96 protein-coding genes, 4 tRNA genes, 12 pseudogenes and 1 other annotated feature (2 of these 113 only partly in view) are annotated in these 113,979 nt (G+C 68.1%); of the genes and pseudogenes, 77 read left to right on the top strand and 35 right to left on the bottom strand.

The features are described from left to right. The 8 genes and pseudogenes from G4Q83_RS15325 to G4Q83_RS15290 form a co-directional block, all read right to left on the bottom strand. A protein-coding gene (locus G4Q83_RS15325; protein WP_128420971.1) for a hypothetical protein crosses the window boundary here: on the bottom strand, positions 1–646 show its 5' portion. Its footprint begins 29 nt before the window's first position; the window shows 646 of its 675 coding nt (coding positions 1–646); its start codon is at positions 644–646; the stop codon falls past the left edge of the window. A 2-nt stretch (positions 647–648) separates the two neighbouring features. Further along, the gene (locus tag G4Q83_RS15320) at positions 649–2,346 is read right to left on the bottom strand and encodes a putative porin (RefSeq protein WP_128420972.1); all 1,698 of its coding nucleotides are present in this window, start codon (positions 2,344–2,346) and stop codon (positions 649–651) included. Positions 2,347–2,375: 29 nt separating this feature from the next. After that, on the bottom strand, positions 2,376–3,041 hold the full coding sequence (locus G4Q83_RS15315; RefSeq protein WP_128420973.1) for a TonB family protein: 666 nt from the start codon (positions 3,039–3,041) through the stop codon (positions 2,376–2,378). 9 nt (positions 3,042–3,050) lie between these two features. Then, entirely contained in the window at positions 3,051–3,455 is a 405-nt protein-coding gene (locus G4Q83_RS15310; RefSeq protein ID WP_128420974.1) for an ExbD/TolR family protein, read from the bottom strand. A 4-nt stretch (positions 3,456–3,459) separates the two neighbouring features. Then, positions 3,460–5,220, bottom strand: a complete 1,761-nt coding sequence (locus tag G4Q83_RS15305) for a DUF2341 domain-containing protein (protein WP_211288323.1) — start codon at positions 5,218–5,220, stop codon at positions 3,460–3,462. Positions 5,221–5,288: 68 nt separating this feature from the next. Next, positions 5,289–5,630 (bottom strand): hypothetical protein, encoded by a 342-nt coding sequence (locus G4Q83_RS15300; RefSeq protein WP_128420976.1) that lies wholly within the window; start codon positions 5,628–5,630, stop codon positions 5,289–5,291. 28 nt (positions 5,631–5,658) lie between these two features. Beyond that, entirely contained in the window at positions 5,659–7,257 is a 1,599-nt protein-coding gene (locus G4Q83_RS15295; RefSeq protein WP_246432114.1) for a ShlB/FhaC/HecB family hemolysin secretion/activation protein, read from the bottom strand. Between the two features lie 318 nt (positions 7,258–7,575). Continuing rightward, a pseudogene (locus G4Q83_RS15290) lies at positions 7,576–8,328 on the bottom strand (IS5 family transposase). A gap of 430 nt (positions 8,329–8,758) precedes the next feature. On the opposite strand from G4Q83_RS15290, the gene glnE reads away from it, so the two are divergent. Continuing rightward, a complete protein-coding gene (glnE, locus tag G4Q83_RS15285) occupies positions 8,759–11,590 on the top strand; it encodes a bifunctional [glutamate--ammonia ligase]-adenylyl-L-tyrosine phosphorylase/[glutamate--ammonia-ligase] adenylyltransferase (protein ID WP_128421908.1) in 2,832 nt (943 codons plus the stop codon). A 68-nt stretch (positions 11,591–11,658) separates the two neighbouring features. Continuing rightward, a pseudogene (locus G4Q83_RS15280) lies at positions 11,659–12,814 on the top strand (IS3 family transposase). Between the two features lie 22 nt (positions 12,815–12,836). On the opposite strand, the pseudogene G4Q83_RS15275 reads toward G4Q83_RS15280, so the two are convergent. Next, positions 12,837–13,010 (bottom strand): annotated as a pseudogene (locus tag G4Q83_RS15275) (IS5/IS1182 family transposase); the annotation flags it as partial. Between the two features lie 18 nt (positions 13,011–13,028). On the opposite strand from G4Q83_RS15275, the pseudogene G4Q83_RS15270 reads away from it, so the two are divergent. The 3 genes and pseudogenes from G4Q83_RS15270 to G4Q83_RS24695 all read left to right on the top strand — a co-directional run. Then, positions 13,029–13,241: pseudogene (locus G4Q83_RS15270) on the top strand (hypothetical protein); the annotation flags it as partial. 271 nt (positions 13,242–13,512) lie between these two features. Beyond that, positions 13,513–13,677, top strand: a pseudogene (locus G4Q83_RS24700) (hypothetical protein); the annotation flags it as partial. Between the two features lie 9 nt (positions 13,678–13,686). Continuing rightward, positions 13,687–13,869 carry a hypothetical protein gene (locus G4Q83_RS24695; protein WP_425509778.1) on the top strand — a complete coding sequence of 61 codons (183 nt, stop codon included), beginning with the start codon at positions 13,687–13,689 and terminating at the stop codon, positions 13,867–13,869. A gap of 45 nt (positions 13,870–13,914) precedes the next feature. Here the strand turns inward: G4Q83_RS24695 and G4Q83_RS15260 are convergent, their stop codons facing one another. The 3 genes from G4Q83_RS15260 to G4Q83_RS15250 all read right to left on the bottom strand — a co-directional run bounded on the left by G4Q83_RS15260 (position 13,915) and on the right by G4Q83_RS15250 (position 17,769). Next, positions 13,915–15,024 (bottom strand): glycerophosphodiester phosphodiesterase, encoded by a 1,110-nt coding sequence (locus tag G4Q83_RS15260; protein WP_170069136.1) that lies wholly within the window; start codon positions 15,022–15,024, stop codon positions 13,915–13,917. A 40-nt stretch (positions 15,025–15,064) separates the two neighbouring features. Next, complete coding sequence (locus G4Q83_RS15255) at positions 15,065–17,362, bottom strand: TonB-dependent receptor (protein ID WP_128419419.1); 2,298 nt, start codon at positions 17,360–17,362, stop codon at positions 15,065–15,067. Positions 17,363–17,613: 251 nt separating this feature from the next. Next, positions 17,614–17,769 carry a hypothetical protein gene (locus G4Q83_RS15250; protein ID WP_158254979.1) on the bottom strand — a complete coding sequence of 52 codons (156 nt, stop codon included), beginning with the start codon at positions 17,767–17,769 and terminating at the stop codon, positions 17,614–17,616. 304 nt (positions 17,770–18,073) lie between these two features. Between G4Q83_RS15250 and G4Q83_RS15245 the strand changes: the two genes are divergently transcribed. Further along, complete coding sequence (locus tag G4Q83_RS15245; protein WP_128419418.1) at positions 18,074–19,954, top strand: S53 family peptidase; 1,881 nt, start codon at positions 18,074–18,076, stop codon at positions 19,952–19,954. Positions 19,955–20,053: 99 nt separating this feature from the next. Here G4Q83_RS15245 and G4Q83_RS15240 read toward each other — a convergent pair whose 3' ends face one another. Then, positions 20,054–21,034, bottom strand: a complete 981-nt coding sequence (locus G4Q83_RS15240) for a mitochondrial fission ELM1 family protein (protein WP_128419417.1) — start codon at positions 21,032–21,034, stop codon at positions 20,054–20,056. A 131-nt stretch (positions 21,035–21,165) separates the two neighbouring features. On the opposite strand from G4Q83_RS15240, the gene G4Q83_RS15235 reads away from it, so the two are divergent. After that, complete coding sequence (locus tag G4Q83_RS15235; RefSeq protein WP_128419416.1) at positions 21,166–21,756, top strand: malonic semialdehyde reductase; 591 nt, start codon at positions 21,166–21,168, stop codon at positions 21,754–21,756. An 89-nt stretch (positions 21,757–21,845) separates the two neighbouring features. Next, positions 21,846–22,481 (top strand): YceI family protein, encoded by a 636-nt coding sequence (locus G4Q83_RS15230; protein WP_128419415.1) that lies wholly within the window; start codon positions 21,846–21,848, stop codon positions 22,479–22,481. A gap of 118 nt (positions 22,482–22,599) precedes the next feature. On the opposite strand, the gene G4Q83_RS15225 is transcribed toward G4Q83_RS15230, so the two are convergent. From G4Q83_RS15225 to G4Q83_RS15205, 6 genes and pseudogenes are all read right to left on the bottom strand, one after another. Continuing rightward, the gene (locus tag G4Q83_RS15225) at positions 22,600–23,040 is read right to left on the bottom strand and encodes a hypothetical protein (RefSeq protein ID WP_128419414.1); all 441 of its coding nucleotides are present in this window, start codon (positions 23,038–23,040) and stop codon (positions 22,600–22,602) included. Positions 23,041–23,063: 23 nt separating this feature from the next. Further along, positions 23,064–23,318 (bottom strand): hypothetical protein, encoded by a 255-nt coding sequence (locus tag G4Q83_RS15220; RefSeq protein ID WP_128419413.1) that lies wholly within the window; start codon positions 23,316–23,318, stop codon positions 23,064–23,066. A 9-nt stretch (positions 23,319–23,327) separates the two neighbouring features. Beyond that, positions 23,328–24,311, bottom strand: coding sequence for a radical SAM protein (locus tag G4Q83_RS15215; protein ID WP_128419412.1), 984 nt, complete (start codon positions 24,309–24,311; stop codon positions 23,328–23,330). 539 nt (positions 24,312–24,850) lie between these two features. Next, a pseudogene (locus tag G4Q83_RS24690) lies at positions 24,851–25,165 on the bottom strand (SIP domain-containing protein). A 47-nt stretch (positions 25,166–25,212) separates the two neighbouring features. Further along, positions 25,213–25,449: a siderophore-interacting protein gene (locus tag G4Q83_RS24685; RefSeq protein WP_386273054.1), complete on the bottom strand. Its 237-nt coding sequence runs from the start codon at positions 25,447–25,449 to the stop codon at positions 25,213–25,215. Between the two features lie 51 nt (positions 25,450–25,500). Beyond that, positions 25,501–25,921 (bottom strand): annotated as a pseudogene (locus G4Q83_RS15205) (PadR family transcriptional regulator). On the opposite strand from G4Q83_RS15205, the gene G4Q83_RS23500 reads away from it, so the two are divergent. Next, positions 25,859–26,215, top strand: coding sequence for a hypothetical protein (locus G4Q83_RS23500; RefSeq protein ID WP_246432112.1), 357 nt, complete (start codon positions 25,859–25,861; stop codon positions 26,213–26,215). The pseudogene G4Q83_RS15205 and the gene G4Q83_RS23500 sit on opposite strands and share 63 nt — an antisense overlap. A 196-nt stretch (positions 26,216–26,411) precedes the next feature. On the opposite strand, the gene G4Q83_RS15200 is transcribed toward G4Q83_RS23500, so the two are convergent. The 3 genes and pseudogenes from G4Q83_RS15200 to G4Q83_RS15190 all read right to left on the bottom strand — a co-directional run. Further along, the gene (locus G4Q83_RS15200) at positions 26,412–26,798 is read right to left on the bottom strand and encodes an STAS domain-containing protein (protein ID WP_128419411.1); all 387 of its coding nucleotides are present in this window, start codon (positions 26,796–26,798) and stop codon (positions 26,412–26,414) included. Beyond that, positions 26,795–27,235, bottom strand: a complete 441-nt coding sequence (locus tag G4Q83_RS15195; protein WP_128419410.1) for an ATP-binding protein — start codon at positions 27,233–27,235, stop codon at positions 26,795–26,797. The genes G4Q83_RS15200 and G4Q83_RS15195 overlap by 4 nt, the downstream gene beginning before the upstream one ends. After that, positions 27,213–29,205: pseudogene (locus G4Q83_RS15190) on the bottom strand (SpoIIE family protein phosphatase); the annotation flags it as partial. The pseudogene G4Q83_RS15190 and the gene G4Q83_RS15195, both read right to left, overlap by 23 nt. Positions 29,206–29,395: 190 nt before the next feature. On the opposite strand from G4Q83_RS15190, the gene aceE reads away from it, so the two are divergent. From aceE to G4Q83_RS15135, 11 genes and pseudogenes are all read left to right on the top strand, one after another. Continuing rightward, entirely contained in the window at positions 29,396–32,086 is a 2,691-nt protein-coding gene (gene aceE / locus G4Q83_RS15185) for a pyruvate dehydrogenase (acetyl-transferring), homodimeric type (RefSeq protein WP_128419408.1), read from the top strand. Between the two features lie 222 nt (positions 32,087–32,308). Next, positions 32,309–32,545: pseudogene (locus G4Q83_RS15180) on the top strand (IS5/IS1182 family transposase); the annotation flags it as partial. A gap of 212 nt (positions 32,546–32,757) precedes the next feature. Next, positions 32,758–34,007, top strand: a pseudogene (locus tag G4Q83_RS15175) (IS3 family transposase). After that, positions 33,045–33,161 (top strand) — a sequence feature (AL1L pseudoknot). Its footprint overlaps the pseudogene before it by 117 nt. Positions 34,008–34,603: 596 nt before the next feature. Next, entirely contained in the window at positions 34,604–36,175 is a 1,572-nt protein-coding gene (gene glgA, locus G4Q83_RS15170) for a glycogen synthase GlgA (RefSeq protein WP_128419407.1), read from the top strand. Further along, positions 36,172–38,415, top strand: coding sequence for a 1,4-alpha-glucan branching protein GlgB (gene glgB, locus G4Q83_RS15165; protein ID WP_128419406.1), 2,244 nt, complete (start codon positions 36,172–36,174; stop codon positions 38,413–38,415). The genes glgA and glgB overlap by 4 nt, the downstream gene beginning before the upstream one ends. 7 nt (positions 38,416–38,422) lie before the next feature. Continuing rightward, entirely contained in the window at positions 38,423–40,210 is a 1,788-nt protein-coding gene (treZ, locus tag G4Q83_RS15160; RefSeq protein ID WP_185817228.1) for a malto-oligosyltrehalose trehalohydrolase, read from the top strand. Positions 40,211–40,364: 154 nt separating this feature from the next. Beyond that, on the top strand, positions 40,365–42,323 hold the full coding sequence (locus G4Q83_RS15155; protein ID WP_128419404.1) for a 4-alpha-glucanotransferase: 1,959 nt from the start codon (positions 40,365–40,367) through the stop codon (positions 42,321–42,323). Then, the gene (treY, locus tag G4Q83_RS15150) at positions 42,320–44,941 is read left to right on the top strand and encodes a malto-oligosyltrehalose synthase (RefSeq protein WP_128419403.1); all 2,622 of its coding nucleotides are present in this window, start codon (positions 42,320–42,322) and stop codon (positions 44,939–44,941) included. The genes G4Q83_RS15155 and treY overlap by 4 nt, the downstream gene beginning before the upstream one ends. Positions 44,942–44,951: 10 nt before the next feature. Next, complete coding sequence (locus G4Q83_RS15145; protein ID WP_128419402.1) at positions 44,952–45,140, top strand: DUF2934 domain-containing protein; 189 nt, start codon at positions 44,952–44,954, stop codon at positions 45,138–45,140. A gap of 9 nt (positions 45,141–45,149) precedes the next feature. Then, a complete protein-coding gene (glgX, locus tag G4Q83_RS15140; protein ID WP_128419401.1) occupies positions 45,150–47,324 on the top strand; it encodes a glycogen debranching protein GlgX in 2,175 nt (724 codons plus the stop codon). A 329-nt stretch (positions 47,325–47,653) separates the two neighbouring features. Continuing rightward, positions 47,654–48,637, top strand: coding sequence for an NAD(P)-dependent oxidoreductase (locus G4Q83_RS15135; protein ID WP_128419400.1), 984 nt, complete (start codon positions 47,654–47,656; stop codon positions 48,635–48,637). Between the two features lie 347 nt (positions 48,638–48,984). On the opposite strand, the gene G4Q83_RS15130 is transcribed toward G4Q83_RS15135, so the two are convergent. Both G4Q83_RS15130 and G4Q83_RS15125 read right to left on the bottom strand, forming a co-directional pair. Further along, positions 48,985–49,800 (bottom strand): ABC transporter permease, encoded by an 816-nt coding sequence (locus G4Q83_RS15130; RefSeq protein ID WP_128419399.1) that lies wholly within the window; start codon positions 49,798–49,800, stop codon positions 48,985–48,987. Between the two features lie 21 nt (positions 49,801–49,821). Beyond that, a complete protein-coding gene (locus G4Q83_RS15125; protein WP_246432396.1) occupies positions 49,822–50,835 on the bottom strand; it encodes an ABC transporter ATP-binding protein in 1,014 nt (337 codons plus the stop codon). 156 nt (positions 50,836–50,991) lie between these two features. On the opposite strand from G4Q83_RS15125, the gene G4Q83_RS15120 reads away from it, so the two are divergent. From G4Q83_RS15120 to G4Q83_RS15085, 8 genes and pseudogenes are all read left to right on the top strand, one after another. Next, positions 50,992–51,702: an FAD-binding oxidoreductase gene (locus G4Q83_RS15120; protein WP_343068489.1), complete on the top strand. Its 711-nt coding sequence runs from the start codon at positions 50,992–50,994 to the stop codon at positions 51,700–51,702. A gap of 289 nt (positions 51,703–51,991) precedes the next feature. Further along, entirely contained in the window at positions 51,992–52,576 is a 585-nt protein-coding gene (locus G4Q83_RS15115; RefSeq protein ID WP_128419397.1) for a hypothetical protein, read from the top strand. Then, positions 52,573–52,773, top strand: a complete 201-nt coding sequence (locus G4Q83_RS15110) for a helix-turn-helix transcriptional regulator (RefSeq protein ID WP_128419396.1) — start codon at positions 52,573–52,575, stop codon at positions 52,771–52,773. Before G4Q83_RS15115 ends, G4Q83_RS15110 begins: the two co-directional genes overlap by 4 nt. An 82-nt stretch (positions 52,774–52,855) precedes the next feature. After that, positions 52,856–54,373, top strand: coding sequence for an alpha/beta hydrolase (locus tag G4Q83_RS15105; protein WP_128419395.1), 1,518 nt, complete (start codon positions 52,856–52,858; stop codon positions 54,371–54,373). A gap of 31 nt (positions 54,374–54,404) precedes the next feature. Next, positions 54,405–55,151: an ABC transporter ATP-binding protein gene (locus G4Q83_RS15100; RefSeq protein ID WP_128419394.1), complete on the top strand. Its 747-nt coding sequence runs from the start codon at positions 54,405–54,407 to the stop codon at positions 55,149–55,151. Continuing rightward, positions 55,148–56,329, top strand: a complete 1,182-nt coding sequence (locus G4Q83_RS15095) for an ABC transporter permease (RefSeq protein WP_128419393.1) — start codon at positions 55,148–55,150, stop codon at positions 56,327–56,329. Before G4Q83_RS15100 ends, G4Q83_RS15095 begins: the two co-directional genes overlap by 4 nt. A 223-nt stretch (positions 56,330–56,552) precedes the next feature. Next, positions 56,553–57,658 (top strand): annotated as a pseudogene (locus tag G4Q83_RS15090) (IS3 family transposase). A gap of 413 nt (positions 57,659–58,071) precedes the next feature. After that, a complete protein-coding gene (locus tag G4Q83_RS15085) occupies positions 58,072–59,208 on the top strand; it encodes an alpha/beta hydrolase family protein (RefSeq protein WP_128419391.1) in 1,137 nt (378 codons plus the stop codon). A 162-nt stretch (positions 59,209–59,370) separates the two neighbouring features. Here the strand turns inward: G4Q83_RS15085 and hemB are convergent, their stop codons facing one another. Together hemB and G4Q83_RS15075 are read right to left on the bottom strand one after the other, a co-directional pair. Next, a complete protein-coding gene (hemB, locus tag G4Q83_RS15080) occupies positions 59,371–60,363 on the bottom strand; it encodes a porphobilinogen synthase (RefSeq protein ID WP_128419390.1) in 993 nt (330 codons plus the stop codon). A 211-nt stretch (positions 60,364–60,574) separates the two neighbouring features. Continuing rightward, positions 60,575–60,823, bottom strand: coding sequence for a hypothetical protein (locus G4Q83_RS15075; protein ID WP_128419389.1), 249 nt, complete (start codon positions 60,821–60,823; stop codon positions 60,575–60,577). Positions 60,824–61,002: 179 nt separating this feature from the next. Between G4Q83_RS15075 and G4Q83_RS15070 the strand changes: the two genes are divergently transcribed. Next, complete coding sequence (locus tag G4Q83_RS15070) at positions 61,003–61,470, top strand: hypothetical protein (protein ID WP_128419388.1); 468 nt, start codon at positions 61,003–61,005, stop codon at positions 61,468–61,470. 316 nt (positions 61,471–61,786) lie between these two features. Next, positions 61,787–62,140, top strand: a complete 354-nt coding sequence (locus G4Q83_RS15065; RefSeq protein WP_128419387.1) for a hypothetical protein — start codon at positions 61,787–61,789, stop codon at positions 62,138–62,140. A 79-nt stretch (positions 62,141–62,219) separates the two neighbouring features. Here the strand turns inward: G4Q83_RS15065 and G4Q83_RS15060 are convergent, their stop codons facing one another. The 4 genes from G4Q83_RS15060 to G4Q83_RS15045 form a co-directional block, all read right to left on the bottom strand. Further along, positions 62,220–64,019: a DUF885 domain-containing protein gene (locus G4Q83_RS15060; RefSeq protein ID WP_128419386.1), complete on the bottom strand. Its 1,800-nt coding sequence runs from the start codon at positions 64,017–64,019 to the stop codon at positions 62,220–62,222. Between the two features lie 107 nt (positions 64,020–64,126). Further along, positions 64,127–64,663 (bottom strand): cytochrome c oxidase assembly factor Coa1 family protein, encoded by a 537-nt coding sequence (locus tag G4Q83_RS15055; protein WP_246432111.1) that lies wholly within the window; start codon positions 64,661–64,663, stop codon positions 64,127–64,129. Positions 64,664–64,804: 141 nt separating this feature from the next. Then, positions 64,805–67,036 (bottom strand): S9 family peptidase, encoded by a 2,232-nt coding sequence (locus tag G4Q83_RS15050; RefSeq protein ID WP_128419385.1) that lies wholly within the window; start codon positions 67,034–67,036, stop codon positions 64,805–64,807. Between the two features lie 71 nt (positions 67,037–67,107). Then, a complete protein-coding gene (locus G4Q83_RS15045) occupies positions 67,108–67,797 on the bottom strand; it encodes a glutathione binding-like protein (RefSeq protein WP_128419384.1) in 690 nt (229 codons plus the stop codon). A gap of 113 nt (positions 67,798–67,910) precedes the next feature. On the opposite strand from G4Q83_RS15045, the gene G4Q83_RS15040 reads away from it, so the two are divergent. The 3 genes and pseudogenes from G4Q83_RS15040 (at position 67,911) to G4Q83_RS23495 (ending at position 70,398) form a co-directional block, all read left to right on the top strand. Next, positions 67,911–68,522 (top strand): TIGR00645 family protein, encoded by a 612-nt coding sequence (locus G4Q83_RS15040; protein WP_128419383.1) that lies wholly within the window; start codon positions 67,911–67,913, stop codon positions 68,520–68,522. A gap of 163 nt (positions 68,523–68,685) precedes the next feature. Continuing rightward, a complete protein-coding gene (locus tag G4Q83_RS15035) occupies positions 68,686–69,687 on the top strand; it encodes an energy transducer TonB (RefSeq protein WP_128419382.1) in 1,002 nt (333 codons plus the stop codon). A gap of 108 nt (positions 69,688–69,795) precedes the next feature. Then, positions 69,796–70,398 (top strand): annotated as a pseudogene (locus G4Q83_RS23495) (transposase). Between the two features lie 381 nt (positions 70,399–70,779). Here the strand turns inward: G4Q83_RS23495 and G4Q83_RS15020 are convergent. Beyond that, positions 70,780–71,592: a S1/P1 nuclease gene (locus G4Q83_RS15020; protein ID WP_128421196.1), complete on the bottom strand. Its 813-nt coding sequence runs from the start codon at positions 71,590–71,592 to the stop codon at positions 70,780–70,782. 98 nt (positions 71,593–71,690) lie between these two features. After that, positions 71,691–72,311 carry an OmpW/AlkL family protein gene (locus G4Q83_RS15015; protein ID WP_128421197.1) on the bottom strand — a complete coding sequence of 207 codons (621 nt, stop codon included), beginning with the start codon at positions 72,309–72,311 and terminating at the stop codon, positions 71,691–71,693. Between the two features lie 312 nt (positions 72,312–72,623). Here G4Q83_RS15015 and gap point away from each other — a divergent pair, with 312 nt between their 5' ends. Further along, positions 72,624–73,628: a type I glyceraldehyde-3-phosphate dehydrogenase gene (gap, locus tag G4Q83_RS15010; RefSeq protein WP_128421198.1), complete on the top strand. Its 1,005-nt coding sequence runs from the start codon at positions 72,624–72,626 to the stop codon at positions 73,626–73,628. An 89-nt stretch (positions 73,629–73,717) separates the two neighbouring features. Here gap and G4Q83_RS15005 read toward each other — a convergent pair whose 3' ends face one another. Together G4Q83_RS15005 and G4Q83_RS15000 are read right to left on the bottom strand one after the other, a co-directional pair. Next, complete coding sequence (locus G4Q83_RS15005) at positions 73,718–74,176, bottom strand: hypothetical protein (protein WP_246432110.1); 459 nt, start codon at positions 74,174–74,176, stop codon at positions 73,718–73,720. Between the two features lie 51 nt (positions 74,177–74,227). Then, positions 74,228–74,713, bottom strand: a complete 486-nt coding sequence (locus G4Q83_RS15000) for a hypothetical protein (RefSeq protein ID WP_128421199.1) — start codon at positions 74,711–74,713, stop codon at positions 74,228–74,230. Positions 74,714–75,021: 308 nt separating this feature from the next. On the opposite strand from G4Q83_RS15000, the gene G4Q83_RS14995 reads away from it, so the two are divergent. Further along, positions 75,022–75,447 (top strand): hypothetical protein, encoded by a 426-nt coding sequence (locus tag G4Q83_RS14995; RefSeq protein ID WP_386273613.1) that lies wholly within the window; start codon positions 75,022–75,024, stop codon positions 75,445–75,447. A 77-nt stretch (positions 75,448–75,524) separates the two neighbouring features. Here G4Q83_RS14995 and G4Q83_RS14990 read toward each other — a convergent pair whose 3' ends face one another. Next, complete coding sequence (locus G4Q83_RS14990) at positions 75,525–76,601, bottom strand: methyl-accepting chemotaxis protein (protein WP_128421201.1); 1,077 nt, start codon at positions 76,599–76,601, stop codon at positions 75,525–75,527. Positions 76,602–76,846: 245 nt separating this feature from the next. Between G4Q83_RS14990 and G4Q83_RS14985 the strand changes: the two genes are divergently transcribed. From G4Q83_RS14985 to rpsE, 42 genes are all read left to right on the top strand, one after another. Next, on the top strand, positions 76,847–79,534 hold the full coding sequence (locus G4Q83_RS14985; RefSeq protein ID WP_128421202.1) for a DUF2339 domain-containing protein: 2,688 nt from the start codon (positions 76,847–76,849) through the stop codon (positions 79,532–79,534). Then, positions 79,531–80,895: a DUF3999 domain-containing protein gene (locus tag G4Q83_RS14980; protein WP_128421203.1), complete on the top strand. Its 1,365-nt coding sequence runs from the start codon at positions 79,531–79,533 to the stop codon at positions 80,893–80,895. The genes G4Q83_RS14985 and G4Q83_RS14980 overlap by 4 nt, the downstream gene beginning before the upstream one ends. Positions 80,896–81,167: 272 nt before the next feature. Continuing rightward, on the top strand, positions 81,168–82,340 hold the full coding sequence (locus tag G4Q83_RS14975; protein ID WP_128421204.1) for a phosphoglycerate kinase: 1,173 nt from the start codon (positions 81,168–81,170) through the stop codon (positions 82,338–82,340). A gap of 138 nt (positions 82,341–82,478) precedes the next feature. Next, positions 82,479–82,943, top strand: coding sequence for a GNAT family N-acetyltransferase (locus G4Q83_RS14970; protein ID WP_246432109.1), 465 nt, complete (start codon positions 82,479–82,481; stop codon positions 82,941–82,943). Between the two features lie 129 nt (positions 82,944–83,072). Continuing rightward, positions 83,073–83,711, top strand: a complete 639-nt coding sequence (locus G4Q83_RS14965) for an HAD family hydrolase (protein ID WP_386273065.1) — start codon at positions 83,073–83,075, stop codon at positions 83,709–83,711. Between the two features lie 206 nt (positions 83,712–83,917). Then, positions 83,918–85,384: a pyruvate kinase gene (gene pyk, locus G4Q83_RS14960; RefSeq protein WP_128421205.1), complete on the top strand. Its 1,467-nt coding sequence runs from the start codon at positions 83,918–83,920 to the stop codon at positions 85,382–85,384. Positions 85,385–85,690: 306 nt separating this feature from the next. Then, positions 85,691–85,776 (top strand) — tRNA-Tyr (locus G4Q83_RS14955). Positions 85,777–85,808: 32 nt separating this feature from the next. Continuing rightward, positions 85,809–85,882 (top strand) — tRNA-Gly (locus G4Q83_RS14950). 30 nt (positions 85,883–85,912) lie between these two features. Further along, a tRNA-Thr gene (locus G4Q83_RS14945) sits at positions 85,913–85,988 on the top strand. 45 nt (positions 85,989–86,033) lie between these two features. After that, positions 86,034–87,224, top strand: coding sequence for an elongation factor Tu (gene tuf / locus G4Q83_RS14940; protein ID WP_128421991.1), 1,191 nt, complete (start codon positions 86,034–86,036; stop codon positions 87,222–87,224). A 133-nt stretch (positions 87,225–87,357) separates the two neighbouring features. After that, positions 87,358–87,433: transfer RNA gene (locus G4Q83_RS14935), tRNA-Trp, on the top strand. 51 nt (positions 87,434–87,484) lie between these two features. Continuing rightward, the gene (gene secE / locus G4Q83_RS14930; RefSeq protein WP_128421193.1) at positions 87,485–87,898 is read left to right on the top strand and encodes a preprotein translocase subunit SecE; all 414 of its coding nucleotides are present in this window, start codon (positions 87,485–87,487) and stop codon (positions 87,896–87,898) included. A gap of 13 nt (positions 87,899–87,911) precedes the next feature. Further along, positions 87,912–88,469, top strand: coding sequence for a transcription termination/antitermination protein NusG (gene nusG / locus G4Q83_RS14925; protein WP_128421192.1), 558 nt, complete (start codon positions 87,912–87,914; stop codon positions 88,467–88,469). Between the two features lie 200 nt (positions 88,470–88,669). Next, complete coding sequence (rplK, locus tag G4Q83_RS14920; RefSeq protein WP_128421191.1) at positions 88,670–89,098, top strand: 50S ribosomal protein L11; 429 nt, start codon at positions 88,670–88,672, stop codon at positions 89,096–89,098. A 3-nt stretch (positions 89,099–89,101) separates the two neighbouring features. Beyond that, entirely contained in the window at positions 89,102–89,800 is a 699-nt protein-coding gene (gene rplA, locus G4Q83_RS14915) for a 50S ribosomal protein L1 (RefSeq protein ID WP_128421190.1), read from the top strand. A 489-nt stretch (positions 89,801–90,289) separates the two neighbouring features. After that, positions 90,290–90,829 (top strand): 50S ribosomal protein L10, encoded by a 540-nt coding sequence (gene rplJ / locus G4Q83_RS14910; RefSeq protein WP_128421189.1) that lies wholly within the window; start codon positions 90,290–90,292, stop codon positions 90,827–90,829. A 63-nt stretch (positions 90,830–90,892) separates the two neighbouring features. Next, positions 90,893–91,264: a 50S ribosomal protein L7/L12 gene (rplL, locus tag G4Q83_RS14905; RefSeq protein ID WP_128421188.1), complete on the top strand. Its 372-nt coding sequence runs from the start codon at positions 90,893–90,895 to the stop codon at positions 91,262–91,264. Between the two features lie 293 nt (positions 91,265–91,557). Next, entirely contained in the window at positions 91,558–95,709 is a 4,152-nt protein-coding gene (gene rpoB / locus G4Q83_RS14900) for a DNA-directed RNA polymerase subunit beta (RefSeq protein WP_128421187.1), read from the top strand. Between the two features lie 154 nt (positions 95,710–95,863). After that, positions 95,864–100,087 (top strand): DNA-directed RNA polymerase subunit beta', encoded by a 4,224-nt coding sequence (rpoC, locus tag G4Q83_RS14895; protein ID WP_128421186.1) that lies wholly within the window; start codon positions 95,864–95,866, stop codon positions 100,085–100,087. Between the two features lie 217 nt (positions 100,088–100,304). Next, a complete protein-coding gene (gene rpsL, locus G4Q83_RS14890) occupies positions 100,305–100,679 on the top strand; it encodes a 30S ribosomal protein S12 (RefSeq protein WP_003469157.1) in 375 nt (124 codons plus the stop codon). A gap of 11 nt (positions 100,680–100,690) precedes the next feature. After that, on the top strand, positions 100,691–101,158 hold the full coding sequence (rpsG, locus tag G4Q83_RS14885; protein ID WP_128421185.1) for a 30S ribosomal protein S7: 468 nt from the start codon (positions 100,691–100,693) through the stop codon (positions 101,156–101,158). A gap of 138 nt (positions 101,159–101,296) precedes the next feature. Then, positions 101,297–103,387 (top strand): elongation factor G, encoded by a 2,091-nt coding sequence (gene fusA / locus G4Q83_RS14880; RefSeq protein ID WP_128421184.1) that lies wholly within the window; start codon positions 101,297–101,299, stop codon positions 103,385–103,387. Between the two features lie 90 nt (positions 103,388–103,477). Next, positions 103,478–104,668: an elongation factor Tu gene (tuf, locus tag G4Q83_RS14875; RefSeq protein WP_128421991.1), complete on the top strand. Its 1,191-nt coding sequence runs from the start codon at positions 103,478–103,480 to the stop codon at positions 104,666–104,668. A 489-nt stretch (positions 104,669–105,157) separates the two neighbouring features. Then, on the top strand, positions 105,158–105,469 hold the full coding sequence (rpsJ, locus tag G4Q83_RS14870; protein ID WP_010341589.1) for a 30S ribosomal protein S10: 312 nt from the start codon (positions 105,158–105,160) through the stop codon (positions 105,467–105,469). Between the two features lie 11 nt (positions 105,470–105,480). Next, positions 105,481–106,131: a 50S ribosomal protein L3 gene (rplC, locus tag G4Q83_RS14865; RefSeq protein WP_128420184.1), complete on the top strand. Its 651-nt coding sequence runs from the start codon at positions 105,481–105,483 to the stop codon at positions 106,129–106,131. 12 nt (positions 106,132–106,143) lie between these two features. Next, positions 106,144–106,749: a 50S ribosomal protein L4 gene (gene rplD / locus G4Q83_RS14860; RefSeq protein ID WP_128420183.1), complete on the top strand. Its 606-nt coding sequence runs from the start codon at positions 106,144–106,146 to the stop codon at positions 106,747–106,749. Then, on the top strand, positions 106,746–107,045 hold the full coding sequence (gene rplW, locus G4Q83_RS14855) for a 50S ribosomal protein L23 (RefSeq protein ID WP_128420182.1): 300 nt from the start codon (positions 106,746–106,748) through the stop codon (positions 107,043–107,045). Before rplD ends, rplW begins: the two co-directional genes overlap by 4 nt. A 10-nt stretch (positions 107,046–107,055) precedes the next feature. Then, positions 107,056–107,883 carry a 50S ribosomal protein L2 gene (gene rplB, locus G4Q83_RS14850; protein ID WP_128420181.1) on the top strand — a complete coding sequence of 276 codons (828 nt, stop codon included), beginning with the start codon at positions 107,056–107,058 and terminating at the stop codon, positions 107,881–107,883. A gap of 6 nt (positions 107,884–107,889) precedes the next feature. Further along, positions 107,890–108,159 (top strand): 30S ribosomal protein S19, encoded by a 270-nt coding sequence (rpsS, locus tag G4Q83_RS14845; protein WP_003470666.1) that lies wholly within the window; start codon positions 107,890–107,892, stop codon positions 108,157–108,159. 12 nt (positions 108,160–108,171) lie between these two features. Beyond that, positions 108,172–108,507, top strand: a complete 336-nt coding sequence (gene rplV / locus G4Q83_RS14840) for a 50S ribosomal protein L22 (RefSeq protein ID WP_128420180.1) — start codon at positions 108,172–108,174, stop codon at positions 108,505–108,507. A gap of 17 nt (positions 108,508–108,524) precedes the next feature. Next, a complete protein-coding gene (gene rpsC / locus G4Q83_RS14835) occupies positions 108,525–109,259 on the top strand; it encodes a 30S ribosomal protein S3 (protein WP_128420179.1) in 735 nt (244 codons plus the stop codon). A gap of 5 nt (positions 109,260–109,264) precedes the next feature. Further along, positions 109,265–109,678: a 50S ribosomal protein L16 gene (gene rplP, locus G4Q83_RS14830; protein ID WP_128420178.1), complete on the top strand. Its 414-nt coding sequence runs from the start codon at positions 109,265–109,267 to the stop codon at positions 109,676–109,678. Then, complete coding sequence (rpmC, locus tag G4Q83_RS14825) at positions 109,678–109,863, top strand: 50S ribosomal protein L29 (protein WP_128420177.1); 186 nt, start codon at positions 109,678–109,680, stop codon at positions 109,861–109,863. Before rplP ends, rpmC begins: the two co-directional genes overlap by 1 nt. Positions 109,864–109,874: 11 nt before the next feature. Further along, positions 109,875–110,144 carry a 30S ribosomal protein S17 gene (rpsQ, locus tag G4Q83_RS14820; protein WP_128420176.1) on the top strand — a complete coding sequence of 90 codons (270 nt, stop codon included), beginning with the start codon at positions 109,875–109,877 and terminating at the stop codon, positions 110,142–110,144. 14 nt (positions 110,145–110,158) lie between these two features. Continuing rightward, a complete protein-coding gene (rplN, locus tag G4Q83_RS14815; protein ID WP_128420175.1) occupies positions 110,159–110,527 on the top strand; it encodes a 50S ribosomal protein L14 in 369 nt (122 codons plus the stop codon). 15 nt (positions 110,528–110,542) lie between these two features. Beyond that, on the top strand, positions 110,543–110,860 hold the full coding sequence (gene rplX, locus G4Q83_RS14810) for a 50S ribosomal protein L24 (protein ID WP_128420174.1): 318 nt from the start codon (positions 110,543–110,545) through the stop codon (positions 110,858–110,860). An 11-nt stretch (positions 110,861–110,871) separates the two neighbouring features. Further along, a complete protein-coding gene (gene rplE, locus G4Q83_RS14805; RefSeq protein WP_128420173.1) occupies positions 110,872–111,414 on the top strand; it encodes a 50S ribosomal protein L5 in 543 nt (180 codons plus the stop codon). 10 nt (positions 111,415–111,424) lie between these two features. Next, complete coding sequence (gene rpsN / locus G4Q83_RS14800; protein WP_128420172.1) at positions 111,425–111,730, top strand: 30S ribosomal protein S14; 306 nt, start codon at positions 111,425–111,427, stop codon at positions 111,728–111,730. A 260-nt stretch (positions 111,731–111,990) separates the two neighbouring features. Next, complete coding sequence (rpsH, locus tag G4Q83_RS14795; RefSeq protein WP_128420171.1) at positions 111,991–112,389, top strand: 30S ribosomal protein S8; 399 nt, start codon at positions 111,991–111,993, stop codon at positions 112,387–112,389. 16 nt (positions 112,390–112,405) lie between these two features. Further along, positions 112,406–112,933 carry a 50S ribosomal protein L6 gene (gene rplF, locus G4Q83_RS14790; protein ID WP_128420170.1) on the top strand — a complete coding sequence of 176 codons (528 nt, stop codon included), beginning with the start codon at positions 112,406–112,408 and terminating at the stop codon, positions 112,931–112,933. A 91-nt stretch (positions 112,934–113,024) separates the two neighbouring features. Further along, positions 113,025–113,384 carry a 50S ribosomal protein L18 gene (gene rplR / locus G4Q83_RS14785; protein ID WP_128420169.1) on the top strand — a complete coding sequence of 120 codons (360 nt, stop codon included), beginning with the start codon at positions 113,025–113,027 and terminating at the stop codon, positions 113,382–113,384. Between the two features lie 157 nt (positions 113,385–113,541). Continuing rightward, positions 113,542–113,979 carry the 5' portion of a 30S ribosomal protein S5 gene (rpsE, locus tag G4Q83_RS14780; protein WP_104557639.1) on the top strand. It continues 108 nt past the right edge of the window, so the window shows 438 of its 546 coding nt (coding positions 1–438); the start codon lies at positions 113,542–113,544; its stop codon lies off the right edge, out of view.

Raw genomic sequence — 113,979 nt, 5'->3', positions numbered from 1 at the left:
TGGTAGCGGTGGCGGCGATCGCGCCGGCGCAGGCCTGGGTCTGCGCGTAGTGCTCGGCCAGGCGGTCTTCCAGGGCGCGCACGCGGTTCTCGCGGGTCACCCTGGCCATGCCGAACAGTTCGCGGCCGTGGCTGCGCACGAAGCGCACGAAGGCCGGGTCGCGGTACAGCGCGGCCAGTTCGCGCGCGCTGGCGTACAGCGCCTGGCTGCCGCTCGCGCACTGCGCCGTCCGCACGCGCTGCTGCCGCAGTTCCGCGTCCAGCGCCGCGCGCGCCTGTTCCTGCTGCGCCGCGGCCTGCGCGGTTCTGGCCTGCACCTGCTGCTGTGCGTGTTGCTGCGCCAGCGCCGCGTCGCGTTCGCGCCGCAGCAGCTCGATCTGGCGCTGCAACGCGGCGGCGCGGCCCGGGTCGGCGTCCGTCGCGCGCGGCGATGGTGCGGCACGCAGCGCATCGCGCTCGCGTTCGGCGGCGGCGGTGGCCAGCTGTTGCTGGACCAGGTCCGCTTCGGCCTTGCGCAACCGCGCGCTGGTCTCGCGCAGTGCTTCGCGCAGCCGCGTTTCGGTGCTGTCCTGCGCGTGCAGCGGTGCGACGGCGAGCAGCGTCGCCGCGAGCATGGCGCAGGCCAGGCGGGAGGGAAGGCGGGGCATGCTCAGAACTCCGTGCCGAGGTCGAGTTGCAGCACGTCCACCGAGAACGGCGGGCCGGAGATCTCGTTGGCGCTGAGCCAGCGCAGGCCGAGCCAGGTGTTGCGCGCCAGCGCATAGCTGCCGCCGACGATCGGCCCGCGCGCGTTGGTGCCGCCGAGGTGGAAGTCCGAATCGGTGAAGCCGTCCGGCACCGCGTCCGACTCCAGGTACCGGTAGCCGACGCTGACGTTCCAGTCGCCCGGTTGCGCCGGCTTGGGCTGGCCGACGGTGAGGTTGAGCGCGTAGCCCATGTCGCCGCCGTCGAACACGCCGCGGTCGCCGAGGTTGTTGACCGGTCCGAGCGAGCGCACGCGCGCGGCGTTGTAGCGGGTGTTCTTGACCACGTCGGCCTCGACCAGCACCGTGACCGGGGCGAACTGGTCCAGCTGCAACTGCGCGTGCAGGTCGGCGACGCCGAACTTGCTGGCGTAGCCGTAGTACTGCAGTTGCGGACCGCCGGGATTGGCCGGGTCGGCGACGATGTTGCGCAACGCGAACAAGGTGTTGCCGAATTGCTGGAACTGCGGTCGCGCGCCGTCGCTGTCGCAGCTGTCGGCCGCGGTCGGCGCCAGGCACGGCGCCGAGCGCTTGCCCTCGAACCGGTCGTACTGGAAATAGCCCAGGCCCACGCGCAGCGCCATCGCCTCGGCGAAGCGCCAGCGCAGGCCCAGCTGCGCGCCGTACATCCACTTGTCGCGGCTGCGGGTCTTGCTGGTGCTGGTGGAGCCGAAATCGAAATCGGTGTTGTAGACCGGGAACAGGCCGGCGCTGATCCAGGGCGCGAGGTCGGCGGCGGCGTCGGCGGCCAGGTCGTAGCGCGCGGCCACGCCGTCGAAGTTGAGGTCGTTGTCGAACACCAGTTCGCTGCTCCAGAACGGATTGGCGAAGCGGCCGAACGACAGGGTCAGCGCGTCGATGGGGGTCAGCTGCAGCGCGGCGCGGTCCAGCCACAGCGAATACTTGGACAGGTTGCCATTGCTGCCCAGGGTCTGGTTGGTGGACACCGGGCTGCGGTCGCTGCCGGTGGCCAGGCGCAGGTCGGCCTGCACCCAGTCGGCGATCTGCGCGCTCACCCCGAGCCGGGCGCGCAGGCGCATGCGGCTGCGGTTGCGGGTGGTGTTGACGAATGGCGCGTTGCTGGCGCCGACCACGTCGAAGCCGGAGCCGGCGTTGATGTCGCCGAAGTCGGGGAAGAACGGATAGTTGTCGTCGGCGTTGAACACGCCTTCGCCGCGCACGCGCAGATCGCCGTACACGCGCACGCGCTGGGTCCATTCCGGCAGCGCGCCGGGCGCGGCCCAGCCTTCGGACTTGGCCTGTGCGGCGACCTCGGCGCGCAGCTCGTCCTTGATCTGCTGGCGCACCGGCTCGGGCACGTACGGCACCACCACCGCGCCGGGCGGGGCCCGGGACGCGGCGGCGGCGGCCGTCGGCGCGGGCGCCGCCGCGGCTTCGCGGATCAGGTCGTCGGCCTGGGCGCGGGTCATCACGCCCTTGGCGACCAGCAGGTCGATCAGCCGCAGCGTGACCTGCGGGTCGATCCGCGCCGGATCGATCGCGGGCGCGGCGGACTGGGCCATGGCCGCAGCCGGCGCCAGCAGCAGTGCCAGCAGCGCCAGGCGCAGCCGGGAAGGGCGGTGTAGCGGGAATGGAATGCTCATGCTGGGGTTCCTTGGTGCGAGACGCGGCGTCAGCCCGGCGCCAGGGCGCCGATGCGCAACTGGATGGGTTGGGGAAGGGAAGCGGGCGGCGGTTGCGGCAGTGGCTGGTCCTGCAGCGCACGCACGATCGCCGCGTCCAGTTCCGGCTTGCCGGCCGAGCTCAGGATCTGCAGGCGGCCGATGCTGCCGTCCGGGTTCAGCCACACCGCCACGGTGGCGCTGTAGCGGCCCTTGCGGGTGCGTTCGTCGCGCTGCAGCAACTGCTGCACCGCGCGCTGCACGCTGGCCGCATAGCTGGCGAACGGGCCGCCGCCGCCGCCCTTGCCGCCGATCATGGTGCCGCCGCCGTCGCCGGCCTGCAGGCCGAAGGCGTTGTCGCCGGGGCCGGCCGGCGCGGTCAGCGGATCGCCGGGCGGGGTCTGCTCGGCGTCCGGTTTCGGCTGCGGCGTGGGTTCGGCGGCCTGCAGCGGCCGTGGCTGCTGCTGCGGCTTGGGCGATTCCGGCTCGGGCTTGGGCGGCGGGGGCGGGGGCGGCAGCATCACCTGGGTGATGCGCGGCGGCTGCGCGCGCGCCGGCCCCGGCTGCGACGGTCGCAGCAGCAGCGTGGCCAGCCAGCCGAGCGCCAGCAGCGCCAGCAGCGTGGCGCCAAGCTTGCGCCAGCGCCGCGGCGGCTCGGTGTACTGCAGCGTGTCCATCGCGGCCACTCAGCCGGCCGCCTGGCGCTGCGTGGCCAGGCCGATCGAGGCGATGCCGAGCCGGCTGCACAGGTCCAGCACCGCCATCACCTTCTCGTACTGCACGCTGCGGTCGCCGCGCAGCATCACCGGCAGCTCGGCATCGCCGGCCAGCGCGTTGCGCAGCTGCTGTTCCAGTTCGCTCATGCTCACCGGCACCGCGTCCAGGCTGACCTGGCCGTTGTTGTCGATCGCGATGACCTTGGTCTTGGGCTCGGACAGCGGCTTGGCCGCGCTGGCCTTGGGCAGTTCCACCTTGATGCCCTGCACCGCGGCGGTGGTCATGATGATGAAGATCACCAGCAGCACGTACGCCAGGTCCAGCATCGGCGTGATGTTGATGTCGTCGTAGGGCTTCTTGCCTTGGACCTTCATCGGCTCAGCCTCCGCCCGCGCGCGCCGGCGCGTCGCCGGCATAGTCTTCGGCGATGCGCTTTTCCAGTTCGTCGACGAACACCTGCATGTCCGCCGAGATCGCTTCGGCCTGGCTGAGCAGGTAGTTGTAGCCGAACAGCGCGGGGATCGCGACGGCCAGGCCGGCCACCGTGGCCAGCAGCGCGGCGGCGATGCCGGGCGCGATCGCGTTGATGTTGACGTCGCCGGCGGCGGCCACCGCGGCGAAGGTGATCATCACCCCGACCACGGTGCCGAGCAGGCCCAGGAACGGGCCGCCGGAAATGGCGATGGTCAGCAGCACCATGCCCTTGTGGATGCGCTGGCCTTCGCGCACCGCGGCCGCGTCCAGCGCCGAGCGGATCGCGGCGATCGATTGCGTGCGCACCACGTTGGTTCCGCTGGCCTGCAGCCGTTCGCGCAGTTCCTGCTGGCCGACCTGCAGCAGCCGCGCCAGGTTGGAGCGCACGCCGGCCGCGGTGCCGAGCTGCTGCCAGTGCGGCGCGTGCAGCGGATGCGCGGCCACCTGCTGGCGGTACGCGTCGAGGAAGCGCGCGTTGGCGCCGGCGGTGGCGTTGAGGTACAGCCCCTTCCCGACCATCACCCACCAGCTGATCAGCGCCATCACCGCCAGGATCCCGATCACCGCCCAGGCATCCGGGGTCAGCGCGGCGATCAGGATGCCGAAGTGGCCGTGGCCGGCGTCGCCGGAGCGCTGCTCCACCGGATCGAAGCGCAGCAGCCGCGCGTCCACGCCCTGGCTGCGCGCCGCCGCTTCGATCGCGCCGATCGCGCGCGCGCGCTTGGACACTTCGACCTCGTCGAGCAGGCCGATGAAGTTCGGCCGCGCCGTGCCGGGTTCGCCGCCGAGCAGCAGGCCGCCGCCGCTGGCCGGCAACGCCGTGGCGCCGTCGCCGGCGGGCCGGCCGTTGACGAACAGGGTCGCGGTCTTGCCGTCGCTGCGCAGCGCCACATGCGCCCAGGCGTCGGCCGGCAGCGTGGTGCTGGCGGCGATCTGCGCGTTGGCCGCGGCCGCGCCGACCTCGGCCACCACACGGCCCTGTTCCAGGCGCAGGGTCAACGCGCCGGGCAGCGCCAGCAGCACGCCGGAGGCATCGGCGCTGGCCGGCTTGGCCCACAGCGACACGGTTGCCGGCTGTGCCGCCGGCCAGGTCAGCGAGGTCGAGGCCGGCACCGTCACCGGCGCGCGCCCGTCCAGGCGCAGGCCGGCGCCGATCAGCGCGGTGTCGGCCAGGGTCGGCGGCGCGCTGGCGTTGTTGGCGTAGGCGGTGCTGTCGGCGCCGGCCGCCTGCGCGCTGGCGAAGTGGTAGACCGCGACGGTATCGGCGTCGTAGCTGCCCTTGGCGTCGCTGCCGCCGCTGGCTTCGGGATTGCCGAAGTAGACGTACAGCGGCGTGCTCGCGTTGGCCGGCAGGTCGGGCAAGTCGACCCAGGCCAGCGCCACCTGGTCGACCAGGCCATCGTATTTCTCGAAATGGTATTTCAGCGGCGTGCGGTCGTCGCCGGCGACGAAGCGCACGTCGCTGCCGTCGGCCTTGGCGTCGGCGAAGTTGAAGTTGCCGGTATGCAGGCGCACCAACACCTGGGTGCGCCCGGACGGCTGGCTCAGCCCGACGCCGGTGGAGGTGGTGTCCACGGTGAGCTTGGCCCGGTAGTTCCACTTGCCGTCCCACCACGTCGCGGCCGAAGCCGGGAGCGCCGACAGCAGCAACGTGGCCGCCAGCATCAAGCGCAATCCATAAACCGCCATCTTTCTTTCTCCCCAGCGTCGGCGCGAACGCATGCCTGCGTTCGTCATGATTGATGAATGAATTGAAGCGGATGGACCCGGTCGCGCCGGTGCAGCGTCGCGCAGCCGCAGGTGAAGGGATCGGGGGTGCGGCCCGCCGCCACTGTTGCGGCCGACCGCTTCTGCGCCCCCTGGAATCGGGCAGACCGTCGCCATGCGCGTGCCGCTACCGGTCTCCGCCCTCCCCAGCTCGGAGATGCCATGGCGTTTCGTTGCGTGCGGTACGCCTGCTGCAGCGCCGCGATCTGGTCGTCGGCCGCGACGGCATCGTTCGCCGAGCAGGACCAAGAACCGATGCCGAGCATCGCCGCGACGAACGGGTTGAGGATGATCGATGTCTTCATCATGAAGGCCTTCCGGATATGGATGCCGGATTCAGAACTCGCCCCATAAACGGAACAGCACGTTGAAATCGTCTTGCCTTGGCGCGTTGTCGCCGCCAGGCCGCGACTGCGGTGCGGCGAGATCGATCGAGCCGTTCAAGTGATCGAAGACCTGGGCGGTCGCGCCGACGCCGACGCTGATCAAGGTTTCGCTCGGCGTCTGTTCGGGTAGCGGCTGATGGATGCGCACATATCCGCCGTCGACGAAGGCGCGTACCCTCGCTTCCTGCGTGGACGCGCCGAACCATTCGGCGTACGAGGGGCTGCGCAGCTCCAACTGCGCCGTCACGCCGTAATCGCCGAGCGCTTGGCTTTCGTGATAGCCGCGCACACTGTCCAGGCCGCCGAGGCTCATCTCCTCGTTGCTGATCAGCGGCTCGGCGGACAGCTGGGTTTGCGCGCGGCCGAACAACTGGAAATCCCGGCCCAGCGTGCGCGTGTGCGCGCCTTCCAGGCGTAGATGAGCGAAATTCGGGCGCGCGTTGTAGCGTTTGTAGTCGAAACTGCCCGGTTGCGAAGGGTTGCAATGGTTGTTGCCGCAACGATTTGCGCCCAGGCCGAGTCCGCCGGAATTGACCGTCAGCGTGGCGCCGAAGCTGCTGCGCCTGCGCTCGCCGGTCCAATCCGCGTTATAGGCCAGGTTGAGCGGGTAGTACTCGATCGGAGAGGAGTCGAAATTCGAACTTTCCTCGAAATGCTTGTAGTCCAGGCCCAGGCTCAGCGAGTGAAAGAACCCGTTGCGCGCCGGCAGCGCCCGGATCGCGCGCATGCCGGCCAGGGTGCCGTTGCCGACCACGTTGAAATCGCTGATCACGGCGATGTCGCTGTCGCTGCGCACCGCGTAGGCGAGCAGCGACCAGGGCGAGTCGGTCAGGCGCGCCATGTAGGAAGCCGAAAGTACCTTTGCGTCGGAAGGTCGCTGCGGGGCGGTCTGCGCCGACACGCTGAGGCTGTGGCCGCGCTGCCAGAGATTGTCGTAACGCAGCGTGGCGTTCAGGCGCAGGTCGGTGGTGTTGGCGCTGTTGCGGTTGTTGAGTTCCAGCGAACCGTGCAGGGGCAGGTCGTCGTCCACGTTCAGGTCGACGTCCAGCGTGTTCGGCCCGACGCCGGGCTTGATGTCCGGCGTCACCCGCCGGTCGGGCAACTGGTTGAGGGCGACGATGTCGCGCTGCACGTCCTTGAAGTTGGGCACCGTGCCTTCCTTCAACGACGGCGCACCGCGCTCCACCGCATCGGGAGAGAAATAGTCGGCGCCGTTGACGCGCAGCCGGCCGATGCGCTGTTCGCTCACCTGCAGGGTGACCAGGCCGCCACCGGCATTCTGTTCCGGAATGGTCACCGACACCGTGGCCAGGCCCTTGCCCGCGTACAGCGCCTGCAATGCGGCGCGCGCCGCTTCCACATCGGTCTCGCTGCGTTGCGGGCCGAGGAATGGATACACCGCGCGCTCGATCTCCGCGGCGCTCAACTGCGTATTGCCGACGACCTGGTAGGCCATCACGTCGAAACGCGCCGTCGGCGCGTCCGCGGCGCAGGCGTACGGTGCGCCGCACACGGCCATGCCGAACGCTGCGAAGAGTCGCACTTCCATCTGAAAAATCCCCTGACCTCGGCGCGCGGCGCGATGCCCGCTCAATTCAAAGACCGCTTCAACGCGGGGAGAACCGTAGAAGGGATGAATGACCGTTCGCGAACGCTTTTATGACGGTGCAGGTAAGATTCTTGCCGCAATCAGCGCGAACAGGCGGCCAGTGGAATATGAATACGAGATAAGTGCGTTGCGCACCGTGTATCGCCCGAAATTCTGTGATGGATCACTGATTTATTTGAGATGAACGATCAAGTGCGCAGTTGGTTGCGGCGATATTTGTCTACTAAATCGTCCGTTCCGCGGCGCTAGGGTCCGTCGTCAATTGAGCAGGATGGCTGAGGCGATCCAATAGATCGCTCCGAGGAAGTTGCAGGCGGTCTTGTCGTAGCGGGTGGCAATGGCCCGGTACTGCTTGAGTTTGGCAAAGAAGTTCCCGTTCGGAGTCGATCCTTGTACATCGCCCGGTCGCAGCCGCGCTGCACTTTGCGCGTGGGATGGGAGGGGATCGCGATCTGCGTCCCCTGTCGCTGCATGGGCTCAATGATCCGAGCCCTGGCGTCGTAGGCTCGGTCGGCGAGCAAGGCCCCGACCGACCATCCTGGCAAAGCATCTGCACCTTCCAGATCCGAAGCCTGGCCCGCGGTGAGATGAAAGGCCAGCGGATTGCCCAGTGCATCGACCACGGCGTGGATCTGGCTGCTCGGTCCGCCGCGGCTGCGTCCGCTGGCCTGCGGCGCCCCCCTTTTGCCCCGGCGCTGTGCTGATGCGCCCGGACAATGGTGCTGTCGATCATCGCGTACTCGTTTTGTCCGCATCCTCTGACAAGACCTGGAACACCCGTTGCCAGAGGCCAGATCGGCTCCAGCGGCTATGGCACAGGTGGATCACGCGGAAATCGCCAACGCGCTCAGGCAGATCTGGCCAGGGAGTAGCGGCCCGGTAGCGGTAGAGGACGGCCTCGACCAACAGCCGGTTGTCCTTGGCGGTCACACCGAGATGGCCGGCTCGGCCGGGGAGCAGATCGCGGATGCGATCCCATCGATCATCTCGCAGGGCGTAGCGGCGTGCCATGACGGGGCAAGGCAGGAAGGGGGCGACAGGTATCCCCCCTTCAGCGCAATTGATGACACGCCTAGGCGTGTCGTCAGTTAAGCGGATGACCAAGGCGATACAGTGCATCGCGCCGAGGAACGGGCATGCGGACTTGCCATAGCGGGTCCCGATGAGCACGGAGTTTCAGCGTGATCGCAGCCTGTGAGCGAACGAGAGCCGACGATGAATCCATCGTTCCCTATCGATGGCAAGCCCTGGACAACGACAATTCCGATCCGACGGTCGGCCGTGCGCCTCTCTCCCTCAGTTGGGAGAGGCGCCTTTTTGCCTGTCGATCGCCAGCCGTCGCCACGCCGGGGATTTCCGCAGGCCGCCGGCACCCCGCGCGCGCGGGCCGCCGCGCGGCCTGTCCCTGTCTGCACGGCGGCCGGGATGCCAGAATCGGCCGATGCCCGCGCCCTCCCTGCTCGTCCCCGATGCTCTGCAGCCCGTGCTCGAACGCAGTCTGGCGCGTTTGCGCCACAGTCTGGGCGCGCAGCCTTGGCCAGTCCGGCCGGATATCGAGGCGGACCTGTGCCGCGCGCTACTGGCCAGCGATTTTCTGCTCGACACCCTGTGCCGGCAGCCGGCCCTGCTCGTGCACCTGGCGCGCCCCGATCCGTTGCCGCTGCCGCCGCCGTCGCTGGATCCGGTGCAGCCGGCGGCGTGGCCGGCGCAACTGCGCCGCTATCGCGCGGCCGCCTCGGCACGACTCGTGTGGCGCGACGTACTGGGCCTGGACGATGTCGATGCGACACTGGCCGGCAGCACGCAGCTGGCCGAGACCTGCCTCGGCGTGGCGCTGCAGGCGCTGGAAGGCGAGTTCGCCACGCGCCACGGCGTGGTCCGCGGCGCCGACGGCAGCGTGCAGCGGCTGGTGGTGTTCGGCCTGGGCAAGCTTGGCGGCGGCGAACTGAACTTCTCCTCGGACGTGGACCTGGTCTACGCCTATCCGCAGGGCGGCGAGTCCGATGGCGCGCGCCCACTCGCCGCCGAAGAATATGTCGCTCGCCTCGGCCAGCGCCTGGCGCGGTTGCTGGACGAGACCACCGCCGACGGCTTCTCGCATCGCGTGGACCTGCGCCTGCGCCCGTTCGGCAGCGCCGGGCGGGTGGCGCTGTCGTTCGCCGGCATGGATCACTACTTCCAGCGCGAGGGCCGCGACTGGGAACGCTATGCGTGGCTGAAGGCGCGCGCGGTGGCCGGCGACATCGCCGCCGGCGAGGATTGGCTGCAGACGCTGCGCCCGTTCGTGTACCGGCGCTATCTCGACTTCACTGCGCTCGACGGCCTGCGCGCGATGAAGGCGGCGATCAGCGCCGAAGTCGCGCGCCACGATCGTCTGGACGACATCAAGCGCGGCCCCGGCGGCATCCGCGAGATCGAGTTCCTGGTGCAGTCGCTGCAGCTGATCCGCGGCGGCCGCGAAGCGGCGCTGCGCGAGCGCCGCTTGCTGCCGGCGCTGCAGGCGCTGGTCGCCGGCGGCCAGGTCGCGGCCGCCGACGGCGTGGCGCTGGCCCATGCCTACCGTTTCCTGCGCCGCGTCGAGAACCGCCTGCAAATGCTGCGCGATGCGCAGACCCATGCGCTGCCCGAACATCCGCTGGACCGCGCGCGCATCGCGTTCGGCCTGGGCTATGCCGACTGGACGCAGTTGCATGCCGCGTTGCAGGCGCAGCGCGACCGCGTCGCCGCCGAATTCGCCGAGTTGCTGGCGCCGCGGGTGCAGACGGTGGCGCCGGATGCGCTGGCCAGTTACTGGCGCGGCCTGCCCGACGAAGCCGGCGCGCCGGTGTTGGCCGCGGCCGGATTCGCCGATGCCGACGGCGCCGACCAGGCGCTGCGCGGTTTCGTGCAGTCGCTGGGCGTGCGTGCGCTGTCGGACGCGGCGCGCGCGCGCTTGGACCGGGTGCTGCCGGCGCTGCTGCACGCCGCGGCGCGCTCGCCGCAGGCCGATGCCGCGTTGCACCGCGTGCTCGGCCTGCTGCAGGCGATCCTGCGCCGCGCCAGCTACCTGGCCTTGCTCGACGAACAGCCCAGCGCGCTGGCGCGGCTGGTCGAGGTGCTGGCGCGCAGCGCGTTCCTGTCCGAACGCCTGGCCGCGCATCCGCTGCTGCTCGACGAACTGCTCGACAGCCGCGTCGCCGGGCCGATGCCGGATCAGGCGGCGATGCGGCGGCTGTGCGACGGCGCGGTCGCCGCGGCTGGCGACGATCCGGAAGCCGCACTGCGCGGACTCAACGAAGCGCGCCAGGCGCTGAGCTTCCGCATCGCATTGGCCGCACTGGACCGGCGCCAGCCGGCGGTCGACAGCGCCCGCCAACTTGCAGAACTGGCCGAAGGCGTGGTGCTCACGGTGCTGCGTCTGGCCCGCGCCGACCTGGTCGCGGCCCATGGCGAAGTGCCCGGCGGGCGCTTTGCGATCATCGGCTACGGCAGCCTCGGCGGCATCGAACTGGGCATCGGCTCGGACCTGGACCTGGTATTCCTGTACGACCATGCCGCCGGCGTGGAGGCCTCCGCCGGGCCGCGGCCGCTGGAGAGCGGGCGCTGGTTCGCGCGGCTGGCGCAGAAGGTGATCGCCCTGCTCGGCGCGGTCACCGGCGCCGGCCGCCTGTACGACATCGACGTGCGCCTGCGCCCGGACGGCGGCAAGGGCGCGCTGGTGTCGTCGCTGGCCAATTATACGGAATACCAGCGCGAGCGCGCCTGGACCTGGGAGCACCAGGCACTGGTGCGCGCGCGTGGCGTGGCCGGCGATGCCGACCTGCTGCAGCGCTTCGAGCGGGTGCGGGCACAGACCCTGGCGCGCCCGCGCGACGCGTCGCAATTGCGCGAGGACGTGCTGAAGATGCGCGCGCGCATGCGCGCCGAACTGGACCGCGGCGATGCCGCGCGCTTCGATCTGAAGCAGGGCGCCGGCGGCCTGGTCGATCTGGAATTCCTGCTGCAGGCCGGTGTGCTGCTCGGCGCCGCGCAGCACCCGGAGTTGACCATGCCGCGCGATACGCCCGCGCTGATCGACGCGCTGGCGGCGAGCGGCTGGCTGGGCGCGGACATGGCGCAGCGGTTGCACAGCGCCCATGCCATGCTGGTGGACGCCGGCCTGGCCTGCACGCTCGACCGGCGTCCCCGCCTGGTCGTTCCCACCGCGGCCATCGTCCAGGCGCGCGCCGCGATCACCGAGGCCATTCGCGCGCGCGGTCTGGACTTTCCCGCCAGCAGGATCGATCGCACCTAGTGGCGCGGGTTCTACCCCGTTATCACGGACACTGACGAGAAGGCCGATGCGGCCGATGAGGAGTGTTCATGTCGAAGCGAAGAAAGTTCAGTGTGGAGTTCAAGCGTGGTGCGCTTGAACAAGCTAGCCAGCCGGGCGTCAGTTGTGCACAGGTGGCTCGGGAGCTGGGTATCCGTGACAACCTGTTGACCCGCTGGAAGCGTGAGGCCACAAGCCGAGGCAACGGTGCCTTTGCTGGCGCGGGCACACCACGCGATGAGGAGCTGGTGCGTCTGAAGCGTGAACTGGCGCGGGTGAAGAAGGAACGGGATTTTTTGCGCGAAGCGGCGACGTTCTTTGCCAAGGGATCATCCTGAGGTATCAGGTGATCGAACGTTGCCGCCATGCGTTTCCGATCCGGCTGATGTGCCGTTGCCTGCGGGTGTCGGCCAGTGGTTATTACGGTTGGAGCCGGCGCTTGCCGAGTGCCCGCCAGCGCGAGAACGAGCGCCTATCATGCCGCATCCGTGAACTGCACGAGGATAGCCGGTGCACGCTAGGTGCTGGTCGAATGCACGAAGACCTGGCCGATGAAGGCCAGCGGGTCGGCTTGAACCGTGTGGCTCGGTTGATGGCCGTTGATGGCTTGCAAGGTTGGCCCGCCCGAAGCGTCGGGGGATGCGAGCCCGGCCGGCACTCACTCCGCCGGGCGTGCGCAACCGGCTGGAACGGGACTTCACCGCTCTGGAGCCGGATAGCAAATGGGTCACCGACATCACCGAGATCAAGACCGGGGAAGGCAAGCTCTATCTATGCGTTGTCTTGGACCTGTTCGACCATCGGGTGGTGGGCTGGTCCATGCATCATCGGCAAGATCGGCAGATGGTGATCCGGGCCGTGCAGACGGCTGTATGGCAGCGACAGGGCGACGAACCGGTGATCTTGCATTCGGATAGAGGCAGTCAGTTTCGAAGCGGTGACTATCAGACGTATTTGCTGACCAACACCCTGGTGTGCTCGATGAGCGCCGTGGGTCACTGCGCAGACAACGCCGCATGCGAGGGCTTCTTTGGCCTGCTCAAGCGCGAACGGATCTACCGCATGACCTATCCGACACTCGATGCGGCAAGAGCCGATGTGTTCCAATACATCGAGCGGCGCCACAACCCAAGGATGCGGCGAAGGATTGACAGAGAGGATTTGAAGTTTTCCACCCTTTCACAACCGGCCGTGATTTCGGGGTAGAACCCTTATTAAGCAAGATAACCGAGGCGATCCAGTGAAGCGCGCCCAGGAACGCGCATGCCGTATCGTCATAGCGGGTGGCGATGGCGTGGTATTGCTTGAGTTTGGCAAAGAAGTGCTCGATCAGTTGGCGCGCTTTGTAAAGGTGGCGGTCGTAGTGGCGCAGGACCTTGCGCGTGGGATTGGAGGGGATAACACCTGCACGCCTGCCTGTTCCATTGGCGCGCGTCCACTCGCCGCCGAAGAATATGTCGCCCGCCTCGGCCAGCGCCTGACGCGGTTGCTGGACGAGACCACCGCCGACGGCTTCTCGCATCGCGTGGACCTGCGCCTGCGCCCGTTCGGCAGCGCCGGGCGGGTGGCGCTGTCGTTCGCCGGCATGGATCACTGCTTCCAGCGCGAGGGTCGCGACTGGGAACGCCTGGCCGTGGCGGCCCAGTGCATCCCAGTGCATCCACGCCCCGCCCGCCGCCGTGCTCCCTGCGCCGTTGCAGGCGCGGCGCGAAGGGCTTCACTTGCCCGCACCCTGCTCGCCCAGCGCGATGCACAGCGCCGCTGCCTGGCACAGGTCACCTGCCAGGCCGTGCGCGGCCAGTGGGTCGAGGCGATCGCGCTGCTGCAACAGCGCATCCGCGAAGTGTCCGGACAGATCGCACAGGCAGGAGCGGCGTGTTCCAGCCTACCCAAGGTACCCGGGCTTGGCCCGATCGTGCGCGCCACCCTGGCGGCCCGGCTTCCCGAACTGGGCACCGTACACCTGCGCAAGATCGCCGCTCCTGGTCGGGCTGGCCCCGTTCAATCGCGCCAGCGGCCGCTGGCGCGGCCAACGCCGCATCCAGGGCGGGCGCCCCGACGTGCGCCAGGTGTTGTCCATGGCCACCTGGGCCTGGATCCGCGCCGGCTCCCCGCTGTCCCACACCTATGCGCGCCTGATTGCCGCCGGCAAGCCTGCCAAGGTCGCCATCGTCGCGTGCATGCACAAATACCTGCGCTGGCTCAAGGCCATCGCGCGCGATCAGGCTCCTTACGACCCTCCTGCGCTCGCTTCTGCATGACAGTTGACTCCCACGGCATTGGTAGCTAGCTCTGGAGAACGCTCTTCAGCGCTCGTCCGACACCGCCCTCCCATCCACGGCGGCACGCCCGACCGCCGGGGCGTCGGTGAAGAAGCCATCCACGCCCGCGGCCAGGAACGCGCGCATCTCGGCGATGCTGCCATCGGCATTCACCGCCGTTGGACCGCGGGCGTCCTGCAGTTGCTTGGGCAGGAAGTAATTCTCAGGGCGGAACGTGTACGGCACCACCAGCAGCCCGGCCGCATGCGCATCGGCGACGAAGGAGGTAGGTGCTGCCAGTGCGCCGTCGGCACCGACCGGGACGATGGTGCGCAGGCCCGGGCTGACCAGTTGCGCATAATTGGCGATGGCGCGCAGGCCTTGCGCGCTGCCCATCTGCGCGTACGTGGGACCATCGCGCAACTGGTCGCCCGGGCGCTCCTTCGGATCGCCCAACAACTGCACCAGGCGCACGTTTGGATGGCTGTCGCCGAGCTTGCGGTGCAGATATTTCAGGTTGCCGATCTCGAACGACTGCACCACCACCGGCGCGCTGCGCGTGTACGCATGCGCGTCCAGCGTGGCCAGCACCTTGTCCTCCATCGCCAGGCCCAGCGACTGGAAATAGGTGCCGTGCTTGATCTCCGGGATCAGCCCGATTGGACGCCCGCGCGTGGCCGACGCGGCCGCGGCGAAATCGATGATCTCGTCGAAGGTGAGCAACTGGAACTGGCCGTCGAAGGCGGTGCCGCGCAGGTGCGGCAGGCGCTCGCGCGCGCGCAGCGTCTTCAGTTCGGCCAGGGTGAAATCCTCGGTGAACCAGCCCTCCACGCGCTGCCCGTCGATCTGCTTGACCGTCTTGCGCGCGGCGAATTCCGGATGCGCGGCCACGTCGGTGGTGGCGCCGATCTCGTTCTCGTGGCGCGCCACCAGCGCGCCGTCCCTGCTCGAAACCAGGTCCGGTTCGATGTAGTCGGCGCCGTCGGCGATGGCCTTGGCATAGGAGGCCAGCGTGTGCTCGGGGCGCAGCGCGCTGGCGCCGCGGTGGCCGATCACCAGCGGCTTGCCCGTACCCGGTGCCGCGGCCTCGGCCGCGGCGGTCAGCGACGACAGCGCCATCGAACACCCCAGCAGCCAGATCATCGGCTTCATCATCGCATGCGCTCGGTGGCGAGGTGGGGCAGAATGCGCGCGTTCAGAAGCGTGCGTCCAGCGTCAGGAACACCTGCCGCGGCGCGCTGGCATGGAACGCCAGCGAACGCCCGTTCGGATCGCTGTTGCTGAACGCGGTGAGGTTGGAGGCGTAGCGCTTGTCGGTGAGGTTGGTCACGTTGAGCGACAGCGTCAGGTCCTGCAGGAACGACACCGCGCCGAAATCGTAGCCGGTGCCGGCGTCGAACGCGGTATAGCCGCCGAAGCCCTGGTCGTTGGTGTAGGTGTAATAGCGCTGGCCGGTGTACTTGCCGCGCAGGTTCGCGTTCCAGCCGTTGTAGTGCCAGCTGATCTCGCTGGTGAACATGCGCTTGGGCGTGTCCACCGTGGACTTGCCGGCGGTGGGGATGGTCACGCCGTTCTGCACGTAGTCGTCGTCGTAGGTGGAGCGGTTGATCGAGGCCGAGTTGTACCACTGCAGGTGTGCGCTCGGCTTCCAGATGAAGGTCAGCTCGCCGCCGCGGCTGCTGACCGAGCCGACGTTGAAGAAGCGCGTGGTGCACGCCGGCGTGGTGCCCTGCTGGATGCTCGGGCAGGGGTTGAGCGAGAGCAGGCGGTTGTCGAAGCTGACGTCGTAGCCGACCAGCGAGGCCTCGAACTGGTCGCGCACCAGCCGGTAGCCGGCCTCGAAGGTCTTCGACTTCTCCGGCTCCAGCGCGCCGACGCTGGCGTCGAACGAGGCCTGGGTCACCAGCAGCGGGCCGCCGGCGCCGCCGCCCTGGAACGCGGCGATGTTCTCGGCATAGGACGCGAACACTTCCTGGCCTTCGGCCAGGCGATAGCTCACCCCGGCCTGCGGCAGCAGCGCTTCGCCGGCCTTCAGCGTGCCGTTGGCGACCGGCGACTCCACCGCGAGCCCCGGCGTCTCGCGCGCGGTCATCGTGGTGTGCGGGCTCTTCGCGCCCACGTCCAGGGTCAGGCGCTCGTCGAGCAGCTTGAAGGTGCCCTGCAGGTAGGCCTGCTTGGTGGTGATCACGTAGTCCTGCGAGAACAGCCGGCGGTCCGGGCCGCTGAGGAACAGGTCGTCGTCGATCGGGCCGTCGATCCAGTAGAAGTTGCGCTCCACGTGGTGCTTGTTGCGCTCGTACCACACGCCGGCTTCCAGGTGGTGCGGCCCCAGGTCCCAGCCCAGCGAGGCGATACCGCCGGTGCGGTTGATGGTGTAGTTGGTGCTGCGGATCGAGATCGGCAGCGCCTGCGGCGTGCCCGGGTTCGAGGCCTGGCCCGGCGACCACCAGTGGCCCTGGCCTTCGTTCTGGTGGTGGTAGACCTGGGTGTGCACGCTCACCGCGTCGGAGGGCTGGAAGTCGCCGGCCAGGTAGTACAGCTCGTCGTTGCGCAGCGCGCGGCTCTGGTAGTACGCGTCGTCGATGTTGTCCACGCCGCCGCTGTAGCCGCAGCGACTGGCATCGCGGGTGGCCGGCGCGCAGTAGGCGGCGGCCAGCGCGCGCTGCCAGTCCGGCGCGTACAGGTTCCAGTCCCAGCCCAGGCCGCGGTGCAGGCCGCTCTTGGACAGGTAGGCGTAGTCGGCCTGCGAGGTGCGCGAGGTATCGACGAAGGCGGTGATCTTGCCGCCGTCGAACTGGTACACGCCCTTGCCGTTGAACTGCGCGGTGTGGGTCGGCGATTCCGGTTTGGCCCACATGTCGGCACTGGCATAGATCCCGGACAGGTACGCCGAGAAACCGTTGTGCTCGCCGCTGTCCAGGCGCAGGTAGGTGCGGCGGTTCTGGTCCGAGCCGACGGTCTGCGCCAGGCGCACGCCGGTCTCGGTGGACGGATCGTCCGAGAAATACTGCGCGGTGCCGCCGAGGTTGCTGGTGGAGGCGGTGCCCAGGTTGCCGATGCCCGAAGCCAGCTCCACCCCGCCGAAGTTCTCGGCGATCAGCGCACGGCTGATGTTCAGCCCGTTGTAGTTGCCGTAGGCGTTGTCGCCCAGCGGCAGGCCGTCCAGCGTATAGCCCAGGCGCGTGCCGTTGAAGCCGCGCAGGCTCACCGTCTGCGATTCCTCGTTGGCGCCGAACGCGTCGTTGGACTGCACGTTGACGCCGGGAATGCGGTTGAGCAGCTTCTGGATGCTGGTGCCCGGCGGCAGCACCGCCACGTCCTGGCGGGTGATGCGCTGCACCTGGCGGGTTTCGCCCTGGCCGATCACCGAGACCGTATCGAGTTGGCGGGCGTCGGTCGCTGCGCCGTCGACCGGCGCGTCCGCCGCGCGCGCCGCCGGCGGCGACAGCAACGCGGCGAGGATCGCCGCGCTCAGCAAGTGATGGGTAGGCATGCGCGGGGGGATTGGCTGCTAAGGAGGTCCGACGACGATGCGACAGCGAGATTTCAGAATCGGGTCATGCGTGTTGCGTTTGTTATGCAATACGGACGCAGGCGACACATTTGTCGAGCCGGCATCGGCCGGTCTGGTGCGGCCTGTGGCGCGAGTGGCTGCGATCACTGTGCACGAGTGCGCGCTTTGGTGCTTCGATGAAAATAAATGGATGCAAAACAAGAATATCGATCGTTAAAGAACGAACCTTCTCATGCATCATGTTTTCCAGCATAAAAACGCATATACGTCACATTTTTCATATAAGTGTACATGGGCGTGGGCTGCGGCCATGAAACATTGTCGATGGATTTCTTTTCAGAATCGAAAATACGGTATGGCGTCAAAGTTTCGATGGGGATTTTCATGAATCATTGCATCGCTCTTCATCATCTGGTTTTCGCTCGTGACGTTGTCGAGACATGTATCGAATGACCGCTATTGAATGACCGCATGGCGTCGCCGCTAGCCTGTCCGGTGGACGCCCGGATTGCGAAGGAGAGCCTTCATTGCGCTTGCGTGCGCCCGCTGTGGCCGTTCCAGTTCAGTAGTTGTCGCGAGTTCCTGTTGACGCGCAGTGATCGCTGCGCGTTTTTCCTGCCCATGCAACGCCGCTTGCAACTGCTATGTAGGTGGCGCCATATCGTCCGACCCCAAGGAGAGAAAGACGCCATGATCGATCGTATTCGCCGCCGGCCGTTGCTGGCCGCTGTGTTGTCCGGGGGCATGCTCGTGTTCGGCAGTGCCCATGCCGTGCAGGACGCCACGCTCGCCGCCATGTCCGCCACGTTGCGCGCCGCGCCCGTCACCTTCGACGTGCACCTGCCGTTGCGCGACGAAGTCGACTTGGAGGCGTTGCTGGCGGACATACAGGATCCGTTGTCCCCGCAGTACCATCATTGGCTGTCGAGCGCCGAGTTCGAGCGCCGCTTCGCGCCGTTGCCTGCCCAGGTCGAACGCGTGCGCTCGGCCTTGCAGGCCGCGCACATGTCGGTTGCCCAGCAAGGCGCGACCCTGCACGCGAGCGCCAGCGCCGACAACGTCGAACGCCTGTTCTCCACGCCATTGGCGGTGGACCTGCCCGAAGGCGGGCATGCCAAGCTCGCCGCCGCCGGCACGTTGCAGTTGCCGGCGGCGTTGCGCGAAAGCGGCGCCGTGGTCACCGGCCTGACCAGCGGATTGCCGCTCTACCATGTGCATTCGCAGAGGCTGCGGCAGTTCGATCCGGACAATCGCAATGGACGCGACGGCGTCTATGCGTACAACGATCTCAAGCAGGCCTACGGCTATCCGTCCTACCAGAGCATGATCGGCCCGCCCGGCCAGCAGCGCCGCCTCGATGGGACCGGTACGACGATCGCGATCCTGATCTCCAGCGACGTGCTGGATTCGGACGTGGATGCGATGTTCAATGAAGAGAAATTCAGCCGCTATGCCGCCGGCCACGTCAATCCGAAACTGTACGCACGCCGTTATGTGGCCGGCGCTAAGCCGGGGATCAACGACACGGGCCGGGCGGGAAGCGAAGCGGCGCTCGACGTGCAGATGGCGCTGGGCAGCGCACCGGGCGCGCATGTCCTGCTGTACGTGATCCCCGACCTCTCCCATGAATCGGTCGTTGCGGGCTACCGGCAGATCGTCCAGGACAACGAGGCGGACGTGGTCAGCTCCTCGCTCGGCCTCTGCGAGTTGTTCTACACCAAGGCCTACAACGACGGCAAGGATCTGACCCCGAACTTCCGCACCGCCGATGCGATCTTCAAGCAGGGCAACGCGCAAGGCATTACCTTCATCGCCTCGAGCGGCGACAACGCCGGGCTCGCCTGTCCGGAAACGCAATATGCGGTCGACGGCAAAGACGGCAACTACGTTGTCGGCGTCGAGCATCCTGCAGCCAATGCGCATGTGACCGCGGTCGGCGGCGGCAACCTGTCCACCGACTACAAGAAGGGATCGCTGGATTCCAGCTACCGCTCCGAGAGCGCCTATGCTGATCCGTTGCTGACCAAGGACTACTACGGCGTGGGCGCGCTGCTGGCCGGTGGCTATTGGGGTGCCGGTGGCGGAGTGAGCACCTTCTTCCAGCGTCCGGCCTATCAACTGCGCGCGCTGGGCGGCACCCGCCAGTCGATGCGTGCATTGCCCGATGTCGGCATGCTAGTCGGCGGTTGTCCCGGGAACACCGCAAAACAGCCTTGCCGGGAAGGCAGGGCGCCGTATGCCAGCTCGGTGTTATCGGTTTACAAGGGTAGGTTCTATTCGATGATCGGCACCAGCGTTGCAACGCCCGAGTTTGCAGGCGTGGCCGCACTACTGGTGGAGAAGCATGGGCGCCAGGGCAATCTCAACGACTACCTGTACCGGCTGGCGGCGAGTTATCCGCAGGCATTCCATCGCGATATCCCCGGCTACAACGGCGTGCTCGGCAACGACGTGCCGCTCAAGGGCAAGTACAACTACACGGTCGGTCTCGGCACGCCCGTCGTGCGCGCGCTGATCGATGCATTGGATGCCGCCCCGGCCGGCGTGCCGGGCTCGCCCAGCAATCCGTGACTTGGGCGCAACGCAACCACGGGGCGGCAGGCAGGTCATTGCCGACACGCCTGCCGCTCCGCTGTGTTTGCGTACGCGCGGCCTGCAGGCCGCGTTGCCTCAGTCGATGGCGTCCAGTTGCAGGCGCTCGCGGATGTGCGCGGCGATCCGCGCGGTTTCGCGCAGCGGCGCGATCTCGCCGCTGGCGACGCCATGCATGGCCGGGACATCGCCGAGGCGTCCGCGTGCGTGCAGTGCCGCGTGGAAGTCGCGTGCGCGGCCGCGCGCCGACGCCGGCATCGCCACGGCCACTGGCGCCCGCGTGGCGCAGGCTTCCGACAACAGGTTCACCGAATCGGGCGTGCACACGATGCGCTCGGCCCAGCCGAGCAGGCCGGCGTAGGGATTCGGGCCGTCGTGTTCGCCGCACCAGACCATGCCCGGCACGCCGGCGAATGCATGGCGCAGGGCATGGGCCACTGCCGGCGGGGTCCGTCGCGAGGTGCTGGCGAGCACGCTGCCGCCTTGCTCGCGCAGCTGCGCCGCCAGGTGCCGGAGCGTCGCCGCCGCCGCCTCGGTGGTCCATGGCGCCAGCGCGGCGGGGCCGCCGACCAGCAGCGCGGTGCGCGGCGACGGCAGCGCGCCGAACGGCGCGAACGCGGCGCGCGCAGCGGCCAGCCACGCGTCGTCGATCGGGTGCAGGCTGCCGAGCAGGGTGAGCACGTTGTCGCCGCGCAGCCGATCGTGCTCGGGCACCACCACCAGGTCCCAGTGCCGTGGCGGCAGGCGCGGATCCAGCACCTGCACCACGGTGCTGCCGCGCGCGCGCAGCAACCGTGTCGCCAGCGCCGCCTGCCGGCCGCAACCGATCGCCAGCGCCGGCGGTTGCCGCAGCAAGTCGGCCAGGTCCGGACCATAGCCGTGCGCCGCGCCGGGCAAGCGCCGCGGCGCCAGCCAGCGCCAGGGCGGATGCGGTTGCAGCACCAGTGCCTGTGCGGGACGCGTCGCCGGTCCGGACAGCGCCGCGGCGAGCGCGTCCGCCTGGCGTGCGTTGCCGGCGCAGCCGTCGCTAATCGCCCAGGGCGCGCCCGATCGTTTCACGTTTGGTAGTAATCCGTTGCATCGCGGCTGGGTGTTGCGGCTATCGTGCCACTCTACACTGGCCGCCTTGCGCCGAGACCGCCTGCCGTTGGCGGCGTCGGCTCCCCCCTGACGACGAAAGGAACTTTCGCATGTCCGACGCTCTGCACGATGCCGCCCTGGATCAGCTGTTCCGTACCGCCCGCACCCAGAACGCCTTCCACGACACGCCGGTCGGCGAGGACACCTTGCGCGCCCTGTACGACTTGCTGAAGTGGGGCCCGACCGCGGCCAACGGCAGCCCGGCGCGGTTCGTGTTCGTGACCTCGGCCGCGGCCAAGGAAAAGCTCAAGCCGGCGCTGTCAGAAGGCAACCTGGCCAAGACCCTGGCCGCGCCGGTGACGGTGATCGTGGCCCACGACGAGGACTTCCACGAGAAGCTGCCGTACTTGTTCCCGCACGCCGATGCCAAGAGCTGGTTCGACGGTCCGCGCGAAGGCCGCAGCGAGTCGGCGTTGCGCAACGGTTCGCTGCAGGGCGCCTACCTGATCCTGGCTGCGCGCTCGCTGGGCCTGGATGCCGGCCCGATGTCCGGCTTCGACAACGCCAAGGTCGATGCGGCCTTCTTCGCCGGCACCGCGATCAAGTCCAATTTCCTGGTCAACCTGGGCCATGGCGATCCCGCGGGCCTGTTCCCGCGCCTGCCGCGGCTGAGTTTCGACGAAGCCGCGCGCATCGAGTAAGCCGTCCCCGTTCCGCTTCGCCCTCACGCCGCTGTCCCCGTGTTTGCTGCAGTTTTCTCCAACCATCCGATGTCCAAGGAGTTCCGCCCATGAACAAGACCCGCACCCTGCTGCTCCCGCTCGCCCTGGCGCTGGCCGTCGCCGCCGCCCAGCCCGTCACCAGCGCCGTCGCCGCGCCGGCCGCGGCGGCCACCGCGATCAAGGGCGCCACCGGCACCTACAAGCTCGACCCGGCGCACACCGACGTGCTGGTGCAGTGGAACCACCTCGGCTTCTCCAACCCCACCGCGCATTTCGGCGACGTCGACGGCAGCCTGGTCTACAACGCCGAGAACGTGGCCAAGTCCAGCGTCCAGGTCACCCTGCCGCTGTCCGGCCTCAACAGCTTCACCGCCAAGTTCGACGAGCACCTGAAGAGCGCCGACTTCTTCGACGCCGCCAAGTTCCCGACCGCCACCTTCAAGAGCACCAAGGTGACCGCCGCCGGCACCAACAAGTTGAGCGTGGCTGGCGACCTGACCATCAAGGGCGTGACCAAGCCGGTGGTGCTGGCGGTGACCCTCAACGGCGCCGGTCCGCACCCGATGCGCAAGGTGCCGGCGCTGGGCTTCGATGCCAGCACCACCATCAAGCGCAGCGATTTCGGCCTGAGCGCGTACGTGCCCAACGTCAGCGACGAGGTCAAGATCCGCATCACCACCGAGGCGCTGCAGGACGCGAAGTAAGCCTGCGCACGATTGCATGGCGTCGCGTCGTCGCAGAACAGCAAGCCCGCCACATGGCGGGCTTGCTGTTGAGGGAGGCAGGATGGAAGCGGTGCCGTCGGCGCCCAGGACAGGGGAACTACATCGCCTGTTCGATCGAGAGCACGTAGGCTTGCACGCCGAATCTTGGAAAGACGGCGGTGGTGTCGCTGCCGATGTTCATCTGTTCCAGCGCAGTGCCCTTGGCATCGGACAGGACGAGCGAATAGATCGGCCCGAACCGCGAGACCATGTCGGTGGGTGTGATGCGCACACGATAGGTGTCGTTGCCCTGAAGGGCGATTGGGTCTGAAAGCTGGCCCGGGATCAGTTGCAGCTCCGCGGGCAGCGCGCGCAGGTCGCCGAACAGCTTCACCGCAAATATCCGAGTTTCCGGTAGCGCCAGATGTGCGGAACGCACTTGCGCGCCAGGCTGGGCGAGAGCCGACGCGTTTCCTGCCGCAGGCACGATTGCGGCGACTGCACTGGCGGCAGTGCCAATCAGGAAGTTGCGGCGGCTGTCGTTCGTGCGAGTCGTCATGCTGTCCACCTGTCAAATGAGGGTCAGCCCCGGCCAGGGCCTGGGGCAGGCGTGAAAAAACACTTGCCTTGGTTGTTGCAATTGGTGTTGCTGCCCAATGAACAATTCTTCGTGTTCGTGCAAGATGGATTGGTGCCATTGCAGACCTCGTTGGTCGCCATCGGCCCGAAGCGCTGCGTCGCCAGTGCTTCGATGGCCGACGCTGTATCGGCATCCTCGAACTGGATCTCTGCATCCTTATTCAGTGAAATCCTGTCTGGGCTGATGCGGATAGGCATGGATCCTCCTCAGGTGCGCGACAGGCTGGCAAGCGGGCAGCCCAGCGTCTGTTCGGACAGGTCGGAAAAGCCGCTCATCCACCGGCGCAGCTTGTCGTTCGCTACATCGATCGTTCCATCCGAATGGAGTTGCCCTAAATCGTTGCGGTCGTCGTTCAGTGCCACCGTGCATTTGCCGATTCGGCCGTTGGCGCGAATCATGAGCGAGTTGGGCTTTGCGGCGTAGCAGATATAACCGTCCAGGTGTTCTTCCGAAATCGCCTTGCCTGATCCGGTGCGGCCGTTGCCCTGGTCGGTAATGTAGGCGATCGCGTCCAGATAGCGGTCGCGCGGCAAGACTGTCTCTTTGATCGTGCTGGTCGCGTTGAGGTTGGACACCTTGTGAAAATAGACAGAGAACCGGCTGTCATCCAGCAGCTCGCGTTGCAACTTGCCGTAGAGGCGTTTGACGGACGCGACGTTGTCTTGGTGGACATGCAGCCTGAGTGAAATGGAAAATTTTCCAGCCAGAGCGCGATACGCGATGAGGTTGGACCAGATCTTCTCGAACGTGGCGCTCTTGTTGGCTGTGATCCGGGTTCTGTCGTGCCATTCGGCGTCGCCGTCCAGGGTGATCTGGAATTCTCGGTGGCGCAGCGCAATGAGCTGGCTCAGCAGGTCGGGGGTGAGCAGGTAGCCATTGGAGGTGAAGCCTGCGCTGAACTGCACATCGTGACGCTCGCATTCCTGATGCGCATGGTGACCGATGTCGAGCACGGTCCCAAGCGCCAGCAGAGGCTCGCCGCCGAACCAGGAGATGTTCAAGCTGTCCAATGCCGGGGCGCGCCTGGAAATCAGTTGCTTGATCCCGCCCACGACGGGGGGCTGCATGCGCCCGATCGCGAAATCCTCATAGCAATAGGTGCAGCGGAAATTGCACTTTTCCGTCGGAAGAAGAATCAGGGAAAGAATGCGAGGAGACAGCGCCTCCGCCACGGTCGCGGCGCTTAACATCGCGTCCCCTCAGCCGTGAGGGGCGGGTTGGCGCACGAGGCAAACGCCAACATTGGAGGCCTTGGAACAGTCGCCGGTATTCGTACAGGTATAATTGGTACCGGAGCACGTGCCGGAATTCGTACAGTTTCCGGCGTTTTCACCCATTGGGCGAATCGTCGCGCTTGTCGCGGACGAAATGGCAGCGGCGCGCAGTCGATGGTTGTCAAAGTGGATAGATCCGTCCGGATTCAACGTAATGCCGCGCGGATCTATATTGTGGAACGCTTTGTCCATGTGCGCTGTCCGTAGTCGGTTCGCTGCGTCTAAATCGCCGCGACCAGTAAAAAGCTAAGAAAACTTCAAATGTTATTTTGTGATGTATGTCATATATTTTTGTTGTTGTCTACATTAGCTGCCATGATTTGGCTCGCTGCTTGGGCTTGGGCCGGATAACGATGCTGTCGTGCTAACCCCGTTCCTGGGAACCGGGAAGCATCGACTCGCAATTGCTACTGCTGGTTCAGCGCATGCAGGCCTGGCTCTACAGCCGGCGCCGTTCAGCCCTCTTCCTCGCGCCCTGACTTCCAATACCCCGTCGCGCGGATCCAATCCTTGGGCACGTTGAGGCGGCCTTCGACGAACTTGCGCATCATCCGCGCGCGTGCCGATTCGCAGGCGATCTAGTAGAACGCGTCGCCGTCCGGCGCTTCGAAATCGCGGAGCGCGTCTTCCAGCAGCTGGCTGGCTGCTCAGTACATGCACGCCATTGCGCTCCTGCCAGGTGATGCGGACCTGCGCGCGCGACGGCAACGCCTGTCGGTCGGTGAAGCCGGGATCTCGATCAGCGCGTCCACCTGCGCGCCGGCCGGCAGTTCCTCCCGCCAGCGGCCGATCGCCGGCAGCGCGGTCTCGTCGCCGATCAGTACGTCGGCGTCATAGCCGTCGGCGGCGACGAACGCGCCATCGGCATTGGGGAAGAACAGTTTGACGCGGTCCGCGGTCCGCGGTCGTCTGGCCCGGCGCTGGCGAAGCCGTCCAGCGCCGGCCCGACGACTACGATGCGGAGCATATGCGGGGTCAGCGGCTGGGTGCGCAGCACGTGCAGGTGGCGCATCTTCGGCGGGTGGCGCAGCAGGCGGTCGTCATGGGCGGTCATGCGGCATCTTCGGGAACATCGGAAACGAGCGCGCGCCGCGCCGGCAGGGTTTCAGTCATCGCCGGCTTGCGCCATGCCGTCGGCGGTCTGCGCCAGCAGGCGCGCCACGCGCTCGATCTCCGCCTTGCTCCAGCAGTCGTGGCGCACCAGTAATGCGTGCTTGATCCGGCGCAGCGCATCGCGCACCGGCGTCGGCACGTTGGCGCGCACCAGCGCGCGGGCGCGATGATGGGTACGCTGCACCGCCGCATCCAACTGCGCGCGCTGCGCCTGCACCAAGCCCAGGCCCTCGGCGGTGATCGCGTAACGCTTGCGCCCTGTATCGGTATCGGCCTGAACCAGACCCTGCACCTCCAGTTGCGCCAGGGTCGGGTAGGTGGCGCCGGCGCTGGCTGGGCGTGTACAGCCCATGGAACAGGTCGGCGATCGCGCGGATCAGTTCGTCGCCGTGGTGCGGCTGGGTCTCGATCATCGCCAGCAACAGGGGCAGATCGCCATGGCCGAGCGGGCGCCCGCCGTCGCGGCCGTGCGGGCCGTGGCCAGGACCGTCCTCGGCGAACAGGCGCCGCAGGTGGCAGTGGCTGGGATCGGTCGGGCGCGGCATCGTTTCGATCTACCTGACTGCTGCGTAACGACATATCGAAGTGCAGTGGCGGGCAAGGCCGACGGCGGGGCCTGGGCATGCGGGACGGGCGATCGTTCAGCGACGCCGGATGCCGCTGTGGCGGGTGGATGCCGCTTGTTGCTGGCGTGCCTGGGGCGGTAGCGCGCCAGGTGGTCGTGACGCGGGGTTGGTCAGCAGCCGGCTTCGCGGTCTGTCGGGATTGAAGTCCCTCCTCCAGTGCACCCGGCGGGTCGGCTGCGAGCCTTGTGTAGAAGCGGTTTCAACCGCGACGAACGGTCCAGGGCCGGCTTCGGAGGCCGTCGGCATCGGCCGCAGTGCAGGAGCGCCCTGGCCCGGCTCAGCGGCCATCGCGGTCCTCGAGGACCCGACGCTGCATCTCGTCCAGGTAGTCGTCCAACTCCTGTACCGAAGTGAAGATCTCGTTCAACGGCACCGCCTTGACCAGGTCGAACACCTTGCGGATCTGCGGTTGCGGGTTGACCACCAGCACCCGGCCGTCGCGCGTGGCCAGCACCTTGCGCGCTTTGAAGATCGAGCGGATGCCCGCGCTGCTGATGTAGTCAAGGTGCGACAGGTCCAGCACCAGGGTGGTGATCTGGGTGGCCAGCAACGGCGCCAACGCCTCGTCCAGGGCCTGGTAGGTGTGCGTGTCCAGGCGCCCGCTGAGGGTGATGCGCTGGCGCCGGTCCTGCGCGGGGTCGATCTGCAGGCTCAACGTGGTCATGTGGGAAGCTCCTGGGGGATGGGGTCGAAAGGCTGCAGCAGGGTGACGCGTACGACGTTGAGGCCGGCGTCGTGACGGTAGTCGATGTGGTCGGCCAGTTGCCGCACCAGGTGCAGGCCGAGGCCGCCGATCGGGCGCTCGGCGATATCCGCGTCCAGGTCCGGCGCCGGCGCCGTGCGCAGGTCGAAGGCCGGGCCGCTGTCGCGGAACTCCAGCACCAGCGCGCCGCGTTCCACCTGCAGGCCCACCTCCAGCGGCGGCTGCCCGGCCGCCAGGTGGCTGTGCTCGAGCGTGTTGCAGGCCAGTTCCTCCACGATCAGGCGTGCCCGGCCCGCGTGTTCCCGGGTCACGCCATGGCCCAGCAGCGCCGCCTCCAGCGTGTCGCTCAACTGCGCCAGTGTGTCCAGCGCCGGCACCATCTGCAGCCGTAGTTTCATGTGCTTGCCTCCCGCATCGGATCCTGGCGCAACCGAATCGCCAGCAGGGTCATGTCGTCGGACTGCGGTGCGGCCGTGGTGAATGCGTGCACCGCGGCCAGCACCCGCGCGCATTGCGCCTGCGCGTCGATGCCGGGCTGCAGCGCGGCCAGCAGCCGCGCCTCGCCATAGGCTTGGTCGTGCGCGTCCATCGCCTCGGTGATGCCGTCGGTATAGCTCAGCAGCGTGGCCCCGGCGGCCAGGCGCCCGCGCAGCACCGGATAGTGCGTCTGCGTCTCGATCCCCAGCGGCGGGCCCGATTCCACCGCCAGCAGCTGCGCGCGGCCGTCGGCGCCTAGCAGCACCGGCGGCTCGTGGCCGGCGCTGGACAGCCAGTAGTCGCCGCTGTGCACGTCGATCAACCCGCACAGCACGGTGGCGAACATGCAGGTCTCGTTGCCCTCCACCAAGCGCTGCGAGGCCGCGATCAGGATCGCGTCCGGCCGGTCGTGGCGGCGCGCGGCCACCTCCAGCACGGTCATCGCCCGTGCCATGAACAGCGCCGCCGGCACGCCCTTGTCGGAGACGTCGCCGACCACGAACCACAGCAGCCCCGGCACGGTCTCGAAGAACTGGTAGAAGTCGCCGCCGACCATCGTCGCCGGCTCCAGCAGCGCGTAGGTCTCCAGGTGCTTGTGCGCGCTGTCGAAGGTGCGCCCGTCCGGCAGCATCGCCCGCTGGATGTCGCGCGCGATCGACAGCTCGCTCTGCATCCGCTGCCGCGCCTGCGCCAGCGTGGCGATCTCCTGCAATTGCAGCTTGATCGAGCCGCGCGCGCGGTCGAAGGCGCGCGCCATCACCCCCACCTCGTCCTGCCGCTGCGCATGGCGTAGTGGATAGTCGAACTCGCCCTGGCCGAAATGCACCGCCGAGTCGGTCAGGTCCTCGATCGGCGCCACCAGCCGCGCGGTGTAGCGGCGCAGCAGCCACAGCCACAGCAGCAGCGCGGCGCCGCCGCCCAGCCCCACCCACAGCGCAATGCGGTTGAGCCCGGCCACGATGTAGCGCTCGGACGCGGTCAGGGCGAAGGTCCAGTCGCTGTCGCCGACCGCCGCGCTCTGGGTCAAGTAGCGCTCGCCGTCGGGCGCGACATGGGCGAAGCGCACCGGCGCATGCGCGGCCACCGCCGCGGCCAGCGGCGCCAGGTCCGGCCGCGCCTGCGCCACGTGCGCCTGCAGGCCGCGGCGGAAGCGCAGCGCCGGGTCCGGATGCAGCACGATCAGCCCGTCAGGCGACAGCAGCATCGGTTGCAGCCCGGCATTGGCCGGCAGCTCGTCGATGATGGCCTGCAGCCGCTGCAGCGGCACGTCCACGCTGACCATGCCGATCGCGCGCGCCTGCGGGCCGTCGCCGGGCAGGCGCAGCGGCAGGTTGTAGGTGGTGAAGGCGTCGCCGGTGGCGGCGTTGCGGTACGGCTCGGACCACCATGGCGCCGGCGCCGCCAACGCGCGCCGGTACCACGGCATGCTGCGGTAATCGAAGCCCAACGCCCCGGCCGGCTGCTCGACCACGCTGCCGCGCGCGCGCCGCAGTCGCCAGGCGAAGCCGCGGTCGTCGCCCTTCAGCGCGCCCGGCGCGATCACCAGCAGCGCCCCGGCGATGTCCGGATCGCCCTGCAGCGTGGCGTGCAGCAGGCTGCGCAGGTTGAACGGCTGGCGCCCGACCGCGGCCGCGCCGGCGGCCAGGGTGCGCCCGCTCACCTGCACCGAACCCAGCGTCGCCTCCAGGCTGCGCGCGGTCTGCCGGGTCAGCCCGGCCACCTCCTCGCGTGCGTTGCGCACCACCACCTGGCGCGCGCCCAGGTAGAACAGCAGCGCCAGGCCCAGCAGCAGCCCCAACTGGATCAGGCTGCCCCACAGCAGCAGCCGCGTGCGCAGGCTGTGCCGCCAGGCGACCGCTGAAGCGTCCTGCGCTGACGACGAGGCGGCGATGGCGGCGTTCCGTTGGGCTTGGCCCCGATCATAAGCGCAGCCGCGCGTCCCCGCCGCAAGCGCGCCCCGGCGCGCAGGACAGCGCGTTCCATACGTCGCCGTACGCGGTCCGGCGGAGCGGTTGCGCTACACTTGGGGGCTTCGAAAAACACATGCAATCGCGCGCGTGCGTGCGACCGACGGGAGCGCTATGAACTGGTTGAACGAGGTGCTGCAGAACGATCCGAACCCCACTGAGACCCAGGAGTGGATCGAATCGCTCAAGGCGGTCATCGATGTCGCTGGCCCCGAGCGCGCGCACCAGCTGCTCGAGGACATGGTCGAACTGACCCGCCGCTCCGGCGCCTACCTGCCTTTCTCGCCGACCACCGAGTACGTCAACACCATCGCGCCCGCCAACGAGGCCAAGAGCCCGGGCGATGCGGCCATCGAGTGGAAGATCCGCTCGATCATCCGCTGGAACGCCATGGCCACCGTGGTCCGCGCCAACCGCAAGCCCGGCGACCTGGGCGGCCACATCGCCTCCTTCGCTTCGGCCGCCACCCTGTACGACGTGGGCTTCAACCACTTCTGGCGGGCCCCGTCCGACAAACACCCCGGCGACCTGCTGTACATCCAGGGCCACAGCGCCCCGGGCATCTACGCCCGCGCCTTCCTCGAAGGCCGCATCAACGAGACCCAACTCGACCACTTCCGCATGGAAGTGGACGGGCAGGGCATCTCCTCCTACCCGCACCCGTGGCTCATGCCAGACTTCTGGCAGACCCCCACCGTGTCGATGGGCCTGGGCCCGCTCAGCGCCATCTACCAGGCGCAGTTCATGAAGTACCTGGAGCACCGCGGCCTGATCGAGAAGTCCGACCGCAAGGTGTGGTGCTTCATCGGCGACGGCGAGTCGGATGAGCCGGAAACCCTGGGCGCCATCGCCCTGGCCGGCCGCGAAGGCCTGGACAACCTCATCTTCGTGGTCAACTGCAACTTGCAGCGCCTGGACGGTCCGGTGCGCGGCAACGGCAAGATCATCCAGGAACTGGAAGGCGTGTTCCGCGGCGGCGGCTGGAACGTCATCAAGCTGCTGTGGGGCGGCTACTGGGATGCGCTGCTGGCGCGCGACACCGACGGCGTGCTGCGCAAGTTGATGATGGAGACCGTCGACGGCGAATACCAGAACTGCAAGGCCTTCGGCGGCGCCTACACCCGCGCCAACTTCTTCGGCAAGTATCCGGAGACCGCGGCCATGGTCGCCGGCCTGTCCGACGACGACATCTGGCGACTGAACCGCGGCGGCCACGACCCGCACAAGGTCTACGCCGCCTACAACCAGGCGGTGAACACCGCCGGCATGCCCACCGTGATCCTGGCCAAGACGGTCAAGGGCTACGGCATGGGCTCCTCGGGCGAATCGCTCAACCCCACCCACCAGACCAAGAAGCTGGACGCCGCCGCCGTGCGCGCGTTCCGCGACCGCTTCAACATCCCGCTCAGCGACAAGCAGCTGGCCGACGCCGAGCAGGTGCCGTTCTACCACCCCGGCCCGGACTCGCCGGAAGTGCAGTACCTGCAGCAGCGCCGCGCCGCGCTCGGCGGCTACCTGCCGCAGCGCCGCCGCAAGGCCGACCAGTCCTTCGACGTGCCCGGCCTGGACAAGTACGAGCGCCTGCTCAAGTCCAGCGGCGAGCGCAGCTACTCCACCACCATGGCCTTCGTGCAGAGCCTCAACATCGCCCTGCGCGACAAGGACCTGGGCCCGCGCATCGTGCCGATCGTGGCCGACGAAGCGCGCACCTTCGGCATGGAAGGCATGTTTCGCCAGATCGGCATCTACGCCCCGTTCGGCCAGAAGTACAAGCCGGTGGACGCCGACCAGCTGATGTTCTACCGCGAGGACCAGTCCGGCCAGGTGCTGCAGCAGGGCATCAGCGAACCGGGCGCCATCTCCTCGTGGCTGGCCGCCGGCACCAGCTACTCGGTCAGCAACGTGCCGATGCTGCCGTTCTACATCTACTACTCCATGTTCGGCTTCCAGCGCGTGGGCGACATCGCCTGGCAGGCGGCCGACATGCGTACCCGCGGCTTCCTGCTCGGCGGCACCGCCGGCCGCACCACGCTCAACGGCGAAGGCCTGCAGCACGAAGACGGCTTCAGCCAGGTCATCGCCGGCTCCATCCCCAACGTGCGCAGCTACGACCCCACCTTCGGCTTCGAAGTCACCGTGGTCATGCAGCACGGCATGCAGCGGATGATGCAGGACCAAGTGGACGAGTACTACTACATCACCCTGATGAACGAAAACTACACCCACCCGGAAATGCCGGCCGGTGCAGAAGAAGGCATCATCAAAGGCATGTACCTGCTGCGCGACGCCGGCAAGCCCAAGAAGGGCGAACTGCGCGTGCAACTGCTGGGCTCGGGCACCATCCTGCGCGAAGCCATCGCCGCCGCCGAACTGCTGGACAAGGACTTCGGCGTCACCGCCGACATCTGGTCCTGCCCCAGCTTCAACGAACTGCGCCGCGACGGCTTCGACGCCGAGCGCTGGAACCGCCTGCATCCGGAAGGCGAGCAGCGCAAGCCCTACGTCACCCAACTGCTGGAAACCCGCCAGGGCCCGGCCATCGCCGCCACCGACTACGTGCGCGCCTTCGCCGATCAGATCCGCGCCTTCGTGCCGGCGCACTACACCGTGCTGGGCACTGACGGCTTCGGCCGCTCCGACACCCGCGCCAACCTGCGGCGATTCTTCGAAGTGGACCGGTACTACATCGCGCATGCGGCGATCGCGGCGCTGGCGAAGGACGGCAAGATGACCGGCAAGGATGTGGCGCGGGCGATCAAGCAGTACAAGATTGATCCGGAGAAGGGGAATCCGGTTGGGGTCTAACCACCCGCCAGGCAATAACGCTCTGCCCCTCTCCCGTCCCGTGGGAGAGGGGGCCCGCAGGGGGAAGAGGGGCTCTTCCGCCTGCGGGCCCCGCATTCGCAAGGACTGCGAACATGCTTCCGTGCCATCGAGTCAGGTCGAGTACATAGATGTGGCTGCTTGATGCGCCGCCAGTCATATCCGCATATCTTCGTAACTGCGCCAAGCGATGCCGCCGATCGCCGACCGCAGCGGCGTTCTGCCGCCGACAAGGCCGATGACATCGACCGCTGCCGCAACGACCAGTTGGGCCGTCATCGCTGGGTCGTCGAGCGCATCCACGTCTGGTTCGCAGGCATGGGCAAGTTGCGCATCCGCTTCGAACGACGCATCGATGTCCATCCGGCGTCGCTGTCTCTTGCTTGCTCCATCATCTGCCTTCGGCTTCTCCAGGGAGTGTTGGCCGCTCTTGGTTTTTGAGCCTTGGTGGTCCAGCCGCAGAGGACGTGCGGCCACGGTTCTGCGTGGAAATCGACAGCTGTGTCCCTCTGAAGGGCGCCTCGAACAACTCATATATTTCATTGAGATGACTTGCGAAGGCGCCGCTGCTGCGTCCTGCCAGACCGCCTGAGGGCATCGCCGTGAACCGCCCCGGGATTCCAGGAGGCTCCAACTGTTGAGAGGATGGAGTCATGAGCAAGCAGACAGTGAAGCATTCCCCGGACGTGCGGGAGCGGGCAGTTGGGATGGTGCTGGAGCATCAAGGCGAGCCCAGTTCGCCGTGGGCGGGGCTCGCGTCGATTGCGGGGAAGATCGGGTGCACGGCCGAGACGCTGCGCTGGTGGGTGCGCCGGGCCGAGCGTGACCAAGGGTTGCGCCCAGGCCGACGAGGGAGGAGCAAGCGCGGATGAAGGCGCTGGAGCGGGAGAATGGAGAATCGGGAGCTGCGGCAGGCCAACGAGAGCCTGCGCAAGGTCTCGGCGTCTTTCGCCCAGGCGGAACTGGACCGCCGCTTCACGCCATGACCGGGTTCGTGGGCGAACACCGGAACGTCTACGGAGTCGAGCCGATCTGCCGGGTGTTGGAGATGGCTCGGTCGAGGGTCTACAGCCATGCGGCCCGGGAGGCCGATCCCGGCGCTCGCCCGGATCGCTGCTGGCGCGACCGGGCGCTGGAGGCGCAGATCCGCCGTGTCCGGGACGAGAACCGTCAGGTCGACGGTGTGCGCAAGGGGTGCAAGCCGTTGCTGCGGGAAGGCTGGCAGGTGGCGCGGTGCACGGTGGCGCGGCGGATGCGCCGGCTGGACCTGCGTGGCGTGGTCGTTGGCAAGCCAGTGAAGACCACGCACAGCGACAAGGCGCCGCCGTGTCCGCTGGACCGGGTGAACCGGCAGTTCCAGGCCGACCGGCCCAATGCGCTGCGAGTCAGCGACTTCACGTATGTCTCGACGTGGCAGGGCAGGGTGTACGTGGCGTTGGTGATCGAGGTGTCCGTGCGGCGGATCGTGGGCTGGCAGGCGTCGGGCTCGATGACGACGGACTTCGTGCTCGACGCCCTGGAACAGGCGCTGCACGCGCGGCAGCGGGAGGGCGGACCGATCCCCCCCCCTGCGACCGCGGTTCGCCGTCTGTGAGCATCCGCGACAGCGAGCGGCTGACCGAGGCGGGGATCGCGCCGTCGGTGGGCAGCGTGGGCGATGGCTACGAGCGCGAAGCCCGCCCTTGGGGCACACCGCGCTGGCCGAGACGATCGATGGCCTGTACAAGGCCGAGGGGATCCACCGCCGATCGTGGCGCAAGCGCGAACAGGTGGAACTGGCCACGCTGGACTGGGTGCACGGGTTCAACCACAAACCACGGCTGGGGCCGATCGGGCACGTCCGGCCAGCGGAAGCCCAAGCGCTTACCCTCGGCAGCAAGCCGGTCAGGCCAAGGCGGCCTGACTCAAACCAAACGGCCTCCAAGAAAGTCGGGGCGGTTCAGATCGGTTTCTACAACCGGCAACGGCCCCACCAGGCACTGAAGATGACGACACCTGATGACACCCAGGCCGCTACATTAACCGCATGACCTGTGCAGAAACCGATGGGTCATTCACCAGCTGGACGCCGTCCGCGCGCGCGGCGAGCATGGCGTCCGCACGAAGCCGTCCAGTTCGCGGCGCATGGGTTGGTCTGATCGGTTCATGCCGGCATTGCAGTACAGCACGGATGAAGACCGCACAACCGGCGGGCCGCACTGGCGGGCGCGGCCGGCGACGGCATCGAAAACGAAGCTAAATGGTTCATCGGCGGCTATCGCGTGTGTGCCGCTCGCGTTGCGGCGAAATCACGATGCGCCAGTGGCGCCGGCGCGGCGTAGACAACAGCGCACTTCACGCCCTTTTTATCGGGGCGTTCGTACATTTACTAAAGATCGCTGATCTGCTCGTCTGCTCGTTCCCCTTCTTGCCTTCCGGTTTCACGTCGCGCGTCCGTTGCGGATGCGCGACGGCAACAGCTTTCCGTGTGACCGTCCTTCCCTCCCCGACGGAATCGCCATGCCGCCCCCCCCACCCGCCGATCTGCCCGATAGACAACGCGACACCCACCCGGTCCTGCGCGCGCCCCGGCGACGCCATCGCGATGCATATGGACGCTTTGTCCGCGCCGCCCACGTAACCGTCAAGTTGCAGCCGGCGCCGCGCCGCGCCAGCCTGTTCGTGACCTCGGAGATGGCCGACTTCATCAAGGCCGGAGGCCTCGGCGACGTGGCCGCGGCGTTGCCGCGCGCGCTGCGCGGCAGCTGCGACATCCGCGTGCTGATTCCCGGCTACCCGGCGGTGCTGCGCAAGACCGGCCCGCTGCAGATTGTCGGCCACATCGCCGCCCACGCCGGCCTGCCGGCCTGCGCGCTGGGCCGCGCGGAACGCCCCGACGGCCTGTGCGTGTACGTGCTGCTGTGCCCGCCGTTGTTCGAACGCCAGGGTTCGCCCTACGTGTCCAGCGAGGGCCGCGACTGGGAAGACAACGCGCTGCGCTTTGCCACGCTGTCGCATGCCGCTGCGCAGATCGCCGGCGGCCACGCCGGTCTGGACTGGAACCCGGACCTGCTGCACCTCAACGACTGGCCGTGCGCGCTGGCCGCCGCCTACGTACGCTGGTCCGGCGGCCGCACGCCGTGCCTGCTGACCATCCACAACCTGGCCTACCAGGGCCTGTTCCCGTACGCGATGGCCTCCACCCTGGGCATCCCGGACGACGGCCTGCAGGACCTGGAGTTCTACGGGCAGATGTCGTTCCTGCGCGCCGGCATCGTCCACGCCGACCATGTCAACACGGTCAGCGTCAGCTACGCCGCGCAGATCACCGGCCCGGCGCAGGGTTGCGGCCTGGAATCGCTGCTCGCCCGCCATGCCGCCAGTGGCCGCCTCAGCGGCATCGTCAACGGCATCGACGCCAGCTGGGACCCGCGCACCGACGATCACCTGCATACCCATTTCGGTATCGACCAGGTCCAGGGCAAGCGCGACAACGCCGCCCAGGTGCGCCGTGCGTTCGGCCTGATCGACAGCGACGGCCCCCTGTTCGCGGTGGTGTCGCGGCTGGTGCACCAGAAAGGCTTGGACATGATCTGCGAGGTGGCGCCGCAGATCGTCGCCGCCGGCGGCCAGATCGTGGTGATCGGCGGCGGCGAGCCGCAGATCGAGCAAGCGGTGGCAGCGCTGGCGCGGCGCTTCCCCGGCCAGGTCGGCGCCCACATCGGGTTCGAGGAGCGGCTGGCGCGGCGCATGTTCGCCGGCTCGGACTTTCTGCTGATGCCCTCGCGCTTCGAGCCCTGCGGGCTGAGCCAGATGTACGCGCAGCGCTTTGGCAGCCTGCCGATCGCACATGCCACCGGCGGCCTGATCGACACCGTGGACGACGGCGTGACCGGCTTCCTGTTCGAGGACCCGTCCGCCGACGGCCTGCGCCGCTGCCTGCAGCGGGTGTTCCGCACCTTCCGCCTGCCCGGCCTGCTGCAGGCGATGCGCCGCGCGGCGATGCTGCGGCCCAGCGGCTGGGACCTGGCCGGGCGCAAGTACATGGCCCTGTACGACCGCACTGCGACCCCGTCCCCGGCGGTGGCATGAGCGAACGGGAACAGGCGCCGGACGCGATCCCGGTGTGGGACGCGCCGCTGGAAGCGGCGAGCGGGGAGCGCGACCGGCTGGCGCTGCAGGCGCTGGCACGTGGCGAGGCGGTGGACGCCTTCGCCTGGCTGGGCCCGCACGCCGATGCGCGCGGTGCGATCCGGGTCCGCGCGCTGGTGCCGGGCGCCGAGGCGATGGGCCTGCTCGACGAGAGCGGCAAGCTGGTGGCGCGGATGCGCGCCAGTGCCGATGCCGAGGGTATCTTCGAAGGTGAACTGAAGACGGCGATGCCGTACCGGCTGCGCATCGCGTGGCCGGACCGCGTGCAGGAAACAGCGGACCCTTACGCATTCGGCCCGGTGCTGGACGATGCCTGGCTGCAGGGCATGGCCGAGGGCGACGGCGCCGCGCTGCGCACCGCGCTGGGCGCGCACCATACCCGTATCGGCACGGTGCACGGGGTGCGCTTTGCGGTGTGGGCGCCGCATGCGCGCCGTGTCGCGCTGGTCGGCGACTTCAATGACTGGGACGGGCGCCGGCATCCGCTGCGGCTGCGCCAGGACGCCGGGGTCTGGGAGCTGTTCGTGCCCGGTCTGCGCGGCGGCGAGCACTACCAGTACGAGATCCTCGGCGCCGACGGCACGCCGCTGCCGCGCAAGTCCGACCCGGTCGCGCGGCACAGCACGCGCGCAACCGCCTCGGTGGTGCCAGGCGCCGCCGCCTTCGCCTGGCACGATGCGCCCTGGCTGGCGCAGCGCGCCGCGCGCGCCGGCGCCGCGCAGCCGATGAGCATCTACGAGCTGCACACCGGTTCCTGGCGCCACGACGCGCACGGCCAGCCGCTGCACTGGGATGCGCTGGCCGCGCAGTTGATCCCGTACGTGCAGGAGCTGGGCTTCACCCATGTCGAGTTGCTGCCGATCACCGAACATCCGTTCGGCGGCTCCTGGGGCTACCCGCCGCTGGGCCTGTACGCACCGACCGTGTGGCATGGCGAGGCGGACGGTTTCGCGCGCTTCGTCGACGCCTGCCATCAGGCCGGGATCGGCGTGATCCTGGATTGGGTCAGTGCGCACTTCCCCGACGACGCGCACGGCCTGCAGCACTTCGACGGTACCGCGCTGTACGCGCACGCCGATCCGCGCGAAGGCCTGCACCGCGCGTGCAACACGCAGGTCTACGACCACGGCCGCGCCGAAGTCGTCGCCTACCTGATCGGCAGCGCGCTGGAATGGATCGAGCGCTTCCACGTCGACGGCCTGCGCGTGGACGCGGTCGGCTCGATGCTGTACCGCGACTACGGCCGCAATGAGGGCCAATGGGTGCCCAACCTTCAGGGCGGGCCCGAGAACCTGGAAGCGATCGCGTTCCTGCGCCGGCTCAACGGCGAGATCGCGCAACGCTTTCCCGGGGTGCGGGTGATGGCCGAGGAATCCACCGCGTGGCCGGGCGTGACCGCGCCGCCGGAGCAGGGCGGCCTGGGCTTCAGCCACAAATGGAACATGGGCTGGGCGCACGACACGCTGAGCTACCTGCGGCGCGACCCGCTGCACCGCCAGCACCATCACAGCGAGATGAGCTTCGGCCTGGTGTACGCGTTCTCCGAACACTTCGTGCTGCCGCTGTCGCACCATGAAGTGACGCGCGGCAAGGGTTCGCTGCTGGCCAAGATGCCAGGCGACACCTGGCAGCGCTTCGCCAACCTGCGCGCCTACCTGGCCTTCATGTGGGCGCACCCGGGGCGCAAGCTGCTGTTCATGGGCGGCGAGTTCGGGCAATGGCAGGACTGGGACCACGACCACGCGCTGGACTGGGCGCAGCTGCAGCGCGAGGAGCACCGCGGCGTGGCGCGGCTGGTCGGCGACCTCAACCGGCAGTTGCGCACGCAGCCGGCGCTGTACCGCAGCGACCGTACCGCGGACGGCTTCGAATGGAGCGTCGCCGACGACCACCGCAACAGCGTGTTCGGGTTCGTGCGCCACGACCGCGCCGGTGGGGCGCCGCCGTTGCTGTCAGTGAGCAACTTCACCCCGGCGGTGCATCACGGCTACCGCCTCGGCGTGCCGCGCGGCGGCCAGTGGCGCGAGATCCTCAACAGCGACAGCGCCCACTACGGCGGTTCCAACCAGGGCAATGGCGGCGCCTTGCACAGCGTGCCGCAGCCGATGCACGGGCATGCGCAATCGCTGGCGCTGACCCTGCCGCCGCTGTCCACCCTTTGGCTGCAAGCGGAGCATTGAATTGAACATGGCAACGACCGCAACACCACATGCCGGACATGCCGGCGACGCCGCCGCGCTGCGCCACGGCGCCTGGCCCAGCGCAACCGGCGCGGTCGCGTTCGCACTGTGGGCGCCGGACGCGACCAGCGTGGAACTGGTGTTCGACGACGGCGCCCGGCATCCGCTGGCCGCGGCGGCGGACGGCTACTTCGCCGCCACCGTGGACTGTGCCGCGGGCACCGGCTACCGCTACGCGATCGACGGCGGCCAGCCGGTCCCGGATCCGGCCTCGCGCTGGCAGCCCGACGGTGTGCACGGGTCCAGCGCGGTGCTGGGCAGCGACGGCCATCGCTGGCGCCACGACGACTGGCGCGGCCGGCCGTGGGCCGAAACGGTGTTCTACGAACTGCATGTCGGCGCCTGTGGCGGCTACGCCGGACTGCGCGCGCAGCTGCCGACGCTGGCGGCACTGGGCGTCACCGCGATCGAGCTGATGCCGCTGGCCGCGTTCCCCGGCAAGCACAACTGGGGCTACGACGGCGTGCTGCCGTACGCGCCGGCCTCCGCCTACGGCCATCCCGACGCACTGAAGGCGCTGATCGACGAAGCCCACGGCCTGGGCCTGAGCGTGTTCCTGGACGTGGTCTACAACCACTTCGGTCCGGACGGCAATTACCTGGAGCAGTACGCGTCGCCGTTCTTCCGCGCCGACACGCCGACGCCGTGGGGCGCGGCGATCGATTTCCGGCTGGCGCCGGTGCAGCGCTACTTCATCGACAACGCGCTGATGTGGCTGCACGAGTACCGCTTCGACGGCCTGCGCCTGGACGCGGTGCACGCGATCGTGCCGAACGCGTTCCTGGACACGCTGCGCGAGGCGATCATGGCCAGCGTCCCAGCCGGGCGCCACGTGCACCTGGTGCTCGAGAACGAGGCCAACCAGGCCAGCGTGCTGGAGCGCGGCTACAGCGCGCAATGGGACGACGATTTCCACAACAGCCTGCACGTGCTGCTGACCGGCGAGAACGAAGGCTACTACGCCGGCTTTGCCGATGCGCCGGCACACCACCTGGCCCGGGTGCTCGGCGAAGGCTTCGCCTTCCAGGGCCAGGCCGACCATCGCGGGCATGCGCGCGGTGAGCCGAGCGCACAGCTGCCGCCGCACAAGTTCGTGATCTTCGCGCAGAACCACGACCAGATCGGCAACCGCGCGCGCGGCGACCGGCTGATCACCCAGGTGCCCGAGCCGGCGCTGCGCGCGGCGCTGGCGCTGACCGCGCTGACCCCGATGATCCCGCTGTTCTTCATGGGCGAGCCGTGGGGCAGCCGCACCCCGTTCCTGTTCTTCACCGACTTCGGGCCGCCGCTGGACGAAGCGGTGCGCGAAGGCCGGCGCCGCGAGTTCGCGCATTTCGCCGCGTTCGCCGATCCGCAGCAGCGCGCCACTATTCCCGACCCGAACGCGCTGAGCACATTCGAAGCGTCCATCGCCGACATCAGCGATGCCACTCACGGCGACGGCGCGCGCTGGCGCGACTGGTTCGCGGCGCTGATGGCGCTGCGCCAGCAGCACCTGGTGCCGACGCTGGCGCAGGCGCGCGCCGTGGGCGCACGCACGCTGGGGCCGAAGGCGGTGGCCGCGGGCTGGACCCTGGGCAACGGCGAATGGCACGTGGCCGCCAACTTCGGCGATGCGCCGGTGGCGCTGGACCTGCCCGGCGCCACCGTGCACGCCGAGAACGCCGGCGACGACCCGGCGCAGCTGCCGCCGAACGCATTCGTCGCCCGCTACCGGCCCGGTTCCGCCGTGTGAGCACACGCTGTCGCGACGCCATCGCGACAGCGCCTCCAGCAAGCTGGCCATTGCGCTCGTCGCCCGCGCCCGCGCGCCCGCCCTTCCGGTGCGCGGCAAGCGCAGCGGCGGCCGGGTGTCCTCCTTCCCTCACTGCCGCGGCCCCGACTCGTCCATGACCGATACCCCCCTGCACACCCTGGCGTCGGCCGCCGGCCTGCTGGTCGACTGGATCGACGCGTCCGACACGCCGCACATGGTCGGCGACGACTCCTTGCGCAGCGCGCTCGGCGCGCTCGGCCTGGACGCGCACGACGCCGCCGCCTGCCGCGACAGCCTGCGCCGGTTGCAAGCCACCGGTACCGCCGCGCCGCTGTTGACTGCCGACCTCGGCACCCCGATCGACGCCGGCGGCCCGCCCGGCGCGGCGTACCGGCTCGAGCACGAAGACGGCCGCCGCCGCGACGGCCGCTTCGATGCGCACGGGCGCGTCGCAGCGCTCGACGTCTACGGCTACTGGACCCTGCAGCACGGCGACCGGCACACCACGCTGGCGCTGGCGCCGACGCGCTGCTATGGCGTCGCCGAGGCGGTCGGCGAATCTGCACCGCGGCGCTGGGGCCTGTCGCTGCAGGTGTATTCGGCGCAAGGCCCGCGCGACGCCGGCATCGGCGATGCCGACGGCGTCGCCGCCTGGGCCGAGCGCATCGCCGCTGCCGGCGGCGATGCGCTCGCGCTGAGCCCGGTGCATGCGGCGCGGCCGATCGGCGCGCACTACAGCCCGTATTCGCCCGGCGATCGCCGCTTCCTGGATCCGCTGCAGGCCGCGCCGGCGCGCGTGCTCGGTGCCGCCGCGGCGCAACGCGCCATGCACGCGGCCGGCCTGGAACAGGCCTTCGCCGAGGCGCAAACGCGGCCGTTGATCGACTGGCCCGCCTCGGCTGCGGCGAAGTGGCAGTGGCTGCGCCAGTTGCATGTCGACTTCGCCCAGGCCGATGCCGCGCTGCATGCCGATTTCGCTGCGTTCCAACACGAACGCGGCGCCGCGCTGCGCGACTACGCCGCATTCGCCGCACGCGATTTTGGCGATGCCGATCCGGCTCTGCATGGCTTCGCGCAATGGTTGGCCGCACGCAGTTGGGCCGGGGTGCAGCGGCAGGCGCGCGCCGCCGGCATGGGCATCGGCCTGATCGCCGACCTGGCGGTGGGCTTCGATCCCGCCGGCGCCGAAGCCGCGGCATGGCCGCAGGCGGTGCTGGCCGGATTGGAACTGGGCGCGCCGCCGGACGCGTTCAACGGCGACGGCCAGGCCTGGGGCATCGGCGGCTACTCGCCGGGCGGCTTGCGCGCCAGCGGCTATGCGCCTTTCATCGAATTGCTGCGCGCGGTGCTGCGCGACCGCGGCGGCGTGCGCATCGACCATATCCTCGGCCTGCTGCGGCTGTGGGTGATCCCGCGCGGCGCCGGCTCCGCCGACGGCGTGTACCTGCGCTATCCGCTGCACGACCTGCTGCGGCTGCTGGCGCTGGAATCGTGGCGGCAGCGCGCGATCGTGATCGGCGAAGACCTGGGCGTGGTGCCGGACGGCATCCGCGCCGAGTTGTCGCAGCGTGGGGTCATGGGCATCGACGTGCTGCTGTTCACCCGCGACGCGCAGGGCGCGTTCCTTGCGCCGTCGCGCTGGCGCGGCGATGCGATCGCCACCACCACCACCCACGACCTGCCGACGCTGCACGGCTGGCGCCGCGGCGAGGACATCGACTGGCGGCGGCGCCTGCAGCTGTCCGACGCCGCGCAACAACGCGCCGACCATCTGACTCGCGCTGCCGACGTGGCGCGCATGGACGCCGCGGTCGCTGCGTCGCTGCCGCAGGCGCAGGCGCAGGCCCCCGAACTGGACGCGCTGCGCTTCGTCGCCGCCACGCCTTCGCCGCTGGCGCTGCTGCCGGCCGAGGACGCGCTGGGCCTGGACCAGCAACCCAACCTGCCAGGCACCGTCGATGGCCATCCGAACTGGCGGCGGCGTGTGCCGTCGCCGGACACGGCGGCCGCCAGCGCGCCGCTCGGCACTCGCCTGGACGCGTTCGCGCATGCACGCCGCACCGCCGCCACTGCGCAAGGAACCGACGCATGAGCCTCACCCCGCTGCGCGCCACCGCCCGCCTGCAACTGCACGCCGGATTCACCCTGCTCGACGCCGCCGCGCAGGTGCCGTACTACGCCGGCCTGGGCATCAGCCACCTGTACCTGTCGCCGATCGGCACCGCCGTGCCCGGTTCCACCCACGGCTACGACGTCACCGACCCGCGCCAGGTCAATCCCGAACTCGGCGGCGAGCCGGCGCTGCTGCACCTGTCCGAGCGCGTGCGCGCCCACGGAATGGGTCTGGTCCTGGACATCGTCCCCAACCACATGGCCGCGCACGCCGCCAATCCGTGGTGGTGGGACGTGCTCAAGCACGGCCGGCGCAGCCGCCATGCCGGCTGGTTCGACATCGACTGGCGCGCCCCCGGGCGCGACGGCAAGCTGTGGCTGCCGGTGCTGGACCGGCCGTATGCGCAGGCGCTGAACGAAGGGGCCTTGCAGCTGCGGGTGGGCGAAGACGGTGAGGCGCACCTGGAGCACCACGACCAGCGTTTCCCGATCCGCCTGGAAGGCGCCGTCGCCCAGGACCCGCCGGCCGCGCGCCAGGCCTGGGCGGCACGGCTCAACGAGGCCGTGCGGCTGGGCGACGACGCCCTGCACCGGCTGCTCGAACGCCAGTGCTACCGGCTGGCGTGGTGGCGGGTCGGCAACGACATGCTCAACTACCGCCGCTTCTTCGACATCACCTCGCTGGCGGCGCTGCGCGTGGAGCAGAACGACGTGTTCGCCGCGGTGCATGCCTTGCCGCTGCGACTGGTCGCCGAAGGCCACCTCGACGGCGTGCGCGTGGACCATGTCGACGGCCTGGCCGATCCCACCGCCTATGTGCAGCGGCTGCGTGCGCAGCTGGACCGCGCCGGGCGCCGCCGCGGCATCGGCGCCGGCGGCATCGCGCTGTACATCGAGAAGATCCTGGCGCCGCAGGAGGTCCTGCGCACCGACTGGCCGTGCGACGGCAGCACCGGCTACGACTTCATGGACCAGGTCGCCGGGGTGCTGCACGACCCGGCCGGCGCCGCGCCATTGACCGCGCTGTGGCGCCGGCAGACCGGCCGCAGCGGCGACTTTGGTCAGGAGCAGCGCGCCGCGCGCGACGAGATCCTGCAGGGCTCGCTGCAGGCCGAGTTCGTGCGTACCGTGCAGGCGCTGTCGGCCGCCGCGCACCTGGATCCGGCGACCCGCGAATTCAGTCCGCAGATGCTCGCGCAGGGGCTGGCGGCCTTGCTGCGGCAGTTCGAGGTGTACCGCACCTACGCCGGAGCGGACGGCCTGGACGAGACCGATGCGGCACGCCTGGCGCACGCCGCGCAGCGCGCGCGCGCCGGCGCCGAGCCGCGCATCTGCGCGGCGATCGACGCGATCGAACGCTGGAGCCGCGCCGGCCGCGGCGTCGGCAATGCGCAGGTGGCGGTGCGGCGCATCGTACGCCGGCGCATCGAGCAGTTGTCGGCGCCGCTCAACGCCAAGTCGGTCGAAGACACCGCGTTCTACCGCCACGGCGTGCTGCTGTCGCGCAACGAGGTCGGCAGCGACCCGGGCGTGTTCGCGCTGGCGCCGGCCACGTTCCACGCCGCCAACGCAGCGCGCGCGCAGCGCCACCCGCGCGCGCTGCTGGCCACCGCCACCCACGACCACAAGCGCGGCGAAGACCTGCGCATGCGCCTGGCCGTGCTCAGCGCGCAGGCGCCGTGGTGGGCCGAGCAGGTGGCGCGATTCCAGGCCCTGTCCGCCGACCTGCTGCCGGCGGGCAGCCTCGCGCCGTTGCCCGGCGAGGTCCTGATGTTGTGGCAGATGCTGGTCGCCGCGTGGCCGCTGGCGCTGGCCGGCGACGATGCGGACGGGCTGGCCGACTACGCCGAGCGCCTGGGCGCCTGGCAGTTGAAGGCCGCGCGCGAAGCCAAGCTGCGCAGCTACTGGACCTGGCCGGACGAGGCCTACGAACGCGACGCGCGCGCGCTGCTGGAGGCGGTACTGCTGGCGCCGGCCGGCGCGCCGCTACGCGAGGCGCTGGCCCAGGCCGCGGCCGCATTGGCGCCGGCCGGCGCGCTCAACAGCCTGGTGCAGACCACGCTGCGCCTGACCGTGCCCGGCGTGCCCGACCTGTACCAGGGCAGCGAGGGCTGGGACCTGTCGCTGGTCGATCCGGACAACCGCCGCCCGGTCGACTATGCGCTGCGCCAGGCCTGGCTGCACGACGACACGCCGGCGGCGGCGTTGCTGCGCCACTGGCACAGCGGCCAGGTCAAGGCGTGGCTGAGCGCACGGTTGCTGCAGCTGCGCGGTGCGCATCCGGCGCTGTTCGTGCACGGCAGCTATCGTCCGCTGCACGCGCAGGGAGCGCATGCCGGGCACGTGCTCGGTTTCCTGCGCGAGCACGAGGGCCAGACCCTGGCGGTGGTGGTGCCGCGCCTGGCCGCAGCGGCGCGGGCGCTGGATCCGGCTGCGCCGCTGTGCGCGTCGCTGGACTGGCGTAACACAGTTCTGACGCTACCCGCGGCACAGTACCGGCACGTGTTGGGTGGGCGGTCGCTCGCGGTCTCGGCATCGACGCCGTTGGCGGACCTGCTCGCCGACTTCCCGGTGGCCGTGCTGGCCACCTTCCCCTGACAAGACCGCCATGGACGCAGAAACGCGCAAGCGCCGCATCGAACAACTCGCACACGAAATCTGGGAAGCCGAAGGCCGGCCCGACGGCCGCGCCGCCCGCCACTGGGCCATGGCCGAACGCCTGGTCGACGCCGAAGCCCGCGCCGATCCGCAAGACCATCCGCTTTCCCCGGCCGGCAACGGCCCTGCCACGTTGTAAGGATTCTGCATGCCGCCTCGCAATCTCGCCCGCCGCTCCCGCATCCGCGAAGGCCGCTCGTATCCGCTCGGCGCCACCTGGGACGGCCTGGGAGTCAATTTCGCGCTGTACTCGAGCAATGCCACCAAGGTGGAGCTGTGCTTGTTCGACGAGCGCGGCCGCGAGGTCGAGCGCATCGCGCTGCCCGAGTACACCGACGAGATCTGGCACGGTTACCTGCCCGACGCGCGGCCCGGCCAGTTGTACGGCTACCGCGTGTACGGTCCCTACGCGCCCGATGCCGGGCACCGCTTCAATCCCAACAAGCTGCTGCTCGATCCCTACGCCAAGCAACTGGTCGGCGAGCTGAAATGGGCGCCGGCGCTGTTCGGCTACACCATCGGGCACAAGGACGCGGACCTGAGTTTCGACCGCCGCGACAGCGCCGCCTACGTGCCCAAGAGCGCAGTGATCGATCCGGCCTTCACCTGGGGCAAGGACCAGCGCCTGCAGACGCCGTGGGACCGCACGGTGATCTACGAGACCCACGTGCGCGGCACCACCATGCGCCACCCGGCGGTGCCCGAGGCCTGGCGCGGCACCTTCTCCGGGCTCAAGGTGGACGAGGTGGTGGAACACATCAAGCGGCTCGGCATGACCGCGGTGGAACTGCTGCCGGTGCACGCCTTCGTCGACGACGAATACCTGCTCAAGCAGGGCCTGCGCAACTACTGGGGCTACAACACCATCGGCTTCTTCGCGCCGCAGCCGCGCTACATGGCCACGCGCACCGTGGCCGAGTTCAAGCAGATGGTGGCGCGGCTGCACCATGCCGGGCTGGAGGTGATCCTGGACGTGGTCTACAACCACACCGCCGAAGGCAACGAGCTCGGGCCGACGCTGTCGTTCAAGGGCATCGACAACGCCAGCTACTACCGCCTGGCGCAGGACCGGCGCTTTTACATCAACGACACCGGCACCGGCAACACCTTCGACCTGACCAACGCCGGCGCGCTGCGCATGGTCAACGACTCGCTGCGCTACTGGGTGTCGGAGATGCACGTGGACGGCTTCCGCTTCGACCTGGCCACCATCCTCGGCCGCGAGCATCACGGCTTCGACCCCAAGGGCGGCTTCCTCGACGCCTGCCGCCAGGATCCGCTGCTGAGCCAGGTCAAGCTGATCGCCGAGCCGTGGGACGTGGGCCCGGGCGGCTACCAGGTCGGCGGCTTCCCGCCGGGCTGGTCGGAGTGGAACGACAAGTTCCGCGACAACGTGCGCGCGTTCTGGCGCGGCGACGAAGGCCAACTGGCCGAACTGGCCACGCGCCTGACCGGCTCGGCCGACCTGTTCAATCATCGCGGGCGCCGTCCCACCGCCTCGGTCAACTTCGTCACCGCCCACGACGGCTTCACCCTGCACGACCTGGTCAGCTACGCGCACAAGCACAACGAGGCCAACGGCGAGGACAACCGCGACGGCTCGGACAACAACATCTCGGCCAACTACGGGGTGGAAGGCGAGAGCGACGACGCGCAGATCAACGCGCTGCGCCTGCGGCAGATGCGCAACATGCTGGCCACGCTGCTGTTGTCGCAGGGCACGCCGATGCTGCTGGCCGGCGACGAGTTCGGGCGCAGCAAGGGCGGCAACAACAACACCTACTGCCAGGACAACGAGCTGACCTGGCTGAACTGGGAGAGCGGCGAGCGCGCCCAGCCGCTGACCGAGTTCGTGACCCGCCTGACCCATCTGCGTGCGCATTACCCGCTGCTGCACCGCGCGCGCTTCTTCGACGGCGCCTACGACGAAGAGCTGGGCATCAAGGATGTGAGCTGGCTGGCGCCGGACGGCGAGGAAATGACCGAAGCGTCCTGGCACGACCCGCACGCGCGGGCGCTGATGATGCGCCTGGACGGCCGCGCGCCGTCCAGCGGCTTGCGCCAGGCGGGATCGAACGTGACCTTGCTGATGATCGTCAACGGCGCCGCCGAGGATGTCGCATTCACCCTGCCGCTGGTCGAGGGCGAGCATTGGCGTGTGCTGATCGATACCGCCGAGCGCGACCACGCGCATGGTCTTCCCTGCGGTTCGCAATGGCACGGCATGGGCTATTCGCTGGCCCTGCTGGCGGCCGAGCGCGACGGCAAGGCCGCCGCGGCCCAGCACCAGAACGCCGCCCCCGCGCCGCCGCCGACGGCGTGAATGCGCCGCCGGCAGGATGGGAAGCGCCGGCGCGGACGGGTGTCCCGCCGACCGAGGCGATACCCGCCTTGCAGGAGGGGCGCCGGCCCCGAGCGCTGCCGCTCGACACGCGCCCGCCGGCCGCTGCGCCGGCCACGGCCGACGCTGCTGCTGAAGCGTGCCGTCCGGCCCTGGCGCGGCGCCAGGCGCCGCCATCGGATCGACTTTTCGGTATCGTTGGCCGGCGCGACGCGCAACATGCCGGCGTTGCCGACGCACGTCGGTCGATCCGCCGCACGATGCCATGCGGCGCGACCGCCGCGCGCCGTCCCCCAGCCCGAGGAATCCGCATGCCGCTGTATCCGATGTTCGCCGATCTTGCCGGGCGCCGCGTGCTGGTGGTCGGCGGCGGCGAGGTGGCGATGCGCAAGATCGAGGCGCTGCTGCATGCCGGCGCGCAGGTGCTGGTGTACGCGCATGCGCTCAATGCCACGGTGGCGCAGTGGCTGGCGCAGGGGCGTTTACAGCGGGTCGATGGCGATTTCGATCCGCACTGGCTGGATGCCGCCTGGCTGGTGGTCGCGGCCACCGACGACACCGCCTTCAACCGCGAACTGGCCGCGCAGGCCGGGCAGCGCCGCAAGCTGGTCAACGTGGTCGACGACGCCGAGCTGTCCACGTTCCAGGTGCCGGCGATCATCGACCGCGACCCGCTGCTGGTGGCGATCTCCTCCAGTGGCGCGGCGCCGATGCTGGCGCGGCGCCTGCGCGAGCGCTGGGAGGCCGAACTGGACCACTCCTACGCACAGCTGGCGCAGTTGTTCGCGCGCCACCGCGAGGCGATCCGTGCGCGCTTGCCGCAGTTGGCGCAGCGCCGGCGCTGGTTCGAACAGGTGCTGGAAGGGCCGGTACAGGTCCTGCTGCAGAGCGGCCAGGCGCAGGCGGCCGAACAGGCGTTCCGCGACGCCCTGCAGCCCAGCGGGCAGGAAGTCCCGCGCCGCGGCAGCGTGTGGCTGGTCGGCACCGGCAGCGGCGATCCCGGCGCGCTGACCCTGAAGGCGCTGCGCGCGCTGAACCAGGCCGATCTGCTGCTGTGCGATCCGGCGGTGGATGCCGCGGTGCTGGGCTTGGCGCGCCGCGATGCCACGCGGCGAACGTTGCCCGCCGACGCCGCCAAGCATCTGGCGCTGCTGATCGGACAGGTGCAGGCCGGGCAACGCGTGGTCAGCCTGAAGCCGGGCGATGCGTTCCGGCAGGCGCCGCACGCGCAGTTGGCCATGCAACTGACCGCGGCCGGCATCGCCTGCGATGTGGTCGCGGGCGTGGCACGGTAGCCTTCCGACAACCGGGCGCAGATTCCATCCTCGCCTCCGCTGCGCGGGCGGCCACCCAACCGTCCGGCAGAAATGGCGCTCGGGGCAGGGGGCGCACCAGGCAGTTGCTTCGCAATCGGGAGTGGTGCGGCGTCAAGGGCGCGCGCCGCGCTGTGCGGGAATCGCAGCGCCGCGCGCCAGGGCGGCATTCGACCGGCGCACTTTCGATCCAAGTGATGCCACTTCTGGGAGCGAGTTCAGTCGCGACGAGCTTTACAGGTAGAGCCATTCGCCACTGATGGCCCGAGGCCGCCCGGAGTCGCTCCCACAACACTCCGCTGGCTGCAAATACCCGAGTCGGAAATGCGCTAGCTGCGCAAGCCCACCCCGCGCCGCAGCAGCCACAGCGACAGCGCCGCCAGCACCGCGACGAAGCCCAGCATCAGCACGTAGGCCACCCACAGCGGCACGTCGCTGCTGCCGAGCAGGCCGTAGCGGAAGGCGTTGACCATGTAGAAGACCGGGTTGGCGTGGGTGGCGGCCTCGGCCCAGCCAGGCAGCAGCTTCACCGAATAGAACACGCCGCCCAGGTAGGTCAGCGGGGTCAGAATGAAGGTCGGCACGATCGCCACGTCGTCGAACTTTTTCGCGTACACGGCGTTGACGAAGCCGGCCAGCGAGAAGATCGTTGCGCCCAGCAGCACCGTGCTCAGCGTCACCAGCGGATGCGGGATGCGCACCGGGGTGAAGCACATGGCGATGACCAGCACGATCGCGCCGACCAGCAGCCCGCGCAGCACCGCGCCGGCCACGTAGCCCCACAGGATCACCCAGTTCGGCATCGGGCTGACCAGCAGCTCCTCGACGTGGCGGCCGAACTTGGCGCCGAAGAACGAGGAGGAGATGTTGCCGTAGCTGTTCTGGATCACGCTCATCATCACCAGCCCGGGGACGATGAACTGCATGTAGCTGTAGCCGCCCATGTCGCCCACGCGCGCGCCGATCAGCCCGCCGAAGATCAGGAAGTACAGGGTCATGGTGATCGCCGGCGGCACCAGGGTCTGGCCCCAGATGCGCAGGATGCGCTTGACCTCGCGGCGCACCACGGTGAGCAGGGCGATCCAGTTGCGCTGGGCCGGCGTAGCGTCGGGAAGCAGGGATTGCGGTTGGATTGGAGTGTTCATCGGCGTCTGGCGAAAGAGGAATCAGGTGGCGGCGGGAAGCTGCGGCGCATCCGCGTCCGCGGCGCCCGGGCCGCCGCCGGCGACGGCCGCAGGCTGGCCGGTGCGGTGGTCGCCGGTGAGGCGCACGAACAGCTCCTCCAGGCGGTTGCTCTTGGTGCGCATCGAACGCACGCGGATGCCGGCGTCGCCGAGCGCGGCGAACACGCGGTTGAGGTCCATCGCCCGCGGCATGTCCAGGTCCAGCGTATGCGCGTCCTGCGCCAGCAAGGTGGTGCCCGCGATCGCCGGCAGCTGCGCCGGCAGCTCGCCGTCGATGTCCAGCAGGAAGCCTTCCACGTCGAGTTTGGCCAGCAGTTCGCGCATCGGGCCCTGCTCGACGATGCGGCCGTGGTCGATGATCGCCAGGTTGCGGCACAGGCTCTCCGCTTCCTCCAGGTAGTGCGTGGTCAGGATGATGGTGGTGCCGGCGGCGTTGATCTCGCGCAACACCCGCCACATGTCGCGGCGGATCTCGATGTCCACGCCGGCGGTGGGTTCGTCCAGGATCAGCAGGCGCGGCTGGGTCATCATCGCGCGGGCGATCATCAGTCGCCGCTTCATGCCGCCGGACAGGGTGCGGCTCATCACCTGCGCCTTCTCCCACAGGTGCGCGAGCTTGAGTTCCACTTCGGCCAGGCGCTCGGCCTCGGCGCGCGGCATGCCATAGAAACCGGCGTAGTTGACCAGGATGTCGAAGGGCTTCTCGAACAGGTTGAAGTTGATCTCCTGCGGGACCAGACCGAGCAGCCGCATCGCCGCGCTGCGCTGAGCGGTCAGGTCGGTGCCGAACACCTCGACCTGGCCGGCGCTGAGGTTCACCAGCGAGCTGACGATGCCGATCAGGGTGGACTTGCCGGCGCCATTGGGACCGAGCAGGGCGAAGAAGTCGCCCGGCAGCACGTCCAGCGAGACGCCGTGCAGCGCCTGCACGCCGTTGTCGTAGGTCTTGCGCAACTCGCGCACGCGCAGCGCAGGCAACTGGTTCTGGTGGAGCAGGGGGGAGGCGGGAGTCAAGGCGGGCCTTTCGCGCTCTGTCGTCGGCGCTGGAGAAATGCAGCGGCTATTATAGGAGACCTCGTGGGCTCGGCCCCGGCCACAGACTGTTGCAACTTCGTGCCTGCCCAATTCCCGTTGAAACTGGTCGATCGCCGCATGCTGGCCCCGGCCGTCGGCCACTACCGCTTCGTCCGCGACGACGGGCAGCCTCTGCGGTTCGTGCCCGGCCAGTTCTTGCAGGTGCATTTCCACTACGCCGACGGCACCGCGACCAAGCGCAGCTATTCTCTGGCCACCCGTCACGACCCGGCGCAGCCGGCCGACGCGGTGGCCGAGATCGCGGTCAGCTTCGTCGCCGGCGGCGCGGCCACGGCCTTGTTCGAGGGCCTGGAGATCGGCGGGCAGGTCTCGGCCAGCGGCCCCTACGGGCGATTCTGCCTGAACCAGGGCGACGCCAACCGCCGCTACCTGCTGGTCGCTACCGGCACCGGCGTCACCCCGTATCGCTCGATGCTGCCGCTGCTGGAAGCGGCGATGGCCGAGCGTGGCGTGGAGGTGCTGCTGCTGCTGGGCGCGCGCACGCCGGCCGAGCTGCTGTACGGCGACGAGTTCGGCGCCTTCGCCGAGACGCATCCGCGCTTCCGTTTCGTGCCGTGCTTCTCGCGCGAACTGCCGGCGGAGCCCCACGCGGACGTGCGTCATGGCTACGTGCAGCAGTTCCTGGCCGAGTTCGCGCCGCAGGCGCAGGGCGACATCGCCTACCTGTGCGGCAATCCGGACATGGTCGATGCCTGCTTCGATGCGCTGAAGGAGGCTGGCCTGCCGGTGCAGCACATCCGCCGCGAGAAGTACGTCAGCAGCAAGTAGCGCCTGCGCGCCGGGCGCCGATCGTGCGGCATGCGCGGTTGGCCGGGCTCGACGGCCTTGGCGCGGGGCGGCCGCGATCGCCCTGGACGAGGGAGTGGGTAGCATCGCGCGCTGATCGCATCGATGGCCAGTGTCGTGTCTCGCCACTTGTAAAGGACGCTTGACAGCCGGCACGCTCGCGCGCATCCTCCTGTAAAGCGGGCTTGACAGGGGGATGTATGCGCAACGTCGTGGTGGCATTCGATCGGTGTCGTTCGGGCTGGGTCGGCGCCGTGGCCGGAGTTCGCCGGTGAGCGTGTGCAAGCGCAATGCGATCGCGGTGCTGTGCCCGAGCGTGGCGCTGCTCGCCGTGGCGCCCTGGCTGCCGTTGCGCAGCGACGCTTATCTGCGCGGGTTGTTGATCGGTCTCGGCATCGGCGGCCTGTGCCTGGCGATCATGCTGTGGTGGTCGCCGGGCAGCCTGCGCGACAGCGCGCCGCCGGCGCTGGCGCTGGCGCGTCGCTACTACCGCGAGTGCGTGCCGCCGATGCTGCTCTACGTCGGCGTGATGCTGTGCTGGAAACGCCTGTTCGATGGCGTGGAGGCGGACTGGGCGCGGGTGCTGATCGCGCTGTTGCCGGCGCTGCTGCTGGCGCTGGTGATCCGCGCGGTGGCGCGCTTCGTGCGCGATTCGGACGAGCTGCAGCGGCGCATCGAACTGGAGTCCATCGCCATCGCCGCCGGGCTGGTCAGCGGCGGCTACATGACTGCCGGTTTCCTGCAGGCGGCGGACGTGATCGCGCTGCCGGCGTCGGCGGCGATGCTGTGGGTGTTCCCGCTGCTGTGCGCGACGTACGGCATCGCCAAGGTCGCCAATGCGCGCCGCTACCAATGAACAGCCGCATCCGCGAACTGCGCGAGGCGCGCGGCTGGTCGCAGGGCGAACTGGGCGAGCGGCTGGGCGTGTCGCGGCAGACCGTCAATGCGCTGGAAACCGGCAAGTACGATCCGAGCCTGCCGCTGGCGTTCCGTATCGCGCGGCTGTTCGCGCACAGCATCGAGCAGGTGTTCCTGTTCGACGATGCCCAGTGACGCGTTCGACCTGCCACCGGTCACCGACGACGCCATGCCCCGGCATGGCATCCTGCAAGCCATGAACTCAAGGATGCGAACCATGCCACACCCATGCAGACCGCTCGCCGTCGTGGCGACGACCTTGCTGCTCGCCGCTTGCCAGGCCGGGCACGCGCCAGCGCCGCAGAACCAGGGCCGCAGCTACGGCACGCTGCGCTTCCATCCGTGCACGCTGACCAGCCCGGTCGCCGCCAACAACGTCGAGGCGCAGTGCACGCGCATGCCGGTGCCGGAGAATCCGGCAGCGCCCGGCGGGCGCAAGATCGAACTCAACATCGCCTGGCTGCCGGTCACCGGCCAGGGCGGAAGCGATCCGGACCCGGTGTTCTTCATCGCCGGCGGTCCCGGCCAGGCGGCGACCGAGGTGGCCAGCATCGTCGACTTCGCCCTGCGTGAAACCCGCAAGCGCCGCGACGTGTTCCTGATCGACCAGCGCGGCACCGGCCAGTCCAATCCGCTGACCTGCCTGGGTGCGGACGGCAAGGAAATGCAGCTGGCCGATCCGGCGCGCGCGCCCACCGCGGCCGAAATCGCCCACTACGCCAAGCGCTGCGCGCAGTCGCTGCAGGGCCGCGCCGATCCGCGCTACTACACCACGACCCAGGCCATCGTCGACCTGGACGCGGTGCGCGTCGCGCTCGGCGTGGACAAGCTCAACCTGATCGGCGGCTCCTACGGCACTCGCGTCGCCCAGCACTATGCGGCGCGCTATGCGGCGCACACGCGCAGCGTGGTGATCGACGGCGTGGCGCCCAACGACCTGGTGGTCGGCGGCGAATTCGCCACCACCTTCGAGGACGCGATCAAGCTGCAATCGGAGCAGTGCAAGGCCACCCCGGCTTGCGCCAAGCGCTTTCCCACCGACACCCGCGCGCAGTTGCGCACGGTGGTGGAGCGGCTGCGGCAGGCGCCGGCGGAGGTGGACTACCGCGACCCGGCCAGCGGCGAGAGCAAGCACGACCGGGTCACCGCCGACACCGTCACCAGCCTGGCGTTCTCGTTCTCGTATGCGCCGCAGACCGCATCGCTGCTGCCGCTGGTGCTGGACGAGGCCGCGCACGAACGCTATGCGCCGCTGATGTCGCTGGCGCAGATGATGGGCAAGCAACTGCAGGGGCAGATGAACCGCGGCATGCAGTGGTCGGTGATCTGCGCCGAGGACGCCGACCGCTATCATCCGCCTGCCGCCGGCGCCGACACACTGCTCGGTCCGGAGGTGGTGCAGATGTTCTTCGCCGCGTGCCCGTCGTGGCCGACCGGCACGCGCCCGGCCGATTTCACTGCGCCGTTCAAGTCTCAGCTGCCGGTATTGCTGACCTCCGGCGAGCTGGATCCTGTGACCCCGCCGCGCTATGCCGCACGCGTGCTGCAAGGCCTGCCCAACGGCCGCCACCTGGTGGTGCGCGGCCAGGGCCACGGCACCATGACCTTGGGCTGCATGCCCAAGCTGCTGAGCCAGTTCTTCGAGAACGCCGATGCCAAACAGCTCGACGCCACCTGCCTGAACCCGATGAGCGGCGTGCCGGCCTTCACTTCATTCAACGGATGGGAACCATGAGCCGCGCAGCGTTTCGCAGGGAGGACCGCGCATGATCGTCGCCGACAATCTGCACAAGGCATTCAAGACCAAGGCCGGCACCGTCAACGCGGTGCAAGGCGTCAGCTTCGAGGCGGCCGACGGCCAGATCACCGGCCTGCTCGGCCCCAACGGCGCCGGCAAGACCACCACCTTGCGCATGCTGTACACGCTGATGGCGCCCGACCAGGGCCAGGTGCGGGTGGACGGCATCGACGTCGGCCAGGACCCGCTGGCGGTGCGCCGCGCGCTGGGCGTGCTGCCGGACGCGCGCGGCGTGTACAAGCGCCTGACCGCGCGCGAGAACATCGCCTACTTCGGCGAACTGCACGGGCTGTCGGCGGCGCGCATCGCCGCGCGCACGCGGCTGCTGTCGGCGGCGCTGGACATGGACGACATCCTCGACCGCCAGACCGAGGGCTTCAGCCAGGGCCAGCGCACCAAGACCGCGATCGCGCGCGCATTGGTCCACGACCCGCGCAACGTGATCCTCGACGAACCCACCAACGGCCTGGACGTGATGACCACCCGCGCGATGCGTGGCTTCCTGCGCGGGCTGCGCGCCGAAGGACGCTGCGTGATCTTCTCCAGCCACATCATGCAGGAGGTGGCGGCGCTGTGCGACCGCATCGTCATCGTCGCCAAGGGCACGGTGGTGGCCGCCGGCAGCGCCGACGAACTGCGCGTGCTGACCGGCCAAGACAATCTGGAAGACGCCTTCGTCAAGGCGATCGGCAGCGACGAAGGACTGCACGCATGAGCCTGTTTCGAACCGTCTTCACCGTGATGCGCAAGGAATTGCGCGATCTTGCGCGCGACCGCCGCACCCTGGCGCTGGCCTTGCTGCTCGGCCCGCTGCTGTATCCGGCGCTGATCCTGGGCATGGGCGCGCTGGCCGAGAGCCGGGTCAGGACCCAGATCGACAAACCGCTGGACATCCCGGTGATCGGCCGCGAACGCGCGCCGAACCTGGTCGCGTTCCTGGCCGCGCAAGGCCTGAACGCGGTGGCGCCGCCAAAAGACCTGACCGCGGCGATCCGCAGCCAGGACGTGGACCTGGCGCTGAAGATCGACGAGGACTACGCCAATGCCTGGCGCGAGGGGCGGCCGGCGCTGGTGGAGATCGTCAAGGACAGCACCCGGCGCGACGCCGACATCCCGACCGCGCGGGTGCAGGCGGCGCTGAGCATGTACAGTCAGCAGGTCGGCGCGCTGCGGCTGCTGGCACGCGGCATCGATGCGCAGGTCTCGCGGCCGCTGGACATGGCCATCCAGGACCTGGCCACCGCCGAGGCCAAGCGCGGTGCGCTGCTGGCGATCCTGCTGCCGGTGCTGCTGACCATCACCTCCTTCATCGGCGGCGCCTACCTGATCCTGGATGCCACCGCCGGCGAGCGCGAGCGGCAATCGCTGGAACCGCTGCTGGCCACGCCGGCCTCGCGCGGCGCCATCGTCAGCGGCAAGATCGCCGCCGCCTGCGTGGTCGGGCTGGCCTCGCTGCTGCTGACCCTGCTCGCGTTCAAGCTCAGCGCACAGGTCGCCAGCGGCATCGGCCGGCAGCTCAACGTCAGTTTCGCGGCCATGTTGCAGATGCTGTTCGTGCTGCTGCCGATGCTGTTCATCGGCACCTCGCTGCTGACCGTGCTGGCCGCGGCGGCCAAGAGCATGAAGGAGGCGCAGAGCCACATGACCTGGCTGATGCTGCTGCCGATGCTGCCCGGCTACGCGCTGATGGTGTATCCGCTGAAGACCACGCTGTGGCAGTTCGCCGTACCGTTCCTGGCGCAGAACCAGATGCTGCTGAAGATCATCCGCCGCGAACCGATCGACCTGCAAATCTGGGCGGTATACCTGGCCGCCGGCTTCGGCCTGGCCGCGCTGCTGTGGCTGGCCGCGGTCCGCCGCTACCGGCAGGAGCGGCTGGCGATATCGGGGTGAGGAGCTCGGGATTGGGGAGTCGCAAAAGCCGCAGGTACCGATGCAATACGATCGCTGCTATATCGCTGCTTCGCTCTTGCCAATCCCCAATGCCCAATCCCCAAAAAGCCCGGCCGATGCCGGGCTTTCGCCGGGGTGCGCGGCAACGGCGCCCCCGACGTCCCCCCTATTTAGAGTAGCAGGCTGATTTGGAGTCCAATCCCTCAGACCAAGGAGATTGGACGTGAAGAAGCGATTTACCGAAGAACAGATCATTGGTTTCCTGCGTGAGGCCGAAGCGGGCGTGGCGATCAAGGACCTGTGCCGGCGCCATGGCTTCAGTGAGGCCTCCTACTATCTGTGGCGCAGCAAGTTCGGCGGGATGAGCGTGCCCGATGCCAAGCGGCTCAAGGACCTGGAGGCAGAGAACGCCCGGCTGAAGAAGTTGCTGGCCGAGCAGGTGTTCGAGAACGACCTGATCGAGGATGCGCTGCGAAAAAAAAGTGGTGAGCGCACCGGCGCGTCGTGCGCTGGTGCGCGAGTGGATCGGGCATGGCGCCAGCGAGCGTCACGCCTTGGCAGCGATCGGCATGAGCGCCAGTGCGTTGCGCTATCGCCCGCGCGAAGACCGCAACATCGATCTACGCGAACGCATCCTTGCGCTGGCGCATCGCCATCGCCGCTACGGCGGGGGGGATGATCTATCTCAAACTGCGACAGGAAGGACGGCTGGCGAACGACACACGTGTGGAGCGGTTGTATCGCGAGCAGCAGCTGCAGGTCCGACGCCGCAGACGCAAAAAGGTGCCAGTGGGCGAGCGTCAGCCGCTGTTGCGGCCATCGCAGGCCAACCAGGTGTGGTCGATGGACTTCGTGTTCGACCGCACTGCCGAAGGTCGGGTATTCAAGTGTTTGGTGATCGTGGACGACGCCACGCACGAAGCGATCGCCATCGACGTGGAGCGCGCGATCTCGGGACACGGCGTTGCGCGTGTGCTGGACTGGCTGGCGCACAGTCGCGGCTTGCCGCAAGTGATCCGCACCGACAACGGCAAGGCGTTCTGCGGCAAAGCCATGGTCGCCTGGGCGCATGCCCGTGGCGTGCAGTTACGGCTGATCCAACCCGTCAAACCGAACCAGAACGCCTACGTCGAATCGTTCAACGGCCGACTACGCGACGAATGTCTCAACGAGCACTGGTTCCCAACCCTGCTGCGTGCGCGCACTGAGATCGAACGCTGGCGACGCGGATAGAACGAGGACCGACCTAAGAAAGCGATCGGCGGCATGATGCCGTCCGCTTATGCCGAACATCTTGCCAACACCCATATCATGAGCACCGGACTCTAAACCCGACCGCTACTCAGGGCGGGGGGACGTCGCCATCGGCTATGTTCCGCCTGCAGAAGCCGAAGCAAACGACTACAAGCAACTCGCCAGTCAAGCCGCCTCGGGGGTGGCCTGACTTAACCCAATGGGACTTCGCAATACCCGGGGCCGTTCACACTGCTGGCGCAGGCCACGCTGCGGACGGGCCTGGGCCGCCGTTACCGGCGCCGCATGGCCTGCCCTCAGCCTGCCCTGGGTCCGGCGCGGCCATTCGGGACGGCAGGACGCGTGTCGGCGCACGCCAAGGGCAGGGAGACCGGGGCGGCGTTCGCGGCTTGGCCCGGCGCGCGTCATCTTTCCGTCATCGAATTACGGTAGAGCCGCGTCGGCGAAGGCGCTAGCCTGCGCGGCCATCCGTCCACCACCCGACCGCCATGTCGCCGTGCCTGCGTCCGCTGCTCGTCCTTTGCGCCAGCCTGTGCCTGGCCGCCTGCTCCTCCACCTCGCTCAGCGATCGCCTGGTCGCGCCGGGCGGCGTGTCGCCGCTGATGGACGAGGAGCGCATCCAGGGCCTGCTGGCGACGCTGCCCAACCACAGCGGGCACGTGCTCGTCCCGGGCGGCATCCCGATCTTCTGGCGCGCGATCGACCCGGGCGACTACCGCATGCGCTACCGCTACGAACACGCCGGCCGCGAGCGCGCCGACTTCGCGATGGACGTGGCCGCGCCGCAGCCGCACACCTTCCGCGCCCCGCGCGGCACCGTGGTGCTGCTGCACGGCTGGATGATGGACGGCGATTCGCTGCTGCCGTGGTCGCTGGACCTGGCCCAGGCCGGCTACCGCAGCATCAGCATCGACCTGCGCAACCACGGCCGCTCCGGCGGCGGCCCGGCCGGCTACGGCACCCGCGAGTCCGACGACGTGATCGCGGTGATCCGCGCGCTGCGCGCGCGCGGCGAGGTGCAAGGCCCGCTGTACCTGTTCGGCGTGTCCTACGGCGCCGCCACCGCGCTGTTTGCCGCGCAGAAACTGGGCGGCGACGTCGACGGCGTGGTGGCGATGGAATCCTTCGCCAACGCCGGCCGCGGCATCCGCGACATGATCCCGCACATGCTCGCCAGCCGCCCGCAGGGCTGGATGGCCAGCGCAGCGATGGACCTGGCGCGCTGGCGCTACGCCGGGCAGAACCTGGACGCGGTCATCGCCAACGCCAACCAGCGCCTGGCGCTGAACCTGGACCAGATCGACGTGACCGCCGCCGCGCGGGCCGCGCCTGCCTGCCTGCTGTTGCTGCACGGCAGCGCCGACCAGCACATCCCGGTCGCGCACGGCCGCCTGCTGGCGCTGGACGCACCGCGCGCGCACTACCTGGAGATGCCCGGCGAGAACCACTTGAGCCTGCCGATGCGGCTGGACCTGCTCGCGCCGACGGTGGAGGACTGGTTCGCCGAACTACCGGCGCCGCGCCGCGCCGGCCACTGCCCCTCGCCGCTGTCGCCGCGCGCGGATGCCGCGCGGCAGCTGACCGGCGTCCCGGCAGCGGCCACCGCGACCGGCAACCGCAGCTGAGACCGCGGCGGCGCCCCGGCGCCAAAGCACACATCGCACCAGGCCGCCGGCACGCCCTGTAGGAGTCAACCGTCATGCAGAAGCGAGCGTAGGAGGCGCATACGGCGCTCGATCGCGCACGATGGCATTGAGCCATCGCAGGTACTTGTGCATGCGTGCGCCTCAGCGCGCTTCACGCAGCCAGCGCGCCACCTGCGGCGCGAAGTACGTCAGCACGCCGTCGGCGCCGGCGCGCTTGAACGCCAACAGCGACTCCAGCACGCACTTGCGTTCGTCCAGCCAGCCGTTGGCGAAGGCGGCCTTGAGCATCGCGTACTCGCCGCTGACCTGGTAGGCGAAGGTCGGCACCCGGAATTCGTCCTTCACCCGCCGCACCACGTCCAGGTACGGCATGCCCGGCTTGACCATCACCATGTCCGCGCCCTCCTTCAGGTCCAGCGCGATCTCGCGCAGGGCTTCGTCGCCGTTGCCCGGGTCCATCTGGTAAGTGCTCTTGTCGGCCTTGCCGAGGTTGCCGGCGCTGCCCAACGCGTCGCGGAACGGGCCATAGAACGCCGAGGCGTACTTGGCCGAGTACGCCATGATGCGCACGTGCAGGTGGTCGTCGGCGTCCAGCGCGCGGCGGATCGCGCCGATGCGCCCGTCCATCATGTCCGAGGGCGAGACGATGTCCACGCCAGCCTGCGCATGCGACAGCGACTGCTTCACCAGCGCCTCGACGGTGACGTCGTTGAGCACGTAGCCGTGCGCGTCGATGATGCCGTCCTGGCCATGGGTGGTGTACGGATCCAGCGCCACGTCGGTCATCACCCCCAGTTCGGGGAAGCGCGCCTTCAGCGCGCGCACCGCGCGCTGCGCCAGGCCGTCCTCGTTCCAGGCCTCGGCCGCGTCCAGGCGCTTGCCGGACGGGTCGATCACCGGGAACAGGTCGATCGCCGGGATGCCCAGTTCCAGTGCGGTCTCGGCCTCCTTCAGCAGCGCGTCGAGCGACAGCCGCTCCACGCCCGGCATCGAGGCGATCGGCGCGCGGCCGGGCAGCTCATGCACGAATACCGGCCAGATCAGGTCGTCGGCGGTCAGGGTGTGTTCGCGCATCAACCGGCGCGAGAAATCGTCGCGGCGCATGCGCCTGGGGCGGTAATGGGGGTGGGCCACGTGCAGGCTCCTGCTGGGACGGATCGGGCGCCGCACAGGGCGGCAGCGGCAGCCGGGCGACCCGGACCGCGCCGCACGCACCGGCGCGAACGGGAGCGGCCGCCACGCGGCGGCCGTCAGCGCCGAATTTTACCCCTGCCGGCCGCCCCTGGACGCAGGCCGCTGCAACACAGCATGCCGCCGTGCCTGGCGACCACGCGCGGGCCAGCGCTCAGATCAGGCCGCCGCCCAGGCTCAGCCGGATCACCCCGACCACGATCACCAGGCCGTTGAGGATCAGCCCGGTCTTGGCGCGGCCGCGATTGGGCGCCGAGGTGAACAGCAGGCCGATCGCAGCGATGATCGCGCCGACCGCGGCGAACGGAATCACGAACCAGTTGCCCCAGCCCAGCAGCGGGATGAAGGCCAGGATCATCCACAGCAACGCCACCATGCCCCACAACAGACTGATCAAGCCCATGCCGCCGCCCTTCGCCGAATGCCAGTGCGCACCATAGCGCGCGGCCCTGCCGGCGCAAGCCAACTCTTGGCATGGGGCTCACGACGGGCGTGCCACGGTGGCGCGGCGATGGCGGGTGCGTCGCGGTTCACCGATCGCGCCTATCATCGCTTCGTATCCGATCCGCGGGGGGTAATGCCATGAACGTCCGACCGCTGTTGCCGCTGGCGCTGCTGCTCGCGCTGGCCGGCTGCGCCAGTTCCTCCAAGGTCATGGTCAGTGCGCCGCGTCCGCCGATCGATCCGGCCCTGGTGCAGATCTATGCGACCCCGCCGCCCGGCGCGGTCGACATCGCCCAGCTCGAATCGGCCAGCGCGGCCGGCTTCGGCACCCAGGGCCAGACCGACGCGGCGATGGCGCGGCTCAAGCGCGAGGCGGCCAAGCTCGGCGCCAACGGCGTGGTGCTGATGGGCGTGGCCTCGCAGCGCTCGGGCGGCGGCGTGTCGGTCGGCGCCGGCAGCTATGGCGGCCACGTCGGCGGCGGCCTGGGCGTCGGCATCCCGACCACGCAGAAGCGCGCCGCCGGCATGGCGATCTGGGTCCCGCCGGGGCCGCAGGCGCCGGCAGTGCCGCAACTCCGGCCGCCGGTGCCGTCGCAGGAACGCTGAGTCTTTTGGGGAAGTGCATCCGCTGTTGGAACACCGATCTCCCTGACAATCGGCCGACCAGGGGCGGATGCCGGCCGGCTGACCTGACGCCGGCCCAGCTCCAGGGTCGGGCCTCACCGCCCCTGGGTGGGCGCAACGCCCCAGGCACAGGCGACCGTCGCCCGAGGACCCTTGGTAAGCTATTGGCCGGGTTATAGTATTCTCCGACCCGCGGGCGTTGCAGGGACTTGCCAGGTTTGCGCGCAGACCCGCAAGGTAGTGACAGGTCGTTGGCCTGAGCGCACGGTGTAAACCGTCATTGACAGAAGGACTCGTTATGAAACGCTGGATATGGATACTGGTCGCCGCTGTTGGGCTGCAGACCACCGCGACTGCCTCGACGCCTCACCAGACGCTGGTCTGCCGCATGGACGATCCTTTCCTGTTCTGCTCGAAAGGCTGCGACCTACCCGACTACAACTGGAAACCGGTGGACCCTATTTCGGGTTCATGGGCGCCGGTTTCGCCGTACTGCCCCTATCCGACACCGGTGACGACAAATCACTGCGTGGGATGGACGCCGACAGCCATCGCGGCGCTCGCCCAATACAAAACCATCTGCCGGGGAGCATTGAAAGAAGGGAACTGGAAGGGCACAAAGCCGCCCGAGTTGGTCCCCTTCAAGCACTGAGTCGCCCCTGCCTGCGGGCGCGCGCGCATGAGGCGCGCACCCTCGGGCCATGCGGTGCATCGTCCCCGAGCGTCGGATATCAGAGCTGCTGGCTTCCAACGCTGTCGGCTATGAACTGGGTCTCCACCACGGTCTGCAACTGGTCCGGCGGCAACAACCCCTGGTCGAGCAGGAAGTTGTTGAACTTCAGCCGGTCGAACTTCGCGCCCAGCGCCAGTTCGGTGCGCATGCGCAGTTCCAGGATGCGGCTGTAGCCGTAGAAGTAGCTGCCGGCCTGGCCGGGCGCGCGCATCATGTAGCGGTCCAGTTCCTGCCGCGTCATCGCCGGCGACAGGCCGACGTCGTTCTCCAGCACCAGCCGCGCGCGCTCGCGGTCGGTCAGACCCAGGTTGAGCATCGGGTCGAGCATGGCGCGCGCGGCGCGCAGCAGGCGGAACTGCAGCGCGATCAGTTGCCCGTCCAGCGGCTCGTACGGCACCAGTTCGGCCTCGGCGTACAGCGCCCAGCCTTCGACATTGACCGAATTGAACGCGAATATGCTGCGCGCCAGCGAGACGCCGCGCTCGACCATCGCGGTGAACTGCAGTTCGTGGCCGGGCCGGCCCTCGTGCGCGCTCAGCGTCCACGCCGCCGAGCCGAAATTGAAGTCGTCGTAGTGCTCGCCCTTGCCGGCGGCGTCGGGATTGCCCAGCGGCAGCACGAAGGTGCCCTGCTCGCCGGTGTTGCCGAGCAGCGGCGCCGGGCGGAAATGCGGCGCCGGCTGCGCCGCGCTCTCGGCCGCCGAGCCCAGCCGCATCCGCATCGGCCGCTGTGGCACGTCGACGATGCGCTGCTGGCGGATGATCGGATCGATCTGCTCGATGACGCCGCGGTAGTGGCTCTCCAGCTTGTCGTTGGCGATGCTGTCGCGCTTGAGCGCGCGGATCACTGCGCGGTAGTCGCCGGGGTCGTCGACCTTCAGGCCCTTGGCCTTGGCCACCAGCGGCGCCAACTGCTGCATCGCCGCGCGGGTCTCCATGAATTCCAGCTGCGCGCGCTGCATCAGCAGTTGCGGCGCGATGTCGATGCCGACCTGCTTGAGCTGGAAGGCATACAGTTCCGGCGGCAGGCGCGCGTCCTCGCGCGCTTTCGGCAGCACCACCTTGCGCGTCCATGCGGCGTAGTCCTTGAACTGTCGGTCCATGGCCGCCAGCGCCGGCGCGGCACCGTCGATCCTGTAGGTCGCGAACAGTTCGCGAATGCCCTGGGCATAGGTGTCCACGTTGCTCAAGGCCTGCTCGACCTCGCGCCGGGTCGGCTGCAGCAGGGTGCCGTCGGCGAGTTTTTCCTCGTAGCGCTGGCGGGCCAACAGCAGCGACGAGACGCTGCCGGGCAGCAGCCCGACGTAGCGCTGCAGCCGGTCCAGCGCCTTGGCCCGGCGCGCCGCCGGTACCTGCTCGGACAGCAGGTTGTTGAGCCCGCCGAACACCATCTGCGGCCCATCGCGCCATGGCAGCAGCAGACGCTCGTTCAACGCGCTGCCTTCGATGGCCTGGTCGGCGGCATGGATCATGATCGCCAGGTCCTGGCGCACATTGGGGTCGCGCTCGACTTTCAGTGTCCCCTGCAGCGCGCGCCTGGCCGTGGCGATCGCGTCGCGATAGCGGCGGCCATTGTCCGCGCCGAGGTCGACGACCTTGTCGTCGTAGCCGGGCACGCCGAAGAAACTCACTTCTTCGGGCTGGAACGGCGCCTGCGCCTGCAACAGGATCTGCGCGAATTCGTTGCTGCGCGTCACCCATGCCGGGCTGGCGGCTTGGGCCTTCGCCGGAGCGGCCTGCGCCAGCACGGGCAGTGGTGCGGCCAGGACCAGCGCGATGGCAAGGACGAGTGGCTTCATCGGTGGATCTCCAGCGGGACGATGCGGCGACCGTACGCGGCGCGCGCAGTGCCGGCAACCTGCCGTAGGTCATGACCGCGCATGGGCGTGGCTAGCCGGCGGTACGGTCAGCCGACCTGCGGCCTGCGGCGACTGCACCGCCAGCCGCAGACCCGCGTGCACCTATTTGCGCGCTGTCGGCCTCGACCGCTTCGGCCGGATCCACCTCGGCCGAAGCCTCGTGGGCGGCATCCACGCTGGGATCGGATTCGGCATCTGTTTCGCCGGCGCCGTCCGGCTCGAACTCGGCACGGTCTAGGAGCGATCGCCTCGCCGGCATCGGGCAGCACCTGCAGCGTCGTGTAATGCCATTCGCCGGCATGGCGCTCGGCCTCGATGTACAAGGTGCCGTTGCCGCGCGCGCCGTGCAGCGACACGCTGAGGTTGGCGCTGCCGCTGCCGTTGCTGGTGGAGATGCTGCCGCTGGGCATGATCCCGTCCTCGACCGGCGCGCCGAGCGCGTCGATGACCCGCTGGTCGAGCTTGGCCGCCATCAGGCCGAGGCGGTACCGCTCGGACGACTTGGTGACGCGCGCGATGCCTACCACGAACACGGCGATCGAGGACGGCAAAAGGGCGCCGAGCAGCAATGCCGGCAGCGGCACCGCCTATTTCCAGTGGCGCGCCCACCAGCCCTTCCTGGCCGCCGGCGGCGCGGCGGCGGTGTCAGGCAAAGGCGGCCCAGGCAGCGATGGCGGGGCGGACATGCGGAACTGCGTTTCGGCGAGTGAGAGTGCGCGTGGCGATCAAGGCTTCAGGCAGCGCGCCAGGAACGCTTCGGTGGTGCGGTAGCGGTGCAGCGCGTTGCCGCCGGACAGGCCGTGCTTGCCGCCAGGGTAGGTCATCAGCTCGAACAGCTTGCCGCGCTTCTGCAACTCGCTCATCAGCGAGGTGGAGTTGGTGAACAGCACGTTGTCGTCGGCCATGCCGTGGATCAGCAGCAGCGGTGCGTTCAGGCCGTCCAGGTGCGCGGCGATGCGGCTGTCGCGGTAGCCGTCCGGATTGGCCGCGGGCAGGTTCATGTAGCGCTCGGTGTAGTGGCTGTCGTACAGCGCCCAATCGGTCACCGGTGCGCCGGCCACGCCGCAGGCATAGGTCTCGCTGTGCTTGGCCAGCAGCATCAGGGTCATGTAGCCGCCGTTGGACCAGCCGTACACGCCGATGCGCGCGGCGTCGGCCCATGGCTGAGTCTTGAGCCAGGCGACGCCGCGCAGTTGGTCGTCCACTTCCACCGTGCCCTGGTGCTGGTACAGCGCGCCGCCGAAGTCGCGGCCGCGGCGCGGCGTGCCGCGGTTGTCGAGCGAGAACACGACGTAGCCGTGCTGGGCCAGGTATTGGTCGAACAGCGCGTCGCCGCGCGCCGGCCAGGCGTCGAGCACGGTCTGCGCCGCCGGGCCGCCGTAGACGTAGACCACCACCGGATAGCGCTTGCCCGGGTCGAAGCCGGTGGGCTTGGTCAGCCGGTAGTGCAGCGGCGTCCTGCCGTCGGCCGCGGTCAGGCTGCCGAACTCGACCGGACGCTGCGCATCGCGGTACTTCGCATAGGGATGCTGCGGGTCGGCCAGGTCGTTGACCAGCAGCGTGGCGATCTTTTCGCCGTTGGCGCGGAACAGCTCGATCTGCGGCGGCGTGGCGGTGTTGGACCAGCTGTCGACGTAGACGCTGGCGTTCCTGGCGAAGCTGGCCGCATGCGTGCCGTTGGGCTTGGACAGCTGCTCGATCGCGCCGCCGGCAAGCGGCACCGCGTAGACCTGAGTCTGGGTCGGCGACGCCTTGTTCGCGGAGAAGTAGACCTTGCCGGCACCCTCGTCCACCGCCAGCAGTTCGTCCACGACCCAGTCGCCGTAGGTCAGCGGGACCAGCGTGCGACCGTCTTCCGAGGCCAGGTACAGGTGCTCGTAGCCGCTGCGCTCGGAGCCCCAGACGAAGCGCCCATCCTTGAGGAAATGAAGGTCGTTGTTGAGCGGCACCCAGGTCGTGCTGGTCTCGGTGACCAGCACGCGCTGCTTGCCGCTGGCCAGGGTCGCCTCGATCAGCTCGAGCCGTTTCTGGTCGCGCGACTGGCGCTGGAAGGTCAGCCGCTGCGCATCGCGCCAGTCCACCCGCGCCAGGTAGATGTCCGCGTTCTTGCCCAGTTCGATCCACTGCGGCTGCGCATCGGCGCGCGGCGCGATCACGCCCAGTTGCACCCTGACGTTGGGCTGCCCGGCCTGCGGATAGCGCTGGTCGATCACCTCGGTGTGGTCGGCATAGACCTCCGGGCGCTTCTGCACCGGCACGCCGGATTCGTCGATGCGCGCAAAGGCGATCGCCGAGTCGTCCGGCGCCCACCAGTAGCCGGTGTGGCGGTCCATCTCCTCGTCGGCGACGAACTCGGCCACGCCGTTGCCGAGGGTGTCGCTGCCGTCGCGGGTCAACTGGTGCTGCTGGCCGCCGGCCAGGTCGATCACCCACAGGTTGCGCGCGCGCACGAAACTGACGTAGCCGCCCTTCGGCGAGATCTTCGGATCGGTGACGAAACCCTCGCCATGGGTCAGCTTGCGCACCGCGGCGACGCCGGTCTTGCTCAGGTCGTACAGATACAGCTCGCCGCCGAGCGGGAACAGCAGCGCGTGCGCATCCGGCGCCCACTGGTAGTCGACGATGCCGGCGTAGGCGGAAATGCGCTGCCGTTCGCGCCGCGCCTTCTCTTCGTCGCTCAGTGTCTCAGTGCCGGGCAGCACCACCTTCGAGTCCACCAACAGCCGGGTCTGGCTGCTGGCGACGTCGTATTCCCACAGGTCCAACTGGTTGCGGTCGCTGTCCTTGCCGCGCAGGAAGGTCACCCGCGAACCGTCGGGGGCGACCTGCGGCTTCATCAAGGTGGGGCCGGACAACGGCTTGCTGCCGGTGATGGCCTCCAGGGTCAGTTTCTCGGCGTGAGCGGGTACAAGGGGGGGGGCGAGCATGAGGGCGAGAGCGGCGAACACAGAGCGCATGAAGGTTCCTGGCGGAGCACCGGGCGCAGCGATGATGCGCGTGCGCCCGGGGTTTGAGAAGCGGCGGCGGCTCAGCGCTGGCCGAACAGATGCTTGCGTTCTTCGTCGCTGAGCGGCTTGCCGGCGTTCGGGTTGACCTGTTCCTTCAGCGCGTAGGCGCGCTGCGTGGCCGAGCGCGCGCCGATCGCGTCGTGCCAGCGCTTGAGGTGCGGGAACGCGGTGTAGTCGGGCTTGAGCGCGTTGTAGACCTCGATCCACGGATAGCTGGCCATATCGGCGATGCCGTAGTCGGCGCCGGCCAGGTATTCGCTCTGCGCCAGGCGCTTGTCCAGCACCCCGTGCAGGCGCCGCGCCTCGTTGCTGTAGCGGTCGATCGCGTAGCCGATCTTCTCCGGCGCGTACACGGCGAAGTGGCCCATCTGCCCGCTCATCGGGCCGAGCCCGGCCATCTGCCAGAACAGCCACTCCAGCGCGGCGATGCGCCCGCGCGGATCGGCCGGCAGGAACCGCCCGGTCTTCTCGGCCAGGTACAGCAGGATGGCGCCGGACTCGAACACGCTCTGCGGCGCGCCGCCGTCGGCCGGCATATGGTCGACGATCGCCGGTATCTTGTTGTTCGGCGAGATCGCCAGGAACGGCGGCTCGAACTGCTCGCCGGCGCCGATGTTGACCGGCTTGAGCGTATAGTCCAGCCCGGTTTCCTCGAGCAGCAGGGTGACCTTGTGGCCGTTGGGCGTGGGCCAGTAGTATAGATCGATCATGGCGGCGATCCTGGTATAGAGGCGTCCAGTGTAGCGGCGTCGCCGCGCTTGGCAGCGGCGCGGCGGCCCGGTACGCTGCCCCCTCCCGCAACGCAGCATCCCGCCGCCACATCATGAGCCCTCCGCATCCGCCGCCCCGCCTGAACCCGCTGTCCAGCTTGATCTTCGCCTCGCGCTGGCTGCAACTGCCGCTGTACCTGGGCCTGATCGTCGCCCAGGGCGTCTACGTGTTCCTGTTCGGCAAGGAACTGTGGCACCTGATCCACGAGGCGCCGAGCCTGGGCGAGCAGCAGATCATGCTGATCGTGCTCGGCCTGATCGACGTGGTGATGATCTCCAACCTGCTGGTGATGGTGATCGTGGGCGGCTACGAGACCTTCGTCTCGCGGTTGGGCCTGGAGGGCCATCCGGACCAGCCGGAGTGGCTGAGCCACGTCAACGCCAGCGTGCTCAAGGTGAAGCTGGCGCTGTCGATCATCGGCATCTCCTCGATCCACCTGCTCAAGACCTTCATCGCGGTCGGCGCGCTCGAGGGCATGCCGATGTGCTCGCCGGAGCAGTTGGCCAGCGCCGCCACCGCCACCGTGGGCCTGAAGACCTGTGCGACGCTGACCGCGACCGGGGTGCTGTGGCAGACCACCATCCACGGCATCTTCATCCTGTCGGCGATCGGCATTGCCTGGACCGACCGGCTGATGGCCGCGCCGGCGAAGACCGCACACTGATCTGCGCGCGTGGCGCCGCGCCGTTCCGGCCGCAGGCGGACGGACGCCGAGCACGCGACGGGAGCGGATGCTAGATTGGTGGGCAGGGTGCGCTGCAGGGCTTCGGGGGGAGCCGCGCCGCCGCGCGTCGTTGATCGCCATCACCGGGGACTAGGGGAGAAGCATGTTGCAGCTCACGACATTCGCAAACGCGCGCCGGGTCGCGCCGGTGCTGCTGCTGGCCGCGCTGGCGGCATGTTCCAAACAGGACGACGCCACCCCCGCCGCCGCGTCCACGGCGGCGGCACCGGCCGCCGCGCCGGTCTCGGCCAAGGTGCAGTCGATGGGTACCGAGCAACTGCACGCATCGGCCAGCCAGGCCCTGCGCGAAAACCGTATGTATGCGCCCGCCGGCAACAACGCGGTCGAGTACTACCTGGCGCTGCGCGACAAGCAGCCGGACGATGCCGGGGTGAAGAGCGCGCTGACCGACCTGATGCCGTATACGCTGATCGCCGCCGAACAGAGCATCAATCGCGAGGATTTCCCGGAAGCGCAGCGGCTGGTCGCGCTGATCGAGAAGATGGACAACCGGGCGCCGGCATTGCCGCGGCTCAAGCAGGGCCTGAGCCAGGGCATGCAGGCCTTGGCGCAGCGCACCCAGGAGGAGACCAACAAGGTCAAGAGAGACGCCGAGCAGAAGGCCAAGCTGATGGCCGAGCAGCAGGCGCAGCAGCAGGCCAGCCAGGCGCAGGCCGCGCAGCAGATCGCCGCGCAGCAGGAAGCCGCGCGCCGCGAGACCGCACGCCAGGAAGCCGAGCGCCAGGCCGCCGCCGCGCGCAGCGCACCGGCACCGGTGCCGACACCGACACCGACACCGACACCGACACCGCAAGCTGCCGCAGCGTCGGCACCGGCCGCGGCCAGCACGCAGTCGCTGCGCCCGATCAGCACCCCGGCTCCGCGCTACCCGGCCGAAGCCCTGCGCTCGGGCACGGCGGGCGAAGTGCTGGTGGAGATCACCGTCGGCACCGACGGCTCGGTCACCAATGCCCGCGTGCTGCGTGCCACCCCGGCTCGCATCTTCGACCGCGAGGCGCTGAACGCGACCAAACGCTGGCGGTTCGAACCGGTCAGTGCACCGGTGACCACCCGGCGCACGCTGGCGTTCAATCCTGGCAGTTAGGCTTACCGTGTCACAAATGACCTACCCTACATACACTCCGCGTAGCAATGGGGTCGCCATGGCGATAAGCAGCAGCGAGGCACGTTCTTCAGCGTATCTGGATGAGGTATGCGCTGTACCGGGTCATGCCGACCGCGGGGGGGGGGGGGGGGGGGATTGCGCGGCGATTGCAGCGGACGGATGCTGCCCTTGGCGCGCAAGAGCGTGGAGCCGCTGGCCGCCCGTCTGGACCCGCTGCGGGTGCGCGCCCGGCTTCAGACCTTGCATCACTGCGCGGCCAAGTCCGACTGGTCCGGCGATGCGGTGTTGGCACGGGTCCGCCGCTACGTCTCCTCGCCAATGGACTGGAAAGGGACGGTGTACTGGATCGTGGATGACGCCGGGCTTGGCAAGAAGCGCCGGCATTCGGTGGGCGTGGCTGGCCGATAGTGGGGTGAGCTCGGCAAGCAGGACACTTGCCAGGTCGCGGTGAGCGTGTCGCTTGTCACGCCGACGGCGAGCGTCCCCATCGCCTTTGGCCTGTCCCTGCCTGAAGCAGGGGCCGCCGATACGGCGCGAAGGAAAAAGGCGGGGATTGCCAAGAGCGTGGCATGTGCCACCCAACCGGAGAGGGCGCTGGCGCAGATGAAGGCGGCCGATGCCGCTGGCGTTGTGCGCGGCGCGGTGCTGGCGGATGCGACAGTTAGGGAAGTGTCTTCGTCAACAATATAGCCAAGACTATTTGAACAAAATGCATGGGCGAGTAGGGGTTCATCTATCGCGAGTTGCAGGAGAGCGAATGGCCGCCCTGCTGGCACGTCGGCCAGCAGCAGCCCTGCAAGGACCAGCCGCCGCCGACTCGGTGAAGTGGCAGCAACGAATACGCGCGTGCTGCAGGCTGGCGCCGGCCCGGAGGCGGTGATCCATGCCGGCGGCGCGCTGCGCATCGGCACGGATGCATTGCGCGAGGGCCGGGCAAACGGATCGTGCGCGGAATCCTGGGAGCGGCTTCAACCGCGACAGGCCTTGCCGAGACATTTTGCCGCGGCTGAAGCCGCTTGTACAGGTGCTGTAATCTCCCGGTCATGGTGCGTGCGCCGCCGCGGCAACGCGTTACTTGCCCAGCGCAGTGTTCAGCGTGGCGGCCAGATCCGCGCCGGCCTGGCGCACTTGCGCCTCGGCGACCGGGCGCCAGGTCGCCACGTAGTCCGGCGGCAGGGTGGCGCCGGGCGGGTAGAAGCCCGGGCGCAGCACGATCCGGCACGAGGCTTCGGCCCAGGCGGCGGCCGGCGGCGGCAGCACGCTGCCGCCTGGCGCCGACGCCGGCAGCGGTTGCGTCTGCAGTTGCGCAAGGTAGTGCGCTTCGTCCAGGCCACGGCTGCGCAGCAGGCCGCTGTCCCACAGCGCATGCAGGTTGCTGCCCTTGCCCTCGAATTGGATCTGGACAGTGTTGGCGCCCCTGTCGTGGGCATAGCCGGCGTGCAGCGGCTGCTGGATGTCGCCGGCGAAATGCACCACGAACTTCAGCGCCTGGGTCCGAGCCGCCTGCGGCTGGCTGCGGTCGGCGAGGATCGCGGCCTGGCGGCGCAGCGCTTCCACCACGCAGTTGCCGTCGGGGCAGTCGCGGGTCTGCTCGTAGTGGCAGTCGTCCTCGGCCAGGTTGACGTAGTGCCAGGCGGCGCTGCGCTTGCCCAGCTTCGGGTCGTGTTCGCGCAGTTGGTCGGCCCAGTTGGCCACGCCGGCAAGGGTCGGCTCGGGCTCGTCCTGCAGCAGTTGGCGCACTTGCGCGCGCGCCTGCGGGGTGAGTCGGGAATCGGCCAGGTCGGCGACCAGGCGATGGCCCAGCGGACCCCAGGCGAAGGCGGCGGACGGCACGGCGGCGATCGTCGCGGCGAGCGCGGCGTTGAGGAGCAGAGAAGGTTCCATGTGCCGATTCTAGCCGGCGCCGATGCCGGCGCCACGGCGCCGGCGCTCGGTCGTTGCGCCGGCGCTGAGTCTTGCCGCGCGGCCCGGCAGTGCGGCGCTCAGAAATACACCAGATAGGCGAGGCCGTAGCTGACCGGGTCGAGCTTGGCTTCGCCGAGCGTGCGGCCGCCGGCTTCCACATCGCTGCGCATGCCGGTCCAGCGTGCGTCCACGCGCAGCGCGCCGCGTTCGCCGATCGCGAAGTCCACGCCGGCATGCACGGCCGGGCCGACGCTGTCCTTGAACTTGACGTCGTCGCTGGAGAACGCGCCCTTGCCGTCGGCGCCCAGGAACACGGTGTAGTTGAGGCCGACGCCGACGAACGGGGAAATGTCGCCGTTGCCCTCGAAGTGGTATTGCAGCGAGAACGTCGGCGACAGCGCCCAGGCGCGGCCAACGTCGCCGCCCTGTTCCAGGCCGATCTTCTGCTGGCCGAGCAGGGTCTGGATCTCCAGGCCGAGGTTGCCGCGGATGAAGTATTCGTAGCTGAACGACACGGCCGGGGCGGTGTCGGCGCTGAAGCGCTGGTCGCTGCCGGCCAGCGTGCCGTTCGAAGCGCCGGGCACCCTGCCGTGGATGCCGTAGCTGGTGGTGTAGTGTCCGGTCGACTGCGCCGCGGCGGGCAGGGCGATGGCGGCGATGGCAGCGATGGCGATGCGACGGAACAGGCATGGCTTCATGGGGACCCCGGTGGACGGCGAATGGGTGGATGCGAATCCCCGTGTCGGCCCGGCGGCGACCGGCTCACATCCTTGTGCGCCATAGTCTGCCAGAGAAGCGCGGCGGCCGCGCAGCCTCAGAACTTCATCGCGTAGGCCGGGCCTTACACCAGCGGATCGATCTGCGCGGTGCCCATGTTGGTGCGGTCCACCTTCGACTTGGCGGCGCCTTGATCCTGATCAAACGCGCGTGCCGGGCGCGATGAGGCGGGCCTGATAGAATGCCGGCCCCTTCCATCCGCCGCGTCAGGCGCGGCCGCAGGAGCTACTGAAATGGCAATCAAGGTTGGCATCAACGGTTTCGGTCGCATCGGACGCAATGTGCTGCGCTCGGCGGTACAGAATTTCGGCGGCGACATCGAGATCGTCGCCATCAACGATCTGCTCGAGCCGGACTACCTGGCGTACTTGCTGCAGTACGACTCTGTGCACGGCCGCTTCGACGGCGCGGTGTCGGTCGACGGCGATCACCTGGTGGTCAACGGCAACAAGATCCGCCTGACCCAGGAGCGCGACCCGGCGGCGCTGAAGTGGGACGAGGCCGGCGCCGAGGTGGTGATCGAGTCCACCGGCCTGTTCCTGACCAAGGACACCGCGCAGAAGCACCTCGACGCCGGCGCCAAGAAGGTGATCCTGTCGGCGCCGTCCAAGGACGACACGCCGATGTTCGTGTACGGCGTCAACGACGCCGGCTACGCCGGCCAGGCGATCATTTCCAATGCCAGCTGCACCACCAATTGCCTGGCGCCGCTGGCCAAGGTGATCAACGACAAGTGGGGCATCAAACGCGGCCTGATGACCACGGTGCACGCCGCCACCGCCACGCAGAAGACCGTGGACGGCCCCAGCAACAAGGACTGGCGCGGCGGCCGCGGCATCCTCGAGAACATCATCCCGTCCAGCACCGGCGCGGCCAAGGCGGTCGGCGTGGTGATCCCGGAATTGAACAAGAAGCTGACCGGCATGAGCTTCCGCGTGCCGACCTCGGACGTCTCGGTGGTCGACCTGACCGTGGAGCTGGAAAAGCCGGCGACCTACGCCGAGATCTGCGCCGAGATGAAGGCGCAGAGCGAAGGCGCGCTGAAGGGCATCCTCGGCTACACCGAGGACAAGGTGGTGGCGACCGATTTCCGCGGCGACGCGCGCACCTCGATCTTCGACGCCGACGCCGGCATCGCGCTGGACAGCACCTTCGTCAAGCTGGTGTCCTGGTACGACAATGAATGGGGCTATTCCAACAAATGCCTGGAAATGGTCAAGGTCGTCGTGGCGAAGTAGGCCACGCCGTACCGCCCAAGGAAAAAGCGGCTTCGGGCGCTTTTTCCTTGGTTGCCATGGGCTGCCGGCGAATCGCGTCGGCGGCCTGTTCACTCGGCGGCGATGTGCATGCTCTCGCCGCTGCCGGTGACCGCGACCCGGCTGCCCACCGCCAGCCCGGAGATCTGGGCGCTGGGCTTGGAGACCACCACCTGCGACATGTCGTCGAAGCGGATCTTCACCATGTAGTGCGCGGCCGGTCCGTTGCCGGCGATCTTGGCGCCGACGGTCTCGCCAGCGACGGCGCCGGCCGCCTGCGCGGTGCCGACGCCGACCGCGCTCTTGCTCTTCAGGCCGAGGAAGCTGCCGGCCAGGCCACCGAGGTTGGCGGCGACCTTGGTGATGCTCTTGGTCTTTTCGGGCACGTCGGTGTTCTTGTTCTCGATCGGCTCCAGCGCCACGATCGCGCCATGCCGCGCCCCCGCGGCCAGCGCCGGCGTGGTCAAGGCCAGCAGCGTCAATGCGATCACCGGCCAGGCGATGCGGACGAGCGGGTTCTTTACGGTCATCGGATGTTTCCCCTGTAGAGACGGAACGAACGCCGGCGCGGCGCGCGGCGCTTATTTCTTTTTCTTCGGCCGGCCCCAACTGCGGATGTAAGGCTGGCACTTGCTGCCGGCAAAATCGTAGCGGGTGATGACCCCTTCGGCATTGGCGATGAAGGTGATCTCGCAGTGGTGTTCGGCCGGCACGAAGGTGGTCTGGCTGTGCTGGTCCTGCTGGAAGATCGGCGTGGCGGCGACGCCGTTGCCGCCGCCGACCATGCCGATCATCGGTCCTTGCGTGGTCCAGTAGTCGGTGCGGTAGTGCGCCTCGGTCCCGAAGTTGTAGGTGTAGGCGGTCTCGTGGGTCTCGGTGTTTTCCGAGGTGTACAGGCAGCGGTCGACCGGCCACTGCATCATCAGTTCGCCGGCATCCCGGCCGAGCCAGCTACGGGCGATGTCTTCGGGGCTGCCGAACAGGTCGGCCGAGGCCAACGGCGCCATGCCCAGCAGTGCCAGGGCGCACAGCGTGGGCAGCACGTGGGAGCGACGGAGAGTGGGCATTGCGGGTACGTCCTAGCGCTGGGGCGGTGATGCCGGATCCATGGGCTGCAGGTGAAGCGGCTGCTCGCAGCGCGCCGGCGCGATTTCCAACATGCCGCGCGGGTGCCGGCAAGCGGCCGCGGCGGCCGCGCGGCGGTGCTGCTCGGGCGTGGACATCGGCGGCAACGCGTGCACTAATGCAGCGCTGGCCAGCGGACGTTCCCGCGCTGGCGTTGCAGACGATGGACAGGGGGCACTCAAATGGATTCAAGGAGAAAAAAATGCAGATCAACCGTGTAGGGACGGGAGTCCTGGTGCTGGCCGTGGTGATGGCGGCCGCGGTGCCGATGCAGGCGATGGCGAAAAAGCACAGCGGCACGCCGAGCTGGATGAACGCCGAGGGCGAGGTCACCAATTCTTCGGAAGTCGAAGCCGGCTATGGCGAAACCGTCAAGGGCGTCAACGACTACGAAGGCGAGATCACCGGTAAGCCGGCTCCGGACAGCAAGTTCACCCAGATCAAGATCGGCATGCCGATGAAGCAGGTGACCGACCTGATCGGCGAACCCACCGACCAGGGTTCCTACATCACCGGCAAGGCCTTCATCCCGTTCTTCTACGGTGGCGACCGCTACCGCTACGAACTGGCCTACAAGGGCCAGGGTCGGTTGGTGTTCGCCGGCAAGTCGATGGGCAGCGGCGGCAACCTGATCTGGATCATCCACAACAAGAACGACAGCGGCTACCGCGAGTAAGCGGCTGCAGCAGAGCCCGGGCCGCGTAGCGCGCCCGGGCTTTTTTGTGCCTGCGCGCCGGCTCCGGCCGGCCGCGCCTACAGCGCCTGCAGGATCAGCGAATGCCAGCCGGTGCGGTAGGTTTCGTAGCCGGGCGAGGCCGCATGCGCGATGCAGTGCGGGCGCCCGCCGAGATCGCCCAGCCGCGCGCCGCGCGGCTGCGCGAACAACGCTTCGCGGCCGGGGAAGTCGATCCGCTCCTGCAGCATGCGGCCGGCCGAATCGGCCAGGACCTGGCCGCGCTGGTCGACGATGCACACCCGGCTGCGGCCCCATTCCTGCTCGGACAGCGGCGTGCGCTGCACAACCGTCTGCGCCAGCGCATCCCAACGGAACACGATGCCGAGCACGCCCAGCACGCGGCCATCGACGCGGCCGCCGTCGCGCACCGTGCACGAATACACCAGCACGCGTTCGCCATTGGTCAGCGGGCTGGCATGCACGCCCTGGAAGCCGAACTCCTCGCCGCTGCAGGTGCGCGAGGCGTCCTCGAACCACGCCTGGCCGGACGCGTCGCTGCCGGCCGAGGCGTAGTGCTGCGGGCGGCCGTTGGCGAGGATGCGGCCATCGGTGCCGGCCAGCACCAGGTCGAAGTACACCGTGTACGAGTCCAGGATCTGGCCCATGCGCCGCGCCGCGTAGGCGAGTGCGTCGTCGCTGCGGTCGGGGCGCGCGGCTGCGACGATGGCCGCGTCGGTCGCCCACCAGCGCACGTCGCAGCTGCGTTCGTAGAGGTTGCGGTCGATCAGGTCGATGTTGCCCAGCGCCAGCTCGCCCAGGCGCGTGCGCTGCACGTCCTCTTGCAGCCGCTGCAGCGTGTTGCGCATGTCGGCGCTGGTGCTGGCGGCGACCTTGTCCAGATCCTGGGTGGCGTCGGCGACGTGCCGCGACAGCACGTCCATTTCCTGCGCGATGACGCTGAAGCCGCGTCCGGCATTGCCGATCCGCGCCGACTCGATGCGCGCGTTCATCGAGATCACGTGGGTGGTGCGGTTGATCTGGTCGATGCGCTGCAGCGATCGGCGCAGCTGTCCAAGCAGTTGGTCGGACAGGTCGACCACGGAGCGGATATGGTCGTCGATTCCCGCTTCGCTGGGCGTGGCTGGCAAGTTCATTTCGCGCTATCGGTGAGAGGAGAGGAAACGGCAAACAGCAGGCGCAACGTGGGATAGGGGAATTAGCGGCTGGCGGTGCGCCGGCTTTAGGGGCGCCGCGCCGGCATGCGTCGGCATGCGTTGCCGCGCCTGCGCCGGGTGTCGGCGGCGCGGCCGAACTCGTCTACCATTGCCCTCCGCGTCAGGATCGGCGCCGCCGGATCGCTGGCGCGCCGGGTCGTGTCGCCATTGGGGATGGAGACCGGATGGAAGCGTTGATCGTGCTGGTGGTGTTGGCGGTACTGGCGGTGCCGGTGCTGCTGGTCGTGCTGCTGGTGGCGTTGGCCGGCGTCCGCCGGCGCGTCGCCGCGCTGGAACTGCAATTGGCGCCGCTGTGCGCGGTGCCGCCGCAGGCCGACGCCGGATTCGACGCCGATGCCGGTACCGGGGGCGATGTTCAGTTCGATGCCGGGGCAGAGGACGTCGCTGCCGAGGCGGCGCGTCCGTCGGCAGCGGTCGCCCCTGTCGCCATCGCCCCTGCCACACCCGCGCCGCCGCCGCTTCCGCCGCCGTTCGCGGCCCGGCCCGCTGCGGCCGCCGCCGGTGCCGGTGCCGCGCCATCGCCCGAGGCGTGCACCGCGCCGGACCCGGGTCCGCTCGAGCGGCGGCTGGCCGGCGCCAGGCGCTGGTTCACCGCAGGCAACGTGCCGGTCAAGATCGGCATGCTGGTGCTGCTGGCCGGCGTCGCCGCGCTGCTGAAATACGCCGGCGACCAGGGCTGGCTGCGCATGCCGATCGAACTGCGCTATGCCGGCATCGCCGCCGCGGCGCTGGCCGGACTCGGCTTCGGCTGGCACCAGCGCGAACGCAAGCGCAGCTTCGCGCTGGCCCTGCAGGGCGGTGCGATCGGCGTGCTGCTGCTGACCGTGTTCGCCGCGTTCAAGCTGTCCGCGCTGCTGCCGGCCGGAGCGGCGTTCGCGCTGAGCATCGTGCTGGTGGCCGGCATGTGCGTGCTGGCGGTGGTGCAGGAATCGCGCACGCTGGCGGTGCTGGCCACGCTGGCCGGGTTCCTGGCGCCGCTCTGGCTGTCCACCGGCAGCGCCAATCACGTCAGCCTGTTCTCGTACTACGCGGTGCTCAACGCGGCGGTGTTCGCGATCGCCTGGTCCCGGCCGTGGCGGGTGCTGAACCTGCTCGGCTTCGGCTTCACCTTCGGCATCGGCACGCTGTGGGGCGTGCTGCAGTACCAGCCGGCGAAATTCGCCAGCACCGAGCCGTTCCTGCTGCTGTTCTTCGCCTTCTACCTGCTGATCCCGCTGCTGTACGCGCGACGCCAGCCGGCGGTGCGCGGCAACCCGATCGACGGCAGCCTGGTGTTCGGCGCGCCGCTGGTCGCGTTCTCGCTGCAGGCCGGGTTGTTGCGCGGCGAGGGCCTGCCGCTGGCGCTGTGCGCGCTGGGCCTGGCCGCGGTGTATGCGCTGCTGGCCGTGGCGCTGATCCGGCGCGCGCGCTTGGCGGTGCTCGGCCAGGCCTATGCGCTGCTGGCGGTGGGCTTCGCCACGCTGGCGGTGCCGCTGGCGCTGTCCGCCCGCGCCAGCGCCAGCATCTTCGCGCTGGAAGGTGTGGCGCTGGCGTGGCTGGGGCTGCGGCAGCGGCGCTGGCTGCCGCAGTGCAGCGGCGCCGGCCTGCAGATTGCCGCAGCGATCGGCTTCGTGCTGGGACTGGACGCGGCCTGGCGCGACGCCCATGCGGTGGCCAATGCGACCTTCATGAGCGGCGCGCTGCTGGCCGTGGCCGGCCTCGCCAGTGCCTGGAGCTATCGCCGCGCGCGTGCCGACACGCCGGCGCTGGTCTATTACCTGTGGGGCCTGGCCTGGTGGAGCGGGCTCGGCGTCGCCGAGATCGAACGCTTCGTCGCATCCGCTGCGCAAGCCGATCTGTTACTTGCGTTCGTCGCGGTCAGCGGCTGGCTGGCCGCCGAAGCGCAGCGCCGCTGGCCGGCGCGCGTGCTGGCCGCGACCACGCTCGGCGGTTTGTTGCTGGCCTTGCCGCTGGCCGCGTTGCAGGCCGATGCGCATGGGCAACCGTTCGCCGGACACGGGGCCTGGGCCTGGGCGCTGCTGGCGGTGCTCGGCGTGCGCAGCCTGGTCTGCCTGCGCGGCAGCGACAGCATGGCGCGCGCGGCGCAGTGCGTGTGGTGGTGGCTGTGGCCGTGGGTGCTGTCGCTGCTTGGCATGTGGCTGGCGCGGCGCTTCGCCCTGGCCGAGGGCTGGCAGTGGGCATCGCTGCTGGCGCCATGGCTGCTGGCCGCCGCGCTGTCGCTGTGGCGCTGGCGTTGGCTGGCCGCGCCGCTGGGCGCGGACTTCGACCCTTGCCGCAGCGCGCTGCAGGGCAGCTATGTCGGCCTGCTCGGGGTGGCGTGGCTGTGGTCGCTGTGCGTGCCCGGCGCCAGCGCGCCGCTGCCGTGGGTGCCGGTGCTCAACCCGCTGGAACTGACCCAGTTGCTGGTGCTGGCGCTGGCTGCGCGCTGGCTGTGGTCGCCTGCCGTGCCGGCGGCGCTGCGCGGCCGGCGCCTGCAACTGCTGGGCGCCGGTGGGTTGCTGTGGAGCACCAGCGTGACCCTGCACGCGGTGTATGCCTGGGGCGGGGCGCCGTGGGGCGCGGCGCTGCTGTCCGACGGGGTGGCGCAGACCAGCCTGACCGTGGTGTGGAGCGTGCTCGGCGTGCTGGGCTGGGTGCTCGGCTCGCGCCGCGGCCAGCGCGGCCTGTGGCGGGCCGGCGCGTTGCTGATGGCGGTGGTGCTGGGCAAGTTGTTGCTGGTGGACCGCGGCAACCTCGGCAACGTCGCCGGCATCGCCTCGTTCATCGCCTACGGCCTGCTGTGCACCGCGGTCGGCTATTTTGCGCCTGCGCCGCCGCGCGCCACCGAACCGGCCGAGGAGGCCCACCCATGAAACGCCTGATTTTTCCGGCATTGCTGCTGGCGTCGCTGCCGCTTGCGGCCGCGGCCGCAAGCCAGCGCGAGGACTATGCGCAGCAATGGCCGCTGACCTTGCAGGACCCGGCGGCCGGCGCCTATCGGGTGCAGCTCGACGATGCGGTCTACCGCAGCGCGCACCGGGCCTCGCTGGGCGACGTGGAGGTGTTCAACGCCGCCGGCGACGCATTGCCGAGCGACCTGTTCGCCGCCGAACAGGCCGAGGCCGCGCCGCGCCGGCATGCGCTGGCGTGGTTCCCGCTGCCGGCCGCCAGCGATGGCAGCGCGTTGGACCTGGAGCCGATCGCCGAGCGCGACGCCGCCGGCGGCGTGCGCCGCATCCGGACCCGCCTCGGCAGCACGCCGGCCGGCGCGGCCGCGGCCGGCTGGCTGATCGACGCCAGCGCGCTGCGCGAACCGTTGCGTGCGCTGGCGCTGCAGTGGGCGACGGCCGCGCAGCCGCGGCAGGCGCGCTATCGGGTCGAGGCCAGCGACGATCTGCGCGACTGGGAGCTGCTGGTGCCGGAGGCGACGCTGGTCGACCTGGCCAACCAGGGCAATCGCCTGCAGCAGCTGCGTATCGCCATCGATCGCCGGGTGCGCTACCTGCGGCTGTTGCCGCTGTCGCCGATGCCGCTGCCGCGTCTGACCGGCGTGGAGGCCGAACTGGCGCCAGCGCCCGTCGCCGCCGACTGGCACTGGCAGCAACTGGATGCGCTGCATGCCGATCCGGCGCAGCACAGCTTCGACTTCGCATCGCCCGGCCGCTATCCGGTCGCGCAACTGGACATCGCGCTGCCCGGCAACAGCGCGATCGAATGGCGCGTGCAGAGCCGCGACAGCGCCGAGGCGCCGTGGCAGGACCGGGCCGGGCCGTGGGTCGCCTACCAGGTGGGCGCCAGTGCCGGCCGTTCGCCGCCGCAGACGCTGGCGCAACCGGTGCGCGATCGCTACTGGCGGCTGCTGGCCACGCAGGATCCGGGCCGGCAGCGGCCGGCGCTGCGCCTGGGTTACCAGCCGGAAACGCTGATCTTCCTGGCGCAGGGCGCGCCGCCCTACGCGATGGCCGCCGGCAGCGCCCGCACCCAGCGCGCCGCCGCGCCGTTGGCGACCACGCTGCAGGCCTTGCGTGCACAACGCGGGCCGCAATGGACGCCGGCCACGGCCAGTCTCGGCGCGGCGGTGCCGCTGGCCGGTGCCGCCGCGCTGCAGGCCCCGCCGCCGCCGCGCGACTGGAAGAGCTGGCTGCTGTGGGCGCTGCTGGTCGGCGGCGCGCTGATCGTGGCCGGCTTCGCCTTCAGCCTGTTGCACAGGCCGGCCACGCCAGGCCAGGGCTGAGCAGCCGTCTGCCGCTGTGTCGTCGCGCGCCTGCGCCGCGGTCTTGGCTGGCGTGCCGCGCGGCCGTCGCGCATCCGTGCGCCGTCACCCGTCGCGCACGGTCCCGATTTGCCGCTGCGCGGCCGACGCCGGACAATGCATGGTTCCGCCGCTAGGCGCCGCGCCGCGCAGGATCGCCTGCATGCTCGCCGTCCCGGCGCCGTCCAAGTCTGCACCGGCGGACGCCAGCGTCCCTTCATCCCCTGCAACCCCACGATAGCGAGCAACCGACAATGCCCATCCTGCGAATGACCGATCTCGACCTGTCCGGCAAGCGCATGCTGATCCGGCAAGACCTGAACGTGCCGATCGACCACGGCCAGATTACCTCCGAGCAGCGCATCCTGGCGTCGGTGCCGACGCTGCGTCACGCGCTGGAGCAGGGCGCCGCAGTGATGGTGACCTCGCACCTGGGCCGGCCCAAGGAAGGCGTATGGACCCAGGAGGATTCGCTGGCGCCGGTCGCCGCGCGGCTGACCGCGCTGCTCGGCACCGAGGTGCCGCTGTTGCGCGACTGGGTCGACGGCGTGGACATGCAGCCCGGTCGGATCGTGCTGCTGGAGAACTGCCGCATGAACGTGGGCGAAGGCAAGGACGACGCGGCGCTGGCGAAGAAGTACGCGGCGCTGTGCGATGTGTTCGTGATGGACGCGTTCGGCACCGCGCACCGCGCCCAGGCTTCCACCCACGGCGTGATCAAGTTCGCCTCGGTGGCTGCCGGCGGCCCGCTGTTGATGGCCGAACTGGACGCGTTGGCCAAGGCGCTGGAACACCCAGCCAAGCCGCTGCTGGCGATCGTCGCCGGCAGCAAGGTCTCCACCAAGCTGGAGTTGCTGTCGAACCTGGTGGACAAGGTCGAGCAGCTGATCGTCGGCGGCGGCATCGCCAACACCTTCATCGCCGCGGCCGGCCACCCGGTCGGCAAGTCGCTGTGCGAGCCGGACCTGCTCGACACCGCGCGCAAGATCGTCGCCGACGCCAATGCGCGCGGCGCGGCGATCCCGCTGCCTACCGACGTGGTGGTGGCCAAGCAGTTCCTGCCCGATGCCGAAGCCACGGTGAAGGCGCTGGCCGACGTCGCCGACGACGACCTGATCCTGGACATCGGCCCGCAGACCGCCGCGCACTACGCCGCACTGATCGCCAAGGCCGGCACCGTGGTCTGGAACGGACCGGTCGGCGTGTTCGAGTTCGACGCGTTCGGCCACGGCACCGAAACCCTGGCGCGCGCCATCGCCGCCTCGCCGGCGTTCTCCATCGCCGGCGGCGGCGACACCCTGGCCGCGGTCGACAAGTACGGCATCGCCGGGCAGGTGAGCTACATCTCCACCGGCGGAGGCGCCTTCCTGGAGTTCCTGGAAGGCAAGACCCTGCCGGCGGTGGCCGCGCTGGCCGCGCGCGGCTGAGGCACCGGTCCTGCGCACGCTGCCGGCCGCGACAGCGTTCGGCGCGGTGCGCAGAAGGCGTCGGCGAGCGCCGCTGCCACCGCCGCGCGGTTGCGTATGGCGCCATCGTTCCTATCTCCTCCCCATAGGCAAGCAGCGATGAGAATCCGTTCCGCCGATCGCGACGATGCCGCAGGCATGACTGCGGTGCAGAACCAGCTATTTGCCGCCGGCCTGCGCAGCGCGTCCACCGATGTCGCTGCCGTGCTGGAACGCTATCTGCTGCATCCGGACAGGGTCGGTTGCAGCGTCGCCGAGGATGCGGACGGGCGCATCCTGGGGTTCCAGTCGCTGCGGCGCATGCACGCGGGCAACCCGTACGGCGTGGCCGAGGGCTGGGGATTCATCGGCACCCACGTCAGTCCGCAGGCGGCGCGTCAGGGCGTGGGGTCGGCGTTGTTCCGTGCGAGCCTGGCCGCCGCCAGGACGGCCGGTCTGACCCACATCGACGCGAGCATCGGCGCGGACAACGCAGTCGGATCGGCCTATTACGAGGCGATGGGGTTTCGCACCTACCGCAGTGGCGACGGGCTGGTATGCAAGGTCTGCCGGGTGAGCGACTAGCTGGCGTCGGCGCGGCGCTGCCGGTCGTTTCGCGTCCCGCGCGAGTCGAACGCCTGGAAAGGCCGCGGCCCCTGCTGCGCTATCCTGGCCGCCATGACGCGCATCGCGTCCTCATCATCGGCTTTGCGCATGCGGACCCTGTTTTTCGACATGGACGGTACCTTGATTGATTCCGAACCCGGTATCGTCGGCAGCATCGTCCACACCTTCCAGCAGCTCGGTCGGCCGCCGCCGCCGCCGGCGCAGTTGCGCAGTTGGATCGGCCCGCCGCTGCGCGACAGCTTCCACGCGTGTTTCGGGGGCGACCAGGACGTGGTCGAGCAGGCGCTGTCGCTGTACCGCGCCCGTTACGATCGGCTCGGTTGGACCCAGCACCGCGTGTTCGACGGCATTGCGCAGGCCGTGGGCGCGCTGCGCGCCTGCGGCCATCGTCTGGCGGTGGTGACCTCCAAGAACGAGCGTTTCGCCCGCCGCATCGCCGAGCACCTGCCGTTCGGCCACTGTTTCGAAGACGTGATCGGTGCCAGCGACGACGGCCAGCGCCGCTTCAAGCCGGACCTGATCGCCGAGGCGCTGCGGCGGCTGTCGCTGGCGTCGGCGCAGTGCGTGATGATCGGCGACCGGCGCATGGACATCGAGGGCGCCAACCACCATGGCATGCGCAGCATCGGCGTGCTGTGGGGCTTCGGCGACGAAGCGGAGCTGCGCCAGGCCGGCGCCGGCGCGCTGGCGCATGCACCGGTACAATTGCCGGCGCTGGCCGCCTGACACGCCGCAGCGGCGGCAATGCGGTGGCCCTGCCGCGATTCGCCGCGGCGGCACCGGACGGGATGCAGCGCCGGCCGCAAGACCGCATACTGTCCCGCACTGTCCGCAAGACAGGCACGAATCCGCAGCCGCCCATGCCGGTTCGCCATCCAGCCGAAGCGGCGCCTGTGCTAGTTTTGACGGATTTTCCAGGAAACGACGACGTCATGATCGAACGCCAGCGCCGCACCAAGATTCTCGCCACCCTCGGACCGGCGACGGATCCGCCCGGCGTGCTCGAGGACCTGTTCCGCGCCGGTGTCAACGTCGTGCGCCTGAATTTCTCGCATGGCGATCCATCCGGCCAGGCCAAGCGCGCCGCCGAAGTGCGCGCCGCCGCGCAGCGCGTGGGCAGCGAAGTCGGCATCCTCGCCGACCTGCCGGGCCCGAAGATCCGCATCGAGCGCTTCGCCGCCGGCAAGGTGGCGCTGCGCGCGGGGGCGCGCTTCGAGCTGGTCGCCGACGCCAACGCGCCGGCCGGCGACGAAAACCAGGTGGGCGTCAGCTACCTGGGCCTGCCCGACGACGTCAAGCCCGGCGACGTGCTGCTGCTTGACGACGGCCTGCTGCAGCTGCAGGTGGTCGAAGTCGACGGCGCGCGCATCGTCAACACCGTGCTCAACGACGGTGTGCTATCCGATCGCAAGGGTCTGAACAAGCAGGGCGGCGGCCTGTCGCTGGGCGCGCTGACCGAGCGCGACAAGGAGCTGATCGGCATCGTCGCCAAGATCGGCGTGGATTTCATCGCGGTGTCGTTCTGCCGCAATGCGCAGGACATGAACGACGCGCGCCGCATCGCCCAGGAGCACGGCTGCTACGCCGCGCTGGTGTCGAAGATCGAGCGCACCGAGGCGATCGAGAACCTCAGCGAGATCGTCGAGTCCAGCGACGTGGTGATGGTCGCGCGCGGCGACCTGGGCGTGGAGATCGGCGATGCCGAGTTGCCCGGCCTGCAGAAGAAGATCATTCGCGAGTCGCTGGCGCAGAACAAGGTGGTGATCACCGCCACGCAGATGCTGCAGTCGATGGTCGAGAACCCGATCCCGACCCGCGCCGAGGTGCTGGACGTGGCCAACGCGGTGATCGACGGCACCGACGCGGTGATGCTGTCGGCCGAGACCGCCGCCGGCGCCTACCCGGTCAAGGCGGTGCAGGCGATGGCGCGGATCTGCCTGGGCGCCGAGCGCCAGTTCGAGATGGACACCGACTTCGAGGCCGCGCAGCGCAACCTCGAGCGCGCCGACCAGGCGATCGCGATGGCGACGATGTTCCTGTCCGAGCACATCGGCCTGAGTGGCGTGGTCACGCTGACCGAATCCGGCGGAACCCCGCGGTTCCTGTCGCGGTTCCGTTCCAAGATGCCGATCTACGCGTTCACCCGCCACGACGGCGCGCGTCGCGGCATGGCGATGATGCGCGGCGTGTTCCCGATCAACTTCGACAGCCGCGGCCTGACCCCGCGCGAGGCGGCGCGCGCGGCGATCCGTCTGCTGGTCGAGGGCGAGCGCATGGGTCCCGGCGACCGCGTGGTGTTCACCAGCGGCGAGCACATGGAAGTGCACGGTGCGACCAATACGCTGCGCCTGCTCGAGGTCGGCCCGGACGGCCGCGCCAGCGGCCTGGGCGAACTGTAGCCGCAGCCGCGCCGGCGCGCGGTCTTTAATTTTCACGATGACGCCGTACCGCACTTCATTAGGTATGCGCCTTGACTGGATACAGTAGGTTTATCAACCACTTGGGCGTGTCCATTCTATGTCGGTGCTTTCCGAAACTGACGCGCGCGCGTCCGCGGCCGGCTGTGGAGGGACGCGCGGTCGGCCGGCGCCGCCTGCGACATCGCGTCAAAATATTGTTGACAAGGCGGGGATGTCAGGGAAGAATGACGGGCTGTTTCACCCCGGTCTGATTTCGGCCTCGCGGCCTGGTCGGGGCGGGTAGTTGGAGGGATACCCAAGCGGCCAACGGGGGCAGACTGTAAATCTGCTGGCTTACGCCTTCGGTGGTTCGAATCCACCTCCCTCCACCAGTTTTTTCGTTGTGGCAGTGCGGCATCCCGTAGCGGGAGTAGTTCAACGGTAGAACCTCAGCCTTCCAAGCTGATGGTGCGGGTTCGATTCCCGTCTCCCGCTCCATTGAACGCACGTATGCCACAATGGAACAACGCTCACGTAGCTCAGTCGGTAGAGCACCTCCTTGGTAAGGAGGAGGTCGAAGGTTCGATTCCTTTCGTGAGCACCATATTCAGTCTCCAAATCTTTCTACGATCACCGAGAAGAAGCAGCCATGGCCAAGGGTAAGTTCGAGCGCACCAAGCCGCACGTCAACGTGGGCACCATCGGTCACGTCGACCACGGCAAGACCACGCTGACCGCGGCGCTGACCAAGATCGGCGCAGAGCGCTTCGGCGGCGAGTTCAAGGCGTACGACGCGATCGACGCGGCGCCGGAAGAGAAGGCGCGCGGCATCACGATTTCGACGGCGCACGTGGAGTACGAAAGCCCGAGCCGGCACTACGCGCACGTGGATTGCCCGGGCCACGCGGACTACGTGAAGAACATGATCACCGGCGCGGCGCAGATGGACGGGGCGATCCTGGTGTGCTCGGCCGCGGACGGCCCGATGCCGCAGACCCGCGAGCACATTCTGCTGGCGCGTCAGGTGGGCGTGCCGTACATCGTGGTGTTCCTGAACAAGGCGGACATGGTGGACGACGCCGAACTGCTGGAACTGGTCGAGATGGAAGTGCGCGAGTTGCTGAGCAAGTACGACTTCCCGGGCGATGACACCCCGATCATCCATGGTTCGGCGCTGAAGGCGCTGGAAGGCGACCAGAGCGAGATTGGCGTGCCGGCGATCATCAAGCTGGTGGATGCGCTGGACAGCTACATCCCGCAGCCGGAGCGCGACATCGACAAGCCGTTCCTGATGCCGGTGGAGGACGTGTTCTCGATCTCGGGCCGGGGCACGGTGGTGACCGGGCGTATCGAGCGCGGGGTGATCAAGGTGGGCGACGAAATCGAGATCGTCGGCATCCGCGCCACGCAGAAGACCACGGTGACGGGCGTGGAAATGTTCCGCAAGCTGCTGGACCAGGGCCAGGCGGGCGACAACGCGGGCCTGCTGCTGCGCGGCACCAAGCGCGACGACGTGGAGCGCGGGCAGGTGCTGTGCAAGCCGGGCTCGATCAAGCCGCACACCGACTTTGAAGCCGAGGTGTACGTGCTGTCGAAGGACGAGGGCGGCCGTCACACCCCGTTTTTCAAGGGTTATCGTCCGCAGTTCTACTTCCGCACCACCGACATCACCGGCGCGTGCGAGCTGCCGGAAGGCGTGGAGATGGTGATGCCGGGCGACAACGTGAAGATGGCGGTATCGCTGATCAACCCGGTGGCGATGGACGAAGGCCTGCGTTTCGCGATCCGCGAAGGCGGCCGCACCGTGGGCGCCGGCGTGGTGGCCAAGATCATCAAGTAAGGCCCGCTGCGGCGACCTCGGTCGCCGCAGTCCGTCGGTTTGCAGGCGGCTTCGGCCGTCGGGTTCAGCGAAGGGCGGGCCGGAACCTTCGGCCCGCCTTCGCCGTCTAAGGGAAGTGCAGCCGTTTTACTACACGCCAGTAGCTCAATTGGCAGAGCAGCGGTCTCCAAAACCGCAGGTTGGGGGTTCGAGTCCCTCCTGGCGTGCCAATCTGCCGCTCCCTATCCAGTGACCTTGGTCGCACAGCAGCATAGAGTCGGATGAACAGCAAGATCGAGCATTCCAAAGGCACCACCGCGTCCTCGGGCGGCGATATCGTCAAGTACGTCGTCGCTGCACTGCTGGTGGTCGCGGGCCTGTTCGTCTGGTTCTGGTTCGGCGAGCCGAGTCGTGCGATGCAGTTGGGAGCCTGGTCCGGTCCGTTGCGCGGGCTGGCGGTCGTCGTCGGCCTGGTCGCGGCCGCCGCGGTGTTCCTGTTGACCGCCAAGGGCCGCGAGTCCCGCGAGTTCATATCCGAGTCCCGGTTCGAGCTGCGCAAAGTGGTCTGGCCGACCCGCCAGGAAGCGATCCACACCACCTGGGTCGTGGTCGTGGTGGTGATCATTCTGAGTCTGCTGCTGGGCGGGTTCGATTTCCTGATCCAAAAGCTGATGCAGTGGTTCGTGAGTCGTTGAGGAGAGTGCAGCAGTGAAGCGTTGGTATGTCGTCCACGCCTATTCAGGCTTCGAGAAGTCCGTGGCGCAAGCGCTGCGCGACCGCATTGCGCGTGACGAGATGGAGGAGCGCTTCGGCGATGTGCTGGTGCCGACCGAGGAAGTGATCGAGATGCGCTCCGGCCAGAAGCGCCGTTCCGAGCGCAAGTTCTTCCCGGGCTACGTGCTGGTGCAGATCGAGACCCACGAGGAAGGCGGTATTCCGCGCATCGACAACGAAAGCTGGCACTTGGTCAAGGAAACCCCGAAGGTGATGGGGTTCATCGGCGGCACCGCCGATCGTCCGTTGCCGATCCGCGACGAGGAAGCCGATGCGATCCTGCAGCGCGTCCAGGATGGCGTGGAGAAACCGCGTCCGAAGGTGCTGTTCGAGCCGGGCCAGATGGTCCGCGTCACCGATGGCCCGTTCAACGACTTCAACGGCGTGGTCGAGGAAGTCAACTACGAGAAGAGCCGCCTGCGCGTGGCGGTGCTGATCTTTGGCCGCTCCACCCCGGTGGAGCTGGAATTCGGCCAGGTCGAGAAAGCCTGAGCCTGCCGCGGCGCAGCTGTGCCGGGCGCCAAAATCTCTGCTATACTGCGCGGCTCGCTGTGCAGGCCTGTCGCCTGGCAGGACCGGAAGCCGCCGCGAGGCGGCTTTCTGCGCACTTCAAACGTGATGGCGGGACACGTGATTTTCCCGTCGCGATGGGGAGCCTGCGGTTTGGGCGCTAGCACCCGGAGACACTAGAAATGGCAAAGAAAGTCGTCGGTTACATCAAGCTGCAGGTGAAGGCCGGCCAGGCCAACCCCTCGCCGCCGGTCGGTCCTGCGCTGGGTCAGCGCGGCCTGAACATCATGGAATTCTGCAAGGCGTTCAATGCCGCCACGCAGAAGCTGGAGCCGGGCCTGCCCACGCCGGTCATCATCACGGCCTACTCGGACCGTACCTTCACCTTCATCACCAAGAGCACTCCGGCCAGCGTGCTGCTGAAGAAGGCCGCCGGCGTCGCCTCCGGTTCCAAGCGCCCGAACACCGAGAAGGTCGGCAAGGTCACCCGCAAGCAGCTCGAAGAGATCGCCAAGGCGAAGGAAGCCGACCTGACGGCCGCCGAGCTGGAAGCGGCGGTGCGTACGATTGCGGGTTCCGCCCGCAGCATGGGCCTGACGGTGGAGGGTTAAGCGATGGCACAGACCAAGCGACAGAAAGCGATCCGTGCTGCGGTGCAGCCGGGCAAGGCGTATCCGATCGACGACGCGCTGAAGATTCTCAAGTCCACCAGCAAGGCCAAGTTCGTCGAAGCCGTCGACGTGGCCGTGCGCCTGGGCGTGGATGCCAAGAAGTCCGACCAGCAGGTGCGCGGTTCCACCGTGCTGCCGGCCGGCACCGGCAAGAGCGTGCGCGTGGCCGTGTTCGCCCCGGCCGGCGCCAAGGCTGACGAAGCCCTGGCCGCTGGCGCCGAAGCCGTCGGCATGGACGATCTGGCCGAGAAGATGCAGGCCGGCGACCTGAACTACGACGTGGTCATCGCCACCCCGGACGCGATGCGCGTCGTCGGCAAGCTGGGTACGCTGCTGGGCCCGCGCGGCCTGATGCCGAACCCGAAGGTCGGCACCGTGTCGGCCAATCCGGCCGAAGCGGTGAAGAACGCCAAGTCGGGTCAGGTGCGCTACCGCACCGACAAGGCCGGCATCATCCACTGCACCATCGGCAAGGCCAGCTTCGAAGACGACGCGCTGAAGAACAATCTGCAGGCGCTGCTGCTGGACCTGGTCAAGGCCAAGCCGGCGACCTCGAAGGGCACCTACCTGCAGAAGGTCTCGGTGAGCTCGACCATGGGTCCGGGCGTCATCGTCGATCAGGCGTCGCTGTCCCTGAAGTAATTCGCAACGCGGCGCCGCCTCCCCGGAGGCGGCGCCGGTTCCACCCTTTTGAAGGCGCCGCCGAGGGGCAACCCGACGCGAAGCCGTCAAAGACCGCAGGCGCGGTCGGCGCATACCGACGACGGGCACGGAAGCTCGCTATGGCAAGGAGTCGCCGCCGGTACAGCGGGATCGCTTAATCCAGTCCCCGCGGGGACGCGCCGGCGTAGATGGTGCCGCCTTTCTGGAGTTTTTCTGGTTCAGGCCAGCCCGGGGTTTCCCGGGCGCGCTCACTCCAGGTCTGGAACGGCCACCAACTGGGATGCCATTCGGCGTCCCCGGCATCCAGGATGGAGGCCGCCCAGGACCGCACGCGGCAGGAGCCGCAAGCGGAGTTTGTTTGAAGCGGGGAGGCGAGATTCGCGATCGGGGACTGGCAAGAGCGGCGTTGTCGCTCCTGACGGATCCCGAAGCACCGATCCCGACTCCCGGCTTTAACGGAGGAGTGCAATGGCTCTCAATCTGTCCCAGAAGCAAGAAGTCGTCGCCGAACTGGCAGACGTTGCCGCGAAGGCTCACTCCTTGGTTGCTGCCGAGTACGCCGGCATCACGGTCGCCCAGCTGACCGCGATGCGCAAGAAGGCGCGCGAAACCGGTGTGTACTTGCGTGTCGTCAAGAACACCCTGGCCGCGCGTGCCGTTGCCGGTACCGAATACGAGTGCGTCCAGGACGCGCTGGTCGGTCCGTTGCTGTATGCGTTCTCGACGGAAGAACCCGGCGCTGCCGGTCGTCTGATCAAGGAATTCGCCAAGGGCAACGACAAGCTGCAGGCCAAGGTCGTGTCCGTGGGTGGCCAGCTGTATCCGGCCGCTCATCTCGAGGTGCTGGCATCGCTGCCGACCCGCGAGCAGGCGCTGGCCATGCTGGCACGTGTCCTCGCCGAGCCGGCGAGCATGTTCGCCCGCGCGGTCAAGGCAGTGGGCGACAAGCTCGGTGGTGGCGACGAAGCCCCCGCCGCAGCGGAAGAAGCCCCGGCCGAAACGGCTTAAGTTCGCGACACCTGAAACGGTTCACTAGAACCTCATCCAGAAAAAATTCCAAAGGTAATCACAATGTCCCTGTCTAACGAACAGATCGTCGACGCAATCGCCGAAAAGTCGCTCATGGAAGTGATGGAGCTGGTCAAGGCCATCGAAGAGAAGTTTGGCGTCTCCGCCGCCGCCCCGGTCGCCGCTGCCGGTCCGGCCGCGGCCGCCGCCCCGGTCGAAGAGCAGACCGAGTTCAACGTCATCCTGAAGGCTGTCGGCGAGAAGAAGGTCGAAGTCATCAAGGCCGTGCGCGCCATCACCGGCCTGGGCCTGAAGGAAGCGAAGGACCTGGTCGAAGGTGCTCCGCAGACCGTTAAGGAAGCCGTGTCGAAGGAAGATTCCGAGAAGTTCAAGAAGGATCTCGAGGCCGCCGGCGCGACCGTCGAAATCAAGTAATCGGCATCTTGCATCGCCAGCGTGTCAGGTGATGCATCGAAGGCTGGGGACGCAAGTCCCCGGCCTTTGGCCGTTGTTGCAAAGCCGGGGTTGGATGTTCGGCATGGGAGATTCGGGCGCGGTCGTTGATCCATCCCGAATCCCGTCATCCCCAATCTCGGCCTCACCGAGTTGGTAGTTGGAAGTAGCGGGAGAAGGCGTGCTGGTGCCGGCAATACCAGCGACTTCCAACTGACAATTTATGTTCACTCAGGGCCGCGGACGCGCGGCCCGTATAGCCAAGGTGATACCTCATGACGTCTTATTCGTTCACCGAAAAGAAGCGTATCCGCAAGGATTTCGGCAAGCAGCGCTCGATCCTCGAAGTGCCGTTCCTGCTGGCGATCCAGGTGGATTCCTACCGCGAGTTCCTGCAGGAGAACACCGACCCGAACAAGCGTTCGGACCACGGCCTGCATGCGGCCCTGAAGTCGGTGTTCCCGATCTCCAGCTACAGCGGCAACGCCGCGCTGGAGTACGTCGGCTACAAGCTGGGCGACCCGGTGTTCGACGAGCGCGAGTGCCGCCAGCGCGGCATGAGCTACGGCGCCCCGCTGCGCGTGACCGTGCGCCTGGTGATCTACGACCGCGAGTCGTCGACCAAGGCCATCAAGTACGTGAAGGAGCAGGAGGTCTACCTTGGCGAGATCCCGCTGATGACCGACAACGGCACCTTCATCGTCAACGGCACCGAGCGCGTCATCGTCTCGCAGTTGCACCGCTCGCCGGGCGTGTTCTTCGACCACGACCGCGGCAAGACCCACAGCTCGGGCAAGCTGCTGTACAGCGCCCGCATCATCCCGTACCGCGGTTCCTGGCTGGACTTCGAGTTCGACCCGAAGGACGCGCTGTTCACCCGTATCGACCGCCGCCGCAAGCTGCCGGTGTCGGTCCTGCTGCGCGCGCTCGGCTACTCGAACGAAGAAATGCTGGCCGAGTTCTTCGAGATCAACACCTTCCACATCGACCCCAAGGAAGGCGTGCAGCTGGAGCTGGTGCCCGAGCGCCTGCGCGGCGAGACCCTGAACTTCGACCTGGCCGATGGCGACAAGGTCATCGTCGAGGCCGGCAAGCGCATCACCGCGCGCCACGTCAAGCAGCTGGAAGCCGCCGGCGTCGCCGCGCTGGCCGTGCCCGACGAGTACCTGGTCGGCCGCATCCTGTCGCACGACGTGGTCGATGCCTCCACCGGCGAACTGCTGGCCAGCGCCAACGACGAGATCAGCGAAGACCAGCTGACCGCGTTCCGCAAGGCCGGCGTCGACGCCGTGGGCACGCTGTGGGTCAACGACCTGGACCGCGGCCCGTACCTGTCCAACACCCTGCGCATCGACCCGACCAAGACCCAGCTCGAGGCACTGGTCGAGATCTACCGCATGATGCGTCCCGGCGAGCCGCCGACCAAGGATGCCGCGCAGAACCTGTTCCACAACCTGTTCTTCACCTTCGAGCGCTACGACCTGTCCACGGTCGGCCGCATGAAGTTCAACCGCCGTGTCGGCCGCAAGGACGTCACCGGCGAGTCCGTGCTGTACGACCGGAAGTACTTCGGCGAGCGCAACGACGAGGAGTCCAAGCGCCTGGTCGCCGAGCACGCCGACAGCTCCGACATCCTGGACGTGATCCAGGTCCTGACCGAGATCCGCAACGGCCGCGGCGTGGTCGACGACATCGACCACCTGGGCAACCGCCGCGTGCGTTCGGTCGGCGAGATGGCCGAGAACGTGTTCCGCGTGGGCCTGGTCCGCGTCGAGCGCGCGGTCAAGGAGCGCCTGTCGATGGCCGAGTCCGAGGGCCTGACCCCGCAGGAACTGATCAACGCCAAGCCGGTGGCGGCCGCGATCAAGGAGTTCTTCGGCTCCTCGCAGCTGTCGCAGTTCATGGACCAGAACAACCCGCTGTCGGAAGTGACGCACAAGCGCCGCGTGTCCGCGCTGGGCCCGGGCGGCCTGACCCGCGAGCGCGCCGGCTTCGAGGTGCGCGACGTGCATCCGACCCACTACGGCCGCGTCTGCACCATCGAGACGCCGGAAGGCCCGAACATCGGCCTGATCAACTCGCTGGCGGTGTATGCTCGCACCAACCAGTACGGGTTCCTGGAGACGCCGTACCGCAAGGTCGTGGACGGCCAGATCACCGACGAGGTCGAATACCTGTCGGCGATCGAGGAAAACGAGTACGTGATCGCGCAGGCCAACGCGCTGCACGATGCCAAGAGCCGCCTGACCGAGCAGTTCGTGCCGTGCCGCTACCAGGGCGAGTCGCTGCTGAAGCCGCCGGCCGAAGTGCACTTCATGGACGTGTCGCCGATGCAGACCGTGTCGATCGCGGCCGCGCTGGTGCCGTTCCTGGAGCACGACGACGCCAACCGCGCACTGATGGGCGCGAACATGCAGCGCCAGGCCGTGCCGACGCTGCGTGCGCAGAAGCCGCTGGTCGGCACCGGCATCGAGCGCGCGGTGGCGCGCGACTCGGGCGTGACCGTGAACGCGCGGCGTGGCGGCGTGATCGAGCAGATCGACGCCGGCCGCATCGTGGTCAAGGTCAACGAGGCCGAGATCGGCGGCGGCACCGACGCCGGCGTGGACATCTACAACCTGATCAAGTACACGCGCTCCAACCAGAACACCTGCATCAACCAGCGTCCGCTGGTCAATGTGGGCGACGTGATCGCGCGCGGCGACGTGCTGGCCGACGGTCCCTCGACCGACATCGGCGAGCTGGCCCTGGGCCAGAACATGCTCATCGCGTTCATGCCGTGGAACGGCTACAACTTCGAGGACTCCATCCTGCTTTCCGAGCGCGTGGTGGAAGAGGATCGCTACACCACGATCCACATCGAAGAACTGACCTGCGTGGCGCGCGACACCAAGCTGGGGCCGGAGGAGATCTCCGCCGACATCCCCAACGTGTCCGAGCAGGCGCTGAACCGCCTGGACGAGTCGGGCGTGGTGTACATCGGCGCCGAGGTGCGCGCCGGCGACATCATGGTCGGCAAGGTCACGCCGAAGGGCGAGAGCCAACTGACCCCGGAAGAGAAGCTGCTGCGCGCGATCTTCGGCGAGAAGGCCTCGGACGTGAAGGACAGCTCGCTGCGCGTGCCGCCGGGCATGGACGGCACCGTCATCGACGTGCAGGTGTTCACCCGCGACGGCATCGAGAAGGACAAGCGCGCCCGCCAGATCGAGGAAAACGAGATCAAGCGGGTCAAGAAGGACTTCGACGACCAGTTCCGCATCCTGGAAAGCGCGATCTATGCGCGTCTGCGCACCCAGCTGATCGGCAAGGTCGCCAACGGCGGTCCGAACCTGAAGAAGGGCGACACCATCACCGACGTGTACCTGGACGGGCTGAAGAAGTCCGACTGGTTCGCGCTGCGGATGAAGGACGAGGAGCCGTCGGACGCGATCGAGCGCGCGCAGAAGCAGATCCAGGCGCACGAGAAGGAATTCGAGCGTCGCTTCGCCGACAAGCGCGGCAAGATCACCGCCGGCGACGACCTCGCCCCGGGCGTGCTGAAGATGGTCAAAGTGTTCCTGGCGGTGAAGCGCCGCATCCAGCCCGGCGACAAGATGGCCGGTCGCCACGGCAACAAGGGTGTCGTGTCGATGATCCAGCCGATCGAGGACATGCCGTACATGGCCAACGGCGAGACCGTGGACATCGTGCTGAACCCGCTGGGCGTGCCGTCGCGCATGAACATCGGCCAGGTGCTGGAAGTGCATCTGGGCTGGGCCGCCAAGGGCCTGGGTCGCAAGATCCAGAACATGCTCGAGGCCCAGGCCAAGGTCGCCGACCTGCGCAAGTTCCTGACCCAGATCTACAACCACGACCAGAAGCTGGGCGAGGACCGCGTGGACCTGGACCAGTTCAGCGACGCCGAGCTGCTGGCGCTGTCGAAGAACCTGACCGACGGCGTGCCGATGGCCACCCCGGTGTTCGACGGTGCGACCGAAGCGGAGATCAAGCACATGCTCGAACTCGCCGACCTGCCGATCAGCGGCCAGACCCAGCTGTACGACGGCCGCACCGGCGAGGCGTTCGACCGCCACACCACGGTCGGCTACATGCACATGCTGAAGCTGAACCACCTGGTCGACGACAAGATGCACGCGCGCTCCACCGGTCCGTACTCGCTGGTCACCCAGCAGCCGCTGGGCGGCAAGGCGCAGTTCGGCGGCCAGCGCTTCGGCGAAATGGAAGTCTGGGCGCTGGAAGCCTACGGCGCGGCCTACACCCTGCAGGAAATGCTGACGGTGAAGTCCGACGACGTGCAGGGCCGCAACCAGATGTACAAGAACATCGTCGACGGCGAGCACGAGATGGTCGCGGGCATGCCGGAATCCTTCAACGTCCTGGTGAAGGAAATCCGCTCGCTGGCCATCAACATGGAACTGGAAGACTGAGAGGCCGGGACCCGGGACCGGGGACCCGGGACCCGGAAGAGCAGGGGCCTTGCGCTTCTCGCTTTTCCGGGTCCCGGGTCCCCGGTCCCGGGTCCCGACAGATCCCTTCCCGCCCCGTTTTCGATACGAAATTCCTCCGACCCGGAGATACCCAATGAAAGACCTGCTCAACCTCTTCAACCAGCAGCGCCAGACGCTGGACTTCGACGCGATCAAGATCGCGCTGGCCTCGCCGGACCTGATCCGCTCGTGGTCCTTCGGCGAAGTGAAGAAGCCGGAAACGATCAACTACCGTACCTTCAAGCCCGAGCGCGACGGCCTGTTCTGTGCCGCGATCTTCGGCCCGATCAAGGACTACGAGTGCCTGTGCGGCAAGTACAAGCGCATGAAGCACCGTGGCGTGGTCTGCGAGAAGTGCGGCACCGAAGTGACCCTGGCCAAGGTGCGCCGCGAGCGCATGGGCCACATCGACCTGGCCTCGCCGGTCGCGCACATCTGGTTCCTGAAGTCGCTGCCCTCGCGCATCGGCCTGATGCTGGACATGACCCTGCGCGACATCGAGCGCGTGCTGTACTTCGAAGCCTACGTGGTGACCGAGCCGGGCCTGACCGCCCTGGAGCGCCGCCAGCTGCTGACCGAAGAGCAGTTCCTGACCGCGCGCCAGGAGCACGGCGACGACTTCGACGCCGCGATGGGCGCCGAGGCGGTGTACGAGCTGCTGCGCACGATCGACCTGCAGTCGGAGATGACCCGCCTGCGCGAGGAGATCGCCGGCACCGGGTCGGAAACCAAGCTCAAGCGCCTGACTAAGCGCATCAAGCTGGTCGAAGCCTTCCTCGAGTCGGGCAACCGCCCGGAGTGGATGGTGATGACCGTGCTGCCGGTGCTGCCGCCGGACCTGCGCCCGCTGGTGCCGCTGGACGGCGGCCGCTTCGCGACCTCCGACCTGAACGACCTGTACCGCCGCGTCATCAACCGCAACAACCGCCTGCGCCGCCTGCTCGAGCTCAACGCGCCGGACATCATCGTGCGCAACGAAAAGCGCATGCTGCAGGAGTCGGTGGATGCGCTGCTGGACAACGGCCGTCGCGGCCGGGCCATCACCGGCACGAACAAGAGGCCTTTGAAGTCGCTGGCCGACATGATCAAGGGCAAGCAGGGCCGGTTCCGCCAGAACCTGCTCGGCAAGCGCGTGGACTACTCCGGCCGTTCGGTGATCGTGGTCGGCCCGACCCTGCGCCTGCACGAGTGCGGCCTGCCGAAGAAGATGGCGCTGGAGCTGTTCAAGCCGTTCGTGTTCGCCAAGCTGCAGCGTCGCGGCCTGGCCACCACCATCAAGGCCGCCAAGAAGCTGGTCGAGCGTGAAGAAGCCGAAGTCTGGGACATCCTGGAAGAGGTCATCCGCGAGCACCCGGTGCTGCTGAACCGCGCCCCGACCCTGCACCGCCTGGGCATCCAGGCGTTCGAGCCGGTGCTGATCGAAGGCAAGGCGATCCAGCTGCACCCGCTGGTCTGCACCGCGTTCAACGCCGACTTCGACGGCGATCAGATGGCCGTGCACGTGCCGCTGTCGCTGGAAGCGCAGCTGGAAGCGCGCGCCCTGATGATGTCCACCAACAACATCCTGTCGCCGGCCAACGGCGAGCCGATCATCGTGCCGTCGCAGGACGTGGTGCTGGGCCTGTACTACATGAGCCGCGCCCTGGAGAACAAGAAGGGCGAGGGCATGGTGTTCGCCAACATCGCCGAGGTGAAGCGCGCCTACGACAACCGTGCGGTCGAACTGCACGCCAAGGTCAAGGTCCGCATCACCGAGACGGTGATCGACGAGGACGGCAACCGCAGCAAGAAGACCTCGATCGTGGACACCACGATCGGGCGTGCGCTGCTGGCCGAGATCCTGCCGGAAGGTCTGCCGTTCGCGCTGGCCAACACCGAGCTGACCAAGAAGAACATCAGCCGCCTGATCAACTCCAGCTACCGCCAGCTGGGCCTGAAGGACAGCGTCGTGTTCGCCGACAGGCTGATGTACACCGGCTTCGCCTACGCGACCCGCGCCGGCGTGTCGATCGGCATCGACGACATGCTGATCCCGGACGAGAAGAAGGGCATCCTGACCGAGGCCGAGGCCGAGGTGCTGGAAATCCAGGAGCAGTACCAGTCCGGCCTGGTCACCGCCGGCGAGCGCTACAACAAGGTCGTGGACATCTGGTCGCGCACCAACGAGCGCATCGCCAAGGCGATGATGGACACCATCGGCACCGAGAAGGTCACCAATGCCAAGGGCGAGACCATCGACCAGAAGTCGATGAACTCGCTGTACATCATGGCCGACTCCGGTGCGCGCGGCAGCCAGGCGCAGATCCGTCAGCTGGCCGGCATGCGCGGGCTGATGGCGCGTCCGGACGGCTCGATCATCGAGACGCCGATCAAGGCCAACTTCCGCGAAGGTCTGAACGTGCAGGAGTACTTCAACTCCACCCACGGCGCCCGCAAGGGTCTGGCCGATACCGCACTGAAGACCGCGAATTCGGGCTACCTGACCCGTCGCCTGGTCGACGTGGCGCAGGACGTGGTGATCACCGAGCCCGATTGCGGCACCACCGACGGCCTGACCATGACCCCGATCGTGGAAGGCGGCGACGTGGTCGAACCCTTGCGCGACCGCGTGCTCGGCCGCGTGGTGGCCGAGGACGTGTTCCTGCCGGGCAACGACGAGGATCCGATCGTCACCCGCAACACGCTGCTCGACGAGCAGTGGGTGGCCAAGCTGGAAGAGGCGGGCGTGCAGACGCTGAAGGTGCGCTCCACGATCACCTGCGAATCCTCGTTCGGCGTGTGCGCGCGCTGCTACGGCCGCGACTTGGCGCGTGGGCACCTGGTCAACATCGGCGAAGCGGTCGGCGTCATCGCCGCGCAGTCGATCGGCGAGCCGGGCACCCAGCTGACCATGCGGACCTTCCACATCGGCGGCGCGGCGTCGCGTGCGGCGGCAGTGGACAACATCACGGTCAAGACCACCGGTTCGATCAAGTTCAACAACCTCAAGTCGGTCGAGCACGCCAACGGTTCGCTGGTGGCGGTGTCGCGTTCGGGCGAACTGTCGGTGCTCGACGGCCACGGCCGCGAGCGCGAGCGCTACAAGCTGGCCTACGGCGCCACGATCACCGCCAAGGACGGCGACGCGGTCAAGGCCGGCCAGTCGGTCGCCAACTGGGATCCGCACAACCACCCGATCGTGTCGGAAGTGGCCGGCTTCATACGCTTCATCGACTTCATCGACGGCGTCACCGTCATCGAGAAGACCGACGAGCTGACCGGCCTGGCCTCGCGCGAGATCACCGACCCGAAGCGTCGCGGCACCCAGGCCAAGGACCTGCGCCCGATCGTGCGCATCGTCGATGCCAAGGGCAACGACCTGACCATCCCGGGCACCGACCTGCCGGCGCAGTACCTGCTGCCGCCGCGCTCGATCGTCAACCTGCAGGACGGCGCCGCCGTCGGCGTGGGCGACGTGGTCGCCAAGATCCCGCAGGAAGCGTCCAAGACCCGCGACATCACCGGTGGTCTGCCGCGCGTGGCCGACCTGTTCGAGGCGCGCAAGCCGAAGGATCCGGCGATCCTGGCCGAGCGTTCGGGCATCATCAGCTTCGGCAAGGATACCAAGGGCAAGCAGCGCCTGATCATCAAGGACACCGATGGTTCGGAGCACGAGGAGCTGATCCCGAAGTACCGCCAGATCATCGTGTTCGAAGGCGAGCACGTGGCCAAGGGCGAGACCGTGGTGGACGGCGAGCCGAGCCCGCAGGACATCCTGCGCCTGCTCGGCGTGGAGCCGCTGGCCGCGTACCTGGTCAAGGAGATCCAGGACGTGTACCGCCTGCAGGGCGTGAAGATCAACGACAAGCACATCGAGGTGATCACCCGGCAGATGCTGCGCAAGGTCGAGATCACCGACCAGGGCAACAGCAAGTTCCTCAACGGCGAGCAGGCCGAGCGCCAGCGCGTCATCGAGGAGAACGCCCGCCTGGTCACGCGCAACGAGTTGCCGGCGCAGTACGACCCGGTGCTGCTGGGCATCACCAAGGCGTCGCTGGCCACCGAGTCGTTCATCTCGGCGGCCTCGTTCCAGGAGACCACCCGCGTGCTTACCGAGGCCGCGGTCCGCGGCACCAGCGATACGCTGCGCGGCCTGAAGGAGAACGTGATCGTCGGCCGGTTGATCCCGGCCGGTACCGGCCTGGCCTACCACAGCCTGCGCCGTCGCAACTCCAGCGGTCTCACCGAGTCGGAGATGCAGACCCTGGCAGGCGGCAGCGCCGAGCCGGCGGTCGAAACGCCCGCGCCGGCGGCCGCCAGCAGCGAAGAGCGAGCCTGACCGGCCCCGCCCGCGGGGCCGGCCGATTCAAGCGAAAGGGGGTGCAGCGGATGCACCCCGTATTCCGGCCCGGGAGGGGCCAGCAAGTCGAATTTCCGTCGAGTTGACGGAGCTTTTACTTGCCCGCTATACTTTCCTGTCTCGGCAGGCCGTCCTTCGGCCTGCCTTCGTTTTCACGCATCCCAGGCCCCACGGCCTCAATCAGAAGAATCCACTGATGGCGACGATCAACCAGCTGGTCCGCAAGCCGCGGCAGGCGACCACCTACAAGAGCGCCTCCCCGGCGCTCGACAAATGCCCGCAGCGCCGCGGCGTCTGCACGCGCGTGTACACCACCACCCCGAAGAAGCCGAACTCCGCCCTGCGCAAGGTCGCCAAGGTGCGCCTGACGAACCAGGAAGAGGTCATCAGCTACATCGGCGGCGAAGGCCACAACCTGCAGGAGCACTCCGTGGTCCTGATCCGCGGCGGCCGCGTCAAGGACCTGCCGGGCGTGCGCTACCACACCGTGCGCGGTTCGCTCGACGCCGCCGGCGTCGCCAAGCGTCGCCAGGGCCGTTCCAAGTACGGCGCCAAGCGTCCGAAGAGCTAAGGGAAAGCACTATGTCTCGTAAAGGTTCCACTCCGCAGCGCACCGTCCTGCCCGATCCCAAGCACAGCAGCGAAACCATCGCCCGTTTCATCAACATGGTGATGCTGAGCGGCAAGAAATCGGTCGCCGAGAAGATCGTCTATGGCGCGATGGACGTCATCGGCGAGAAAAACCCGAATGCGGTCGAGCTGGTGCAGAAGGCGCTGGACAACGTCGCCCCGGCGGTCGAAGTCAAGTCGCGCCGCGTCGGCGGCGCCACCTACCAGGTGCCGGTCGAGGTGCGTTCCTCCCGGCGCATGGCGCTGGCCATGCGCTGGCTGATCGACTCGGCGCGCAAGCGCGGCGAGAACTCGATGCCGCGCAAGCTCGCGGCCGAGCTGGTCGACGCCTCGGAAAACCGTGGCGGCGCCATCAAGAAGCGTGAAGAAACCCACCGCATGGCGGAAGCGAACAAGGCGTTCGCGCACTACCGCTGGTGACCTTCCGGGCCTTGGGAACGGGGCCCGCCAGCACCATCTGAGTGCTGCCAGCTGCGCCGCTGAGCGCCGCACAAATCCGAAGGCCGCCGCAAGGCGGCGTTCGGCCATCCGCAATCCAAGAATTCCGAGAGGCTCCCTGTGGCCCGTACCACTCCCATCGAGCGTTACCGCAACTTCGGCATCATGGCCCACATCGATGCCGGCAAGACCACCACCTCCGAGCGCATCCTGTTCTATACCGGCGTCAGCCACAAGATCGGGGAGGTGCATGACGGTGCCGCGACGATGGATTGGATGGAGCAGGAGCAGGAGCGCGGCATCACCATCACCTCCGCCGCGACCACCGCGTTCTGGAGCGGCATGGACAAGTCGCTGCCGCAGCATCGCTTCAACATCATCGACACCCCCGGGCACGTCGACTTCACCATCGAAGTCGAGCGTTCGCTGCGCGTGCTCGACGGCGCGGTGTTCGTGCTGTGCGCGGTCGGCGGCGTGCAGCCGCAGTCCGAGACCGTGTGGCGCCAGGCCAACAAGTACGCCGTGCCGCGTCTTGCCTTCGTCAACAAGATGGACCGCACCGGCGCCAACTTCGACAAGGTGGTCGAGCAGCTGAAGTCGCGCCTGGGCGCCTACCCGGTGCCGATGCAGGTGCCGATCGGCGCCGAAGACGGCTTCGAGGGCGTGGTCGACCTGATCAAGATGAAGGCGGTCCATTGGGACACCGCTTCGCAGGGCACCGTGTTCGAGTACCGCGAGATCCCCGCCCACCTGGCCGACAAGTCTACCGAGGCGCGCGCGTTCATGGTCGAGGCCGCGGCCGAAGCCAACGAAGAGCTGATGGACAAGTACCTCAACGAGGGCGAGCTGTCCGAAGAGGAAATCGTCAGCGGCCTGCGCGAGCGCACCCTGAAGGTGGAAGTGGTGCCGGTGTACTGCGGCACCGCGTTCAAGAACAAGGGCGTGCAGGCGATGCTCGACGGCGTGATCCAGCTGCTGCCGTCGCCCAACGACCGTCCGCCGGTCAAGGGCATCGACGAGGACGACAAGGAAGACAGCCGTCCGGCCACCGACACCGCGCCGTTCTCGGCGCTGGCGTTCAAGATCATGACCGATCCGTTCGTGGGGTCGCTGACCTTCTTCCGCGTCTACTCCGGCACGCTGAACTCCGGCGACCAGGTGTACAACCCGGTCAAGTCGAAGAAGGAGCGCGTGGGCCGCATCCTGCAGATGCACTCCAACAATCGCGAAGAGATCAAGGAAGTGCGCGCGGGCGACATCGCCGCGGCGGTCGGCCTGAAGGACGTCACCACCGGCGACACGCTGTGCGCGCAGGACCACATCATCATCCTGGAGCGCATGGTGTTCCCGGAGCCGGTGATCTCGATGGCGGTGGAGCCGAAGACCAAGTCGGACCAGGAAAAGATGGGTATCGCGCTGAGTCGTCTGGCCCAGGAAGATCCCTCGTTCCGCGTCAACACCGACGAAGAATCCGGCCAGACCATCATCCGCGGCATGGGCGAGTTGCACCTGGAAATCATGGTCGACCGCATGAAGCGCGAGTTCAACGTCGAAGCCAATGTCGGCAAGCCGCAGGTGGCCTACCGCGAGACCATCCGCAAGGCGGTCAAGCAGGAAGGCAAGTTCGTGCGCCAGTCCGGCGGCAAGGGCCAGTATGGCCATGTCGTGCTCGAGATCGAGCCGCAGGAGCGTGGCCTGGGCTACACCTTCGAGAACGCGATCGTCGGCGGCGTGGTGCCGAAGGAATACATCCCGGCGGTGGACAAGGGCATCCAGGAAGCGGTGGCCAACGGCGTGATGGCCGGCTACCCGATCGTGGACGTCAAGGTGCGCCTGATCGACGGTTCGTACCACGACGTCGACTCCTCGGAAATGGCGTTCAAGATCGCCGGCTCGATGGGCTTCAAGGAAGGCTTCAACAAGGCCAACCCAGTGCTGCTGGAGCCGATCATGAAGGTCGAGGTGGTGACGCCGGAAGACTACCTGGGCGACGTGATGGGCGACGTCAGCCGTCGTCGCGGCATCCTGCAGGGCCAGGACGACAGTCCGTCCGGCAAGGTGATCAACGCGATGGTGCCGTTGGGCGAAATGTTCGGCTACGCCACCACGCTGCGTTCGATGTCGCAGGGTCGCGCCACGTTCTCGATGGAATTCGACCACTACGCCGAAGCGCCGGCCAACATCGCCGAGTCGGTCATCAAGAAGAGCTGAGATCAGCGAGACGGGATGCGGGACGCGGGCACAGCCAGTCCCGCATCCCGGTTCCTTGTCCCCCATTACGGATCAGAAGGTAACTACATCATGGCCAAGGGTAAGTTCGAGCGCACCAAGCCGCACGTCAACGTGGGCACCATCGGTCACGTCGACCACGGCAAGACCACGCTGACCGCGGCGCTGACCAAGATCGGCGCAGAGCGCTTCGGCGGCGAGTTCAAGGCGTACGACGCGATCGACGCGGCGCCGGAAGAGAAGGCGCGCGGCATCACGATTTCGACGGCGCACGTGGAGTACGAAAGCCCGAGCCGGCACTACGCGCACGTGGATTGCCCGGGCCACGCGGACTACGTGAAGAACATGATCACCGGCGCGGCGCAGATGGACGGGGCGATCCTGGTGTGCTCGGCCGCGGACGGCCCGATGCCGCAGACCCGCGAGCACATTCTGCTGGCGCGTCAGGTGGGCGTGCCGTACATCGTGGTGTTCCTGAACAAGGCGGACATGGTGGACGACGCCGAACTGCTGGAACTGGTCGAGATGGAAGTGCGCGAGTTGCTGAGCAAGTACGACTTCCCGGGCGATGACACCCCGATCATCCATGGTTCGGCGCTGAAGGCGCTGGAAGGCGACCAGAGCGAGATTGGCGTGCCGGCGATCATCAAGCTGGTGGATGCGCTGGACAGCTACATCCCGCAGCCGGAGCGCGACATCGACAAGCCGTTCCTGATGCCGGTGGAGGACGTGTTCTCGATCTCGGGCCGGGGCACGGTGGTGACCGGGCGTATCGAGCGCGGGGTGATCAAGGTGGGCGACGAAATCGAGATCGTCGGCATCCGCGCCACGCAGAAGACCACGGTGACGGGCGTGGAAATGTTCCGCAAGCTGCTGGACCAGGGCCAGGCGGGCGACAACGCGGGCCTGCTGCTGCGCGGCACCAAGCGCGACGACGTGGAGCGCGGGCAGGTGCTGTGCAAGCCGGGCTCGATCAAGCCGCACACCGACTTTGAAGCCGAGGTGTACGTGCTGTCGAAGGACGAGGGCGGCCGTCACACCCCGTTTTTCAAGGGTTATCGTCCGCAGTTCTACTTCCGCACCACCGACATCACCGGCGCGTGCGAGCTGCCGGAAGGCGTGGAGATGGTGATGCCGGGCGACAACGTGAAGATGGCGGTATCGCTGATCAACCCGGTGGCGATGGACGAAGGCCTGCGTTTCGCGATCCGCGAAGGCGGCCGCACCGTGGGCGCCGGCGTGGTGGCCAAGATCATCAAGTAAGGCCCGCTGCGGCGACCTCGGTCGCCGCAGTCCGTCGGTTTGCAGGCGGCTTCGGCCGTCGGGTTCAGCGAAGGGTCGGCGCAAGCCGGCCCTTCGCCGTTGTGGTCGCCGCCGTGGCGCCGGCTGGCGCCGGTGGAGCGTGGGGTGTTGCAGTCGGAAAATGCAGTCGCTATGATGGTCGGCTGGGCGCCCCTGGGTAGGGCGCCGGCAAGACAGCGAAAAGAGAAGCAGGACGCGGCTCGTGTTCGCAAGACCGGGAAGGTCGCGTTGTATGGAGCACTCAGCAGCCTCGAGTTGTTGACGCTGCTCGAACTGCGCATTATACTTTTCCGTCTGGGCAGGCCGGGTGACTGGTCTGCCTCAGTTTTTGGGCGGAGGAATAGCCCTCGCCAGCCGGCGCGCTCGGCGGCATACGACATCAGGAAATAACCGGGGCAGGTATCCCAAGAGGCCTTGCCCGTCGCTCTTTTAACGAAGGAACCCACCGTCATGGCGGACCAAAAGATCCGGATTCGGCTCAAGGCGTTCGATCATCGCTTGATCGACCGTTCGGCCAGCGAGATCGTCGAGACGGCCAAGCGGACCGGCGCGCAAGTGCGTGGCCCGATCCCGCTGCCGACCAAGATCGAACGCTACACCATCCTCGTTTCTCCGCACGTCGACAAGGACGCGCGCGACCAGTACGAGACCCGCACGCACAAGCGCGTGCTCGACATCGTCGATCCCAACGACAAGACCGTGGACGCGCTGATGAAGCTCGAACTCGCGGCGGGCGTCGACGTGCAGATCAAGTTGACCTGAGGGCTCCGACCATGGCGAAGAAGTATTCGTTGGGCTTCGTGGGCCGCAAGGCCGGCATGAGCCGCGTCTTCACCGAAGACGGCCGCTCCATCCCGGTGACCCTGATTGAAGCGGCGCCGAATCGCATCACCCAGCTCAAGACCGTCGAAAGCGACGGCTACAGCGCCGTGCAGATCACCGTGGGCGCCCGTCGCGCCGCGCTGGTCAACAAGCCGGCCTCCGGCCATTTCGCCAAGGCGAAGGTCGAGGCGGGTCGCGGTCTGTGGGAGTTCCGCGTCGAGGACGCCAAGCTGGGCGATTACGCCGTCGGCGGCGAGATCAAGGCGGACATCTTCGAGGTCGGCCAGAAGGTCGACGTCCAGGGCGTCACCAAGGGCAAGGGCTTCCAGGGCACCATCAAGCGGTACAACTTCCGCATGGGCGATGCCACCCACGGTAACTCGCTGTCGCATCGCGCGCCGGGTTCGCTGGGCCAGCGCCAGACCCCGGGCCGCGTTTTCCCGGGCAAGAAGATGTCCGGCCACATGGGCGCGGTGCAGCAGAGCACGCAGAATCTGGAAGTGGTCAAGGTCGACGTCGAGCGTGGCCTCATCGCCATTCGCGGCGCTGTGCCTGGCGCTGCCGGTGGCGACGTGATCGTGCGTCCGGCTAGCAAGGCATAAGGAGAGATGACGATGGAACTCGTTATCACGGGTAGCAACAACAAGGTCTCGGTCTCCGACGCCGTGTTCGGTCGCGATTTCAGCGAGGATCTGGTCCACCAGGTCGTCGTCGCCTATCGCAACGCCGGCCGCGCCGGCACCAAGGCGCAGAAGACGCGTTCGGAAGTCAACGGCACCACCAAGAAGTCGAAGAAGCAGAAGGGCGGTGGCGCTCGCCACGGCGCGCTGACCGCTCCGATCTTCGTCGGCGGCGGCGTGACCTTCGCGGCCAAGCCGCGCAGCTTCGAGCAGAAGGTGAACCGCAAGATGTACCGCGCCGCGATCTGCGCGATTCTTTCGGAGCTCAACCGCCAGGGTCGCCTGATGGTCGTCGAGGCGTTCGACGTCGAGGCCAGCAAGACCAAGGGCCTGATCGAGAAGCTGAAGGGTCTGGAGGTGGGCAAGCGCCCACTGATCGTGACCGAAGAGGCGTCCGAGCATCTGTACCTGTCCGCCCGCAACCTTCCCTATGTGGAAGTGCGCGACGTGCAGGGCCTGGATCCGGTGTCGCTGGTCGGGGCCGATACGGTCGTGATCACCGCCGATGCGGTCAAGAAGGTCGAGGAGTGGCTGGCATGAGCAGCAACGAAAAAATCTTCAGCGTGCTGCGCGCCCCGCGTGTCTCCGAAAAGACCGCGCGCCTGCAGGAGCTCTCCAACCAGTACGTCTTCGAGATCTCGAGCGACGCCACCAAGGCCGATGTCAAGGCTGCAGTGGAGCAGTTGTTCGACGTCAAGGTCGAGTCGGTCAATGTGTTGAACGTCAAGGGCAAGAACAAGTCCTTCCGTTCGCGCAGCGGCCGCCGCGGCGATTGGCGCAAGGCGTACGTGCGTCTGGCCGAAGGCCAGTCCATCGACGTAACGGCCAAGGCCTGAGGTCCATCCCATGCCATTGATGAAATTCAAACCCACTTCACCCGGCCGGCGTTCGGCCGTGCGCGTGGTCACGCCCGAACTGCACAAAGGCGCCCCGCACGCCGCGCTGGTGGAGAAGCAGAGCAACTCCGGTGGCCGCAACCACCACGGCCGCATCACCACCCGCCACGTCGGCGGTGGCCACAAGCAGCACTACCGCATCATCGACTTCAAGCGCAACAAGGAAGGCATTCCGGCGCGCGTGGAACGGATCGAATACGATCCGAACCGCACCGCCCATATCGCCCTGCTGTGCTATGCCGACGGCGAGCGCCGCTACATCATCGCGCCCAAGGGCCTGAAGGCCGGCGACCAGGTGATCGCCGGTTCGGACGCGCCGATCAAGACCGGCAACACGCTGCCGCTGCGCAACATCCCGGTCGGCACGACGGTGCACGGCATCGAGCTGAAGCCGGGCAAGGGCGCGCAGATCGCGCGTGCCGCCGGCGCCGCGGTGCAGCTGGTCGCGCGCGAAGGCATCTACGCCACCCTGCGTCTTCGCTCCGGCGAAATGCGCAAGGTGCCGGCCGAGTGTCGCGCCACCATCGGCGAAGTCGGCAACGACGAGCACAACCTCGAGAAGCTGGGCAAGGCGGGCGCCAAGCGCTGGCGCGGCGTGCGTCCGACCGTTCGCGGTGCGGCCATGAACCCCGTCGACCACCCGCATGGTGGTGGCGAGGCGAAGGCCGGTCAGGGTAATCCGCATCCGGTCACCCCGTGGGGCGTGCCGACCAAGGGTTACAAGACGCGCCATAACAAGCGCACCGAACAATTCATCGTCCGCGATCGTAGGGGCTAATCGACCATGGCACGTTCACTCAAGAAAGGCCCGTTCGTCGATCACCACCTCGTCAAGAAGGTGGAGGCCGCGGCCGGCAGCAAGCGTCCGATCAAGACTTGGTCGCGTCGTTCGATGATCCTGCCGGAGATGGTGGGCTTCACCATCGCCGTGCACAACGGCAAGAACCACGTTCCGGTGCTGGTCAACGAGAACATGGTCGGCCACAAGCTCGGCGAATTTGCCGTCACCCGGACCTTCAAGGGTCACGGTGGCGACAAGAAGTCGAGCCGGTAAGGAGAGATGACGATGGAAGCGAAAGCAATCCTGCGCACTGCGCGCATCTCCCCGCAGAAGGCCCGCCTGGTCGCCGACCAGGTGCGCGGTCTGCCCGCCGAGCGGGCGGTCAACCTGCTGAAGTTCTCGGATAAGAAGGCCGCCCACCTGATCAAGAAGGTGGTGGAGTCGGCGATCGCCAATGCCGAGAACAACCAGGGCGCGGATGTCGACGAGCTGAAGGTCAAGACCATCATGGTTGATGAAGGTCCGACCCTGAAGCGTTTCATGGCGCGGGCGAAAGGCCGCGGTACCCGCATCCTCAAGCGCACCAGCCACATCACTGTGGTTGTGGGCGCCGCCAAGTAAGCGGAAAGGAAAAGACGATGGGTCATAAAGTTCATCCGATCGGAATCCGCCTGGGTGTCTCCAAGGACTGGAATTCCAAGTGGTACGCCAACAAGGGCGAGTTCTCCGGTTACCTGGCGGCCGACCTCAAGGTCCGCGAAATGCTGCGCAAGAAGTTGGCGCAGGCGGGCATCAGCAAGATCCTGATCGAGCGTCCGGCCAAGACCGCGCGCGTGACGATCCACACCGCCCGCCCGGGCGTGGTGATCGGCAAGCGCGGCGAGGACATCGAGAAGCTGCGCAAGGAAGTGAGCGAGATGATGGGCGTGCCCGCCCACATCAACGTCACCGAAGTGCGCAAGCCGGAACTGGATGCGCAGTTGGTCGCCGAGTCGATCGCGCAGCAGCTGGAGCGCCGCATCATGTTCCGCCGCGCGATGAAGCGCTCGGTCGGCAACGCGATGCGCCTGGGTGCACTGGGCATCAAGGTCAACGTCGCCGGCCGCTTGAACGGTGCGGAAATCGCCCGTTCGGAGTGGTACCGCGAGGGCCGCGTGCCGCTGCATACGCTGCGCGCCGACATCGACTACGGTTTCGCCGAAGCCAAGACCACCTACGGCATCATCGGCATCAAGGTGTGGATCTACAAGGGCGAGATCTTCGATTTCTCCCAGGTTGGCCAGGAAAAGCAGGACGACTCCCCGCGCAACGATCGCAACGATCGCGGCGACCGTGGCGACCGTCCGTCGCGTCCGGCTCGTGAAGCGAGGTAACGGCAATGTTGCAACCCAAGCGAACCAAATACCGCAAGATGCACAAGGGCCGTAACGACGGCCTGGCGTGGAGCGGCAACGCCGTCAGCTTCGGCCAGTACGGGCTGAAGGCCACCGCGCACGGTCAGCTGACCGCGCGCCAGATCGAAGCGGCGCGCCGCTCGATCAGCCGCTACGTCAAGCGCGGCGGCAAGATGTGGATCCGCGTGTTCCCGGACAAGCCGATCACCAAGAAGCCGATCGAAGTGCGAATGGGCTCCGGCAAGGGCAACGTCGAGTACTGGGTCGCCCAGATCCAGCCCGGCCGCATGATCTATGAAATCGAAGGCGTCGGCGAAGATGTCGCGCGCGAGGCGTTCCGCCTGGCCGCTGCCAAGCTTTCGGTGACCACCACCTTCGTGACCCGGACGGTACGCTGATGGACATCAAACAACTCCGCGAGAAGTCGGCTGACGATCTGAAGTCCCATCTGACCGATCTGCGCAAGGAGCAGTTCGCCCTGCGCATGCAGCAGGTCACCGGGCAGCTGCCGAAGACCCACGAAACCCGCCGGGTGCGCCGCGAGATTGCTCGCGTGAAGCACCTGATCGGCAGCACGAAGTAAGGATGGCCGCCATGAGCGACACTAACGAAAGCAAGACGCTGCGCACGGTCGAAGGCCGCGTCGTCAGCAACAAGATGGACAAGACCGTCACCGTGCTGGTGGAGCGCCAGGTCAAGCACGCCTTGTATGGCAAGTACATCAAGCGCTCGACCAAGCTCCATGCCCACGACGCCGACAACACCTGCAACGAAGGCGATCTCGTGCGCGTGACCGAGATTGCGCCGATGTCCAAGACCAAGAACTGGCGGGTGGTTGAAATCGTCGCCCGTTCGGCCGGATAAGGGAGAGCTGAATCATGATCCAGATGCAGAGCTACCTCGACGTCGCCGACAACTCCGGTGCCAAGGAAGTGATGTGCATCAAGGTGCTCGGCGGCTCCAAGCGCCGTTACGCGCACATTGGCGACATCATCAAGGTCACCGTCAAGGACGCGATCCCGCGCGGCAAGGTCAAGAAGGGCGAAGTCTACGACGCCGTCGTGGTGCGTACCCGCAAGGGTGTGCGTCGTTCGGATGGTTCGCTGATCCGCTTCGACGGCAACGCGGCGGTGCTGCTCAACAACAAGCAGGAGCCGATCGGCACGCGCATCTTCGGGCCTGTGACCCGCGAACTGCGGTCCGAGAAATTCATGAAGATCGTCTCGCTCGCTCCTGAAGTGCTGTGAGCGGAGGACATACACATGGCTAACCGTATCAAGAAGGGCGACCAAGTCGTCGTCACCACCGGCAAGGACAAGGGCAAGCAGGGCGAAATCGTCCGCATCGACGGCGATCGGGTGATCGTCTCCAACGCGAACATCGTCAAGCGCCACACCAAGCCGAACCCGCAGGCAGGCGTCGCCGGCGGCGTGGTCGAGCGCGAAGCGTCGATCCATATCTCCAACGTGGCGATCGTCAACCCGGCAACGGGCAAGGGCGAGCGCGTTGGCTTCAAGGTGCTGGAGGATGGACGCAAACTGCGTGTGTTCCGCTCCAGCGGTGAGGCGCTCGACGCCTGAGGAATGACCCAATGAATTCCCGTCTCGAAAAGATCTATAAGGAAGAAGTGGTACCGGCTCTGATGAAGAAGTTCGGTTACACCAATCCGATGCAAGTGCCGAAGCTGGTCAAGGTCACCCTGAACATGGGCGTGGGCGAGGCGGCGACGAACAAGAAGATCCTGGAACACGCCGTGGCCGACATGGCCAAGGTTTCCGGCCAGAAGCCGGTGGTCACCAAGTCCCGTGTCTCGGTGGCGTCCTTCAAGATCCGCGATGGCTGGCCGATCGGCTGCAAGACTACGCTGCGTCGCGCCAAGATGTACGAGTTCCTGGATCGCCTGATCAACATCTCGCTGCCGCGCGTGCGCGACTTCCGCGGTGTTTCGGGTCGCTCGTTCGACGGTCGCGGCAACTTCAACATGGGCGTGAAGGAACAGATCATTTTCCCGGAAATCGACTTCGACGCCGTCGATGCGATCCGCGGCATGGATATCGCCGTCACCACCACCGCCAAGACCGACGCCGAAGCCAAGGCGCTGCTCGAAGCGTTCAAGTTCCCGTTCCGTAATTAAGGGTTAGACAATGGCAAAGACCTCCATGGTCAACCGCGACATCAAGCGGAAGAAGCTGGCGAAGAAGTTCGCCGACAAGCGCGACGCGCTGAAGAAGATCATCGCCGCCGACAGCTCGTCCTACGACGAGAAGGCCGAGGCCGTGGTCAAGCTGCAGAAGCTGCCGCGCGATTCGTCGCCGAGCCGCCAGCGCACCCGTTGCGAGCTGTCCGGCCGCCCGCGCGGTGTCTACCGCAAGTTCGGCCTGGGCCGCAACATGCTGCGCAAGGCGACGATGAACGGCGACGTGCCGGGCCTGCGCAAGGCCAGCTGGTAACGACCGGCGGCCCCGGCTCCATTCGCGGAGCCCGGGCAGCAGGGTAGTTGCGTACCCGCCAGCGGTTCAACCAACGAGTCCGACGGAAGTCGGACTTCTTGTCGTATAATTCGCCCCTTGCCTGCGGCTGGCAGGGGGCGTGGCAAAAAGGCCCTGGCCTTCTCCAGAACGTTCGCGCTCCACATCACAGCTTCATTCCACGGCTTCACATCACAAGATTTTCGCGAAAGCGGATATCGGTGCACTCAAAGGTAGACACCATGAGCATGACTGATCCCATCGCCGACCTGCTGGTCCGCATCAAGAATGCGGCCGCGGTCGGCAAGCCGACGGTGAAAATGCCGTCCTCCAAGATCAAGGTTGCGATCGCAGAAGTGCTGAAGGGCGAAGGCTACATCAGCGACCTGCGCGTCAACGCGATCGAGAACAACAAGTCCGAACTGGAAATCGTGCTGAAGTATTTCGAGGGCCGTCCGGTCATTGATACGCTCAAGCGCGTGTCGCGTTCGGGTCTGCGCCAGTATCGCGGCAAGGCCGAGCTGCCGAAGGTTCTCGGCGGCCTGGGCGTTGCCATCATTTCCACGTCCAAGGGCATCATGACCGATGCGCAGGCCCGTCAGGCCGGCGTCGGTGGCGAAGTCCTGTGCTTCGTGGCCTAAGGGAAGGAGTACTGACATGTCCCGCGTAGCCAAGAAGCCGATCTCCCTCCCGAAAGGCGTCGAACTGAATGTCCAGTCCGAGCTGGTGAGCGTCAAGGGCCCGAAGGGCACGCTGTCGCTGCCCAAGCCCGCTGGCGTCGAAATCAAGCAGGAAAACGGTGTCGCCACGCTGTCGGCGAACGAGCCGTCGCAGATCGCCATCACCGGCACCGTCCGCGCGATCCTGGCGAACATGGTGCACGGCGTGTCCGAAGGCTTCGAGCGCAAGCTTGAACTGGTCGGCGTCGGCTACCGCGCCACGATGCAGGGCAAGGACCTGAGCCTGGCGCTCGGTTTCTCGCACCCGGTCGTGTTCAAGGCGCCGGACGGCATCACCCTGGCCGCCCCGACTCAGACCGAGATCGTGGTGCAGGGCGCCGACAAGCAGCGCGTCGGCGAAGTCGCCGCCAAGATCCGTGGTTTCCGTCCGCCGGAGCCCTACAAGGGCAAGGGTGTGAAGTATGCCGGTGAAGTCATCATTCGCAAGGAAGCCAAGAAGGCATAAGGCAGGTCCTTCTGCTAGGAGCCCGGCCATCCATGGCCGGACTCTTCAATGCAAAAGCCTGTTCTCCTTCAGCTTCCGTAGGACACATACCATGAGCATCAACAAGAACATCGCCCGCCTGCGCCGCGCCAAGTCGACCCGCGCCCACATCCGTGAACTCGGCGTCGCCCGCCTGTCGGTGCTGCGCACCGGCCAGCACCTGTACGCGCAGGTCTTCACCGCCGACGGCTCCAAGGTGATCGCTGCGGCGAACACTCTGCAGGCCGACGTCAAGGACGGCCTGAAGAGCGGCAAGAACAGCGAGGCCGCCGCCAAGGTGGGCAAGCTGATCGCCGAGCGCGCCAAGGCCGCGGGCATCGAGAAGGTCGCCTTCGACCGCTCGGGCTACCGCTACCACGGCCGCATCAAGGCGTTGGCCGACGCCGCGCGCGAAGGCGGCCTGCAGTTCTGATCCTTGCGGAGGCGGCATTTGTGCCGCACCCGGCCTGCCGATGCGGGTTGCATCGGACCTCGGCGCGCCTTGTGCGCGCGCCCGGGGAACACAGTTCCAGTCAACAACGACAAGCGGCATGCAAGCCGTCAATCTTTCAACTACCAAGGAATACGCAATGGCTGAAGAACAGCGTGCACCGCGGGGGCGTGATCGCGACCGCAACCGCGAAGAGAAAGTCGACGACGGCATGATCGAAAAGCTGGTCGCGGTCAACCGCGTCAGCAAGACGGTCAAGGGCGGTCGCCAATTCACCTTCACCGCGCTGACCGTGGTCGGCGACGGCAACGGCAAGATCGGTTTCGGTTACGGCAAGGCGCGCGAAGTGCCGGTCGCGATCCAGAAGTCGATGGAGTATGCGCGCAAGGGCATGCTCAACATCGACCTGAACAACGGCACCCTGTGGCACCCGGTGAAGTCCGGCCACGGCGCGGCGCGCGTGTTCATGATGCCGGCGTCGGAAGGTACCGGCGTCATTGCCGGCGGCGCGATGCGCGCCGTGCTGGAAGCGGTGGGCGTCAAGAACGTGCTGGCCAAGGCCGTCGGTTCGCGCAAC

It is taken from the genome of Xanthomonas theicola (assembly GCF_014236795.1).
GTDB classification, from domain to species: Bacteria; Pseudomonadota; Gammaproteobacteria; order Xanthomonadales; family Xanthomonadaceae; genus Xanthomonas_A; species Xanthomonas_A theicola.
Note: the sequence above shows the minus strand (reverse complement) of the source record. Positions and strands in the feature narration are given on the sequence as shown.

Bases quoted from the DNA above. Each gene is read 5' to 3' on its own strand.
- G4Q83_RS15135 (WP_128419400.1), top strand. From the start codon at position 47,654: ATGCCGCTGTATCCGATGTTCGCCGATCTTGCCGGGCGCCGCGTGCTG.
- G4Q83_RS15065 (WP_128419387.1), top strand. From the start codon at position 61,787: ATGAAACGCTGGATATGGATACTGGTCGCCGCTGTTGGGCTGCAGACC.
- rplF (WP_128420170.1), top strand. From the start codon at position 112,406: ATGTCCCGCGTAGCCAAGAAGCCGATCTCCCTCCCGAAAGGCGTCGAA.
- G4Q83_RS15005 (WP_246432110.1), bottom strand. From the start codon at position 74,176: ATGACCGTAAAGAACCCGCTCGTCCGCATCGCCTGGCCGGTGATCGCA.
- pyk (WP_128421205.1), top strand. From the start codon at position 83,918: ATGATCGAACGCCAGCGCCGCACCAAGATTCTCGCCACCCTCGGACCG.
- G4Q83_RS15295 (WP_246432114.1), bottom strand. From the start codon at position 7,257: ATGGAAGTGCGACTCTTCGCAGCGTTCGGCATGGCCGTGTGCGGCGCA.
- rplP (WP_128420178.1), top strand. From the start codon at position 109,265: ATGTTGCAACCCAAGCGAACCAAATACCGCAAGATGCACAAGGGCCGT.
- rplD (WP_128420183.1), top strand. From the start codon at position 106,144: ATGGAACTCGTTATCACGGGTAGCAACAACAAGGTCTCGGTCTCCGAC.
- G4Q83_RS15235 (WP_128419416.1), top strand. From the start codon at position 21,166: ATGTCCGACGCTCTGCACGATGCCGCCCTGGATCAGCTGTTCCGTACC.
- G4Q83_RS15155 (WP_128419404.1), top strand. From the start codon at position 40,365: ATGACCGATACCCCCCTGCACACCCTGGCGTCGGCCGCCGGCCTGCTG.
- glgA (WP_128419407.1), top strand. From the start codon at position 34,604: ATGCCGCCCCCCCCACCCGCCGATCTGCCCGATAGACAACGCGACACC.
- G4Q83_RS15315 (WP_128420973.1), bottom strand. From the start codon at position 3,041: ATGGACACGCTGCAGTACACCGAGCCGCCGCGGCGCTGGCGCAAGCTT.
- G4Q83_RS15255 (WP_128419419.1), bottom strand. From the start codon at position 17,362: ATGCCTACCCATCACTTGCTGAGCGCGGCGATCCTCGCCGCGTTGCTG.
- rplJ (WP_128421189.1), top strand. From the start codon at position 90,290: ATGGCTCTCAATCTGTCCCAGAAGCAAGAAGTCGTCGCCGAACTGGCA.
- rpsQ (WP_128420176.1), top strand. From the start codon at position 109,875: ATGAGCGACACTAACGAAAGCAAGACGCTGCGCACGGTCGAAGGCCGC.
- G4Q83_RS14980 (WP_128421203.1), top strand. From the start codon at position 79,531: ATGAAACGCCTGATTTTTCCGGCATTGCTGCTGGCGTCGCTGCCGCTT.
- treY (WP_128419403.1), top strand. From the start codon at position 42,320: ATGAGCCTCACCCCGCTGCGCGCCACCGCCCGCCTGCAACTGCACGCC.
- G4Q83_RS15045 (WP_128419384.1), bottom strand. From the start codon at position 67,797: ATGATCGATCTATACTACTGGCCCACGCCCAACGGCCACAAGGTCACC.
- G4Q83_RS14970 (WP_246432109.1), top strand. From the start codon at position 82,479: ATGAGAATCCGTTCCGCCGATCGCGACGATGCCGCAGGCATGACTGCG.
- rplK (WP_128421191.1), top strand. From the start codon at position 88,670: ATGGCAAAGAAAGTCGTCGGTTACATCAAGCTGCAGGTGAAGGCCGGC.
- G4Q83_RS15225 (WP_128419414.1), bottom strand. From the start codon at position 23,040: ATGACGACTCGCACGAACGACAGCCGCCGCAACTTCCTGATTGGCACT.
- rpsJ (WP_010341589.1), top strand. From the start codon at position 105,158: ATGGCGGACCAAAAGATCCGGATTCGGCTCAAGGCGTTCGATCATCGC.
- tuf (WP_128421991.1), top strand. From the start codon at position 103,478: ATGGCCAAGGGTAAGTTCGAGCGCACCAAGCCGCACGTCAACGTGGGC.
- G4Q83_RS15130 (WP_128419399.1), bottom strand. From the start codon at position 49,800: ATGAACACTCCAATCCAACCGCAATCCCTGCTTCCCGACGCTACGCCG.
- rplV (WP_128420180.1), top strand. From the start codon at position 108,172: ATGGAAGCGAAAGCAATCCTGCGCACTGCGCGCATCTCCCCGCAGAAG.
- rplB (WP_128420181.1), top strand. From the start codon at position 107,056: ATGCCATTGATGAAATTCAAACCCACTTCACCCGGCCGGCGTTCGGCC.
- glgX (WP_128419401.1), top strand. From the start codon at position 45,150: ATGCCGCCTCGCAATCTCGCCCGCCGCTCCCGCATCCGCGAAGGCCGC.
- G4Q83_RS15300 (WP_128420976.1), bottom strand. From the start codon at position 5,630: ATGATGAAGACATCGATCATCCTCAACCCGTTCGTCGCGGCGATGCTC.
- G4Q83_RS15320 (WP_128420972.1), bottom strand. From the start codon at position 2,346: ATGAGCATTCCATTCCCGCTACACCGCCCTTCCCGGCTGCGCCTGGCG.
- G4Q83_RS15095 (WP_128419393.1), top strand. From the start codon at position 55,148: ATGAGCCTGTTTCGAACCGTCTTCACCGTGATGCGCAAGGAATTGCGC.
- G4Q83_RS15085 (WP_128419391.1), top strand. From the start codon at position 58,072: ATGTCGCCGTGCCTGCGTCCGCTGCTCGTCCTTTGCGCCAGCCTGTGC.
- G4Q83_RS15035 (WP_128419382.1), top strand. From the start codon at position 68,686: ATGTTGCAGCTCACGACATTCGCAAACGCGCGCCGGGTCGCGCCGGTG.
- G4Q83_RS15195 (WP_128419410.1), bottom strand. From the start codon at position 27,235: ATGAAACTACGGCTGCAGATGGTGCCGGCGCTGGACACACTGGCGCAG.
- G4Q83_RS15145 (WP_128419402.1), top strand. From the start codon at position 44,952: ATGGACGCAGAAACGCGCAAGCGCCGCATCGAACAACTCGCACACGAA.
- G4Q83_RS15215 (WP_128419412.1), bottom strand. From the start codon at position 24,311: ATGTTAAGCGCCGCGACCGTGGCGGAGGCGCTGTCTCCTCGCATTCTT.
- rplL (WP_128421188.1), top strand. From the start codon at position 90,893: ATGTCCCTGTCTAACGAACAGATCGTCGACGCAATCGCCGAAAAGTCG.
- G4Q83_RS15310 (WP_128420974.1), bottom strand. From the start codon at position 3,455: ATGAAGGTCCAAGGCAAGAAGCCCTACGACGACATCAACATCACGCCG.
- G4Q83_RS15105 (WP_128419395.1), top strand. From the start codon at position 52,856: ATGCCACACCCATGCAGACCGCTCGCCGTCGTGGCGACGACCTTGCTG.
- secE (WP_128421193.1), top strand. From the start codon at position 87,485: ATGAACAGCAAGATCGAGCATTCCAAAGGCACCACCGCGTCCTCGGGC.
- G4Q83_RS15100 (WP_128419394.1), top strand. From the start codon at position 54,405: ATGATCGTCGCCGACAATCTGCACAAGGCATTCAAGACCAAGGCCGGC.
- G4Q83_RS14990 (WP_128421201.1), bottom strand. From the start codon at position 76,601: ATGAACTTGCCAGCCACGCCCAGCGAAGCGGGAATCGACGACCATATC.
- G4Q83_RS15070 (WP_128419388.1), top strand. From the start codon at position 61,003: ATGAACGTCCGACCGCTGTTGCCGCTGGCGCTGCTGCTCGCGCTGGCC.
- G4Q83_RS15050 (WP_128419385.1), bottom strand. From the start codon at position 67,036: ATGCGCTCTGTGTTCGCCGCTCTCGCCCTCATGCTCGCCCCCCCCCTT.
- G4Q83_RS14985 (WP_128421202.1), top strand. From the start codon at position 76,847: ATGGAAGCGTTGATCGTGCTGGTGGTGTTGGCGGTACTGGCGGTGCCG.
- glnE (WP_128421908.1), top strand. From the start codon at position 8,759: ATGCCCGCGCCCTCCCTGCTCGTCCCCGATGCTCTGCAGCCCGTGCTC.
- G4Q83_RS15000 (WP_128421199.1), bottom strand. From the start codon at position 74,713: ATGCCCACTCTCCGTCGCTCCCACGTGCTGCCCACGCTGTGCGCCCTG.
- G4Q83_RS23500 (WP_246432112.1), top strand. From the start codon at position 25,859: ATGGAACAGGTCGGCGATCGCGCGGATCAGTTCGTCGCCGTGGTGCGG.
- rpoB (WP_128421187.1), top strand. From the start codon at position 91,558: ATGACGTCTTATTCGTTCACCGAAAAGAAGCGTATCCGCAAGGATTTC.
- rpsG (WP_128421185.1), top strand. From the start codon at position 100,691: ATGTCTCGTAAAGGTTCCACTCCGCAGCGCACCGTCCTGCCCGATCCC.
- aceE (WP_128419408.1), top strand. From the start codon at position 29,396: ATGAACTGGTTGAACGAGGTGCTGCAGAACGATCCGAACCCCACTGAG.
- G4Q83_RS15305 (WP_211288323.1), bottom strand. From the start codon at position 5,220: ATGCTGGCGGCCACGTTGCTGCTGTCGGCGCTCCCGGCTTCGGCCGCG.
- rpsH (WP_128420171.1), top strand. From the start codon at position 111,991: ATGAGCATGACTGATCCCATCGCCGACCTGCTGGTCCGCATCAAGAAT.
- treZ (WP_185817228.1), top strand. From the start codon at position 38,423: ATGGCAACGACCGCAACACCACATGCCGGACATGCCGGCGACGCCGCC.
- G4Q83_RS15075 (WP_128419389.1), bottom strand. From the start codon at position 60,823: ATGGGCTTGATCAGTCTGTTGTGGGGCATGGTGGCGTTGCTGTGGATG.
- G4Q83_RS14975 (WP_128421204.1), top strand. From the start codon at position 81,168: ATGCCCATCCTGCGAATGACCGATCTCGACCTGTCCGGCAAGCGCATG.
- G4Q83_RS15230 (WP_128419415.1), top strand. From the start codon at position 21,846: ATGAACAAGACCCGCACCCTGCTGCTCCCGCTCGCCCTGGCGCTGGCC.
- rpsL (WP_003469157.1), top strand. From the start codon at position 100,305: ATGGCGACGATCAACCAGCTGGTCCGCAAGCCGCGGCAGGCGACCACC.
- G4Q83_RS15260 (WP_170069136.1), bottom strand. From the start codon at position 15,024: ATGATGAAGCCGATGATCTGGCTGCTGGGGTGTTCGATGGCGCTGTCG.
- G4Q83_RS15200 (WP_128419411.1), bottom strand. From the start codon at position 26,798: ATGACCACGTTGAGCCTGCAGATCGACCCCGCGCAGGACCGGCGCCAG.
- rpoC (WP_128421186.1), top strand. From the start codon at position 95,864: ATGAAAGACCTGCTCAACCTCTTCAACCAGCAGCGCCAGACGCTGGAC.
- rplX (WP_128420174.1), top strand. From the start codon at position 110,543: ATGGCTAACCGTATCAAGAAGGGCGACCAAGTCGTCGTCACCACCGGC.
- gap (WP_128421198.1), top strand. From the start codon at position 72,624: ATGGCAATCAAGGTTGGCATCAACGGTTTCGGTCGCATCGGACGCAAT.
- G4Q83_RS15120 (WP_343068489.1), top strand. From the start codon at position 50,992: ATGCTGGCCCCGGCCGTCGGCCACTACCGCTTCGTCCGCGACGACGGG.
- G4Q83_RS14995 (WP_386273613.1), top strand. From the start codon at position 75,022: ATGGCGGCCGCGGTGCCGATGCAGGCGATGGCGAAAAAGCACAGCGGC.
- G4Q83_RS15245 (WP_128419418.1), top strand. From the start codon at position 18,074: ATGATCGATCGTATTCGCCGCCGGCCGTTGCTGGCCGCTGTGTTGTCC.
- G4Q83_RS14965 (WP_386273065.1), top strand. From the start codon at position 83,073: ATGCGGACCCTGTTTTTCGACATGGACGGTACCTTGATTGATTCCGAA.
- rplA (WP_128421190.1), top strand. From the start codon at position 89,102: ATGGCACAGACCAAGCGACAGAAAGCGATCCGTGCTGCGGTGCAGCCG.
- rplN (WP_128420175.1), top strand. From the start codon at position 110,159: ATGATCCAGATGCAGAGCTACCTCGACGTCGCCGACAACTCCGGTGCC.
- rplE (WP_128420173.1), top strand. From the start codon at position 110,872: ATGAATTCCCGTCTCGAAAAGATCTATAAGGAAGAAGTGGTACCGGCT.
- G4Q83_RS15110 (WP_128419396.1), top strand. From the start codon at position 52,573: ATGAACAGCCGCATCCGCGAACTGCGCGAGGCGCGCGGCTGGTCGCAG.
- G4Q83_RS15060 (WP_128419386.1), bottom strand. From the start codon at position 64,019: ATGAAGCCACTCGTCCTTGCCATCGCGCTGGTCCTGGCCGCACCACTG.
- rplR (WP_128420169.1), top strand. From the start codon at position 113,025: ATGAGCATCAACAAGAACATCGCCCGCCTGCGCCGCGCCAAGTCGACC.
- G4Q83_RS24685 (WP_386273054.1), bottom strand. From the start codon at position 25,449: ATGACCGCCCATGACGACCGCCTGCTGCGCCACCCGCCGAAGATGCGC.
- tuf (WP_128421991.1), top strand. From the start codon at position 86,034: ATGGCCAAGGGTAAGTTCGAGCGCACCAAGCCGCACGTCAACGTGGGC.
- G4Q83_RS15250 (WP_158254979.1), bottom strand. From the start codon at position 17,769: ATGAAAATCCCCATCGAAACTTTGACGCCATACCGTATTTTCGATTCT.
- G4Q83_RS15015 (WP_128421197.1), bottom strand. From the start codon at position 72,311: ATGAAGCCATGCCTGTTCCGTCGCATCGCCATCGCTGCCATCGCCGCC.
- rpsC (WP_128420179.1), top strand. From the start codon at position 108,525: ATGGGTCATAAAGTTCATCCGATCGGAATCCGCCTGGGTGTCTCCAAG.
- rplW (WP_128420182.1), top strand. From the start codon at position 106,746: ATGAGCAGCAACGAAAAAATCTTCAGCGTGCTGCGCGCCCCGCGTGTC.
- G4Q83_RS24695 (WP_425509778.1), top strand. From the start codon at position 13,687: ATGGCCACCTGGGCCTGGATCCGCGCCGGCTCCCCGCTGTCCCACACC.
- G4Q83_RS15020 (WP_128421196.1), bottom strand. From the start codon at position 71,592: ATGGAACCTTCTCTGCTCCTCAACGCCGCGCTCGCCGCGACGATCGCC.
- rplC (WP_128420184.1), top strand. From the start codon at position 105,481: ATGGCGAAGAAGTATTCGTTGGGCTTCGTGGGCCGCAAGGCCGGCATG.
- G4Q83_RS15220 (WP_128419413.1), bottom strand. From the start codon at position 23,318: ATGCCTATCCGCATCAGCCCAGACAGGATTTCACTGAATAAGGATGCA.
- rpsS (WP_003470666.1), top strand. From the start codon at position 107,890: ATGGCACGTTCACTCAAGAAAGGCCCGTTCGTCGATCACCACCTCGTC.
- rpsN (WP_128420172.1), top strand. From the start codon at position 111,425: ATGGCAAAGACCTCCATGGTCAACCGCGACATCAAGCGGAAGAAGCTG.
- G4Q83_RS15040 (WP_128419383.1), top strand. From the start codon at position 67,911: ATGAGCCCTCCGCATCCGCCGCCCCGCCTGAACCCGCTGTCCAGCTTG.
- glgB (WP_128419406.1), top strand. From the start codon at position 36,172: ATGAGCGAACGGGAACAGGCGCCGGACGCGATCCCGGTGTGGGACGCG.
- rpmC (WP_128420177.1), top strand. From the start codon at position 109,678: ATGGACATCAAACAACTCCGCGAGAAGTCGGCTGACGATCTGAAGTCC.